The sequence below is a fragment of the Mucilaginibacter sp. PPCGB 2223 genome (genome assembly GCF_001705515.1).
Taxonomy (GTDB): domain Bacteria; phylum Bacteroidota; class Bacteroidia; order Sphingobacteriales; family Sphingobacteriaceae; genus Mucilaginibacter.
Genome location: NZ_MDJS01000001.1, coordinates 115344 through 230686, shown reverse-complemented (window position 1 = coordinate 230686; position 115343 = coordinate 115344). Strand labels below are relative to the sequence as shown.

The 115343-nt window shown below is 45.2% G+C and carries 114 protein-coding genes, 1 tRNA gene and 1 pseudogene (2 of these 116 cut by a window edge); 58 read left to right on the top strand and 58 right to left on the bottom strand.

The features are described 5' to 3' along the window. From hemL to hemC, 3 genes are all read right to left on the bottom strand, one after another. Positions 1–246, bottom strand: the 5' portion of a protein-coding gene (hemL, locus tag BEL04_RS01060) for a glutamate-1-semialdehyde 2,1-aminomutase (protein ID WP_083227705.1). Its footprint begins 1125 nt before the window's first position; only the first 246 of its 1371 coding nucleotides appear in the window; the start codon lies at positions 244–246; the stop codon falls past the left edge of the window. A 91-nt stretch (positions 247–337) separates the two neighbouring features. Beyond that, on the bottom strand, positions 338–1309 hold the full coding sequence (gene hemB / locus BEL04_RS01055) for a porphobilinogen synthase (RefSeq protein WP_065999253.1): 972 nt from the start codon (positions 1307–1309) through the stop codon (positions 338–340). Between the two features lie 91 nt (positions 1310–1400). Next, positions 1401–3005: a hydroxymethylbilane synthase gene (hemC, locus tag BEL04_RS01050; RefSeq protein WP_065999252.1), complete on the bottom strand. Its 1605-nt coding sequence runs from the start codon at positions 3003–3005 to the stop codon at positions 1401–1403. 163 nt (positions 3006–3168) lie between these two features. On the opposite strand from hemC, the gene BEL04_RS01045 reads away from it, so the two are divergent. Next, positions 3169–3777, top strand: a complete 609-nt coding sequence (locus BEL04_RS01045; RefSeq protein WP_139112890.1) for a hypothetical protein — start codon at positions 3169–3171, stop codon at positions 3775–3777. An 8-nt stretch (positions 3778–3785) separates the two neighbouring features. On the opposite strand, the gene BEL04_RS01040 is transcribed toward BEL04_RS01045, so the two are convergent. Then, on the bottom strand, positions 3786–4616 hold the full coding sequence (locus tag BEL04_RS01040; protein WP_065999247.1) for a hypothetical protein: 831 nt from the start codon (positions 4614–4616) through the stop codon (positions 3786–3788). Positions 4617–4686: 70 nt separating this feature from the next. Continuing rightward, complete coding sequence (gene hemA, locus BEL04_RS01035) at positions 4687–5916, bottom strand: glutamyl-tRNA reductase (RefSeq protein ID WP_065999245.1); 1230 nt, start codon at positions 5914–5916, stop codon at positions 4687–4689. 202 nt (positions 5917–6118) lie between these two features. Here hemA and BEL04_RS01030 point away from each other — a divergent pair, with 202 nt between their 5' ends. Further along, positions 6119–6490 carry a DoxX family membrane protein gene (locus BEL04_RS01030; RefSeq protein WP_065999243.1) on the top strand — a complete coding sequence of 124 codons (372 nt, stop codon included), beginning with the start codon at positions 6119–6121 and terminating at the stop codon, positions 6488–6490. Between the two features lies 1 nt (position 6491). On the opposite strand, the gene BEL04_RS01025 is transcribed toward BEL04_RS01030, so the two are convergent. Continuing rightward, the gene (locus BEL04_RS01025) at positions 6492–7715 is read right to left on the bottom strand and encodes an MFS transporter (RefSeq protein ID WP_065999242.1); all 1224 of its coding nucleotides are present in this window, start codon (positions 7713–7715) and stop codon (positions 6492–6494) included. A 92-nt stretch (positions 7716–7807) separates the two neighbouring features. Between BEL04_RS01025 and BEL04_RS01020 the strand changes: the two genes are divergently transcribed. Both BEL04_RS01020 and BEL04_RS01015 read left to right on the top strand, forming a co-directional pair. Beyond that, a complete protein-coding gene (locus tag BEL04_RS01020; protein ID WP_065999236.1) occupies positions 7808–8650 on the top strand; it encodes an alpha/beta hydrolase in 843 nt (280 codons plus the stop codon). A gap of 23 nt (positions 8651–8673) precedes the next feature. Beyond that, positions 8674–9006 (top strand): hypothetical protein, encoded by a 333-nt coding sequence (locus tag BEL04_RS01015; protein WP_065999234.1) that lies wholly within the window; start codon positions 8674–8676, stop codon positions 9004–9006. Here the strand turns inward: BEL04_RS01015 and BEL04_RS01010 are convergent. Further along, positions 9003–9731, bottom strand: a complete 729-nt coding sequence (locus tag BEL04_RS01010) for a LytTR family DNA-binding domain-containing protein (RefSeq protein ID WP_065999232.1) — start codon at positions 9729–9731, stop codon at positions 9003–9005. The two genes, BEL04_RS01015 and BEL04_RS01010, sit on opposite strands and share 4 nt — an antisense overlap. Then, positions 9728–10852 carry a sensor histidine kinase gene (locus BEL04_RS01005; protein ID WP_083227704.1) on the bottom strand — a complete coding sequence of 375 codons (1125 nt, stop codon included), beginning with the start codon at positions 10850–10852 and terminating at the stop codon, positions 9728–9730. The genes BEL04_RS01010 and BEL04_RS01005 overlap by 4 nt, the downstream gene beginning before the upstream one ends. A 257-nt stretch (positions 10853–11109) precedes the next feature. Here BEL04_RS01005 and BEL04_RS01000 point away from each other — a divergent pair, with 257 nt between their 5' ends. After that, on the top strand, positions 11110–11409 hold the full coding sequence (locus BEL04_RS01000; RefSeq protein WP_065999230.1) for a hypothetical protein: 300 nt from the start codon (positions 11110–11112) through the stop codon (positions 11407–11409). Positions 11410–11470: 61 nt separating this feature from the next. On the opposite strand, the gene ispG is transcribed toward BEL04_RS01000, so the two are convergent. Continuing rightward, complete coding sequence (gene ispG, locus BEL04_RS00995; RefSeq protein WP_065999228.1) at positions 11471–13507, bottom strand: (E)-4-hydroxy-3-methylbut-2-enyl-diphosphate synthase; 2037 nt, start codon at positions 13505–13507, stop codon at positions 11471–11473. Between the two features lie 150 nt (positions 13508–13657). Here ispG and BEL04_RS00990 point away from each other — a divergent pair, with 150 nt between their 5' ends. The 3 genes from BEL04_RS00990 to BEL04_RS00980 all read left to right on the top strand — a co-directional run bounded on the left by BEL04_RS00990 (position 13658) and on the right by BEL04_RS00980 (position 16673). Then, the gene (locus BEL04_RS00990) at positions 13658–14413 is read left to right on the top strand and encodes a hypothetical protein (RefSeq protein WP_065999225.1); all 756 of its coding nucleotides are present in this window, start codon (positions 13658–13660) and stop codon (positions 14411–14413) included. 131 nt (positions 14414–14544) lie between these two features. Then, positions 14545–15126, top strand: a complete 582-nt coding sequence (locus BEL04_RS00985; protein WP_065999223.1) for an RNA polymerase sigma factor — start codon at positions 14545–14547, stop codon at positions 15124–15126. Then, on the top strand, positions 15123–16673 hold the full coding sequence (locus tag BEL04_RS00980) for a hypothetical protein (RefSeq protein ID WP_065999221.1): 1551 nt from the start codon (positions 15123–15125) through the stop codon (positions 16671–16673). Before BEL04_RS00985 ends, BEL04_RS00980 begins: the two co-directional genes overlap by 4 nt. 10 nt (positions 16674–16683) lie before the next feature. On the opposite strand, the gene BEL04_RS00975 is transcribed toward BEL04_RS00980, so the two are convergent. From BEL04_RS00975 to BEL04_RS00940, 8 genes are all read right to left on the bottom strand, one after another. Further along, complete coding sequence (locus BEL04_RS00975; RefSeq protein ID WP_065999218.1) at positions 16684–17373, bottom strand: RDD family protein; 690 nt, start codon at positions 17371–17373, stop codon at positions 16684–16686. Positions 17374–17437: 64 nt separating this feature from the next. Continuing rightward, positions 17438–17734 carry a hypothetical protein gene (locus BEL04_RS00970; protein ID WP_065999216.1) on the bottom strand — a complete coding sequence of 99 codons (297 nt, stop codon included), beginning with the start codon at positions 17732–17734 and terminating at the stop codon, positions 17438–17440. A 53-nt stretch (positions 17735–17787) separates the two neighbouring features. Continuing rightward, positions 17788–20448 carry a TonB-dependent receptor gene (locus tag BEL04_RS00965; protein WP_065999214.1) on the bottom strand — a complete coding sequence of 887 codons (2661 nt, stop codon included), beginning with the start codon at positions 20446–20448 and terminating at the stop codon, positions 17788–17790. Positions 20449–20454: 6 nt separating this feature from the next. After that, positions 20455–21399, bottom strand: coding sequence for a GLPGLI family protein (locus BEL04_RS00960; RefSeq protein WP_175403972.1), 945 nt, complete (start codon positions 21397–21399; stop codon positions 20455–20457). A gap of 131 nt (positions 21400–21530) precedes the next feature. Beyond that, entirely contained in the window at positions 21531–22139 is a 609-nt protein-coding gene (locus BEL04_RS00955; RefSeq protein ID WP_065999210.1) for an RDD family protein, read from the bottom strand. Between the two features lie 105 nt (positions 22140–22244). Then, positions 22245–23216, bottom strand: coding sequence for a LiaI-LiaF-like domain-containing protein (locus BEL04_RS00950; RefSeq protein ID WP_139112888.1), 972 nt, complete (start codon positions 23214–23216; stop codon positions 22245–22247). Positions 23217–23219: 3 nt separating this feature from the next. Beyond that, positions 23220–23729, bottom strand: coding sequence for a PspC domain-containing protein (locus BEL04_RS00945; protein ID WP_065999205.1), 510 nt, complete (start codon positions 23727–23729; stop codon positions 23220–23222). 30 nt (positions 23730–23759) lie between these two features. Continuing rightward, a complete protein-coding gene (locus BEL04_RS00940; protein ID WP_065999203.1) occupies positions 23760–24464 on the bottom strand; it encodes an SDR family oxidoreductase in 705 nt (234 codons plus the stop codon). 107 nt (positions 24465–24571) lie between these two features. On the opposite strand from BEL04_RS00940, the gene BEL04_RS00935 reads away from it, so the two are divergent. The 14 genes from BEL04_RS00935 to BEL04_RS00870 all read left to right on the top strand — a co-directional run bounded on the left by BEL04_RS00935 (position 24572) and on the right by BEL04_RS00870 (position 42261). Continuing rightward, a complete protein-coding gene (locus BEL04_RS00935; protein ID WP_065999201.1) occupies positions 24572–25303 on the top strand; it encodes an ABC transporter permease in 732 nt (243 codons plus the stop codon). Continuing rightward, on the top strand, positions 25300–26052 hold the full coding sequence (locus BEL04_RS00930) for an ABC transporter ATP-binding protein (protein ID WP_065999198.1): 753 nt from the start codon (positions 25300–25302) through the stop codon (positions 26050–26052). The genes BEL04_RS00935 and BEL04_RS00930 overlap by 4 nt, the downstream gene beginning before the upstream one ends. Before the next feature lie 223 nt (positions 26053–26275). After that, positions 26276–27160 carry a class I SAM-dependent methyltransferase gene (locus BEL04_RS00925; RefSeq protein WP_065999197.1) on the top strand — a complete coding sequence of 295 codons (885 nt, stop codon included), beginning with the start codon at positions 26276–26278 and terminating at the stop codon, positions 27158–27160. Positions 27161–27208: 48 nt separating this feature from the next. Beyond that, the gene (locus tag BEL04_RS00920) at positions 27209–28789 is read left to right on the top strand and encodes an amidohydrolase family protein (protein ID WP_065999196.1); all 1581 of its coding nucleotides are present in this window, start codon (positions 27209–27211) and stop codon (positions 28787–28789) included. A gap of 4 nt (positions 28790–28793) precedes the next feature. Continuing rightward, positions 28794–29870 carry a hypothetical protein gene (locus BEL04_RS00915; protein ID WP_065999194.1) on the top strand — a complete coding sequence of 359 codons (1077 nt, stop codon included), beginning with the start codon at positions 28794–28796 and terminating at the stop codon, positions 29868–29870. Positions 29871–30185: 315 nt separating this feature from the next. Next, positions 30186–31580 (top strand): HAMP domain-containing sensor histidine kinase, encoded by a 1395-nt coding sequence (locus BEL04_RS00910; RefSeq protein ID WP_065999192.1) that lies wholly within the window; start codon positions 30186–30188, stop codon positions 31578–31580. 76 nt (positions 31581–31656) lie between these two features. Further along, the gene (locus tag BEL04_RS00905) at positions 31657–31866 is read left to right on the top strand and encodes a hypothetical protein (protein WP_065999189.1); all 210 of its coding nucleotides are present in this window, start codon (positions 31657–31659) and stop codon (positions 31864–31866) included. A 66-nt stretch (positions 31867–31932) separates the two neighbouring features. Continuing rightward, the gene (locus BEL04_RS00900; protein WP_065999187.1) at positions 31933–32226 is read left to right on the top strand and encodes a putative quinol monooxygenase; all 294 of its coding nucleotides are present in this window, start codon (positions 31933–31935) and stop codon (positions 32224–32226) included. Positions 32227–32410: 184 nt separating this feature from the next. Further along, positions 32411–33271, top strand: a complete 861-nt coding sequence (locus BEL04_RS00895) for an alpha/beta hydrolase (protein WP_065999186.1) — start codon at positions 32411–32413, stop codon at positions 33269–33271. Between the two features lie 108 nt (positions 33272–33379). After that, positions 33380–35848, top strand: a complete 2469-nt coding sequence (locus BEL04_RS00890; protein ID WP_065999185.1) for a glycosyl hydrolase 115 family protein — start codon at positions 33380–33382, stop codon at positions 35846–35848. A gap of 111 nt (positions 35849–35959) precedes the next feature. Continuing rightward, positions 35960–36373 carry an Rrf2 family transcriptional regulator gene (locus tag BEL04_RS00885; protein WP_065999183.1) on the top strand — a complete coding sequence of 138 codons (414 nt, stop codon included), beginning with the start codon at positions 35960–35962 and terminating at the stop codon, positions 36371–36373. Between the two features lie 53 nt (positions 36374–36426). Further along, positions 36427–37065 carry an NAD(P)-dependent oxidoreductase gene (locus BEL04_RS00880; RefSeq protein WP_065999182.1) on the top strand — a complete coding sequence of 213 codons (639 nt, stop codon included), beginning with the start codon at positions 36427–36429 and terminating at the stop codon, positions 37063–37065. A 257-nt stretch (positions 37066–37322) separates the two neighbouring features. Next, positions 37323–39929, top strand: a complete 2607-nt coding sequence (locus BEL04_RS00875) for a zinc-dependent metalloprotease (RefSeq protein ID WP_065999181.1) — start codon at positions 37323–37325, stop codon at positions 39927–39929. 133 nt (positions 39930–40062) lie between these two features. Then, positions 40063–42261, top strand: a complete 2199-nt coding sequence (locus tag BEL04_RS00870) for a tetratricopeptide repeat protein (protein WP_065999178.1) — start codon at positions 40063–40065, stop codon at positions 42259–42261. Here BEL04_RS00870 and BEL04_RS00865 read toward each other — a convergent pair. Further along, the gene (locus BEL04_RS00865) at positions 42258–43583 is read right to left on the bottom strand and encodes an NAD(P)/FAD-dependent oxidoreductase (protein WP_065999175.1); all 1326 of its coding nucleotides are present in this window, start codon (positions 43581–43583) and stop codon (positions 42258–42260) included. The two genes, BEL04_RS00870 and BEL04_RS00865, sit on opposite strands and share 4 nt — an antisense overlap. Before the next feature lie 172 nt (positions 43584–43755). Here BEL04_RS00865 and argB point away from each other — a divergent pair, with 172 nt between their 5' ends. The 5 genes from argB (at position 43756) to BEL04_RS00840 (ending at position 48842) form a co-directional block, all read left to right on the top strand. Continuing rightward, positions 43756–44559: an acetylglutamate kinase gene (gene argB, locus BEL04_RS00860; protein ID WP_065999172.1), complete on the top strand. Its 804-nt coding sequence runs from the start codon at positions 43756–43758 to the stop codon at positions 44557–44559. Continuing rightward, complete coding sequence (gene proC, locus BEL04_RS00855) at positions 44556–45374, top strand: pyrroline-5-carboxylate reductase (RefSeq protein WP_065999171.1); 819 nt, start codon at positions 44556–44558, stop codon at positions 45372–45374. The genes argB and proC overlap by 4 nt, the downstream gene beginning before the upstream one ends. A gap of 68 nt (positions 45375–45442) precedes the next feature. Next, positions 45443–45937, top strand: a complete 495-nt coding sequence (locus BEL04_RS00850; RefSeq protein WP_065999170.1) for a TspO/MBR family protein — start codon at positions 45443–45445, stop codon at positions 45935–45937. Positions 45938–45986: 49 nt separating this feature from the next. Beyond that, positions 45987–48302, top strand: a complete 2316-nt coding sequence (locus tag BEL04_RS00845) for a patatin-like phospholipase family protein (RefSeq protein WP_065999169.1) — start codon at positions 45987–45989, stop codon at positions 48300–48302. 6 nt (positions 48303–48308) lie between these two features. Then, entirely contained in the window at positions 48309–48842 is a 534-nt protein-coding gene (locus BEL04_RS00840; protein ID WP_065999164.1) for a hypothetical protein, read from the top strand. A gap of 69 nt (positions 48843–48911) precedes the next feature. Here the strand turns inward: BEL04_RS00840 and BEL04_RS00835 are convergent, their stop codons facing one another. Beyond that, the gene (locus BEL04_RS00835; RefSeq protein WP_083227702.1) at positions 48912–51266 is read right to left on the bottom strand and encodes a BamA/TamA family outer membrane protein; all 2355 of its coding nucleotides are present in this window, start codon (positions 51264–51266) and stop codon (positions 48912–48914) included. Here BEL04_RS00835 and BEL04_RS00830 point away from each other — a divergent pair. The 3 genes from BEL04_RS00830 (at position 51257) to BEL04_RS00820 (ending at position 52333) form a co-directional block, all read left to right on the top strand. Next, positions 51257–52006, top strand: a complete 750-nt coding sequence (locus tag BEL04_RS00830; protein ID WP_065999159.1) for an RNA methyltransferase — start codon at positions 51257–51259, stop codon at positions 52004–52006. The two genes, BEL04_RS00835 and BEL04_RS00830, sit on opposite strands and share 10 nt — an antisense overlap. Positions 52007–52053: 47 nt before the next feature. After that, positions 52054–52124 (top strand) — tRNA-Cys (locus tag BEL04_RS00825). A 32-nt stretch (positions 52125–52156) separates the two neighbouring features. Beyond that, a complete protein-coding gene (locus BEL04_RS00820) occupies positions 52157–52333 on the top strand; it encodes a spore protein (protein WP_065999157.1) in 177 nt (58 codons plus the stop codon). Positions 52334–52373: 40 nt separating this feature from the next. On the opposite strand, the gene BEL04_RS00815 is transcribed toward BEL04_RS00820, so the two are convergent. Then, positions 52374–53408: a quinone-dependent dihydroorotate dehydrogenase gene (locus BEL04_RS00815; protein WP_065999155.1), complete on the bottom strand. Its 1035-nt coding sequence runs from the start codon at positions 53406–53408 to the stop codon at positions 52374–52376. Positions 53409–53480: 72 nt separating this feature from the next. On the opposite strand from BEL04_RS00815, the gene BEL04_RS00810 reads away from it, so the two are divergent. Together BEL04_RS00810 and BEL04_RS00805 are read left to right on the top strand one after the other, a co-directional pair. Next, complete coding sequence (locus tag BEL04_RS00810; RefSeq protein ID WP_065999154.1) at positions 53481–54248, top strand: SGNH/GDSL hydrolase family protein; 768 nt, start codon at positions 53481–53483, stop codon at positions 54246–54248. 8 nt (positions 54249–54256) lie between these two features. Next, positions 54257–55237, top strand: a complete 981-nt coding sequence (locus tag BEL04_RS00805) for an aldo/keto reductase (RefSeq protein ID WP_065999153.1) — start codon at positions 54257–54259, stop codon at positions 55235–55237. A gap of 43 nt (positions 55238–55280) precedes the next feature. Here BEL04_RS00805 and BEL04_RS00800 read toward each other — a convergent pair whose 3' ends face one another. Next, a complete protein-coding gene (locus BEL04_RS00800) occupies positions 55281–55802 on the bottom strand; it encodes an O-acetyl-ADP-ribose deacetylase (RefSeq protein ID WP_065999152.1) in 522 nt (173 codons plus the stop codon). 98 nt (positions 55803–55900) lie between these two features. Between BEL04_RS00800 and BEL04_RS00795 the strand changes: the two genes are divergently transcribed. Then, the gene (locus BEL04_RS00795) at positions 55901–56422 is read left to right on the top strand and encodes an acyl-CoA thioesterase (RefSeq protein WP_065999150.1); all 522 of its coding nucleotides are present in this window, start codon (positions 55901–55903) and stop codon (positions 56420–56422) included. Between the two features lie 7 nt (positions 56423–56429). Here the strand turns inward: BEL04_RS00795 and BEL04_RS00790 are convergent, their stop codons facing one another. From BEL04_RS00790 to BEL04_RS00780, 3 genes are all read right to left on the bottom strand, one after another. Further along, positions 56430–57692 carry a DUF5103 domain-containing protein gene (locus tag BEL04_RS00790; RefSeq protein ID WP_065999147.1) on the bottom strand — a complete coding sequence of 421 codons (1263 nt, stop codon included), beginning with the start codon at positions 57690–57692 and terminating at the stop codon, positions 56430–56432. A gap of 91 nt (positions 57693–57783) precedes the next feature. Further along, a complete protein-coding gene (locus BEL04_RS00785) occupies positions 57784–59703 on the bottom strand; it encodes an ABC-F family ATP-binding cassette domain-containing protein (RefSeq protein ID WP_066003287.1) in 1920 nt (639 codons plus the stop codon). 96 nt (positions 59704–59799) lie between these two features. Further along, a complete protein-coding gene (locus BEL04_RS00780; RefSeq protein WP_066003285.1) occupies positions 59800–60204 on the bottom strand; it encodes an EVE domain-containing protein in 405 nt (134 codons plus the stop codon). 292 nt (positions 60205–60496) lie between these two features. Here BEL04_RS00780 and BEL04_RS23785 point away from each other — a divergent pair, with 292 nt between their 5' ends. Beyond that, positions 60497–62326 (top strand): PAS domain-containing sensor histidine kinase, encoded by a 1830-nt coding sequence (locus tag BEL04_RS23785; protein ID WP_083227701.1) that lies wholly within the window; start codon positions 60497–60499, stop codon positions 62324–62326. Between the two features lie 12 nt (positions 62327–62338). Further along, complete coding sequence (locus BEL04_RS00770) at positions 62339–62719, top strand: group III truncated hemoglobin (RefSeq protein WP_065999144.1); 381 nt, start codon at positions 62339–62341, stop codon at positions 62717–62719. 25 nt (positions 62720–62744) lie between these two features. Here BEL04_RS00770 and BEL04_RS00765 read toward each other — a convergent pair whose 3' ends face one another. After that, positions 62745–62957: a hypothetical protein gene (locus BEL04_RS00765; protein WP_065999142.1), complete on the bottom strand. Its 213-nt coding sequence runs from the start codon at positions 62955–62957 to the stop codon at positions 62745–62747. Positions 62958–63154: 197 nt separating this feature from the next. After that, positions 63155–64177, bottom strand: a complete 1023-nt coding sequence (gene holA / locus BEL04_RS00760; RefSeq protein WP_065999141.1) for a DNA polymerase III subunit delta — start codon at positions 64175–64177, stop codon at positions 63155–63157. Between the two features lie 122 nt (positions 64178–64299). On the opposite strand from holA, the gene BEL04_RS00755 reads away from it, so the two are divergent. Continuing rightward, positions 64300–64746: a type I restriction enzyme HsdR N-terminal domain-containing protein gene (locus tag BEL04_RS00755; RefSeq protein WP_065999140.1), complete on the top strand. Its 447-nt coding sequence runs from the start codon at positions 64300–64302 to the stop codon at positions 64744–64746. A gap of 76 nt (positions 64747–64822) precedes the next feature. Here BEL04_RS00755 and BEL04_RS00750 read toward each other — a convergent pair whose 3' ends face one another. Beyond that, positions 64823–66637, bottom strand: a complete 1815-nt coding sequence (locus tag BEL04_RS00750; RefSeq protein WP_065999139.1) for an ATP-binding protein — start codon at positions 66635–66637, stop codon at positions 64823–64825. A gap of 129 nt (positions 66638–66766) precedes the next feature. Beyond that, on the bottom strand, positions 66767–69469 hold the full coding sequence (locus BEL04_RS00745) for a valine--tRNA ligase (protein ID WP_065999138.1): 2703 nt from the start codon (positions 69467–69469) through the stop codon (positions 66767–66769). Between the two features lie 395 nt (positions 69470–69864). On the opposite strand from BEL04_RS00745, the gene BEL04_RS00740 reads away from it, so the two are divergent. The 4 genes from BEL04_RS00740 to mnmD all read left to right on the top strand — a co-directional run bounded on the left by BEL04_RS00740 (position 69865) and on the right by mnmD (position 74813). Next, on the top strand, positions 69865–71928 hold the full coding sequence (locus BEL04_RS00740; RefSeq protein ID WP_139112887.1) for a M13 family metallopeptidase: 2064 nt from the start codon (positions 69865–69867) through the stop codon (positions 71926–71928). A 127-nt stretch (positions 71929–72055) separates the two neighbouring features. After that, on the top strand, positions 72056–72520 hold the full coding sequence (locus tag BEL04_RS00735; protein WP_065999136.1) for a DUF6265 family protein: 465 nt from the start codon (positions 72056–72058) through the stop codon (positions 72518–72520). A 207-nt stretch (positions 72521–72727) separates the two neighbouring features. Next, positions 72728–74059, top strand: a complete 1332-nt coding sequence (locus BEL04_RS00730) for a rhodanese-like domain-containing protein (protein WP_065999133.1) — start codon at positions 72728–72730, stop codon at positions 74057–74059. A gap of 73 nt (positions 74060–74132) precedes the next feature. Beyond that, a complete protein-coding gene (mnmD, locus tag BEL04_RS00725; protein WP_065999131.1) occupies positions 74133–74813 on the top strand; it encodes a tRNA (5-methylaminomethyl-2-thiouridine)(34)-methyltransferase MnmD in 681 nt (226 codons plus the stop codon). Here mnmD and BEL04_RS24550 read toward each other — a convergent pair. From BEL04_RS24550 to BEL04_RS24545, 3 genes and pseudogenes are all read right to left on the bottom strand, one after another. Continuing rightward, on the bottom strand, positions 74805–75053 hold the full coding sequence (locus tag BEL04_RS24550; protein ID WP_254659500.1) for a hypothetical protein: 249 nt from the start codon (positions 75051–75053) through the stop codon (positions 74805–74807). The two genes, mnmD and BEL04_RS24550, sit on opposite strands and share 9 nt — an antisense overlap. A gap of 18 nt (positions 75054–75071) precedes the next feature. Continuing rightward, positions 75072–75212 (bottom strand): annotated as a pseudogene (locus BEL04_RS24730) (ankyrin repeat domain-containing protein); the annotation flags it as partial. A gap of 14 nt (positions 75213–75226) precedes the next feature. Next, positions 75227–75547, bottom strand: coding sequence for a hypothetical protein (locus tag BEL04_RS24545; RefSeq protein WP_254659499.1), 321 nt, complete (start codon positions 75545–75547; stop codon positions 75227–75229). Positions 75548–75645: 98 nt separating this feature from the next. Here BEL04_RS24545 and mazG point away from each other — a divergent pair, with 98 nt between their 5' ends. After that, positions 75646–76449, top strand: coding sequence for a nucleoside triphosphate pyrophosphohydrolase (mazG, locus tag BEL04_RS00715; protein WP_065999130.1), 804 nt, complete (start codon positions 75646–75648; stop codon positions 76447–76449). Here the strand turns inward: mazG and BEL04_RS00710 are convergent, their stop codons facing one another. Further along, positions 76450–77703 (bottom strand): ABC transporter permease, encoded by a 1254-nt coding sequence (locus BEL04_RS00710; RefSeq protein ID WP_256389251.1) that lies wholly within the window; start codon positions 77701–77703, stop codon positions 76450–76452. An 81-nt stretch (positions 77704–77784) separates the two neighbouring features. Between BEL04_RS00710 and BEL04_RS00705 the strand changes: the two genes are divergently transcribed. The 3 genes from BEL04_RS00705 (at position 77785) to BEL04_RS00695 (ending at position 80966) form a co-directional block, all read left to right on the top strand. Further along, complete coding sequence (locus BEL04_RS00705; RefSeq protein WP_065999126.1) at positions 77785–79026, top strand: exo-beta-N-acetylmuramidase NamZ domain-containing protein; 1242 nt, start codon at positions 77785–77787, stop codon at positions 79024–79026. Between the two features lie 77 nt (positions 79027–79103). Then, positions 79104–80021 (top strand): methionyl-tRNA formyltransferase, encoded by a 918-nt coding sequence (gene fmt, locus BEL04_RS00700; RefSeq protein WP_175403971.1) that lies wholly within the window; start codon positions 79104–79106, stop codon positions 80019–80021. A 156-nt stretch (positions 80022–80177) separates the two neighbouring features. Beyond that, a complete protein-coding gene (locus BEL04_RS00695; protein WP_065999118.1) occupies positions 80178–80966 on the top strand; it encodes a DUF3050 domain-containing protein in 789 nt (262 codons plus the stop codon). Positions 80967–81019: 53 nt separating this feature from the next. Here the strand turns inward: BEL04_RS00695 and BEL04_RS00690 are convergent, their stop codons facing one another. Then, positions 81020–81856, bottom strand: a complete 837-nt coding sequence (locus tag BEL04_RS00690) for an aminotransferase class IV (RefSeq protein WP_065999110.1) — start codon at positions 81854–81856, stop codon at positions 81020–81022. A gap of 21 nt (positions 81857–81877) precedes the next feature. After that, a complete protein-coding gene (locus BEL04_RS00685) occupies positions 81878–82921 on the bottom strand; it encodes an RluA family pseudouridine synthase (protein ID WP_065999109.1) in 1044 nt (347 codons plus the stop codon). A gap of 99 nt (positions 82922–83020) precedes the next feature. On the opposite strand from BEL04_RS00685, the gene BEL04_RS00680 reads away from it, so the two are divergent. The 3 genes from BEL04_RS00680 (at position 83021) to BEL04_RS00670 (ending at position 86077) form a co-directional block, all read left to right on the top strand. Then, positions 83021–83929: a 1-aminocyclopropane-1-carboxylate deaminase/D-cysteine desulfhydrase gene (locus BEL04_RS00680; RefSeq protein ID WP_065999108.1), complete on the top strand. Its 909-nt coding sequence runs from the start codon at positions 83021–83023 to the stop codon at positions 83927–83929. Between the two features lie 142 nt (positions 83930–84071). Next, on the top strand, positions 84072–85403 hold the full coding sequence (gene lat / locus BEL04_RS00675; protein ID WP_065999107.1) for an L-lysine 6-transaminase: 1332 nt from the start codon (positions 84072–84074) through the stop codon (positions 85401–85403). A 224-nt stretch (positions 85404–85627) separates the two neighbouring features. Further along, on the top strand, positions 85628–86077 hold the full coding sequence (locus BEL04_RS00670) for a hypothetical protein (RefSeq protein ID WP_065999105.1): 450 nt from the start codon (positions 85628–85630) through the stop codon (positions 86075–86077). Between the two features lie 67 nt (positions 86078–86144). On the opposite strand, the gene BEL04_RS00665 is transcribed toward BEL04_RS00670, so the two are convergent. From BEL04_RS00665 to mce, 10 genes are all read right to left on the bottom strand, one after another. Further along, a complete protein-coding gene (locus BEL04_RS00665) occupies positions 86145–86486 on the bottom strand; it encodes a helix-turn-helix domain-containing protein (RefSeq protein WP_065999104.1) in 342 nt (113 codons plus the stop codon). Positions 86487–86544: 58 nt separating this feature from the next. Then, on the bottom strand, positions 86545–87930 hold the full coding sequence (murC, locus tag BEL04_RS00660; protein ID WP_065999100.1) for a UDP-N-acetylmuramate--L-alanine ligase: 1386 nt from the start codon (positions 87928–87930) through the stop codon (positions 86545–86547). Between the two features lie 128 nt (positions 87931–88058). After that, positions 88059–88889 (bottom strand): 50S ribosomal protein L11 methyltransferase, encoded by an 831-nt coding sequence (prmA, locus tag BEL04_RS00655; RefSeq protein WP_066003278.1) that lies wholly within the window; start codon positions 88887–88889, stop codon positions 88059–88061. A 38-nt stretch (positions 88890–88927) separates the two neighbouring features. Next, positions 88928–89713 (bottom strand): hypothetical protein, encoded by a 786-nt coding sequence (locus tag BEL04_RS00650; protein WP_139112886.1) that lies wholly within the window; start codon positions 89711–89713, stop codon positions 88928–88930. A gap of 44 nt (positions 89714–89757) precedes the next feature. After that, the gene (gene tpiA, locus BEL04_RS00645) at positions 89758–90516 is read right to left on the bottom strand and encodes a triose-phosphate isomerase (RefSeq protein WP_065999088.1); all 759 of its coding nucleotides are present in this window, start codon (positions 90514–90516) and stop codon (positions 89758–89760) included. A gap of 1 nt (position 90517) precedes the next feature. Beyond that, positions 90518–91705, bottom strand: a complete 1188-nt coding sequence (locus BEL04_RS00640) for a putative sugar nucleotidyl transferase (RefSeq protein WP_065999085.1) — start codon at positions 91703–91705, stop codon at positions 90518–90520. Between the two features lie 69 nt (positions 91706–91774). After that, positions 91775–92020, bottom strand: coding sequence for a type B 50S ribosomal protein L31 (locus tag BEL04_RS00635; protein ID WP_065999083.1), 246 nt, complete (start codon positions 92018–92020; stop codon positions 91775–91777). A gap of 120 nt (positions 92021–92140) precedes the next feature. Further along, a complete protein-coding gene (locus BEL04_RS00630) occupies positions 92141–92701 on the bottom strand; it encodes a DUF6252 family protein (RefSeq protein ID WP_139112885.1) in 561 nt (186 codons plus the stop codon). A gap of 377 nt (positions 92702–93078) precedes the next feature. After that, entirely contained in the window at positions 93079–93543 is a 465-nt protein-coding gene (locus tag BEL04_RS00625) for an SMI1/KNR4 family protein (protein ID WP_065999079.1), read from the bottom strand. Between the two features lie 16 nt (positions 93544–93559). After that, on the bottom strand, positions 93560–93961 hold the full coding sequence (gene mce, locus BEL04_RS00620; RefSeq protein WP_065999078.1) for a methylmalonyl-CoA epimerase: 402 nt from the start codon (positions 93959–93961) through the stop codon (positions 93560–93562). Positions 93962–94082: 121 nt separating this feature from the next. Here mce and BEL04_RS00615 point away from each other — a divergent pair, with 121 nt between their 5' ends. From BEL04_RS00615 to BEL04_RS00605, 3 genes are all read left to right on the top strand, one after another. Next, positions 94083–95294: an IscS subfamily cysteine desulfurase gene (locus tag BEL04_RS00615; protein WP_065999075.1), complete on the top strand. Its 1212-nt coding sequence runs from the start codon at positions 94083–94085 to the stop codon at positions 95292–95294. 114 nt (positions 95295–95408) lie between these two features. After that, complete coding sequence (iscU, locus tag BEL04_RS00610) at positions 95409–95822, top strand: Fe-S cluster assembly scaffold IscU (protein WP_065999071.1); 414 nt, start codon at positions 95409–95411, stop codon at positions 95820–95822. A 183-nt stretch (positions 95823–96005) separates the two neighbouring features. After that, positions 96006–96332: an iron-sulfur cluster assembly accessory protein gene (locus tag BEL04_RS00605; RefSeq protein ID WP_065999069.1), complete on the top strand. Its 327-nt coding sequence runs from the start codon at positions 96006–96008 to the stop codon at positions 96330–96332. Positions 96333–96507: 175 nt separating this feature from the next. Here BEL04_RS00605 and BEL04_RS00600 read toward each other — a convergent pair whose 3' ends face one another. Next, on the bottom strand, positions 96508–97932 hold the full coding sequence (locus tag BEL04_RS00600) for a PQQ-binding-like beta-propeller repeat protein (RefSeq protein WP_175403970.1): 1425 nt from the start codon (positions 97930–97932) through the stop codon (positions 96508–96510). Positions 97933–98024: 92 nt separating this feature from the next. Between BEL04_RS00600 and BEL04_RS00595 the strand changes: the two genes are divergently transcribed. Beyond that, positions 98025–98477: a flavodoxin family protein gene (locus BEL04_RS00595; protein ID WP_065999063.1), complete on the top strand. Its 453-nt coding sequence runs from the start codon at positions 98025–98027 to the stop codon at positions 98475–98477. A 392-nt stretch (positions 98478–98869) separates the two neighbouring features. Here the strand turns inward: BEL04_RS00595 and rpoN are convergent, their stop codons facing one another. Next, the gene (gene rpoN, locus BEL04_RS00590; RefSeq protein WP_065999059.1) at positions 98870–100348 is read right to left on the bottom strand and encodes an RNA polymerase factor sigma-54; all 1479 of its coding nucleotides are present in this window, start codon (positions 100346–100348) and stop codon (positions 98870–98872) included. A 179-nt stretch (positions 100349–100527) separates the two neighbouring features. Here rpoN and mscL point away from each other — a divergent pair, with 179 nt between their 5' ends. Beyond that, entirely contained in the window at positions 100528–100914 is a 387-nt protein-coding gene (mscL, locus tag BEL04_RS00585) for a large conductance mechanosensitive channel protein MscL (RefSeq protein WP_065999056.1), read from the top strand. After that, positions 100911–101306 (top strand): hypothetical protein, encoded by a 396-nt coding sequence (locus BEL04_RS00580; protein ID WP_065999052.1) that lies wholly within the window; start codon positions 100911–100913, stop codon positions 101304–101306. The genes mscL and BEL04_RS00580 overlap by 4 nt, the downstream gene beginning before the upstream one ends. Here BEL04_RS00580 and BEL04_RS00575 read toward each other — a convergent pair whose 3' ends face one another. Further along, a complete protein-coding gene (locus BEL04_RS00575; protein ID WP_065999051.1) occupies positions 101307–102179 on the bottom strand; it encodes a ChaN family lipoprotein in 873 nt (290 codons plus the stop codon). A 136-nt stretch (positions 102180–102315) separates the two neighbouring features. On the opposite strand from BEL04_RS00575, the gene rpmH reads away from it, so the two are divergent. The 5 genes from rpmH to BEL04_RS00555 all read left to right on the top strand — a co-directional run bounded on the left by rpmH (position 102316) and on the right by BEL04_RS00555 (position 104813). Then, entirely contained in the window at positions 102316–102474 is a 159-nt protein-coding gene (rpmH, locus tag BEL04_RS23780; protein WP_083227700.1) for a 50S ribosomal protein L34, read from the top strand. Positions 102475–102568: 94 nt separating this feature from the next. Next, positions 102569–102946: a ribonuclease P protein component gene (gene rnpA, locus BEL04_RS00570; protein WP_065999050.1), complete on the top strand. Its 378-nt coding sequence runs from the start codon at positions 102569–102571 to the stop codon at positions 102944–102946. Then, positions 102943–103185 carry a membrane protein insertion efficiency factor YidD gene (yidD, locus tag BEL04_RS00565; RefSeq protein ID WP_065999048.1) on the top strand — a complete coding sequence of 81 codons (243 nt, stop codon included), beginning with the start codon at positions 102943–102945 and terminating at the stop codon, positions 103183–103185. The genes rnpA and yidD overlap by 4 nt, the downstream gene beginning before the upstream one ends. Before the next feature lie 2 nt (positions 103186–103187). After that, positions 103188–103880, top strand: coding sequence for a tRNA (adenosine(37)-N6)-threonylcarbamoyltransferase complex dimerization subunit type 1 TsaB (tsaB, locus tag BEL04_RS00560; protein ID WP_065999045.1), 693 nt, complete (start codon positions 103188–103190; stop codon positions 103878–103880). A 384-nt stretch (positions 103881–104264) separates the two neighbouring features. Beyond that, a complete protein-coding gene (locus BEL04_RS00555; RefSeq protein ID WP_065999043.1) occupies positions 104265–104813 on the top strand; it encodes a DUF4337 family protein in 549 nt (182 codons plus the stop codon). Positions 104814–104899: 86 nt separating this feature from the next. Here BEL04_RS00555 and BEL04_RS00550 read toward each other — a convergent pair whose 3' ends face one another. The 11 genes from BEL04_RS00550 to BEL04_RS00500 form a co-directional block, all read right to left on the bottom strand. Next, a complete protein-coding gene (locus BEL04_RS00550; RefSeq protein ID WP_065999041.1) occupies positions 104900–105286 on the bottom strand; it encodes a multidrug efflux SMR transporter in 387 nt (128 codons plus the stop codon). 57 nt (positions 105287–105343) lie between these two features. Further along, positions 105344–106309 (bottom strand): sterol desaturase family protein, encoded by a 966-nt coding sequence (locus BEL04_RS00545; protein WP_065999039.1) that lies wholly within the window; start codon positions 106307–106309, stop codon positions 105344–105346. Between the two features lie 15 nt (positions 106310–106324). Further along, complete coding sequence (locus BEL04_RS00540) at positions 106325–107239, bottom strand: N-acetylneuraminate synthase family protein (RefSeq protein WP_065999036.1); 915 nt, start codon at positions 107237–107239, stop codon at positions 106325–106327. Between the two features lie 22 nt (positions 107240–107261). Then, positions 107262–107756 carry an HAD family hydrolase gene (locus tag BEL04_RS00535; RefSeq protein WP_065999034.1) on the bottom strand — a complete coding sequence of 165 codons (495 nt, stop codon included), beginning with the start codon at positions 107754–107756 and terminating at the stop codon, positions 107262–107264. Positions 107757–107845: 89 nt separating this feature from the next. Further along, positions 107846–108649 carry an SDR family oxidoreductase gene (locus BEL04_RS00530; protein ID WP_065999030.1) on the bottom strand — a complete coding sequence of 268 codons (804 nt, stop codon included), beginning with the start codon at positions 108647–108649 and terminating at the stop codon, positions 107846–107848. Positions 108650–108658: 9 nt separating this feature from the next. Further along, positions 108659–110002: an aminotransferase class III-fold pyridoxal phosphate-dependent enzyme gene (locus BEL04_RS00525; protein WP_065999028.1), complete on the bottom strand. Its 1344-nt coding sequence runs from the start codon at positions 110000–110002 to the stop codon at positions 108659–108661. 74 nt (positions 110003–110076) lie between these two features. Continuing rightward, on the bottom strand, positions 110077–111012 hold the full coding sequence (locus tag BEL04_RS00520) for a transketolase family protein (protein WP_065999027.1): 936 nt from the start codon (positions 111010–111012) through the stop codon (positions 110077–110079). Position 111013: 1 nt separating this feature from the next. Next, positions 111014–111856 (bottom strand): transketolase, encoded by an 843-nt coding sequence (locus tag BEL04_RS00515; protein WP_065999026.1) that lies wholly within the window; start codon positions 111854–111856, stop codon positions 111014–111016. A gap of 60 nt (positions 111857–111916) precedes the next feature. After that, positions 111917–112744 (bottom strand): cytidylyltransferase domain-containing protein, encoded by an 828-nt coding sequence (locus BEL04_RS00510; RefSeq protein WP_066003276.1) that lies wholly within the window; start codon positions 112742–112744, stop codon positions 111917–111919. 8 nt (positions 112745–112752) lie between these two features. Then, the gene (locus tag BEL04_RS00505) at positions 112753–113784 is read right to left on the bottom strand and encodes a hypothetical protein (protein WP_254659498.1); all 1032 of its coding nucleotides are present in this window, start codon (positions 113782–113784) and stop codon (positions 112753–112755) included. Between the two features lie 386 nt (positions 113785–114170). Beyond that, positions 114171–115343, bottom strand: partial view of an MFS transporter gene (locus BEL04_RS00500; protein ID WP_065999023.1) — the 3' portion only. The gene runs 57 nt beyond the window's last position; 1173 of the gene's 1230 nt are visible here — the last part of the coding sequence; its start codon lies beyond the right edge, outside the window; its stop codon occupies positions 114171–114173.

Genomic DNA, 115343 nt, shown 5'->3' with positions numbered 1-115343 from the left:
AAAATCGATAAACTGGTTGTCGTCTTCATCCCAGATGTGGCAGCCATCACCTTTTTTGATGAACAGCGGCGTACCATAAACCGATTTGAAAGCCCGCACCGGCGAGTTTACCCCACCCGGGAAATAGGTTTTAGCTTTCTCATACAATTCGGCAGATTTTTCCCTGCTGATATCCGGCTTGCCCACGGTGCTCACCGGCAGGTCGCCCTCATTACCCGAAAATATTTTCTTTATTGAATCGAACATTCGGCCCCCTCTAAATCTCCCCCGGTAGGGGAGACTTTTATTTATTTAGTTTTTTTTAAAGCCCTCCCTACCGGGGAGGGTTGGGTGGGGCTTACAGCCACCCTTTCTCCAACACCTCTTTAGCGTGATACGTTAGTATCGCCGTTGCACCTGCACGACGGATGCTCATCAGCACTTCCATGGTGCTGCGTTGCTCATTTAGCCAGCCGCGTTGTGCTGCGGCTTTCAACATGGCATATTCGCCGCTTACGTTATACGCCGCTACCGGCAATTCGGTATTATCTTTTAATAATTTAATTACATCCAGGTAAACCAAAGCCGGTTTTACCATTAAAAAGTCGGCGCCTTCGCTTTCGTCAAGGTTGGCTTCTATCAGCGCTTCACGCTGATTGGCCGGGTTCATCTGGTACGATTTTTTATCGCCGAACTTCGGCGCCGAATCCAGCGCATCGCGGAACGGGCCATAAAAAGCGCTGGCATATTTCGCCGTGTACGACATGATAGACACATTGGTGAACTTGTTCTCATCCAGCGCGTTGCGTATGTAGCCTACCCTGCCATCCATCATATCCGACGGGGCTACGATATCGGCGCCGGCCTGTGCGTGCGCCAGGGCCATCTTAGCTAAAATCCCGAGCGTTTCATCGTTCAGTATCTCGCCGTTCTCCACCAAACCGTCGTGGCCATCGCTGCTGTACGGGTCCATCGCCACGTCAGTAATTACGCAAACTTCCGGAAAGTTTTTTTTTACTTCGCGGATGGCGCGCAGGTATAAACTTTCGTTGCGGTAGCTTTCGGTCGCATATTTATCTTTTAACGATTCCTCGATGTTCGGGAACAGGTCGAACGACATTAAACCCAGCCTGGCACAAGCTTCCACTTCGCGCAGCAGGTTGTCTATCGAATGACGGTAAATACCGGGCATCGATGCCACTTCGGTCTTTACGTTTTTGCCTTCAACAATAAACAGCGGGAAGATCAGATTAGCAGGGCTAATATGCGTTTCCTGCACCATCTGGCGTATTACTTCACTTTTGCGGTTTCTTCGTGGTCGTTGTAACATATGCTTTAGTCCATGGTCGATAGTCGATAGACCATGGTTTATTTTACGTATAAAAAAGTCTATGATCTATCGACCATGGACTATGGACTCCTTATTTTGTTTCTATTATTGGTGGTACCGGACCAATCCCAAACACTGCCTCTGCCAATCCCACCTCATCGGGCGAGAATGGTAAAACGTATTTCACACCCATTTCATCAAACTTTTTACCGGTTGATTTGCCTATGGCCACAACCTTTTGATTTGGCTCCAACAGGTTTTCGACAAAATAAGCATCAACGTTGGATGGGCTGGTAAATACCAGTATATCTGCTCCCGAGGCCTCCACATCATCTTTCAACACAGTTTCGTACACCGGCAGGTCGATGATCTTTGTATCGGCCGACAAGCCCTGGTGTATGCTGCGCATGGGGTTTTCGGCTCCCGGGAAAAGCACCGTGGTGCCGTTTGCCAGTTGCGCAAAATCGCTGGCCACATCGGCAGTATCTACGCCTTCGCCTGTATAATCGGCAAAATGCCCGTTGCGGCGCAAGGTATCTTCTGATCCGCTGCCCATTACCCCGAATTTTACCTTTTTCGGGAACAACGGTTTCAGATCGAAGAAATACTCCACGGCATTTTTACTGGTGAAAAATATCCAGTCGATGTCTCTCAGGATATACGGATCGAGCGTGGTGATCACCGGTACCGTTCGTATCAGCGAACGCGCGTCGACCTCCATTCCTAACTTCTCGATCGCCTTGCGGAAATAGCTATGTTCAGACAGATCGCGGGATATAAAAACCGATTTGAAAAACTGCCGGTCTTTGCTAAAATACGAAGCTATTTTTTCGGGCAGGCCCTCTGTAGTATCTTCTTCTAAAAATAACCTGTCAGGGAACTCGTCGCCTTCATCGGCCTTCGAGGTAAATACCTGGTACTTTCCATCGTGTTTGCGGCAATAACAGCCCAAAGGCAAATGGCAACCACCACCAAACAATTGCAGCATGCGCCGCTCAACAGCCAGTTCTTCGGCCACATCCGGATGGTGCAGTACCTGTAAAAACTCAAATAGTTCGGCATCGCTTTCGCGGATCTGTATCGCCAGCACACCTTGCGCAGGCGCGGGCACCAGTTCGGTCGGGTATAAGGTCTCTACGTAAAATTCGTCAAGATCCAGGCCCAGGCGCGATACGCCGGCCTTAGCGATCATGATGGCATCATACTGCTCATTGCGCAGCTTATTAATACGCGTAGGTACGTTGCCGCGCAGGTCCTCGATCTCCAGATCGGGCCTCAGGGCCAGCAATTGTGCCTTACGGCGATTGGAGGAAGTACCTACAATGCCGCCATACTTTACCGAAAGCTTTTGATGCACATCGACACAATCTTTCAGGATCAGCAATAGTTCGGATGGGTCTTCCCTTTCGGATACCGCCGCGATCATCAGGCCCGGCGGGTTTTCGGTAGGCAGGTCTTTATGCGAGTGAACAGCAAGGTCGATAGTTCCGGCCAGCAGTTCTTCTTCCAGTTCTTTGGTAAAGAAACCTTTGCCCTCCAGTTTATCAAAGCTTAAATTTAAGATACGGTCGCCCTGCGTTTTTATGATCTTGAGTTCGGCCTCAATATTATTTTTAGCCAGCTCATCTTTAACAAAATTTGCCTGCCATAAAGCAAGCTCACTGCCGCGCGTACCAATAACCAGTTTTCTGTCCAAAGGGATAATTTCTATTTATCGCAAATGTAATTGTTAAATACGTTTAAGTACAATTTTTGTTGCAATGTGATGCTCGCCTGACCTAAAAATTTATTTTATCAGAGTACTGTTTTGCTTAATTGATTCTGATTGATTATTATTGGATATAAAGCCTTATTATATTATGCAGCTTACCTCAAAAAAAGTAACCATTTATCTTATCCAGCTTTATTTTATTTGCAGCATAGGTATACAAACGGCTGCACTGCTCAAAAGCCATTATCCCAACATCGCTTTAAAAGCTTCGCCTATACACGAAGAAGTAGATTTTAAGACCCATCAGCAAAACAATACGGTTTTGCTCCGGCACCAGGATGTGGATTATATCCGTGTTAACGTTAACTCGGCAGCCGATTACCTGATGCTGGTGTTCAACAACCAGAATTTTTTGAGCAAACTGCTTACCATCGTGGTGTATATATTGGTGGTTTTCTACATCCATCATATCGATGAGCACAATATTTTCAGCCGGCGCAAATATGCTGTGGCCAGGTATGTGGTGGTGTTTTTCCTGGCGGCTAAACTTGCTGCGTACTACGGCTATCTGTATACCACGCAATGGTTCCAGGCCCACCGGAGCCAATTTACCTATACCGGATCGGCCGATAGCGAGAACATCGGCACCAACACCATGGCTTTTACTGTGCTGATTATGATATTATTGCTTGATCTTTACCGGCGCATGATGGTAAAAAACGAGATGGAGCAGGAAGAAGAATTGGCAGAGGCTTAAGTGTAGGTTTATTTAATTACATTTCCGTCATTAAACCGACTCCTGTATTCACTTATCAATTTTAATAGCCGATTTTTATTTGTGTTTAAATTATTGACGTCTATCTCCCATTGTCCTGCAGGACATTTATAATTCAAAGTATAAATAGCTGGAAAACCCTGTGATGTGATGGCTATATCCGATATATAATCCCAGGTGTAAAAACCTACACCGCCCGACGTTTGGATACCGCGAGCATTTAATAATATCTGTGCATCCCGGTCTTGAAATACCAAACAATGTTTAATAATAAAGAAGAGCGGAATTACAGATACAACCATACTTGGTATAACGCCAACCTTTACAATCCCTAAAGTGATTGCTCCTAAAAACAAACTTGTAAACAATACTATTTTTACTAATTCTTTCCTTCGGTCGTAACGGATAATGGTCTCTTCGGGGATTGATGTATCAGCGATAAAAATATCCGGTTGGTCAAATTTAGCCTGAAGCATGTTCAACTTTCTTTGCTGGGCAGGTGTACGGATTTCTAATTTCTCAAAAAAGCTTCCTTTTCTACTTAACATCCCGTACATAATGGCACGCTCTTCCAATTCGTGGATGTTGCGTACTTTATCAAAAGCCCAGAGTTTCCAGTGTGTTACCACAATGCACCAGTAAAGCTGCGGCACAAAAAATGCAATCAAGAATATTACCAACCCTTTTTCCCACCAGGACAGCAATCCCTCAATAAATATCATGGTCACCAAAACAATGTAAAGCACCTTTTGAGGGATAACAATAATTTTACGCCCACGACGCAATGCATCGTCTACAGTTACATTTTCAGGTACTGGCATATCAGATATACTAATATATACATCGTAAACTATACCTGGAAGTCGCTGATTAAAATAGAAGGCTAAAACCTTACTTCTCGGCGTTCACAAAGATCTCTTTGGCCATCACCATGGGCACGCTGATGTACTTTTTCTCCATGTAGTCCATGATCTTTTCGAGCACCTCGCGCGATTGCTGGTCGAGTGTTTGCACCTCATCGGCAAAAACCGAATTTAGCGCCTTATGGCGGATTTCCTTGATCTTTTGCGGTACCTCGCGCATAGCTACTTCGATGCGGCGCTGTTTCAACAGGGGGATAAACTCTTTGATATTTTCTTCGATGATGCGCTCGGCATGTACCAGTTCCTGGTAGCGCTCCTGCAGGTTATTTTTTGCCAGTTCGTTCAGCGAGTGCACTTCGATAAAATGCACCGGGAACTGCTCTAAAACTGCCGGATCGGTGTCGTTGGGTATAGCCAGGTCGAGAATTGTTTTTTTACCGGTTTCGCCGTTGAGCAGCGTTTTGTACAATTCGGGCGTAATGATAGGCTGTGTGGCCGATGTACAGGTAATGATCACATCAAAACCTTTGTTATAGTTTTTCAGTTCGTCAAGGTCAAACGCCTCGCCGCCGAGATCGGCCGCCAGTTCCTGCGCTTTTGACAGGGTTCGGTTAAAAACCGAGAAATTTGAAAATTTATGCTTTTGGAGGTATTTGGAGATGTTGCGGTTGGTTTCGCCTGCGCCTATGATGAGGATCCGCGCGTTCGACCATAGTTTCAGGTCCTTCAGTTTCCGGTAGGCCAATGAGACTACCGAAATCGGCTTTCGCGATATATGGGTATCGGTATAAACCTCTTTGGCTGTTTTGACCACACGCTCCATTACCATGCGCAGGTAATCGCCCGTTAGCCCGGCCTCCTTACAGCACTCGTAAGCTTTGCGCACCTGCGCCAATATTTCCTTTTCACCTACAATCAAACTCTCCAGCGAACACGACGTGCGCAGCAAATGGTTCAGGGCTTCCTGCTCGCTGTATATCGAAACGCCATCGAGGAAGGTGCCCATGTAATGGTTACAGATACCTATCTGCAGGGCGTCGATAAATTTCTTTGTGAATTCTTTGTCTATTACCTGTGAGGTAGCCAGTACAAAAGCCACACGGTTACAGGTAGCCAGGTAAAATATCTCGGGGATTTGAAACTCGGCTTTAACCTGTTGAAGTTTGTCGGTCAAATTTTCCTGGCAAATAACCAGTTTACCCAGCTCTTTCAGTTCGATCTGTTTATGCGTAAAGGCGATAATTTTTAAATACTTCAACTCAGTTAGTATAAGACGCAACAAAAGTAACAGGCTTACATGGATGCAGTGTCAACACTTTGTCAAACAAACTCAATTTAGAACGTTTATAAATTAGCGTTTTGGGCTATTTTGGGCCATATTGTGATGAATATCACATTATTAAACAATATTTATCAGCAAAATCTCAAATGTCGGTTTATGCGTAGTTATTTTAAAAAAAATGATCAAAAAAATCAGTCTTATTATCCTTATCGTTTTTTATATCCTTGCCGGCTTAAATCACTTCCGCAGTGCCAATAGTTACATCCACATAATTCCTACGTATTTACCGGCGCCAGGGTTGCTTAATGCCCTTGCGGGATTTTTCGAAATCGCCTTCGGCGTCATGCTCGTATTCCCTGCTACACAATGCTTTGCTGCGTGGGGAATAATTGCCATGCTGATTGCTTTTTTACCCGTACATATCGATATGATGATGCGTGCGCCTGTGATGTTGGGCGATATAAAAGTTACCCCGCTGATTGCCTGGCTACGTATGCCATTACAGGGATTGCTCATCTGGTGGGCATGGTGGTATACGGGCAGTAAATAATTTATGCGGCTACAGTTTTTTTACGACTGACTGCCGCCTGTACAGCAAGGAAAAGGCCGACAGCAACAGCACCGGCAATTGCTTCGGTATAAAGCATACCGTTAGCGCCCCATTTGGTATAGGCCCAGCCTTCAACGATGGTCATGGCGTAAATAGGCGAGTTGGATAACGCCGTAAACACGCTCACTTTGGTCCCGGCGGCACCTTTGCCAATAGCTTCGAGTACAAAAGCGGTATAGCCGGCGTATGCCAAACCTGTACTGATGGCATAAGTTGAGGTCCATACAATATACATTGCCTCGGTATGCGGCGAAAGGGCCATGCTCACGGTGCATGCCCCGGCAAACAAGCCGAACAATACATAAGCGGTTTTACGGTCGATCCGATCGCATATCCAGCCGCCCAGTAAACAGCCCAAAGCTGTAATGCCGCCGCTGGCTAAACCGGTAGCCAAAGCTACTACGTCGGCGCTCGCATTCCAGCTCTTGGCAACGGCCGCCCAAAGGTTAGCGGCCGAACCTGTACCTATGGGTAAAAGGCATAAAAACAAAGCCAGGTAGCCGGCACGCGAGCGTATCATGGCCCAAAGGTCCTTCAACAGGTTGATAAACGACCTGCCTATTTTTTCTGCTCGGATAGTTACCTGCGGCTCTTTTACGAAAAACAAGCCCAGGCAACAGACAACACAAGCCAAACCGACAATTGTACCGGGCACCCAACCGGCTTTCAGGTGATGGGCGAGCAACAACCCGGCCCCTCCGCCCAGCCCGGCGCCGCCCAGATTACCGGCCTGCAGGTAGCCGCCAGCCCGGCCCTTCATATCTTCGGGCGTATCATAAGCCATCATACTATTGGTGGTAATGCTCACAAACGATGAAGCGAATGCGGTTAAGATAACAACTGGTATTAAAAGGGGCAGGCTGCCTTCTTTAACGGGTAATAACCCTGTGGCAAGGATACCCAAACCAGCGGTAACAGCCGCCAGTAAGTACCATCTTTTCACGGATAACGTAGTATCCACCAATGGCGCCCATAAAAACGAGACGATAGCAGGCAAAATGCTCGCACCGGCCAGGGCGGCTACGTGATCTAATGAGATACCTGCTTTTGAGTACAGAAAACCCAGCGTTACCGTTACATAACCACTCACAATACCATATGGAATGATCAAAAACAGAAAAGCAACGGGATGTACGGATTTATGCCCGGGAGAATTGGACGTCATTTAATGTTTCAGTTTTACTTAAGGTGTAAATATAAAATATTGATGCAACTAATCGGCCGAGGTTTAATGAAATAGGTTTGTAACTTTATACCGTGATCAAAAAAGAAACCTATACCATACCTGGTGCCAAAGGCCGCAATATGCTGGCCGACCTGACCTTTAACAGCGCGCATCCCGACGCACCGCTGGTGATATTTGTACATGGGTTTAAAGGTTTTAAAGACTGGGGTGCGCATAACCTGGTGGCTAACTATTTTGCCTCAAATGGTTTCAGATTTTTGAAATTCAATTTCTCGCACAACGGCACTACACCCGATAACCCGACTGAGTTTACCGACCTGATCGCTTTCGCCGACAATACTTTTTCTATCGAGCTCGACGACCTGAAATATATGATCGATTTTGCCTGCAGCGGTTCGGCCATTCCCGCGGCTAAAACGGTGAACCTTATCGGGCATAGCATGGGCGGCGGTGTCAGCATCATCACCGCGGCTAACGATAAGCGCGTTGAAAAACTGATCACATTCGCTTCGATATCCGGCTTTAGAAAACTGTGGCCGCACGAAGCCGAAAAACAATGGCGCATACAAGGCATCCGCTATATTGAAAATGCGCGCACCGGGCAGCAGATGCCGCTAAAAGTAAGCTTGCTGGCCGATCTCGACCATCACCCTGTCAAACTTAACATTGCCGAACAAGCGGGCCGGGTTAAACAACCCTGGTTAATTACGCATGGCGATGAAGATAAAAGTGTACCATTAAAACACGCCGAAGAATTGAAAGAGGCTCAGCCCAACGCACAGTTAATGGTGATGCACGGAGCCGACCATGTATACGGGGCATCGCAACCCTATCTCGGCGAAACCTTACCCGAACACCTGGCTTTATTTTGCGATGAGGCGGTAAGGTTTTTTAAAACCGGCACGAATCCTTAATTTTAATACAAACCCAATCAGAAATGAACGCTGTATCCGGACCATCAGTAGTTATCGTGGCCTACAGGCCCAAACCAGGTAAAGAAGCCGAATTAAAAAAAGTGGTAGAGAGCCATGTGCCCGACCTGCATAAACTTGGCCTGGTAACCGACAGAAAGCCGGTTATCTGCGAAGCTGCTGACGGCACCATTATCGAAGTTTTTGAATGGTTAAGTGTTGATGCCATTAAACAGGCGCACAGCAACCCCGAAGTGCATAAAATATGGGCAGCTTTTGGCGAATGCTGCGATTGCGTGCCGCTGAATACCCTGAAAGAAACCGGCGATATGTTTGCAGGTTTTACACCGCTGAACTAAAACCCAAAGCCATCAGCTTTAAGCCTTTTTTGCACATCCTGCTTGTAATTGCGGCCGATGGGAAGTTCGTGCTTATTTATTTCGATGCTGCCCGAATAAAACGAGCTTATGCGGGCTATAGCTACAATAAATGAGCGGTGAATACGGATAAAATCTCTGTCGGGCAGCATTTCTTCGAGGAGGCTTATTTTTTGTTTGGTGATATATACGTTATCCTGAACCACCACCTTTACATAATCACGCAGGCTCTCGATCCATAGGATATCTTTGATATTAACCTTAATGGTTTTCCGCTCCACCTTTAAATATAAAAACGACTCTTTATCGCTCACCGGGGTTTCGTAAACCAGGCCCAGGCCGGCTTTCTGTTCGTTTAGCTGGTATATTTTATCAATCGCCCTGAAAAAGCGTTCGAACGAGATGGGTTTTAGCAGGTAATCAACTACGTTCAGTTCAAAGGCATCGATGGCGTATTCGCTGTAGGCTGTAGTGAAGATTACCTTAGGCGGATTTTTAAGGTTCTTTAAAAAATCGGTGCCTGTCATGCCCGGCATTTTGATATCCAGGAACATCAGGTCGACGGGTTTTTGCTGCAGCAACTGAAAAGCCTGTATGGCATCATTACATTTGCCTGCAACCTCAAACTGCTGAAACCTTTGTAAATGGTTTTCAATTACTTCGATAGCATGCGGCTCGTCATCTACTAAAAGTGTGCGTATCTTCATGCTGTCACCAGGGGTTTTGCTTCATAATGCGGGTCGGTTTCAACTTCCAGCTCAAGTACAGCTAAAAAAACTTCTTCTTCGTCCATAATTTTTAACTGGTGCGTTGCCGGGTAAAGCAATTCGAGCCGTTGCCTGATATTTTGTAAACCGATATTGCCCCGGTATTTTTCCTCCGCTCCTTCCACGGCATCGGGTTTGCTGTTTGATATTTTAAACTTCAGCTTATTATCCGTCACATTATCCGTCACTTCCAGGTTGATATTGATCCAGGTCTGGCCCACTTTTTCGCTCGTACCATGCTTAAATGCGTTCTCAACCAACGGCAGCAGCACCAACGGAGCTATCAGCTTATCATCAAATTTTCCCTTTATCGTGAAGTTGAGGTCGAGCCTTTCTTCGTATCTGATTTTTTCGAGGTTGATATAATGCTGCAGCATCAACACTTCTTTTTTAAGGCTCACTTTATCGGCGTTGCATTCGTATAACATATACCGTAGCATATCGGATAAGCCCACTACCACTCCAGGCGCCTTCGGCGAATTGTTCAGTGTAAGCGCATATAAATTATTAAGCGTATTGAATAAAAAGTGAGGGTGTATCTGGGCTTTCAGCGCTTTGAGCTCGGCCCTGACGGCCGCCTGTTTACGCTCGTACCACATTTTAAACAGTTTGATACCCAGCGCCACCCAAACTATAAGGTTGGTAACTTTGATAGAGTTGGCAAAATTAAAGGGGATGAACAGGCGGGTCCAGAAATCGAGTTTGGCTTCTTCGATATAAGCCCAATCGATATTCGTGGTATGCGTCATCAGGTACGGGTCCACGATCAGGATATCTATCACGCGGCCAAGCAGCGCACCGGTGCATGCCAGCAATATCAAATTGCCTATAAATGCAAAATAACGCGCATGAAGCAAATATGTAGGTATGAGCCAGTAAGCTACCGCATAAAAATAGCCTATATGGATTGGCATATAATAAATGGCGTTATGGGCCGATATGGTAAAATTGCTTTTTACCGAATACATTGCGGCAAAGAATATGTAAACGATTATCCAGAACAAAACATGCAGTGCTATTCTGCCGGTTTTTATCCCCATAAAAGTTGCAGGCATATCCATGCTGCTAAATTACAGTATATCAGCCAAATTGAATGCTTATTGATCGCGATTATCGACGAAATGCAGCCGTGGGCCGACGAACGACCACAAATTTACATTATATGTATAATGTGTGCCGATAAACGGCATTCGGACTATCGGGAATACTGTTTGCCGTTGTAACCATTGCAAGTATCGGCAGTATTATAATTGATGTTTGGTGCAATATACTTTTGGTTCATCAAACAAAATCAACGATTATTTTAAATATTAAAGTCATGAAAAAAGCCTTATTCATATTAGCGCTGGCCTGTATGGCCCATTTTGCAAATGCCCAAAAAGTGCCGATGAGCAGCAATGGCTACTGGGTGATAGAGAGCAGCAAACAAACGCCCAAACAAAGCATCATCAGGTTTTACAACCTGAATAACGAACTTGTTTACCAGGAAACAGTTAACGGAAAAAAATTAAAAATAAATGATAACCGTACCCGCATCGCCCTGAACAACGCCCTCCAGGTAGCGCTCGACGGGAAAAAACATAACGAGCCAATACTCGCTATGCAACTACCAAGATAATGAAGTCAAAACATGCTTGTTAAGTTGAACATCCCCGTGCATTGCCATGCCGGGGATTTTTTTATACGGCCGGCTCTATCCAGTTACCGTCGGTTTTGATGATATCGATCAGGTGATCCAGCGCATTGGCAGCGCTCACATTCTTCTCTACCACTTCTTTGCCGCGGTAAAGGGTAATTTTATCCGGGCCCGCACCCACATAACCATAATCTGCATCGGCCATTTCGCCCGGGCCATTAACAATGCAACCCATAATGCCAATCTTTAAACCTTTCAAATGCGATGTGCGGCTGCGGATCATCTGCGTGGTTTCCTGCAGATCGAACAGGGTACGGCCGCAACTCGGGCACGATATATATTCGGTTTTTGATATGCGCGAACGTGTGGCCTGCAAAATGCCGAACGCTGTTGAAGTAATGATTTTTGCTGGGATGGCAGGTGCATGTATCCAGATGCCATCGCCAAAACCGTCGACCAGTAAAGCGCCCATATCGGTAGCGGCAAAAAGTTGCAACTTTGAGTACGGTTCGTCGGCGCTGGTGATGTCGCCGGCTTTGTCCAGGTCAAAATCGCCGGCCGGGTAGCTGCGTTTGATAATTACCGGAACATCCAGCCCCAGCTCTTCCATCTTAAAAAAGAAAAAACGCTCATCCTGCATGCCATTTTTAGCATCGGTCTCCAATACAAAAACCAATGTTTTATCCAGCGAAAGCGAAGCAAAATCGTCGCCGTCAATATCACCTGCTTTTACATAAACCAGGTTCAGCGCATAGTCGCGCTCTGTGGCTGTAACATACCCGGTTAAACTATAAACCGGGTGGCAATTGGTTTTATTGTTCAGCTTTTGCCAGGTATGATAATTGTATAACTGCTTAAGGTTACCCGGGAAGCTGAACGATGGCAATTCATCGGCCAGGTAAACAAAATCGACCGACTGTTCGGCCATATTGTATTTATCCAGCAAGGCATTGTACAAGTAGCCGGCATCGTTAAGCACGGCAGGGTCTTTTAAATTAGCGGCCGAAAGGTCGACCACTACCCTGGGCACCATGTGCCCGCCTATAAAGGCATTGGCTTCGTAAGTTTCGCGTTTTTTGTATTCGTATGGAGAGTGAGTTGTCAGTTGTGAGTTGTCAGTTGTGAGTTCTAAGCCGGGACTGTTTTGAACTTTGACTTTTGAACTTTCACTTCTCTCCACATATCGGTTAACCAATGCCTGGGCTACGGGTATTTCATATTCAGGCTCTTCGGTTAGCGATACGCGGACGGTATCGCCCAGGCCGTCTTCGAGCAAAGTGCCAATCCCTACGGCCGATTTGATGCGCCCGTCCTCACCGTCGCCGGCTTCGGTAACACCTAAATGCAACGGGTAGTTCATCCCTTCGGCAACCATGGTTTCTACCAGCATACGGTAAGCCTGCACCATCACCTGCGGGTTGCTCGATTTCATCGAGATCACCAGGTTATAGTAATTCATATCCTCGCACATGCGGATAAACTCCATTGCCGATTCGACCATTCCGCGTGGTGTATCGCCATACTGGCTCATGATCCTGTCGCTCAGCGAACCGTGATTGGTGCCTATACGCATAGCCGTACCATACTCTTTACAAACAGCTACCAGCGGCGCAAATTTTTTATAGATCCGGTCGAGCTCGGCCTGGTATTCTGACGGTGTATAAGTGAGCTGATCAAATTTCTTTTTATCGGCATAGTTACCCGGGTTAACCCGCACTTTTTCCACTATCCGTGCGGCAACTTCGGCAGCATTGGGTGTAAAATGGATATCGGCAACCAAGGGGGTATTGTAACCGCGGGCGCGCAGCTCTTTCTTAATATCAGCCAGGTTTTGTGCTTCTTTTATACTCGGGGCGGTAATACGCACATATTCACAGCCGGCCTCTATCATACGGATACTTTGCTCCACGGTACCTATCGTATCTAAGGTATTGGTGGTGGTCATGCTTTGTATGCGGATAGGGTTATCGCCCCCCATAGGCACATCGCCGATAAATACTTCCCGCGTTTTAAACCGCGAATATCCGGTTAATGAGTTACAGTAACGGCCCCTCAGGGTTTTTATCGCTTCAGCATCCATAATGCAAAGGTAAATAAAAGCCCCTTAACCCCCTAAAGGGCGAACAATTATTAAAGTCGTCGGAAGATTAGTTGTAAAAATATCTCCGGGCGTACCCAACGATCCAACCGTGGGCAGCGATGATGTATAAAACGGTAACAACTTATCACCATGAATATGAAAACCTTTTTCTACACCACTGTCTTCTTCGCACTTTTATTGGCGTTAAATGCCTGTCAGAAATCATCTCCACAGGAAAAACAGCTGATTGCCAGTAGCTCTGTCATCAAGATTGGCCAGACCGATTCGCTCGAACTTATGAATGCCAGTGCATCCGATAATATAACCTGGCGCGTAACACCATCAGGTTCGGAGGTTATTCATCCGTCGGGCAGCCATGCTTTGCTTAGTTTCAACAAATCGGGTTCGTACCTGGTAATTGTTACCTTAAGCGATGGTGAGACGTTTGGCCATTATATCGTCGTCACCAACGATGCGGCCAATCCGAACCTCTCCCTTGCGGGCGATCAGATTACGCTGCTTGCAAACTATTATAAGAGTAAGGTAACCGATACTACTTACCTCACATTTACCGGGGTAACCAGCAATAAATACACATGTAGCAATAGCATCATTAACTTCACTTATGGCCTTGATGCATCCAATAATTTCAATATTAATTTTATAGATGTGATCCAGCCATCTCAGATAGATTGTATAGCCGGTAACAGCAGCCTTGCAACACCGCTCATACGTTTCTGGCAAAACAAAGATCATCCGTACATGGTACCGGGCGTATACGCGCTAACTGTTCATATGGGCGGAATAACCTATAACGGCAGTATAACCGTTACTGCCACCGATATTACCATCAACTGGCCATATACCAGCGGAATACTGATAACACCGTTACATTTTTTAAGATAGATGCACTTTGTGATATGATGTAGTTTTGGAATACCGGCTGTCGGGCAAAAAAATATTTTTATTTTGACCCAACGTTTCGCGGCCGGGCTGCGAAGAGTTGTTTTCGGGCATTTCAATATGCTCTTTTCCGAATGAATCTATCTAAAAAACAGTCGCGCGAACTGGTAGTACGATGTGCAAATAATGATCGCACGGCCCAGGAGGCCTTGTACAAGCTATTTTATGCCGATATGTTACGTGTGTGCTATAGCTATGTGCCGGATAAGGATTTAGCTAAGGAGGCTTTTAACACGGGTTTTTTAAAGGTATTTCAGTCGATAAAGAATTTTGACGCAGAAAAGGGCGAACTGGGTGGCTGGATCAGAAAGATCATGATCTATTCGTCGATCGATCTTTGCCGCAAGGAGTTAAAGTTCGGCACCCTCAGTCCGTATCTGCAGGATCAGGAAGATATGCCCTTACCGCCATCGGTTCTGGATAAATTATATTTTGAGGACATTCTCTTTCTCATCCGCAAATTGCCGTTCGCTACGCAAACGGTATTCAATTTATCAGTCATTGATGGTTTTACGCATAAAGAGATCAGTGAACAATTAAATATAAGCGAAGGTACATCGCGCTGGCATTTGGCCGAAGCGAAGCGAAAACTCAGGGAAATGCTCGAAATGCACCAGGGTACCGCAGCAATAGAAAGGAGTAGCCAGGCAAAATGAAAGATAATAAGATACACTGGATGCTGCGGCATAAACGCAACCAGCTTCGTATTGACGATGACGTGCAACAAGACTGGGCCAATATGAAAGCCATGCTTGATATGCAAATGCCTGTAAATACGCCCGGCGCAACGGGTAGCTCCGGCGCTTCAGGCCTGCCGGCATCCGTGGGTATCAAGGTATTTTCCCTGGTATTAGCTATAACGGTCGTTGCGACACTCGGTTATTTTATATTGAAGAGCGATGCCAGCAACGACCACCATAGCCAGAAAGCTGTCAAAACCATTAAACATAACGATAACAACTATGCCAACCATCCTTCATCGCAGCGCCTTTCGGCCGATTCGGCAAATACAGCTATGGCAACAATCAACGCTACGGCAGCACTGGCTCCCATTAACGATAATACAGGCAACCGGTTATTAACGGGAAGAACGGGTACCCGTGTTTTTGCACATGCAGATGCAGCAAAGACTAACGATCACGCAGGGCTTAGCGAACAAAGCCGGGGCAAACATTATTACAACGCAGGTAATCATATGAGCCGGGATAACCTTGCAGGTAATATAAACTCCCGCATCCGTAACGGGCAAGCAGGCCCGGGCGTTCATAAAAAACAGCATAGCACACAAGAGCATAACCCGGGCGGTTTATTGGTTAATATTAAAGGCGGCCGCCATCACGCAAACAGAAGTAGCGTCAAAAGTAGCGCCGGCGCCGGATTTTCGGGCAAAACATTGGCCAACAACACGCTAACAAATCTCACAATTGCCCGGAACGATGCTACTGAGCGTTACAATACATTGGAGCAGGCCGCACAGGCTGGTTTCACTCCAATTCTCTATCGTGCAACGGCGTTGCCACCTTCGCTTACCGGGCTTTTCAATACACCGGACATCGCCGACGATGACCCGCCGATCAAATGCGACTGGTATTTCTCGGCAGGGTTTAATCCGTCGGGCAGCTTCACATCCCGCAACCAGAATATAAATTTCTATGGCCATCTGCCTGTCGACCTGTACTTTGGTCTCACAGGCGTGTTTAGTTTTTCCGATCATTGGGGCGCGAGTATCGGTCTGCGGGCGTTGACACCGCGAAACCTATCGGGAACATATACTCATAAAAACGACAGTAAGAAAGATACATTGCAAACGCTATACATCAGTGATTCGCGAAAGCTTTACTTTTTGGATATCCCGGTAAATGTGTTTTTTAAACCTGCTTCCAGCTTCAATGTAAAGGCCGGCACAGTTTTAAGTATCCCGGTGCAGCAATCAAACGGCAACAGCACATTCTACACCGGGCCACTACAAAAAGATACGGCCTACTACAATACTGTTCGGCAGAATATTAATACCACAAGCTATAATAAAGGGCTCATCATGGGGCTTTCGGCAGGCATTGGCTTGCAGCGAGGGCGTTTTTTATTCGAAGCCGATTATAGCTATTTTATGAGCCTGGTACCTGTAACTTCTCCGCTGGGAGGCTACAACACAGGCCGCAATGAATTTTTGTTTTCCGCAGGATTTAAGCTGAATAAAAAATAACCGGCGGGTCTTACCTGTTCTTCTTAACGACATAGCAGCCTGCCATCTTATCGTGCAGGGCCTGGTGCATTTGGGTAAAGGGAATGCTTAGCAGCAATATATAGGCCAAAAAACCCATGAAAAACGAAAGCAGCTCGTAGGTTAATTTACCGGCGTTACGTCCTGCCGCCTGTCCAAAGGTTATGCTGTATCCTAATTCGTCGACGACGGCAAGGCCGCAAATATACTTGCCCACCGAACCCCTCATCCTGCTCGCCTCACATACGGCATGGTAAATAAACATCACGAAAATAAAAACGAGCTGCACCGCAAGCAACTCGGCTGAATGATTGGCGAAGATAGCCTGCATTTTGGCCTGGTCGCCTATAGCGCTCATCGGGAAAATAGTTTCCAGTTGGGCCATATACTTACCCAAAAAAACAGATCCTAAAATGGAAGTACCAAATACCACAATAATCAGGTCGAGTATAAAGGCAGGCAAACGCAGACGGTAGCCCCGTGTATTTTCGATAGTAGGATAATAGATCCCTTCGCTTTTAAAATAATCATCAAACTCGGCCAGGCTATGCGCCGGCTGAAAATCTGCTTCGTCGGGCGATAAAACCATATCGTCGGGCTCAAGCGGTCTGTCCAATAATTCTTCACCGGTAAACGGACCTAACTTTTGCCCTTTTTCTAAAATAAAATACTCTTCGCTCATTTATTCGCCATGTAATACAGGCAAAAGTAAAGGTTTTTAACCTAATACTGTATTACAAAGCTTTTTAATTGCCATTGAGTACAAAAGCTGCTATTTCGCTGATCTCGTTTTCGTTCAGTTCGCATTCGCCTTCAAAGCGCCACTCGCGTTTATCGTTAATAATTATCTTACCCAGTGCAAGTGGTTCGGGCCGGGTTTGCCATATACCTGCAGTTAAACGTGCAGGCTCGGCCAGATCGAATATCTCGTTCGGCCCCCAGGGTTCGTCTCGGTTTTGTAAAAACAAGGGGGTTACCGATATTTCGTGACCCGACCCCGAAACATCATCATAAATTTTCAGATTAGCATGTTTTGTAAGCATGGCCTTGTGTTATTTAACTAATAAGCACAAAACCATGCATTTTGTTTTCACTGTCAGATGTTAAAGAAAACCTTCGCCAGGAAGTACCGGCCCGGTATGGTATAGCTATTCGAGGTAAAAGTATTTGCCGAAAGGTAAAAGGCGCTGTATGTTTTGGTATCGAACAAATTATTGGCGCTCAGCTCCACATCGATCTTAGGCTTGTTGAACTTATACCGGGCCGTAGCATCCGCAAAGAAGTAGCTCAGATCGGCGGCCTGGGTTTGTTGGGTAATATAATGGTCGCCCGAAAGTTTGATGAACAACCTGTTCGAAGGATTGTAGTTGACCGATCCCTGCTGTTGCAACTGCTTTAAAACAGAGCTGTTGGCCTGTACCGATGAATGGCTGTTCACCTGGTTATAAAGCGCCTTATAACTGATGTTGATCTGCTCGCTCACCTTGGTATCGAAACCTGCGTTTGCTGCGGTGGATATGGTATTGTATGGCAACAAAATACCATTAACAAGCTGGTTGGAATGCGATGCCTGAACACCAAGCCCCGCACTTACCGTGGTGCGCAGGGCAAAAACATACTTGCTGATATTGCCGCTGGCGCTATACGAATCGACTGAGTTCTCGAACGGCAGCACTACCCTTTCCTGGATATTGTTGTTGATGATGCTCGACGAAATATTGTTCGAGGTTGAGTGAACGTACGAGGTGTTGATACCGAAGAAGAATAATGTCAAGGCCTTGCGGTAGTTGAACCCGAGGTTAGCAGCATGGGTTTTACGCTCACTCAAATCGGCATTATTGGCGTACAGCGAGCGGTAATTGGTAAGGATATCGCCTTCGTAAATATCCTGTATGCTGCCCATATCGCTGCGGTAGTTGTAACCGAGGGTAAAATAGTTTTCTACACCGCTCTGGTACTTGATGTTTACGCGTGGGCTAAAATATAACCTGGTAAGCGATTTATCCAGCGCGAACAGGTGATCACTGTAATTGAGATTTTGCAGCGTTAACGGTAAAGCTACCGACACTTTTAATATTTGCCCGGGGATATCGTAATCGGCCTCGGCATACAGTTTACGGCGGGTCCAGTCGAGCGCGTTGCGGGTACTGTCCGACACCAGTTTTTCGGTATTGTTGGTTTGGACGGTAGTGAGCGCTGATTGCAGCGATTGCGATTGCAGGCTAAACCCGGCTTTATACGATTGGGTGAGCACATTGCCCGGGAACTTGAACGACACGTAGTTATTTGTAAACCAGGTTGGGATGTTGACATTTTGCAGCAACTGGTTGTAAGCCACATTCTTGTTAAAAATGTTCGGCTCAAAGTTCGACCCGATCACCCGGTTTTCCGGCTCGTCTATGCGGTTAATATATGAGTACAGCTCAATGATGCGGCTCGATTTAAAGGTATTCATCAGGTTAAACTCGTTGGCAAAGCTGAATGTATTATCCCTAAATACCTGGTTGTACGCCGACCCATTGGTGTTCAGATCGCTGTAATTGGTATTATGGCTGTAATCGGTCGTTAAAGAGTTATTGAGATAATATTTATCCTTGTTAACGTTCAGCAACAACTGGCTGTGGAACAGATCGGGCTGACGGCGGTTGTGCTGCACTTCGCTGTACCGCACGGTATCTTTAGGCAAATAAATGCTGGTGCTTTTTTGGTAATCCTGCACCTGCCTGTCGTGCAGGTACGAGATATTGGCCCGCAGCTGCACATCCTTTTTCACATTCACCAGGTTGTTAAGGTTAATGATGCCCGACTGGTTGAACAGGTAACGGTTACGCGGCAGGTCGGGGTCGCCGGCTGTACCTAAAGATAGTACCGTACTCGGCACCTGGTTATCTATCCTATTCAAATAATCGGCCAGATTATGCGATACCAGGTCGCCGGCCACATCGTTACCGGTATTGTTTCCTTTCAGGTAATTGATGGCCTTGTATTTATCCTTGAACATCATGGCGTTCAGATCCTCGTAATACTTCCCGGGTAAACCTCCTCCAACGGTTTCCTGGCCCACCAGTTGTATCTTGGCGTCCTTTTTGATGGTGAGATTTAGTGCGACATCATCGCTTACCACTTTATCTTTAAGCATTTTAACCGGTTGGTGGTTCTGCATCACCTGCACCGAATCGACCACGCCGTGCGGAATGTTATTGGTAGCGATATTGTACTTGTCATCCAGCAGGTTATCGCCGCCGATATACAGGTTGGAGATAGCTTTACCGTTGTAGCTGATCTTGCCGGCCTTATCGATATCGATGCCCGGCATCCTTTTGAGCACATCGCCGATAACCCTGTCCTGTGCGTTGCTAAACTCAGACACCTTGTAGCCGATGGTATCGCCGTTTACTTTTAAATGCGGCCTGCTGCTTTTGATGGTAATGGCCTTCAACTGGCCGTTATTGGCCTTCAACCTAAAATTATACGGGGCGGTAAACGTGGTGACATCTTTGCTGGCTTTGTTAAAACCGACACAGCTCACCTCTATACTCAAACCGGTTTTAGGTGCATCAGCCGGCAGGGCAAGGCTATAAACGCCTTTATCGCTGCTCGATGTGTATGCAATAATCAGGTTGCCGGGCCCTTTAAGTGTAACGTTAGCCAACGCTACCCCCTTACCCGTGCTATCGGATACAGTACCGGTAATTTTTTGCGCGAAGCTCCCTGCCGTGATCAGTGCACAGCATACCAGGGTTAAAATATATCTCATGGCGCCTTATTTTTTCTCGGGTAGTTCAATCGGATTGTTGATCACCGGACCGGGGGTGTTCGACATCTTCATATTGATCTGCGGACCGCTACCATCTGCACGGTTAAACCTGACGCCGCCGCCCATACCGGCCATTGCCGACTGGATAAAAGCCTGCGGGTCTTTCCTCATCGCTTCTCTCAGATTGTCGAACTCTTTTTGCGTTGTTTTGATGCCGTTAGCCGGAAGCGCTATCAGGTTAGGATCCTGGTTATCATCGGCGCCTAAAACCAGCATTACGCGGCCGCCCTGCTGCGTTACACCATTTTGGATAGCGTCGGGATCGGGTGCCGTTTTTACGATCTCTTCTATGCCATCGAACTTAAAAATCACGTCGTTTTTTACATCGTGAGCCTCAACAATCAGGCCCGGTAAACCGCATAGCTTCCAGGGGCCGGTACGGAACGGCAGATCGGGGCAAAACCAGGCTACGTAATCGCGGCCTTTAAAGTGGCCTGTAGCCTTTTGGCAATGCAGGTTACTGATGGTCGTGGTATCGCCGCTTATTTTCCAGTTGATAGCAGGGTATGGATCTTCGATAAGATAGCTGTTAAGCAGCTTTTCTTTACGCACCATTTTGTTAGTGGCAGCAAACTGGAATATTTCCGTCGGGGTAATATTTGCTCCCCCCGATCTAAAGTTCATTGGCCCCATCGTACCCGACTTCCTGATCTCGTCCATCTGCTTTTTCATGCGTTCCATTTGCAATCTGGAGTCGTAACTTTTATACACGCTTGCGGTTTGCCCCACCATCAATATCATGTTTTCGGTGTAAGGCGTATCGCGTTTGGTGGTATCGCGCACGTGGGTAAACTTATAGTGTACCATAATTTTGGCCGAATCGGGTTTCTGTGCCATCGCCGATAAGGTAACCAGCATCAGAAAAATCGGGAAAAGTAATTTTGTTTTCATATCTGTAATGAGGTTTTGATAGTTTGTGTATAGTTCAAAATCAATTAACAGATCAAACATAACTAAAAGGTTAGTTAATAACTAATCCCTTAGTTGGTTTTAACATATTTTAACACTAAACTTCTTATTTGTTAAATAAGACGGTCTTTCATGACCAGCGTACCTGCTATCATATCGTGCAGGCATTGCTGTTTTTTATTAAAGAAATTGAGCAGGTAACCCACTCCCAAAGTAAGTACAGAGAGTATTTTGGCAGTGTTTCGTGCAAAGGCTTTGGCATACCCTATCGTGCTCGCATCAATATCACATACCCGTATTTTCAGGATCATTTTACCGTAGGTCGCCTGCCGGGATGATCCTTCCATAACGATGTGATAAATAAGATTGGCAAACGGTATCAGCAGCAATATGCTGGCCGATAGTAAGATGCGGATCAGCCTGTCGCCGGTGATCAGCACAGCCGTACAAACAGGAACAATGATCACAGCCGATACGATGAGCCAATCGATAACTGCGGCGAGCAGGCGCTGATCAAAACTACCAAAGTATTGAGGCATTACGGGCCGATAGGCAAAGCCAAAAAGCGCACGTAATTCTGCCACTTCATGAGCTTCTTTATAATCATCCATTGCTGGTGTTTTAACAAAATCACTGGCTTTAACACCCCGCGCCTTTAGCTCATCTACCGTAAAAGGTCCTTCGGGCTTACCATTGATCACCAGCAAGTATCGTTCGTCCATGCAGCTAAGTTAAAAAGCCATACCCTTAATAAGGGTATGGCTAAGCAAATATCCATACTGTACTGTCCGGAATCCTGTTACCTACCAAAAACCGGCCAACCTGTTTTAATATCTGATCACTTTAAAGTCGGACATAAGTGCGTCAAAGCTGATTTTTATTTTATTAGCAGCTTTGTCAAAACCCGGGGTTTCATAGCTGCCGTCATCCTTTTTATCAAACCCATCTAAGGTTTTTGACGACAAGCCTGTATCAACATTGATGCTGCAAGCAGCATTTTTTGGGATATACAGCGTTACCGATGCCATGCCCGAATTAATATCCACGGTGGTTTCGGCAAGTGGCTGCCCCAGCTTCACGGTGTATGATGCCGCGCCGCCCTGTATCTCCAGCCTTTTAACCTTAAATGGCGACAGGTCGAAATTGGCGCTCGAGGCTCCTGATTGCAGTTCGATCTCCCATTCAGGGGTGGCGTTGAGCTTAATATCAGCCTCGTTATGCTTTTTATGCCCCCAGTTAAATATGCCATGTTTATGCACATCCATATCAAAATCGATGGTAGCTGATGTACTATCGATATGGGTGTTGAGGTTGTAGTGCATATTAAACTCTTTGGTAGTAGCCTCAAACAAGTCGGTAGTAACGCCGTTTAAACGGTAAGTGGTTGCTCCGCCGGCAATATTTAACGTAGCTGTGGTAATACCCGGGTGATATTCCTCGCGGTAAACGCTATTACCATCAATCTTCATTACCGAGTGGCGGCCGGTAGTGTCATCATCGTCGTCATTCAGATCGCGGTTGATATGGTAGGCCCAAACCGGCCAGCCCACCTCGCGGCGGGTAAGCCCGCAAATAATCAGTATAGCCATGCCGCAAAGCAAAACCGCTATTTTTACTATGGTAGCCCATTGCGAACGGTTGTGGGCAAATACCAGGTTCACACCGCCGATGATGAGCAGTATTGGCCACAGGTTGAGGAACACCCACCAGTTAAATTCAATCGCACCGAAGTTGTTAAGCAAAAAAAGGATGCCTATAATCACCAGGATAGTACCCGGTATCAATCTGTCATTTCTCATGGCTTAAATATTTTCTGGGTTATCGGTATCGGTTTGTTTAGTTTCGGTTGCTTCTGGCTCTTTTTTATCCCAGGGCGCGCCATCGAAATGTTTCCGTTTGTCGGGGTTAAAAATGAGCACCAATCCTATCACAATAAATACCACCGGCCAAAAGCGGTGCAGTTCAAAATAAGGGATCATGTCAAACTGATCAAGCAGGAAATAAATCCCCATCAGTATCAATATGGTTCCTCCTACTATTGCAGCATTGCCTGGCCTCCTTCGCACAGGTGCAAAGCCGGCCTGTGCCGGAGGTATGGTATAGTCGACCATAGGCGGGGTATCAAAATAGTTTTTTTTCGGAACCACGATCCACAAAATCAAATACAATAAAAATCCGGTGCCCAATACCACCATTGCAAATACAAAGGCTACACGTATCAGGGCTACGTCTACATTAAAATAATCGGCAAGGCCCGCACAAACGCCGCCTAATACTTTGGCGTTCTCGTCGCGGTATAATCTGTTTTCCATAACTCAGCTTTTAATTAATTTGTTGTTTAATTATAACTGACCCGATACCGGCCTCATCACTATCTCATCGACATTTGCGCCTGGCGACATGTTGTAGGCACAAACTATTGCCGAAGCAATATCCTGGGGAAGTACAAACTTGTCGGCCGAAACGTCTGTACCGCTCCACGAGTCGGTTAATGTTGATCCGGGTAAAATGCAGGTAACTTTTACATTGTATGGCTGCATCTCGAGTCGCATTACATCAGTTAGACCACGCAGCGCAAATTTAGTTACAGTATATGTACCGGCTTGTACAACAGGGTTTAACGCAGCTACCGAGCTGATGGCAAAAATGTGGCCCCTGCCTTCCGCCATCATGGTTTTACCAAAGTACCGGTATAGTTCGTAAGCAGGCATCAGGTTGGTATTGATGAGCTTTTGGAAGGTATCTTCCTCGTCATCCAGTATGCTCGAGGGTTCGTACATGCCTACGTTGTTGACAATAACGCTGATAAAGCCCAGTTCCTGCTCGGCATATCCGGCGAAAGCCAAAAGTTCGTCTTTATTGCTGGCATCGGCCTGGCGTATCAACACACGGATACCAGGGTTGATGGCCTGCAACTCTTTCTGCAATTTCAGCAATTCGGTATAACTTCGCGAACAAAGCGCCATGTTCAATCCTTGTAAGGCGAAAGCTTTGGCAATTTCGCGGCCCATGCCTTTACTGGCTCCGGTGATGATGAGGTTGTTCATAGTTTTAAAAATAGGTAATAGCTAAGCAATGTTACCCATATTACGTTACATATGGATTAAACATTTGCACAAAAAGTGTATTTTAGCCCACGATCTAACAACAAGGAATGTTATACAATCTCGGACGCTATATTTTATTATTACGATTAGCTTTTAAAAAACCTGAAAAATTTAGCGTTTACTGGGCCGAGGTAATGCGCGAAATGGTATCGGTAGGCATAGGTTCGCTGGGTATTGTGGCCATTATATCGGTATTTATCGGCGCTGTGGCTACTATCCAGACGGCTTTCCAGTTGGTAAGCGATTTCATCCCGAAAACCATCGTAGGCACCATCACCCGCGACTCGACGATACTCGAATTCAGCCCTACCATTTCGGCACTGGTGCTGGCCGGCCGCGTAGGCTCGAGCATCGCGTCGCAAATCGGTACCATGCGCGTAACCGAGCAGATTGATGCACTCGAGATTATGGGTGTGAACGCTCCCGGGTACCTGATATCACCTAAAATTATTGCAGGTGTGATCATGATCCCTTTCCTCACCATCATTTCTATTTTTTTGGGTTTGATAGGCGGTTACATTGCCTGCGCAGCATCCAACGAGGTTTCCCCATCCGATTATATCACCGGTTTGACGGATGGTTTTAAAGTGATCATTTTACAGGTATCGATGGTGAAAGCCACCGCCTTTGGGTTCATTATCACATCTATTTGCGCCTACCAGGGTTTTTATACCTCGGGCGGTGCGCTCGAAGTAGGGCAATCGGCAACCAAAGGTGTGGTTTACAGCTGTATCATGATCTTATTTGCCGACCTGGTGATATCACGCATTATGTTATGATAGAAACGATCAACATCCATAAAACCTTTGGCGATAACCAGGTGTTGCGTGGTATCGACGCCCAGTTTAAACCGGGCAAGAATAACCTCATCATCGGTGGTTCGGGCTCGGGCAAAACCACCCTGCTTAAATGTATTGTAGGCCTGCACAAGCCAACCGAAGGCGAAGTATTGTACAACGGCGAAAACTTTACCAAGATGCATTTTGTGGAGCGCGTACCCATCCGCAAGCAAATAGGCATGTTGTTTCAAAGCTCTGCCCTGTTCGATTCGATGAGCGTGCAGGATAATATCATTTTCCCGCTTAATTTATTTACCAAAATGAGCCGTGCCGAAAAGATCGACCGCGCTAATTTTTGTTTGGAACGCGTTAACCTGGCGGGCAAAAACAAGCTTTTCCCGGCCGAGCTCTCGGGTGGGATGAAAAAGCGCGTGGGTATTGCCCGGGCTATATCCATGCAGCCCAAGTACTTATTTGTCGACGAGCCGAACTCGGGCCTCGACCCTAAAACCTCTATCCTGATTGACGACCTGATTGCTGAGATAACACAGGAATACCAAACCACCACCGTGATCGTAACGCACGATATGAACTCGGTAATGGGCATAGGCGATCATATCATCTTTTTGCACAACGGCAAAAAATGGTGGGAAGGCAATAACAAAGAGATTGCCCATACCGATAATAAGGAGCTGAACGACTTTGTTTTTGCCAGCAAGTTTATGCAGGCTGCAAAGGAGAAGCTTTAACCGCTGATTTTGTGTGATTATTTGATTACGCTGATTTAATTTCCGCGTGATCGGTGATAACACCGGCCATAGGCTGTTTTTTTATTTAGCAGAGCCGGGTAAAAGCTATTTATTAGTTAAGATAAGCTGCTTTAAATGCAGGTTGGCAAAATCCCTATATTTGCAAAAAATTTAACTTATTAGTCTATGGGCTATCGACCATGGACTATGGACTAAAACAAAAATGATCCAACTCCTCACTCCCACCCACTGGAAAGATTACGAACTGATCGACTGCGGCGATTTTGAAAAATTAGAGCGCTTCGGCGACCTGATCCTGATCCGCCCGGAGCCACAGGCGGTATGGAGTAAAGGTTTATCGGATGCCGAATGGCAGCGCAGGCACCACATCCGCTTTAAGGGGCGTTCGGCCACTTCGGGCGAATGGGTAAAGAAGAACGCACACCTGCCCGACCGCTGGCATATCGAATATAAAAACAACGACGTGGCCATTAAACTGCGCATGGCGCTCACCTCGTTCAAGCACGTGGGCGTTTTCCCGGAGCAGGCAGTCAACTGGGATTACATCTCACAAAACATTAAAAAATTTAAAACCGGGCAGCCTAAAGTGCTCAACCTGTTTGCCTATACAGGTGGCGCGTCGCTTATCGCGAAGGCAGCCGGGGCGGATACCACGCACGTCGACTCCATAAAACAGGTGGTGACCTGGGGCAACGAGAACATGGAGCTTTCGGGTTTGAAAGATATCCGCTGGGTGGTCGAAGATGCTTTAAAGTTTGTAAAACGCGAAGTAAAACGGGGTAAAACCTATAACGGTATCATACTCGACCCGCCGGCATACGGCCACGGCCCCAACGGCGAAAAATGGAAACTGGAAGACAGCCTGAACGAGATGATGCAGGACGTGGTCAAACTGCTCGACCCGGAAGAGCATTTTTTGATCCTGAACACCTATTCGCTGGGCTTTTCGTCGGTTATCGTGGAGAACCTTATTCAAAGTGCCTATCCTAAAGTACAGAACCTCGAGATAGGCGAACTGTACCTGCAGGCCACCGCGGGAAGCAAGCTGCCGCTGGGGGTTTTTGGTAAGTTTTTTAAGCATAAATAAATACCGGCCAAATTTGCATTTAAAATATTAACCGGTAATTTAGCACAAATGCTCAAGCCAAAGTTACTGACGCTTATTTGCTTACTGCCCATACTGTGTTCTGCCCAGCAGCATTTCGATATTATTCTGAAAAACGGCAAAATTGTCGACGGTACGGGCAATCCCTGGTTCTACGGCGATGTGGGCATCGCTCAAAACAAAATTGTAAGCGTTGGCGATTTGAGTAAAGACAAAGCGGACAAAACCATCGACGCGACCGGGCTGATCGTGGCGCCGGGGTTTATTGATGTGCATACCCACATCGAGGGCGACGAAACCAAAACCCCGACAGCAGATAATTTTATTTACGACGGCGTTACTTCGGTCATCACAGGTAACTGCGGAAGTTCGAACACGGATATCAAAGCTTATTTTACCAGCCTGCAGCAAAACCCGATATCCATCAACGTAGGTACGCTGATCGGCCATAACGACGTGCGAAAAGCCATTTTAGGCGAGAATATGGTTAAGCCCGATGCCGGGCAACTGGTAAAAATGCAGGCCATTGTCGATCAGGCCATGCGCGACGGTGCAATGGGGCTTTCGACCGGGCTGATCTATTCGCCGGGCATGTATTCGCAAACCGAAGAAGTTGTGGCCCTGGCCAAAACCGCGGCAAAATACAAAGGCATTTACACTTCGCACATGCGTAACGAGAGCGATAAGATTTTCGATGCGATAACCGAGGCGATAGATGTTGGCCGCCAGGCACAATTGCCGGTCGAGATATCGCACTTTAAGGTTGGCCGGCCCAACTGGCATAAAAGCAGCCAGATGATAGCCATGGTTGAAGCAGCCCGCAAAGAAGGCCTGGATGTTACCGTCGATCAATACCCTTATACTGCCAGCAGTACAACATTGAATGTTTTAATACCTGATTGGGCCCTGGATGGCGGGCACGCAGCCGCAGTACAACGCATTAACGATCCGGATATCCATCCTAAAATAGTTGCCGAAATGGTAAAAGATATGCAGCGCCGCGGCCTGCCAACTTTTGAATACGCCGTAGTGGCGCATTGCGACGCCGACACTGCTTATAATGGTAAAAACATTTTACAGATCAATACGATAATGGGCCGCGCAGCTACCATTCCCGACCAGATAGAGACCATACTGGATATCATCAAAATTGGTGGCGCTGCCATGGTTTTTCATGGTATGAACGAAGACGACGTGGTTAACATTATGAAATACCCTTTAACCATGGTGGCTTCTGATTCGGGCATCAGGCAATTTGGTTCGGGTGTTCCGCATCCCCGCGGTTACGGCAGCAACGCACGCGTATTGGGTTACTACAGCCGCGAAAAAGGTGTCATCAGGCTGGAAGATGCCATAAGGCGCATGACCTCACTCCCGGCACAAAAATTTAAACTGGAAGGCCGCGGACTGCTACAACCGGGCATGTTTGCCGATGTGGTGGTGTTTAACGCCGACTCGGTGATCGATAAATCGACTTATGAACACCCACACGCTTATTCGCAGGGCTTTAAATACGTTTTGGTAAACGGTAAGCTCACTGTTGATAATTTTAAGCATAATGGTACCAAAAATGGTGCTATCTTGCACGGCCCCGGCTATATACCCAACTAAACAAATGAAATTGAAAACTCTGCTAACTACGATCGCCCTCTCAACGTCGGTCATTTTATTTACAAACTGCGGCGGCGGCAAAACAAGTACTTCTGCCACAGCTGCTTCAAAAGGCTCTGCACCGGCCGACACGACTAAAAAAGCCGCTGCAGCTGCGCAACAGGATACCGTTACTGCGGCCCCGGTAAGCTACCCGCCATTGGATAAAGCCGCCTACGATGCTAAAATGAAATTTATGGCCCATGGCGATACCACCGGCAAATGGCCCGTAAAAAACACACCATACCCTATTGACGGAGCTATCCTGCCATTCAAACGCATCGTGGCATTTTATGGTAACTTGTATGCAAAAAAAATGGGTATTTTAGGCGAGATACCGCCTAAGGAAATGTTGGCCAAATTACAGGGCGAATGTAAGCACTGGGAAAGAGCCGACCCTAAAACACCCGTAATACCGGCTTTGCATTACATTACCGTAGTGGCGCAGGGCGATGCCGGCAAAGATGGTAAATACCGTTACCGTATGCCTTTTAAACAGATCGACAGTGTGCTGGTGCTGGCTAAAAAGATACACGGCATCGTGTTCCTGGATGTACAGGTTGCATTGAGCAACATCCATACCGAGTTGCCTTTACTGGAGAAATACCTGGCTATGCCGCAGGTTAATTTTGGTATGGACCCTGAGTTTTCGATGAAAGACGGTTCGAAACCTGGCAAAAAGATCGGTACCTATGATGCCGACGACGTAAACTATGTTTCGGGCTATTTAACCAACCTGGTGAAGAAATATCACCTGCCTCCTAAAATCCTGATCGTACACCGTTTTACCAAAAAAATGGTGACCAATTACAACAAGATCAAACTGCACCCCGAAATACAGCTGGTGATGGATATGGACGGCTGGGGTGAGCCAGAACTAAAATTAGGTACCTGGAGATACTTTATCTACAACGAGCCGGTACAGTTTACGGGCTTCAAGCTGTTCTATAAAAACGATATCAAAAAGGCTCCAAACCATATGATGACGCCAGAAGAGGTTTTAAAATTAAAACCAAACCCCAACTACATTCAGTATCAGTAATACAATCAATCACAATTAATATCAAAGCCTTTAGCCTTCGGGTTAAAGGCTTTTTTTTGTACGGACACTATTTTTATAATGACATCATAATATTTACACTTTTACGAAACCGTAGATATTGATTTACGTATAAAACTCCAAAAATGGTCTTGTCTTAAAAAGTAACGCCCCACTTAATTAGCACAAGCTTGCCTTGCTATGGCATCATGGCAGAGGCAATAATGTAATCTGACTTAACCCATAGCGATTATGAAGAACTGAAGCGCTGGTATTGATTATACTTAGCACAGGGTAATTTTTATAACCAAGCAAAAGATGAAGAAGATAAGTTCGGTCCTGCTATTGATCGTGACGTTATCGTGCATAGCCACGGTGATTGTAAACTACTATACCATCAAGGTACTTTCGGCATCAAGGGCATACATTAACGGCGAATCGCAATACTCAAAAGGCCAGAAAGAAGCATCGGCCCTGCTGATCTCTTACATATACTCAGCCGATGAATCCGAATACCGGGCGTTCCTGAAAGCGATCAGCATACCCATCGGCGACCGCCACGCGCGCGAAGCTTTATCGGCGACCGTAACCAATGACCGGGTGGCCCTGGCAGGTTTTCTGCAGGCGGGGAACCATCACGACGACATCGGTAATATGATATGGTTATTTAAAAACTTCCGCCACCTGGGTTCGTTCGAAAATGCCATAACCATATGGGAACAGGGCGACGCTATGGTAGAAGAGTTGCATCAAACCGGGCTGGCTGCCCATGCGCAAATCGCATCCCAAAACATTACACACGCCCAAAAAGATCAGCTCATATCAAAAATCAATACAATTTCGGCCGGTCTGACTGTAAAACAACAGGCTTTTTCGGATACCCTGGGAGTTATTTCGCGCAAGATCAACTTCTGGGCATTCCTGGTCAACGTGATCGTCACCTTGTTTATCATCGGCAATATAATTTTGTTTGTGTGGACTACCTTCCGGAGGATGCAAACGGCCCAGAATAAGATCATAGAGCAGAACAACAACCTGCAGGCGGTAAATGCCGAGCTCGACAAAGTGGTCTATAACCTTTCGCACGATCTGCGTTCGCCGCTTAATTCGCTTACCGGCTTGATCAGCCTGATCGACCACGAAGACAATATCGACGAGATCAGGGTTTATACGGCGCTTATGCTGGAAAGTGTGAACAGGCAGCGGGAGTTTATCACCGAGATACTGCAATCGGTAAAAAATAAACAAGCCGGCACCAACTGCGACCTGGGCGAAGTAATAGAAGATGTTGTTGCCCAAAACAACTACAGCAATAAGGGGCGAAAGCTGAGTTACTACCGTGATGTGTTGGTGAATGACATCAATTGCGATGCTTTAAAACTAAAAATCGTGCTGAATAACCTGGTATCGAACGCTGTTAAATACAGCGACATCCGCAAACAGGAAAGCTGGATAAAAATCAGAGCTTACCGCAGTGAAACAGACTGCATAATTGAAGTTGAAGATAACGGCATCGGCATCAGGAGTGACGACAAGGAGCACATCTTCGAAAAATTCTTTGCCGCCCAGCAAAGCCGTGAAAGCACGGGCATTGGTCTTTATTTAACCAAAGACGCTATCCAGCAAATGCAGGGTACCATCAATGTTAACTCCGAATACGGCGTAGGCACCAAGTTTATCATCAACATCCCCTGTTTCACCAATAACAATTAGCTTTAGTATTTGTGCTGAAACAAAAACACCTCCGTCGCTCTTTATAGTATAACATTTACCCGATAAAGAGTTCGGCATGGCAACTAACCAATTTAAAAAGATACGCGAACAGCAGACAGACCCGGCAGAGCTCCGCCGGCATAACCGGAGTGTGATGATGCCCTTCATCAGGTTTGGCGCGGGCGCAATGAAACTAATCGCACAAACACTCATTCGCATTGTAAAACATATACCTAAACCCGGGCATCACGAATCCAAATCAGGTAATAAAGCGATCAAACTATAATTTATTGAAAGGAACATGCTCAATAACCGACTAATGGTATAAGTGTATTTACAAAACCCATTTACTATGATCACAAAAGGAATACTGGCACGATTGGAAGCCAAACCGGGTAAGGAAGAAGAAGTTGAAGCATTTTTAAAAAGCGCCTTGCCACTTGCGCAGGCCGAAAACGCAACTGTTAGTTGGTACGCGGTGCGGATCAGCCACAATACATTCGGCATATTTGATAGTTTTGAGGGTGAAGCCGGTCGCGACGCGCATTTAAATGGCCCTATTGCCGCAGCCTTAATGGCCAATGCCGATAAGTTGCTTGCAAAACCGCCAGTGCTTGAAATGGTGGAGATTTTAGCTTCAAAATAAGTTGCCGCATATATTGTTTCGGGGCGCGCAGATTCAATTTTTGAATACGGTGCCCCCTTCTGTTAAAAACCCAATATGCATGGGTTTTACCTATCGCACAACTGTGTAACGAGTTTAATATAACTTGTCTTTTTGACGGTTTTTGATTATTTTCGGGATACCAATTGAAATCGATTTCTATCGCATGAAAAGATCATTTCCGGCCATCCTGATAGGCTTGCTGCTGACAGCTATGGTTCCGCAGGATACCCCGAAAGAAATACCCTTGTGGCCAAAAGGCGCACCCGGATCGGAAGGTAAAACAGCGCCCGAAAAGGTCGTTACCTCCAAAAGCGGCGAGCTATCGGTATCCAGTGTCAATAACCCGTCAATCACGCCTTATATCCCATCGCCTGGTGAAGCAACCGGGGCGGCTATTATCGTAGCCCCGGGCGGCGGTCATAAAAACATGGCAATAACCCACGAAGGCTATAATGTGGCCCAATGGTTGCAACAGCACGGCATTGCCGCTTTTGTACTTAAATACCGACTGGCTAAAGAAGAGGGTTCGACCTATACCGTGGACGGCAACGAAGTACCCGATATGCAGCGCGCTATCCGTTTGGTGCGCAGCCGTGCCAAAGAATGGGGTATTGATACCGCCCGCATCGGCGTAATGGGATTTTCGGCCGGTGGCGAACTGGCGGGCTTGTGCGCGATGCGTTTTGACAACGGTTTACCAAACCCTGCCGATGCAGTGGACAGGCTAAGCTCACACCCGGCGTTCCAGGTATTGATTTATCCCGGTAATTCGGGCAGGTTCGAGGTATCACCCAATTCGCCGCCGGTATTTATTGCCTGCGGTTATAACGACCGCCCGGATATTGCAGAATATATGCCCGGGTTATATCTCAAATACAAAAAATTAAAGATCCCGGCCGAATTACATATTTACAGTGGCGTTGGCCATGGTTTTGGCCTGCGCCCTGATATGAAAGGCGCAGCAGCGCAATGGCCAAATGAACTCTACGCCTGGATGCAGGACAGGAAATTTATAAACAGGTGATGAAAAAATCTCTTACAATTTCCCCCCCTGCTGTTGCTGGAAGCAAAATAAAGCGACCATCGCACCATTCAAGCCTTTAAACAAAGAGCAAAACACCCATAAATACCCATGTCTTTAAAAACATACCTTACGCTGTCCGCCCTGTGCTTTTCCTCCTTAGCCGGTATCGCGCAAAGCATCAAACCGATATCGATCAGCAATACCGGTTCGGCAAATGCGTTCCCCCTGGTAAAAGGGAAACAGGCTGCCGCTGTTTATATCGACAAGGCCGATGCCGAAGTGGTAGGTATTGCTGCAAATTGTTTCAGTAAGGATGTGGCATCGGTAACGGGCATACTTCCCACGGTGAGTAATGGTATCCCGGCCTCAGGCATTGCTGTTATAGCGGGTACGATAGGACATTCAAAGCTGATCGATAAACTGGCCGGCGAGCATAAAATCAACATAGGCAAAGTAAAAAATCAATGGGAAACCTTTAGTATAGCAGTGGTTAACACACCAATGGCAGGTGTAAAACAGGCACTGGTAATCACAGGCAGCGACCGCCGCGGTACCGCCTTCGGTTTGTTTGAGCTTTCGCGGATGATAGGGGTATCGCCCCTGGTTTGGTGGGCCGACGTCGCACCCCGTCATCACAATGAAGTTTACATTACGCCCGGTACCAGTATTATCGGTCCGCCGTCGGTAAAATACAGGGGTATTTTCATCAACGATGAAGACTGGGGCATGCAACCCTGGGCGGCCAAAAACATGGATAAGGATATTAAAGATATCGGCCCCAACACTTACGCGCACATTTTTGAACTCTTACTTCGCCTTAAAGCGAACTATATCTGGCCAGCCATGCACCCCTGCACCAAGGCCTTCTGGTATTATAAGGAAAACCCGGTAGTGGCCGACCGCTATGCCATTGTTTTGGGCGCCAGCCACTGCGAGCCGATATTGCGCAACAATGTGTTTGAATGGGCGGATAATTACGAAGCCGAATACGGGCAAAAACCCGGCGAATGGCGCTATGATGTAAACCACGACCAGATACTGAACTACTGGCAAACCCGCGCCACCGAGGCTGCAAAGATCGACGCTGTTTACACTGTAGGCATGCGCGGCATACACGATGGCAGCATGCCCGGCCCGAAAGACAAAAAGGAAAAAGTTAAACTGCTGGAAAATGTCATTACCGACCAGCGCAGCATGCTGGCCAAAACCGATAATAAACCGGCCGACGCCATCCCGCAGATATTTTGCCCGTATAAAGAGGTGCTCGACCTGTACCAGGACCACATGAAACTGCCCGACGATATTACCATTTGCTGGGCCGACGATAACCACGGCTATATCAGGCAGGTATCTAATCCAACCGAACAAAAACGCAGCGGCGGCAGCGGCGTATATTATCATTTTTCGTACTGGGGCGCACCGCGCGATTTTCTGTGGCTGTCGAGCGTATCACCCACCCTTACCTCGTACGAGATGAGCAAAGCTTATCAGTTCGGCGCCGATAAGGTTTGGGTTTTTAACGTGGGCGACCTGAAACCCGCTGAGCTGGAAATACAGTTCGCGATGGACCTTGCCTGGGACGTTAAAAAATGGGCGCCCGAAAAAGCTCACGAATACCCGAAAGCCTGGGCAGCCGAAACATTCGGACCTGAATTTGCAGAGCCTATCGCCCACATTAAAGATGAATATTACCGGTTGGCGGCATCAGCCAAACCCGAGCATGTAGATGTAGTTGATTTCAATGCTAAACAAACAGAGCAACGTTTGGCCGACTATCAAAGCTTGAGAAAAGAAGCCGAGGCCTTGAAAATCAAGATCCCGGCAGCCTTGCAGGATGCCTATTTCGAACTGATACTATATCCCGTTAGCGGCGCATGTTTGATGAACGAAAAGATATTTTACGCCGAAAAAAGCTTTGATGATCATAACGTCGAAAACGCGAAAAAAGCAGCTGATGCTTACAATGAAATTAAAATACTTACCCAAAAATATAATCAACAAATTTCCGGCGGCAAGTGGAACGGCATTATGAGCGATCACCCGAGAGATCAAAAAGTATTTAAAATGCCCGAAGTTGCTAAGGCCGGGTTCTATGATCGGGTAATCCAACAAAAAGATATTCAACCACAAGCCACTATTCCCGCCAGCCAGTTCAGCAATAAAAAAGATGCCGATGGCACACACATCAAAACCATCAACGGCTTAGGTATCAGCAATAACGCTGTAACCGTAATGCCATTGGTTGAGAAGAGCTACGACGATAATATACAGGCGGCGCCTTATGTAGAATATAAAGCCAACTTAACCCAGGGCGAAAACAGCATCATCGTAAAATGCCTGCCAACCTTTAAGCTATATAATGGCATGGGTCTGCGATATGCCATTTCGGTTAACGGCGATATGCCACAAATAGTGGATATTAATGCTAAGGCAGATACGAAGGAATGGTCGCCTAATGTATTGCGTGGTTATTCTATCGGGCAAACCAAACATCAGGTGGCCAAAGCAGGCGAAGGCACGATCAGGATATATCTGTTAGACCCGAGCGTGGTGCTAAGCCAGGTGGAGATAGAATGAAAACTGAGATGGTAATTTACTTCAGTCTATATTTTTAAGAATTAAAGCCTCCGCCCTTGCATTATCGAAAAATATATTTACTTTTGTACTGTAATAAAAAATATTACAGTAATGAATAATAGCCGCTTCTCTACTTCCGTACATATCCTAACCTTACTGGCGAACGCCGCCAAAGGTGAGGTATTGACATCGGATTACCTGGCCGGCAGTATTAATATTAACCCGGTGCTGGTGCGTAAAGAGCTGATCAACCTGCGCAAGCATGGCCTGGTTGAAAGCCGAGAAGGCAAAAATGGCGGTGTTTATTTAAACAAACCGGCTGATAGTATTTGTTTATCTGAAGTTTATCAGGCTGTTCAGAGCACTCCAATATTAGGCAAGGCTAAAAACAAGCCGAACCCGGCCTGCCCCGTTGGCCGCCAGATTGGCGCCCATCTCGAAAACCTGTATGCCGGAGCCGAGCAGGCTTTGATACAGCAATTAGGTAATACCACTCTGCAGCAATTTGTAGATCAATTTATTTAAATTTTTTTAAACAAAACTGTAACAAAATACATTACACTTAAAACAATCATATCATGAAAGTAGCATTGATCGGAGCAAACGGAAAAATAGGCTCCAGGATTTTAGAAGAAGCATTGAACCGGGGTCATGCAGTTACCGGCATAGCCCGCAACCCATCGGCGTATGCGCACAAAAACCTTACCTGGGTAAAGGCTGATGCATCGAATACCGACGAATTAGCCGGGATATTAAAAGGCCACGATGCTGTGATCAGCGCCTTTGGCATCGACTGGACAAAACCTGAAACCTTCCATTTGTTTAGCGACATTGCCAAATCGGTAATTAATGCCGCTAAAAAAGCCGGGGTAAAGCGCCTTATCAACGTAGGCGGCGCAGGTAGCTTAGAGGTTGCTCCCGGGGTGCAGTTGGTAGATACGCCGGGATTTCCGGCCGAATGGAAATTAGGTGCATTGGCGCAACGCGATTCGTTAGAGGTCTTCAGAAAAGAAACCGACCTGGATTGGACGTTCTTCAGCCCGGCGATTATTATTCAACCGGGCGCTTATACCGGCAAATTCCGCATCGGGAAAGATAACCCGGTATTTGATGAAGACGGCAACAGCCAGATTACCTATGATGATTATGCATCGGCCTTAATTGATGAACTGGAAAAACCACAATTTATAAAACAGCGATTTACAATAGGTTACTGACCCTCATTTATCCAAACGGCTTACATGATGTAAGCCGTTTTTTTATTTAAGTTATTTCAGCCTAAGGATATTATCGATCAGGTTATTGACTATTACTTTTGGTTATCCTTATCAATGAGCATTATTATTCGTTGTTAAACCAAAATATCCGAATTAAATTTTAAATAACAAATTGTAACATTCAGGTTATATATACCTAAATATGGGGCAAGGCATTATATTTACTTCCTCTAAAATTTAAAATTAAACAGATTAGCATGAAAAAAAATGTACTCGCTCTTGCTGTGGCATTAACCGCTTTTAGTGGTGTGGTAATGGCCCAGAGGGGAGGCGGCGCAGGCGCCGATTCAACTGGTCGCCGTGCCGGCTTAGGCGGCTTTGGTGGTCAGGCCGCTGTCAGGGCTGTCCCCCGTCCTTACAAAACCGTTATTACCGATAAAGCCATATCGCGTAACGGCTTATTCAAAACACACAAAGTTGATGACAAATACTACTTCGAGATTCCGGATAGTATACTTGGCCGCGAAATATTGGTAGTAAGCCGGATTGCAAAAGCGGGCGCCGACGTACGTGCAGCCGACGGTTACGCCGGCGACCAGATCGGCGAAACCGTGGTAACCTTTGAAAAAGGACCTGCAAACCGTATTTTCATGCGCAAGATATCGTTTGCTACTTATAGCCCCGACAGTACAAAGGCTATGTACCAGGCTGTACAGCGTTCAAATGTGCAGGCTATAGCAGCTGCTTTTAACATAGCTGCATATTCGCCCGATAACAAAGGAAGCGTTATCGATATAACTGATTATATCGGTGGCGATAGTGAAATATTCTTTTTCAGCTCACCTATTGCCAAAACCCGCATCAGGCTGGGTAATTTAATTGCCGACAGGAGCTATATCGAAAGCGTAAAAAGCTTTCCTACCAATATCGAGATATCAACCGTAAAAACTTATAGCTTGAGCGCCGGCGGAACCGGTTTTGGTCGTGGCGGAGCTCCAACCCCTACTCCGGCAGCCGGTGCCGGCGGGGGTGCAAGCACAGGTTCGGCAACTGTTGAACTAAACACTTCTCTGGTAATACTGCCTAAAAAGCCTATGCAGCCTCGTTTTTTCGACAACCGTATTGGTTTCTTTACAACCCGTTATGTCGATTTTGACGCAAACCCACAGGGTGTTAAAAATATTGAGATGATAGCTCGTTGGCGCCTTGAGCCAAAACCAGAGGACATGGCCAAATATAAACGCGGCGAACTGGTTGAGCCACGCAAACAGATCGTTTACTATATCGACCCTGCTACACCTAAAAAATGGGTTCCTTACCTGATAGCCGGTGTTAACGACTGGCAGAAAGCCTTTGAAAAAGCCGGTTTTAAAAACGCCATCGTAGCCAAAGCCGCGCCAACTGCGGCACAGGATTCGACCTGGAGCCTGGATGATGCCAGCCACTCGGTTATCGTTTACAAACCATCTGAAACAGAAAATGCCAGCGGCCCGCATATTTCCGACCCACGCAGCGGCGAGATACTGGAAACACACATCAACTGGTACCACAACGTAATGAAACTGGTGCACGACTGGTATATGATACAAACCGCCGCCGTTGACCCACGTGCGCGTACAATGCACTTTAGCGATGAGTTAATGGGCGACCTGATCCGTTTTGTTTCTTCGCATGAAGTTGGCCATACTTTAGGTTTGCGCCACAATTACGGTTCGAGCTCAACAGTGCCAACCGAAAAACTGCGCGATAAAGCCTGGGTTGAGGCTAACGGCCATACCCCATCAATTATGGACTATGCCCGTTTTAACTACGTTGCACAGCCCGAAGACAATATCACTAAAGCCGGCTTGTACCCGCGCATTGGCGATTACGACAAATGGGCAATTGAGTGGGGCTACAAAGTGCTGCCGGGCATTAACAGCCCGGAAGCAGAAGTACCGGTGCTGAATAAAATTGCCGTTGAGCGTTTAAAGGACCGCCGGCTGTGGTTTGGTACCGAAATCAATCCCGATGATCCGCATTCGCAAAATGAGGATTTGAGCGACAACGCTATGCTGGCAAGTACTTATGGTATCAAAAACCTGAAAGTTATCCTGGCAAAACTGCCCGAATGGACCCGCGAACCAAACGAACAATACGAGGACCTGAACAACATGTACGGCCAGTTAACTACCCAATTCGGGCGTTACATGGGCCATGTGGCCAAAAATATCGGCGGTATCTACGAAAACCCGAAAACCGTTGAACAAACAGGAACTGTATACGAGTATACCCCGGCTACCACTCAAAAAGAGGCGATGGCGTTTTTGGATGCACAGCTGTTTACCACACCAACCTGGCTGCTGAACGAAGCCATCCTGAAAAATATCGACGGCAACCCGGTTAGGATAGTTTCGCGCTTACAGGAGCCTGTTTTAGACCGCCTGGTGACCAATCATACCTTATACAAGCTGATAACCGCCGAAGCCGCGGACGGCGCCAATGCTTACAAAGTAACCGACTTTTTCAGCGACATGCAGAACAGCATCTTCCGCGAGTTGAAAGGTGGCCAGGCTATTGATGTTTACCGCCGTAACCTGCAAAAACTGTATGTTGGTAAATTGATCGACCTGGTAACTCCTACTCCACCGGTTGATCCGGCACAGGCTGCTACCCAGGGCGGCGGCCGCAGGGGTGGTGGCGCCAGCCAGCAAAGGGATCCGGATAAAGAGGACAGCGACGTATTCTCTGTCGCAAAAGCGCAGTTACGCCTTATCAATGCGATGATTAAAACCGCATTGCCTAACACTACCGACAGCATGACCAGCTACCACCTGCAGGATCTGTCGGAAAGGATCAATGAGGCTTTGAATCCTAAAGGCTAAACGTTATAAAATATTCTCAAAAAAGCCGTTCAAAAGTTTTTGAACGGCTTTTTTATTTGGCATGCAACCAATTCAAATTTTTATCCGTACTTTGTAGATGCTATCCCCCATTGTTTTACATTGGTTCGACAATATGAGCAAATCACCTGCAAACAATAATACATTGATTGTTTCCCTTTTGGATGATGCTTACTCATGTCGTGTAAATAACCTGCAGCGCAGTATACAGCTATCAAATAAGGCATTATTATTAAGCCGCGAAGCCGGCGACGATTCCCTTATCGGTCGCAGCCTGAATCAGTTGGCCCTGTTCCATATGATCCTTGGCGAATACGCTTTTTCTATCAAATTCGCCGAAGATGCAATTGCCTGCTTCGAAAAACTTGGCGACGAAAAAGGCGTTGCCGATGCCAAATACAGTATTGCGGGGGCCTATTATAAAACAGACAATTACCACCTTGGCCTGATTTACCTGGTTGATTGCCTTAAAACCTACCGCAAGGTTAACGACAGCTTTAACCAATCGCGTGTTCATAAGTCAATGGGTACCATATATGAGTATTTCGGCGATCAGAAAAATGCAATTAAAGCCTACGAAACAGCGATAGACACCGCAATTGCGGCAGGCGATAAAAACCTGGAATCAAATGCATACAACCCACTATCGGGCATCTATCTGAAACAGGGGCGGATTGATGAGGCGCTCGACATTATTGAACGGTCTATCGTTATCAAAAACCAAACCGGCGATATCAGGGGGCTGGGATTCGCGCTGTACGGGCGGGGAAAAGTATTTATCAGGCAAAAACGCTTTGATGAGGCTAAAAGGGATTTTAAACGCGCCATAGAAATACACCTGGAAGCAGGTGAAAAACTTGGCCTGGGAATGGCTTATCATAAACTTGCTGCGTTATATGTTACGATCGGGGCACTTGATAAAGCCCGCGAAACAACCCGAAAAGCAATTGAATTAAGTACGCTGTATAATATCGTAATCATTAAATTCAAGTGCGATTACCTGCTTTACGAGATATATAAACAGGAAAACAACACTCCAAAAGCTTTGGAGTACCTTGAACTTTATCTAACAGAAAAAGAAGCGGTTATCAACACTCAAACACTTAAAGCGATAGAGAATTACGAGCTCATTAACCGGATGGAAGCCCTTGAAAAAGAAGCGGAAACACAACGGGAAAAAGCGGAAATTATCGAAAAGCAGGAGCGCGCAGAGCAATCGGCAAGAGTTAAACAGGAATTCTTATCGACAATGAGCCATGAGATACGTACACCGCTTAATGCAGTGATCACGATAACCAAGCTGCTTAAAGAGAGAGCCGATGATGAGGACCAGGAGTTGCTGGAGTCGCTGAAATTTGCTTCCAACAACTTGTTGCTGCTAATTAACGACATTCTCGACTTTACAAAGCTGGATACCGGCAAAGTACAGTTGGAACTGCGCCCTTGTAAGTTTATCCCTCTCCTTGAAAATATCAAACGCACGTATGAAAACCTTGCCAGGGAAAAAGGCCTGAAGATAAGCTTAAAAACAGGCGCGGGTATTGCCGACAATTACCAGGTAGACGAAACTAAACTATCGCAGATATTGGGCAACCTGATAGGCAATGCCATTAAATATACCGACCATGGAGAGGTTGACATAACCATCGAAAAAACAAGCGGCGATCAATACATTGATATATTGCGCTTTAAAATAACCGATACAGGTATTGGTATACCCGAAAGTTATTTCGACCAGATGTTTGATAGCTTCTCGCAACCGAAATCCATTACTACACGTAAACAAGGAGGCTCAGGCCTGGGTTTGGCTATCGTAAAAAAATTGGTCGAGTTGCATGGCGGTGAAGTAAAATTCAGCAGTAAGGTGGGTAAAGGATCCGAGTTTTATTTTGAGCTGCAGTTAAAAAAATCGGATGTACCGGTTACCACACCTGCCAAACGCTCTACAGAACTTAAAGACAAAACGGTATTGCTTGCCGAAGATAATATGATCAATGCGATGGTGGCCCGCAAGCTGCTGTCTAACTGGGGTATTATTACCGAGCATGCCAAAGACGGTATCGAGGCCGTGGCCAAATCAAAACTAAAACCCTTCGATTTTATTTTGATGGATATACACATGCCCGAAATGAATGGCTACGATGCAACTATGCAAATCCGTAAAGACGATAGCCCGAACACCCACACGCCGATTTTTGCGCTTACTGCCGATATTACTGCCGAGCACGTTGATGAGTATATAGATTATTTTAACGGCTTTTTACGCAAACCCATCGAGATCGACAAACTTTATGAGGCGCTCACCAGCGTTTAAATCGACGATGTCTTTTCAGCTTCAGTCTTTTCAGTATTGGCCTTTACCAATTGCGGGTTAAATTTCCGGATGATCAACCTTGAACCACTGCTGTTACTAAAATAGCTGCCTACCCAGTTGATTAAAACTACAAACCGGTTACGTGCACTCACTAACGACATCAGGTGTACAAAACCCCAGAGCAGCCAGGCAAAAAAACCCTGGAAGCGCAACCTGCCAAAATCGGCAACAGCCAGGTTTTTACCGATAGTTGCCAGCGAGCCCTTATCAAAATATTTAAATGGCTCGGGTTCGTGCCCGTTAGCCAAACGCAACAGGTTTTTGGCTAAATGCTTACCTTGCTGAATAGCCGCAGGCGCCACTCCCGGGTGACCTTCGGGTGTTTCGGGCGTAATCACAGCCGCAACATCGCCAATGGCAAATACATTTAAATAATTTTTAACCCGGTTAAATTCATCGGTTTGGATACGGTTGCCACGCACAATAACTTCTTGCGGTATGCCTTTTAACACTTCTCCTTTTACACCCGCGGCCCATAATACATTTCGCGTGTTAATGTGCACGCCGTTGTCGATAATCAGCTCATTACCATCGTAACTTTTAACGTGCACGCTGTTATATACTTCAACATCCAGTTCGGTTAAAAAATCTTTCGCCTTGCGCGATGCCTGTTCAGACATGCTTGCCAATAAGCGTTCTTTACCCTCAACCAGGTAAACTTTCATATCCTCTTTGCGCAGTTCGGGGTAATCGTAAGTAAGCACATAGTTGCGCATTTCGGCCAAAGCGCCCGAAAGTTCCACCCCAGTCGGCCCCCCGCCCACAATCACGAAGTTGAGCAATTGCTGGCGCTCATCCTTGTCTTCGGCAATAATGGCTTTCTCTATGTTTTGCAGCATCAGGCTCCTGAGGTTCAATGCCTCAGGGATACTCTTCATCGGCATAGTATTGTGTTCAAGTTCCTGGTTACCAAAATAATTGGTGGTCGAGCCGGTGGCTATAACCAGGTAATCGTAAGCAATCTCGCCGATATCGGTACTGATGGTATTTTTTTCCGGGTTAACACGCTCCACTGTCGCCATCCTGAAGGAGAAGTTCTTTTGTTCGACAAATATTTTCCTCAAGGGGAAAGCAATCGAATCGGCCTCGATATCGCCCATCGCTATCTGGTACAGCAAGGGTTGAAAAGTGTGATAGTTGTTTTTATCGACCATTAAAACCTCAACCGGTTTGTCTTTTAGTTTCTTTGCCAGTGCAATACCGCCAAAGCCACCACCAATAATCACAATCCGGGGATGATTTGTTACCGAAGCTAAATGCATAACAGTGTTGTAAAGCCTATATGTTTACAAGGCTAAAATAGGCTTAATGTTTACAAAAAATGCAATCTAAAAACCATAAATCGCAAAGATTTACAACAAACAGCCCTTTTTCATTAAACTACACGCTATATTTGCGGATACACGCAATAAAAAGTAGCATCAGAATTTTAAAATGGCCTTACACAAACTGCATATTATCAAAATTGGCGGCAACGTTATCGATAATTCCGAAAACCTGCACCGCTTTTTAAAGGATTTTGCAGCGTTGGATGGATATAAGATATTGGTACACGGCGGCGGCAAGGTTGCTACACAGTTATCTGCCACACTTGGTATAGAAGCTAAACTGGTTGACGGGAGGCGAATAACAGATATCGAAACCCTGCGTGTGGTGACCATGGTTTACGCCGGCCTGATCAATAAAAATATCGTAGCATCGCTGCAGGCTGTTGGTTGTAACGCCATTGGCTTAACCGGCGCCGACGGTAATTTCATCCTGGCCAAAAAACGCCCGGTAAAAACCATAGATTACGGTTTTGTGGGCGATATGGACGACAATTCGATACAGGCCGAAAACATCAGCAGGTTGCTGGATGCGGGTTTTATTCCTGTCTTTTGTGCACTCACGCATGATGGCGCCGGCCAACTGCTCAATACCAATGCCGATACCATCGCTTCGGCTTTAGCGGTGGCCCTATCCAAACTCTATTCAACTACGCTCATCTACTGCTTTGAGAAAAAGGGTGTTTTGAAAGATGTTGATGATGAGGATTCGCTGATCCGGGAGATAGATCCCGACAGGTACGAGGAGCTCAAAAAACAACAGATCATTTCGGGCGGGATGCTGCCCAAGTTAGATAATGCCTTTACAGCGATAGCCTGCGGAGTAAAAGCGGTGATCATCGGCCATGCCGATGATCTGGGCAACTTAAAACAAAATCAATCATTCGGGACACGGTTAAGCACTAAAATATGAACACAAACAAAACAATAGCCATTTTAGGCAGCGGGAACATTGGCCTGGCACTGGCCAAAGGATTGGTTAAGGCCGGTATCTACGAACCCAACCAGATTATCCTGACCCGCCGTAACACAGCTGCCCTTGCCGACCTGACCCAAGAAGGTTACAGGGTTAGCGATGACAATCACAAAGCGGTAAGTAAAGCGCATATTGTTGTTTTGGCCGTGCTGCCGCAGCAGCTTAATAAGCTGCTTGATGAGGTTAAAGAAAATATAAAACCTAAAAAGCACCTGCTTATATCGGTCATATCGGGTGTTAGCTGTGCCGATATACGCAAATATCTCGACATGGATGTGCCCGTAGTGCGCGCTATGCCGAATACAGCCATCGCCATAGGTCAAAGCATGACCTGTATTGGCAGCTCTCATGCATCAAACAGTAATATAGCCGTGGTAAAAGAGCTTTTTGATACCGTGGGCGTTACCGTTATCATTAACGAAGAGCTGATGACGTCGGCAACGGCGCTTTGTGCCTGCGGGGTGGCTTTCTTTTTACGCTCGATACGTGCCGCATCACAGGGTGGAACTGAGATCGGTTTCCATGCCCATGATGCTTTAAAAATGGCCGCACAAACCGCCAAAGGCGCTGCCGACCTGTTGCTTCAGTTGTCATCGCACCCGGAGCATGAGATCGACAAAGTAACATCGCCAAAGGGCTGCACCATTGCCGGGTTAAATGAGATGGAGCATAACGGCTTTAGCTCGGCCATGATCAAAGGCATCAAAATGTCGGCAGATATTGCAGGAATTTTGTACAAAAAAGAAGAATAGCCGATACCCTATCCTGCTGTTTTACAGACCAGTGCAAACAAAACACAGTTCATATCCGTTTTACGATCATGAACATTTATGCACATAAGGCCGCTTTTAGGCTATTACCCTTACTCATAAGCGTAGGTATCACTTTAAGCATTGGTGGTTTGGCTTCGTACCTTATTGCACCGCAAATGCAGGTATGGTATCCCTTTTTGCAAAAGCCGTCTTTTAACCCTCCGAATTGGATATTTGCCCCTGTCTGGTCTGTGCTTTATGTGATGATCGGCGTTTCGGCCTGCCTGGTATGGCAGCAGCGGCGCGAAAGTGTGGACTATATCAACTCGCAATACTCCTATTTTTTGCAGTTGCTGTTCAATTTTTCATGGCCGATCACCTTCTTTGGCCTCCACCAGATATTTGCAGCCCTGGTGGTAATTATCCTGCTATGGTTAAGCATAGCGGCCAATATTTTCTATTTCAGCAAGTTAAGCCGACCGGCAGCATGGTTGCTGGTGCCATACCTGCTGTGGGTTAGCTTTGCCGGTTTGCTTAACTTTTACATTTACCTGCTCAATTGAACAATAAACAAGCATAAAACCCGTATTTTTAATCTGCATACCCGCAGGCATGAAGAAAATACAGGCACTTTTACTACTCATCAGCATCAGCTTTACCGCAACCGCTCAAAAAGTCGGGCTTGTATTCAGCGGCGGCGGCGCCAAGGGCCTGGCACATATCGGCGTACTCAAAGCACTCGAAGAAAATCATATCCCGGTAGATTATATCGTAGGCACATCGATGGGTGGAGTAATAGGCGCCATGTATGCAGCGGGCTATACGCCCCAACAAATCGAAAAACTGGCATTAAGCAGCGATTTCCAGGATTGGGTAAGCGGCAAATACGATAGCGACTACCGTTATTTTTTTCAAAAGAAGGCAGATAATCCATCCTTCTTATCATTAAAATTACAAATAGATACCGGGTTGCAGGCGCGTTTCCGGTCGACATTAGTGAACGATATCCCGTTAAACTTTGCGCTGATCGACTTGTTTGCACGTGCATCGGCCGACTCAAAAAACAACTTTAACAACCTGTTTGTGCCTTACAGGTGTATAGTGGCCGATGTGTTTTCGCAGAAAGTTATCGATATTGACCACGGCAGCTTAACGGAGGCCGTACGCGGAACGGTAACGGTGCCACTGGTTTATCGCCCGGTAAGGGTAGATGGCAGGTATGTATTCGACGGCGGTTTATATGATAATTTCCCGGTTGATATCATGAAGCGCGATTTCGCGCCCGACTATATCATCGGAGCCAACGTATCCTCAAAAACCTATACCGACTACCCGAAAGAGAACGATGAAAAATTGCAGGGGCGTATGTTATTGTTCGCATTTCTTTCCAAATCCGATAGTACAAGCATCGGTAAAAATGGCATTTACATTCAACCTAACCTGGCCAGTTACAGCACCACCAATTTTACCCCGGTAAAGCAAATGATCAAAGCCGGGTACGATGCGACAATGGCCGATATGCCGCGTATTAAAGCGGGCATCAGCAGGCGCAGCGATACCAGCCAACTGCGAAAAAGCCGGGAAGTTTTTTTGCAGCATCAGGGCCCTGTTATCATCAATAATATCATCGTAAAAGGGGCTAACTTTCAGCAGCAGCGTTATGTGGAGCGCATTTTTCATAAATATGATGGCTTGCCGATAACCCTGCAGGATGTTAAAGATGGTTACTACCGGCTGGTAACCAACGACAATTTTGAAACGATCTATCCGCGCATCATCTATCATCCTGAAAGCAACAGTTATGATTTTGAAGTGGACGTCAAATCGAACCGTAATTTTAAAGCCGATATCGGCGGCCTGCTGTCCAGCAGGCCGATAAGCTCGGCCTACCTCGGCCTGCAGTACGATTATGTTAACCGCAATGCCTTTACTTTGGGCGCCAATTTTTACTCGGGAAGGTTTTACGAATCGGTGCAGGGAACGCTCCGTACCGATTTCCCGTTACGGCTGCCTGTGTATCTGGAGGCCGAGTTTACTTACAACAACTGGGATTATTTCAATACCAATTTATTATCTGTGGAGAAGATAACCCCGGTTTATGTACAACAGGCAGACAGGAAGATCATCCTTAAAGCAGGCATCCCTGTAGCCAACAATGGCAAGCTCGAAATACAGGGCGGCTTCATCAGTACCAATGATAATTACAGCCCCAATAATACTTACAAAAATGGCGACACGCTCGATGTCACCCGGTTTAACGGATATAAACTGGGTATCGCCATCCAAAAAAGCTCATTAAACCGCAAGCAATACCCCAGCAAAGGTTACAGCTATTACCTCGGCGCACAATACTTTAAAGGTACCGAATATTACGATCAGGGCAGTATACTGGCAAACGTCCCCGGCTTTACCCCTACCGGCGATTTTAGCGCTGTAAGACAATGGTTTGTAGCCAGGATCAGTCAGGAGAACTACTTTTATGCTAAAAAGAAATTAAGTCTCGGTTATCAGCTTGAAGCAGTGCTAAGCGATAAACCTTTATTTAAAACCTACGAAGCATCGGTACTGAGCTCGCCGGCGTTTTATCCTTTACAGGATTCGCGCACGCTGATCCTGAACAACTTCAGGGCGCAAAGCTATGCCGCTGGCGGGTTAAAAAGTGTGGTCTCCATCGAAAAAAACCTCGAATGGCGCAACGAGGGCTACCTGTTTATACCGGTGCAAAGTATTAAACTTAATGGCTTGCAAAGTGTTAGTTATTCGGATACATTTGGCTTTGGCCGCATAGCAGCCTCAACCGGGCTGGTTTATCAGAGTTTTGCCGGGCCGGTAAGTCTGAGTTTTAACTATTACGATGACAACCAGAAACGCTACGGCGTTATGTTCCATGCCGGTTTTTTAATTTTTAACAAACGCGCACTCGAATAAGCAGATATGAAAAAACTTATCCTGATCTTGTTAATTACCGGTTTGGGCTCAATTACAGCCCGAGCCGACGCTATCCTGATCAAAAACTTCACCATCAGGGAGAACCCTTTCGCCAAGGATGAGGTAGCTATAGTAGCTACCGATACAGCAGGTACGATACAGGAAAACATCAGCGGTTTGTTTAAGTTCACGATCAACGGATTCGATGAAGACCTGAACTTTGAGAACGGGACCGCCTTTTATCATCACAAGCTGGATAAATCGAGCTTTATCTTCCTTAAACACAGTAACGAAAAAGGGTCGAACTCGGCATTGTACTATGTTTATAAACGCGATACGAGCCTTAGCCCGATACACATCAGCTGGATTATTCTCATAGCCATACCCATCATCCTGGTGTTGCTGGCTTACATGTTTAAGCGTTTTATTATTATCGCCGCTATCCTCTTCTGTATCTTTTTATATTTTAATCATCACAGTGGCTTAAGCGTAGGCACTTTCTTTGATACGGTGTTCGAAGGGCTGAAGCACGTGTTTTAACCCCACGGCCCCCTAAAGGGTGAGGTTTTGAAATGCAAAGTTAAATACCCCCTTTAGGGGGTTAGGGGGCTAAAAAGGCAACCCTATCCCAAAATTAAGCTGCATAAAGCTATAGGGGTCGCCGCTGTTGGCTACCTGGTAATTGTGTTTAAACGCCCCGGCGCGGAAAAGCTCGTCGCCATGTTTAAGCAGCACCCACTGGTCAGAACCCGTAAACTGCGGATCTTTAAACTTAAAGGCCATATCTAAACGAAACACGAAGAAGCTCAGATCGAAACGCAAACCTGTACCGATACCAATGGCTGTTGATTGAAACAACTTACTAAAGTCGAAAGCGCCGTTAGGGCTATCCGTTTCGGGCTTTAAGCGCCATACATTGCCAAAATCGGTAAAAAAGGCGCCATTAAGCTTCGAACCAAAAAAGTTACCGATCAACCCAAACCTGTATTCGAGGTTGCCCACCAGTTTGATCTCGCCAAACTGGTCGAGATATTTCAAACGGCTGCGCAGAGAGGTATCACTGCCATAGGCAGTTGCACGGTTAAACTGGCCCGGGCCCAAGGTACGTGGCAACCACGCGCGGATATCGTTTGAGCCGCCCCCATAAAAATCCTTTTCAAAAATAAGCTGGCTGCTGTTATCGTAAGGGACTCCAATACCGGCATTAAACCTAAAAACCAATGCCTGATCGGTACCTAAACGACGGTAAAACCGCAGATCGGTTTCGGCTTTGGTATATTGTGCAAAAGTTTGCCCGAGCAGCGTACGTTGCCCCAGGGTATCTTTACGGGTGTTAAGCAGCTTACTCATCAGGCTTAGGGTATTGCCGCCAGCATCGATGGTGCCCCGAAAATAGGTAAAGGTGTTTGCCGTATACAGTTTATTGGCATTTAGCTGGTATGAATACTGGCTGCCTGCGGTAAATATGGTACGGCCAATTAAATAAACATACGAGTAACGGTTTTGCCCGATCAGTTGGGTTTGCGCTACCGGATCGATAATACCTTTGGAAAACTCGATGTTTATCGGCGTAAGCGAATGCAGTTTTTGTGTGGTTTCGGCCCAATCGTAGGTGATTGAGTTAATGAAGCTCTTTCGCGACACCAAACCTTCCTGGAAAAACAACTGGTAGTTTGAGGAGATGGTAGTATGAGGTACACCATATTTACCGGGTATAGGTAACTTAAACGGCGATATAATACGCGGGTAAACCAAATTTAAGCCGGCCTTAAAATCCTGGTTCTGGATAGAGTTACCGGCGGTTGCCGCGCCATTGAACAATACACTCCAGCTCAGTTTCAACTGCAATATCTCGGCGCCTTTAAACAGGTTACGATCGGTAAAAGTGTTATCGATATTAAAACCCGTGTGTCCTCTGTTAAAAATAAATTCACCCTCTATCCGGTTAGCCATATGTTTCAATGGGATAATATCTATCCGGCTATCCAGGCGGTTGGTGCTGTCGGCTGTTTTAGTATAAGTCGGGTTGGGTACATTACGGAATACGTTCAATTCGGAAAGGCGCGATGTGGTGAGGTTTTGCTTTTCGATATTGTATTGATCGCCTTTACGCTGGAATATATAATTTGTTAACGCCGATGGTTTGAACCGGTGCGAATAATCTACGAATATAAATTGCGAGTCGACGCGCATGGTGTCGGCCTTACCAACAGCCCTGCCATAACTATTGTAAATAGTTATGGTCGTGTTATTGATGGTATATATTTCGTGCTTATCGTCGTCGGGCGGATTGGAGATAATGCGCGTAACGGCAACGGCGCTTTTGTTAAAAGCCGTATCGTAATTATAGTTGATTGACTGACGGAAGAAATCGTAATACCCGTTACGCTTCATTAACTGAAATATCCCCTCACGCTCTGATGCCAGGCTGTCCACATCAAACGGATCGCCAGCTTTAACCTGGCTCAGCAAAGCCTTGTTGGCATTATATAAAGTTTTTACATGCGGGTCTTCAATACTATCCTGAAGTTTTTGTATCCGGAACAGCGGACCTTCGGTAGCATTAAAAATAAGCTCGGCTTTTTTTCCTTTTATCCTGATCTTGTCTTCAACCTTGGCTTTGAGGTACCCGCGGTGCGCCAAAAATTTTTCTATCTGCACCCGCGAAAATTCTACCAGATCTGAGTCGAGTATGCGAGGGGCCTCACCGATGTCCTTTTTCCCGTGACGGCTGAAGGCATAATAAAATTGCAGGTTTAACCAGTTATTGGGTTGCTGTTCCTTATCAACATAGTTTACTATTGCCTCCTGGTATTGTTTATCAACGCCGTTTATAGTTATTTTCCGTACCAAAACCTGGTTACCTTTGAGGCCACGGGTGGTACTGCACGCCTGGACTAAAAAGAGAATAATAATACTTAAAATTGTAAGGCCGTAATTATTATACCGGGTATATGCTTTCAAAATCTCAAATCAGTTTTTTAAAATCCTTACAACAAAAAAAAGGCAGAAAAGAGCACCGTCTTTTTTTGGTTGAAGGTATCAAATCGGTAACAGAATTCATTAACTCGGATTATCATATCGAAACCATTTATCACACGCCTGCCTTAGGCCCAAAATTGCTTAAATTATCCCAAAAAATAAACCTCCGGGAAATACCCGCAAACATACTCGAAAAAATAAGCAGTTTTACTACTCCGCAGGATGTTATTGCCCTGATAAAAATACCGCAATGGGCCAAAACTGAAACAGCTGCGCCTCGACAAAGTTTTACTTTAGCTTTAGATGGCATACAGGATCCGGGTAATCTGGGTACTATTATCCGCACTGCAGACTGGTTCGGCATCAAAAATATCATCTGTTCGGAAGATACGGTCGACGCGTACAACCCAAAAGTTGTTCAGGCTACGATGGGTTCGCTGGCGCGGGTAAATATCCACTATCTAAACCTGGCTGATTTTATCAGACAAACCAAGCTACCTGTATTTGGCGCCCTGTTAGCCGGCAGTAATATTTACAATACCGATTTCGGTACCGAGGGCCTGGTTGTGATGGGCAACGAAGGTAATGGCATACGCGCCGAAATTGAGGAACTGATACAGCACCGGGTAACTATACCACAGCCCGGAAAGACAGAATCGTTAAACGTGGCGATAGCGACTGCGATATTTTGTTCAGAAATATCCAGAAAAACCTTGAAATAAAAATTGTAAGGCAATATAATATTACTATTTTTGCAGTCCAATTTAAGGGTCGGGTGGCCGAGTGGCTAGGCTGAGGTCTGCAAAACCTCCTACAGCGGTTCGAATCCGCTCTCGACCTCAAGAAGTTAAAGTAATTAAAATATTAAAGTCATGGGTGTTACTCGTTTAAAAAGAAAAGACAGAAGGAACAAAACGGTTAGCCGTTTAGAAGTTCAGCATTTAAAACTGGCTACTAACCTGGAACCAGGAAGCCGTTCGAAAGAATCGACCAAAAGCCAGTTAGCTAAAAACAACGAAGTTTTAGCAGCTTTAGAAGCAAAAAAATAAGCAGAATTATTTCTGTACCATAATTTAAATCCTGCTGGTATTAGGCCAGCAGGATTTTTTTGTTGATCGCCCCGATCAACCCCGGCCCTTCGTAGATAAACCCGGTATACAACTGCACCAGCGAAGCGCCTGCTTTTAATTTATCCAGCGCATCCTGCGGCGAATGGATGCCGCCTACACCGATTATCGGGAACGAACCTTTAGATTTATCGGACAAATACCTGACCACTTCGGTCGATCTGATTGTCAACGGTTTTCCGCTTAAACCACCTGTTTCGTTTTTGTGCGGAGATGTTAAGCCTTCGCGGCTAATGGTGGTATTGGTGGCGATAACCCCGGCGATACCGGTTTCGGTTACGATCTCGACAATATCATCCAACTGTTCATCGGTCAGATCGGGCGCTATTTTGAGTAAGATGGGTCGCGCTGCAGGGTTTTTGATGTTACGTTGCTGTAAGGTATTGAGGATATTTTTTAACGGTTCTTTTTCCTGCAAAGCGCGCAAGCCGGGTGTGTTGGGCGAGCTTACATTCACCACAAAATAATCCACCACATCGTGCAGGCGGTCGAAACATTTGATATAATCGTCGACCGCGTTCTCGTTAGGGGTAATTTTGTTTTTGCCGATGTTACCACCGATAATCAAACTACTGTCAGCATTTTTTGAGCTGCGATAAACTTTTATCCGTTCGGCAACCACATCCACGCCCTGGTTATTAAAGCCCATGCGGTTAATAAGCGCTCCATCGGCCGGCAGGCGAAACATCCGCGGCTTGTCGTTACCTGGCTGGGGCAATGGTGTTACCGTTCCCACCTCAACAAAACCAAAACCCAGGTTAGCCATCTCGGCCATCATTTCGGCATTTTTATCAAAACCGGCCGCCAGTCCGACAGGATTTTTAAAAGTTAGTCCGAATACTTGTTTTTTCAGGCGCTCATCATCATAGGTCCATATTGCCCTGCTCAGCGCGCTGCCACCCGGGAAACGGTTAACCCGCTTTAGATTTCGCACAACAAAATGGTGCACTTTTTCAGGATCGAATTTGAAGAGGATGGGTTTGATGAGCCGGTACATAGCCGCGAAGTTAGCTTTTTTGACAATGTGTTTTTTGTGTATATCTTAGTTTCGACAAAAAACAAAAAACCAATGAACAACCTCTTTAGCAGATCGCGCCGCGATTTTATCCGGAACGCCGGTTTAGGCACTTTGGCCACCCTGAGCATCCCCCAAATTGTAGCGGCCGCAATGCCGCCCGCCAAAGGCAAAAGGATCGGACTTAAGGATAACGACGTGATCCTGTTCCAGGGTGATTCGATAACCGATGCCGGTCGTAACAAAACCGACATTAAGGCCAATACACTGGCTTACTGGGGCAGCGGTTACGCCATGATAGCCGGCAGCCATTTGCTAAAGGCCTATCCCGGCAAAAAACTGCAGATCTTTAACACCGGCATCAGCGGTAATAAGGTTTACCAGCTTGCCGACAGGTGGGATAAAGATTGCTTAGCTATCAAACCCAATGTACTGAGCATTTTAGTTGGCGTGAACGATTTTTGGCATACCCTTACAAGCGGTTATACCGGCACCATCGATACTTACCGCACGGACTATAAAAAACTGCTTGACCGTACCAAACAAGCCCTGCCCGATGTTAAGCTCATTATTGGCGAACCCTTTGCCGTAAAGGATGTAAAAGCGGTTACCGATAAGTGGTACCCTGCGTTCAACGATTTCCGCGCCGCTGCCAAAGAGATTGCCGAAAGCTACGATGCTGCGTTTATCCCCTATCAAAGTATTTTTGATAAGGCTGTGCAGGTTGCTCCAGGCAACTATTGGACGAACGATGGCGTACATCCCAGTGCGGCTGGCATTACTTTAATGGCCGAAGCCTGGCTCGAAACCGTAAAAGGATAATTGATACAATGGAATACAGAAAATTTAAAGACGTTGAATTAGCCGAAGTTGGCCTGGGAACCTGGCAATTGGGCAGCGCCGACTGGGGCAAAATTGATGAAGATAATGCCCTGGCCATACTAAAAGCCTATACCGACGAGGGCGGCAACTTTATAGATACCGCCGATGTGTACGGCATGGGTGTAAGCGAAAGCATTATCGGTAAGTTTTTAAAAACCGTTGACCAACCGGTTTATGTAGCTACCAAACTCGGCCGTAAAGGCGATGCCGGCGGCTGGCCGCCAGCTTATACTTTCGATTATCTGAAACGCCATGTAGAAGACTCGCTGAAGCATCTGGGGCAATCGCAATTATTTTTGGAGCAATTACATTGTGTACCTACCGAAGTGATGCGCAAAGGTGAAATATTCGACCATCTGCGTAAACTGCAACAGGAAGGCCTGATCAAACACTTTGGCGCCAGTGTTGAAACCAGCGAGGAAGCGCTGATTTGTTTGGAACAGGAAGGCCTGGCATCTTTACAGATCATTTTCAACCTGTTTCGCCAGCATGTAGCCGAAGAGGTTTTCGCGAAAGCAAAAGAAAAAGGCGTGGGCATTATTGTACGCGTACCTTTGGCAAGCGGCCTGCTGAGCGGCAAGTTTAGCGACACGACTACTTTTGCCCAAAACGATCACCGTCACTACAACGCTAATGGCGAAGCTTTTAACACAGGCGAAACCTTTTCGGGCATCGAGTTTAAAGAAGGCGTTAAACTGGCCAATAAAATAAAAGGTATGCTGCCCGACAGCCGGATGCCGCAATGGGCCATCCGCTGGATATTGGACCACCCGGAAGTAACTACCGTTATCCCTGGCGCCAGTAAGGTTTGGCAGGTGTACAGTAATATCGAAGCATCTGACCTAAAACCGCTATCGCCCGAAATACACCAATCGCTACGTAAACTATACGATGAAGAGATACATAACAAGATAAGGGGGCATTATTGAGTAATACACAGATGAGGGGATGTGCAGATGCGCAAATGACCGCCTAAGACTTTAAGATATCTGCATATATCTGATAATTCTCTTTATCAAAACAAACAAAAACCACTTCTGTAAGTGTATCGTTGCGTGATAAAAACTCATTAACTGTATCAATAGCGATCTGTGCTGCTTCCTCTTTAGGGAAACGGTAAACACCCGTACTGATATTCGGGAAAGCGATGGTTTTAGCATTATTACCCACTGCCAATTTCAGGCTGTTACGATAGCAATTAGCCAGCAACTGGTTTTGCTTTGCATTGCCCTTGTTCCAGATCGGGCCCACGGTATGGATGACATATTTGGCCGGCAGGTTGCCGCCTGTAGTGATCACGGCTTCGCCGGTTTTGCAACGCCCCTGCCTGTCGACTATCTTAATACATTCTTCCAATATAGCTTTTCCGCCCGCCCGGTGGATAGCGCCATCAACACCGCCGCCGCCCATCAGGCTGCTGTTGGCCGCGTTTACAATGGCATCAACCTGCTGTTTGGTGATATCGCCCTGTACCACTTTTATTCGCTTATCCATAATGTTAAATACGCACTAAGATAGCTTATGTTTGAATATTCCGACCACCAAAACCATTTATGCTTCGCGTAAATACTATCTTTGTGCAAAGCAATAGCATGAAGACACCCAAAGACTCGCATACCATAATGAATGAATTGGTATTACCCAACGATACCAATACGCTGAACAACCTGATGGGTGGGCGATTACTGCACTGGATGGACATCGCGGCGGCCATTGCCGCGCAAAAACATTGTAACCGCATTGTAGTGACCGCCTCAGTCGATAATGTATCGTTCCAATCGCCGATCAAACTGGGAGATGTGATCAGTATTGAATCGAAAGTTACCCGCGCTTTTAATACGTCGGTGGAAGTACGCCTTGATGTATGGGCGCAAAACATTCCCTCGGGCACACGTAATAAAAGTAACGAGGCATACTACACCTTTGTAGCTTTAGATAAGGAGGGCAATACAGTAAAAGTACCCGAACTTATACCTGAGACGGAAGAAGACAAGGCCTTATTTGCCGGAGCCTTACGCCGCAGGCAATTGCGTTTGGTTTTGGCCGGGCGTATGAAAGCGGACGACGCTACCGAGTTAAAAGCCTTATTTTTTGATCCGTTGAGCGGAAGGTAATAAGGATTTATCTCCTATTTGTTGTATTCAATAAACGATACCCTACCAGTTCGTCCCAGCGGGCGCCGGTGCGGCGGTAGTACACCAGCACCTGGTAATCATTTTCGGTTTCAAAGTACGAGCCTTCAAAAGTCGTGTCGTCGGGCACAGCGCTTGCCTTGGGCACCCAGATATATTCGTAATCGTAAACCCCTTGTTTGAGGTATTGATCGGTATAAAAACGGCCCTTGCCGGGATCATAATCCATGCGGCTATGTTCATCCAGCCTATAGTTATTGAATTTACCAACGATGTATGCCGCACCTTCGGATGCCGATTTATTGCCCGCCAGGCTAAAATAAACATGCACGTAATCGGCATCGGTACGCGGGTCGCGCCCGTCCTGGTTCAAAATAAAAAAACTGCCGTCGTTATCATACTGAAAGGTATACGATGGCGCATCCCGGTTAGGGTCGCCTATCAGCACCACCATATTTGCCGTATCCCGGTATATCTTCCCTACTCTTTCGGAATTCAGCCGCAACGATCGCAAATCAAAATGACGAAACTCGTTACCACCGGTAAAATCGTTAGTGGCAAAATCGGTATACAACAACTGGGTACCGCGCACATTAAAAGGTTTGGAATTGGTTTGCGATTTATCCGTCCGGCCGTTTTGAAGCACCAGCAAACGGATATCATTAAACGGGTTCTGTACCACCAGGCTACCGTAGTTTACCTGGATGTTTAGCTTCTGGTTCGATTGTCTTAACGTATTGTTATATGACGCCACTACCTCTGCACCAATAGAAACTTTGCTGTCTACCACGTAAAACCGGCGGGTGAAAACCTGCTTCGACTGATCGCCATCCTCGAAAACCTTTAAAATATAATTGCCCGAAAGCTTAGGTACGATGCTGAAGTTAGGCAACGTAAGCTCATAATGCACATACTTTTGGATGGTATTGGTGGAGTAACGATACTCATTTATACGGTCCTCGGTAAAGCTTTGCAGGTACTCGGTTGGCGACAGCCTTGATGAATTCCATTCGGCATCGCAATGTTCGATGGTATAAGTAAGATTACGGCTGGTTGAGCGCAGATCATCAAACGACAGCAGCAATTGCTCGTTCGAACCCAAAGCGATCTCCGGAAATGATTGCTCTTTGTTTTTATTGTAAAACTGTATGGTTTTGATGGACGGCTGGTAAACGTAATCATCGTACGGCTGCTGGGCAAAGGCATTGAAGCTAATGCTGGAAAGCAGCAGGATCAGATAGTTTTTCATCATATATAGGCCCCCTCTAAATCTCCCCCGGTAGGGGAGACTTTACTTGTATACTTTTTTAAAGCCCTCCCTACCGGGGAGGGTTGGGTGGGGCTTACGCTTCCAGCTCCATGATCTGCTCAGCCAGCGCTTCCCATTCATCCTGTACCTTAGCCAGTTCATCCTTTTTTTGCTGATACGATGCGTTTACCTCTTTCGATCTGGCCGCGTCATTATAAACGCCGTCTTCGGCCAGCTTATTCTCCAACTCTCTGATGGCTTTTTCCAATTCGGCTATCTTCTCTTCCATTCGGGCCAAATCGCCGTTTAGCTTTTTTAGCTGTTTGGTTTTATCTTCCGATGGGTTTTGCTCTTTAACCGGTTCTTTTTTCTCTTCCTTTTTCGGAGCCGCCGGCAGTTCTATTTTCGGTTGCAACTTACGTTTGGCATACCATTCATCAAACTCGGCATAAGTGCCCGGGTACTGCTTGATCTTTTTATCTTCGATGAACCAGATCTTATTGGCCACATTATCCAGGAAATACCTGTCGTGCGATACGGCGATGAAAGTACCCTCGTACTGCTGCAAAGCCTGGATTAAAATATTTACCGATTGGATATCCAGGTGGTTGGTAGGCTCATCGAGGATCAGGAAGTTAGCATCGGCGGTAAGCGCTTTAGCCAATGCCACGCGCGATTTTTCGCCACCCGAAAGTACCTTGATCTTTTTAAACACATCATCGCCAGTGAACAGGAACGAACCTAATATGGAGCGCAGCTCGGTATCGGTATGCTTGGGCGCAAATGATTGCAGTTCCTGCAGTATCTCGTTCTCCAAATGCAGCGACTCTAACTGGTGCTGCGCAAAGAAGGTTTCGGTAACATTATGGCCGGTAACCATCTTACCGGTAAAATCCTTATCAGCATCAGCGATAATGCGAAGTAAAGTTGATTTACCTTTACCGTTCGCACCGATCAGGGCAATCTTATCCCCTTTTTCGATCACGGCTTCGGTATGCTCCAGGATGCTCAGGTTCGGATAGCTTTTGCTGATATCTTCTAAAGTGATCACATGCCGGCCCGACTGCTTAGTGAAACGGAAGCTGAAGTTTACCGACGGGTTATCATCGTCCACATCCTCAACACGCTCCATTTTATCGAGCATTTTGATACGCGATTGTGCCATTTTGGCTTTCGATGCCTTGGCACGGAAACGCTCGATCAAACGTTCCTCCTGGCGTATTTTGGCCTGCTGGTTTTTAAACTCGCCTTTTTGTATCTCTTCGCGTAAAGCTTTCTCTTCTAAATAAAAGGAGTAGTTACCTGCGTAAACGGTTAATTTACCTTTGCGGGATTCGACAGTACGGTTAATCACCTTATCTAAAAACCACCTGTCGTGCGATACGATCACCACAGCGCCTTCAAAGGCTTTTAAATACTCTTCCAGCCATTGGATGGACGGTAAGTCAAGGTGGTTGGTAGGCTCATCCAGCAGCAGGATATCCGGAGCCTGTAAAAGTATCTTAGCCAGCATCACGCGCATGCGCCAACCACCCGAAAAGGTGCTGAGCTTGCGATGCGTATCTTCTTCGCTGAAACCCAAACCGGCTAAAATTTCGTGCGCTTTGTATTCGATGTTGTAGCCATCCAGGGCTTCAAACTCGGTTTGCTTGTCACTCAGCTTATGCAGCAGGTCTTCGCTATAATCTGTCTCGAGTTTTTTGAGCAGGTTTTCAATTTCGGTATGCAGCTGGTTCTGGCGCTCAAAAGCTTCCATGGCCACATGCAGAATACTTTTATCAGATGAATACGAAAGCAGGTCCTGGTTGAGGTAGCCCATGGCCAGGTCTTTCGATTTGGATATCGTACCCGAAGTAGGCTTATATTCGCCCACGATAATTTTTAACAAAGTGGTTTTGCCGGTACCGTTCGCACCTATCAAACCAATTTTTTCACCGGGTTTGATGTGCCAGTTGGCTTCATCGTAAAGGGCCCTTGCACCAATCTCGAACGTCAGGTTATTTATAGCGATCATTTGGCCGCAAAGGTACGATTTTGAGCTGAAAGCAGAAAGCTTAAAGCTCAGGCTGTTCATGAATACTTTTTGCTTTCGGCTTTATGCTTTAAGCTTTTAGCTCCCTAACTCCACTATCCTGTCAAACTCTTCGGGCTTTAATGACATTACCGACAACCTGCCCTGGCGCACCAGATGGATATTGGCAAGTTTAGGATCAGCCTTGATCGTTTCGAGAGTAACTGGCTTTCTCAGTGTTTCTACCGGCGACAAGTCGACCACCACCCAGTTCGGATCGGTCGTGGTTGGATCCTGGTAGCTTTCTTTAACTACTTTGGCTATGCCGACAACTTCTTTACCATCATTACTATGATAAAACAACACCAGGTCGCCTTCGCGCATATCGCGCAGGTTGTTGCGTGCCTGGTAGTTGCGCACCCCATCCCAAAAGGTGCGGCCATCCTTATTAAATTTTTCCCAGCTGTATTTTACAGGTTCGGATTTGACGAGCCAATATTGCATGTAGTAAGAGTTTTGTGCTGCTAATTTAGGCATTTAGTTTGTGGCTTAAAAACTGTTATCCTATGCCCGGCAAGCAGAACTGTAATTATTTTTATAGTATGTAGTATGTTGAGAAGCGGCAACAATACTCAAAATATTTATCTCCAAATAAGCTGATTTGTTAATTTACTTGCTTACATTGTATTACAGAAGTCCTTAGGCATTATTTTTCTGTAAACTGCTCTGTTAATGGGAAAATGGCAGTCATATGATGCAGTAATATTTTAACCTTCCTTAGCTTTAGACTGAACAGATGACGAATTTTGATTTTCTATTCTATTCTAATCCGCAACCCATGTGGATATTTGACACCAACAGTCTGCAAATGCTGGAAGTGAATACCGCTGCCCTGCAACAATACGGATATACCAAAGAAGAATTTTTAAACCTCACCATCTGGGATTTGCGGGCCGACAAAAGCAAACCTGATTTAGAACAGACACTATCGGAGATCAAAGGAAACGGCTTAAATATCCGCGAGCTGCAACATATTACCAAAGACAAAAAAATACTTTATGTCGAATTGGTATCATTCCTGATAGCGTACCAGGACGTGCGGGCACGCCTGGCCTATGCGCACAACATCAATAGCGAAAAAGAAATAAGAAATAAACTTGATAGTACGCGGAATAAGCTTGACCGCATATTAGAAAGTACATCGATAGGCTTTTTTCAAACTGATTTTGATTTTAACGTAACCTACTGGAACAACGCTGCTGAAAACCTGATCGGTTACAGCAAAGAACAGGTTATTGGCAATAACTTATGGACAACCTTTCCGGAAGTTATCGATACAGATTTTTACAATTATATGCACTCATCGCTAAAATCGGGCATTAATGTTGAGTTTACGGGCTATTTCTGGCCCGTGCAAAAATGGTTCGCCATTTACGGGTATGCAACTCCGGATGGGTTAACGGTACATTTTAGGGATATCACCGAAAAAAAAATAGCCGAGGAAAAACTACTGGAAAAAATAGACCAGATGAAAGAGGTGTCGTACCTCAACTCACACTTGATCAGAAAACCTATTGCCACCCTGCTTGGCCTGGCCAGCTTAATTAAAGACGAGGCGGCAAGCCCCGAAGAGTATAAACAGATCAGTAAATACATTTACGACTGTAGCATGGAGCTTGACGAGGCGGTTAGGCAAGTCAACAAAAAGGTTAATGATGAGGATGAATTGTACGGAATCTCGTACGAAATGAAGGATTTTGCTTTTAACGAACTGGTGAAAGAAATTGTGGCAAAACTCCAATCGCAAGGAGTAAAAAACACCATGATGATGGAGCTGACTAAAGACTCAAGTTTTTATGGTAATAAAACCCGGATAAAAATAGCTTTGGAATGCCTGATCGATAACGCTGTTAAATATTCGACCGCTGCAAGCAATATTATTTTACGGACGGAAGTGATAGAACAAAGCCTGATATTTTCGATACAGGATTTTGGCGCAGGCATACCACATTATACGCTTAATAAACTATGTGCCAACTTAGCTAACCGCGAAATAACCCGTAGTGGTACCAGTGGCTTATACAAAGTAGCCGAAATTATAAGGAAGCATAATGGTTCGATATGGGTAGAAAGTGAGGAGGGAAAGGGTTCGACTTTTAGTTTACGCCTGCCTTTTTCAAACTTTTCGGCCATTAAAAACTATGGGACACCGGTTATTTCGGCCTATCATGATACAGGCATTAGCGTAACTTATGATGAAGACGGTAAATATGTGTATGCAAACTGGAGGGGCTTTCAAAACTTCCAGACGGTTAAACGGGGTTGCACAAAAATAATCGAGGGGCTTATTGAATACCACTGTCCTTTATTATTAAACGATAATCTGAAAGTAATGGGCACCTGGGCCGATGCTGTACAATGGGTGATAAAAGAGTGTTTCCCGATGCTCGAAAAGGCCGGATTAACGCATCTGGCCTGGATCTATTCGCCCAGCACGTTTAGCCGTATGGCTGCCGACCAGACAATCCAAAATATTAATGGCCCCATCACCATTAAAACCTTTGGCGATAAAAAAAGCGCGATTGAATGGTTAACCAAAGCGGGGGTGAAAGTAGGTAAAGAATAGTAACTTTACCGCATGCCTGCCGACATTGCCTCCCGAACAGATATTGAATCTCTGTTAACTAAATTTTACGAACGTGCCTTCGCTGATGACGTAATCGGGTTTATTTTTACCGAAATAACACATCTCGACCTGGCAACTCACTTGCCCGTTATCGCTAATTTTTGGGAAGATATTTTGCTGGGCACGCACCATTACCATGGTAACCCTGTGAAAGTACATCTGGAAATAGACCGGTTGAGCGAATTGAACGAAAATCAGTTTAACCGGTGGTTGTTTTTGTGGCAGATAACAGTAGATCGGTATTTTACGGGGCCTATTGCAGATGAAGCCAGGCATCGCGCAAATAATATCGCAAAAGTTATGATTGCGAAGATCTTGCAGAAAAGGCAATAAAAAAGCCCCTTTAGGGGCAATTTATTTAACTTGGTTTAACCGTTGCACTTTTCTCTTTCTTAACTACATGTTTGGTTTTAGTACCACTGTAATGTTTGTGCTTGCTAAAAACATTATGAACTTTTTGACCCACAGTAGTTGTTTTTTTAGTTTTAACCTCGTCCTTAACTACTTTTTGCTGAGCGAAAGCGCCTGCTGACGCAACAGCCAGGGCTAACAATAATGCTATTTTTTTCATAGTGACCAAATTTTATTAATAGGGTTATTCAATAGCCGTACCACAAATAAAAAGCACAAATACAGCCGGTTAAGGCACTTTCAGAAATTAATATTGGACTAATTAGCGGACAATATTAGCTTGAGGCAGGATGCTTCAAGCAAGAAGTACTATGTTAGCGACAAAAAGCTTCTCGCTTCCGGCTTCATGCCCCCAAATCAATGAAGTACCTTAAACATCAGCTCCTTCATCAACCCGCCATGATCGGTGTTTGAACCAACTCCCTTACTTTTTAAATCATACTCACGCAGCAGGCCGATGATCTGTATAGTTTTACCGTAATTAAAGGTACGCGCTGCCTGTTCGTAATCTTTTATAAAAAAGGGGCTTACCCCCAACTCGCGCGCCAGGCCCTGCGGCGATTTATCGGTTGCATAGTGATAACGAAGAACCTTGGCAAAATAGTTATTAAGTGTTCCCAGCACAACCACGATAGGGTTGGCTTTTGGATTGGCCTCGAAATAATTAATAATGCGGTTCACCTTCACCACATCGCGTTTGCCCAGTGCGGTTTGCAATTCAAAAACATTATACTCCTTGCTGATGCCGATGTTGTCCTGTATTTCTTTAGGCGTGATCTCCTGCCCTTTGGCGATGTTAAGCATCAGCTTTTCGAGCTCGTTGGCTATTTTCGAAAGATCGTTACCCAGGTACTCGCCCAGTAAAGCGGCCGCCTGCGGGCTAATCTTATAGCCTTTTTCCTGCACAAAATCCTCAATCCAACCCGGAACTTTATTATCATAAAGCGCTGTCGATTCGAACACCAAACCATTTTTATCGATCGCTTTGTACGATTTTTTGCGCTTATCGAATTTGCCGTATTTATAGCAAAAAACCAGCACAGTACTGGGCAGCGGGTTTTCAAGGTAGCTCAGCACCGGGTCGATGCTTTTTTTGTCGTCATCTTCTTTGCCCCATTTCATATCCTGCGCTTCTTTTACCAAAACAACCTGGTAATCGCTCATCATGGGGTAACGCTTGGCCGCGTTGAGCACCGTCATCATATCGGTATCTTTACCGTAAACCACTGTTTGGTTAAAGCCACGTTCGGCCTCGCTCAGCAGGTTATGCTCAATATAGTTACCCAGCAAATCGATAAAATACGGTTCTTCGCCGTGCAAAAGATATAAGGGTTTGAATTTGCGGTTACGGAGGTCTTTTAAAATTTCGGGCGCAGTCATGATGATAAGTCAAAAGTAAAAATTCAAAATTCAAAAGCGGGTATTGTTGATAGTTTAATTCGGGCATACGAACTATATATTTCTATTTTTGACTTTTTAATTTTGAATTCTGACTTCGAAAAATGCTTCAGCCGCTCAATCTTCCTCCTTATCCTTTTAAGATCACCGACGAGAACGGGCAGCTTTTTCTGTTCGACGAGATCAGGAAGAAAGAAGTGGTTTTAACTCCTGAAGAATGGGTACGTCAGCATTTTGTGCAGTACCTCATCCGCGAGAAGAATTATCCCCGTAGCCTGATCAGGCTCGAAGGCGGCTTACGGCTCCACGGCCGCGCCCGGCGCAGCGATATCGTAGTGTTTAACAACCTGGGCGAAAAGGTGCTGTTGGTGGAATGTAAGGCGCCATCGGTAAAGATCAACCAAAGTGTGTTCGATCAGATTGCGCGTTACAATATGGTGCACCGCATTGCTTTGTTAGCGGTAACTAATGGCTTGCAGCACTATTATTGCCGCATAGACCACCATAACGAAAGTTTTGATTTTATCGAAGCGCTGCCTGATTACCAATAGACTTTTCACGCGGAGGCGCAAAGGCGCTAAGTACTTTTTAAACTCTTCTTTGCGACTTATGTGCTTTGGCGTGTGCTTAACTTACCGGAATTACCAGGTTCAGCATCTTATCCATCAACTCATTCGGTTTGAATGGCTTGGATACGTAATCGTTCATGCCGGCATTGTAAACCCTGTCTTTAATATCGAACAAGGCCGATGCGGTAAGCGCAATGATCGGGATGGTTGCTTTCTTAGGGTCGGGCATTTTGCGGATAGCTTTTGCAGCTTCAAAACCATCCAGAACCGGCATCTGCAGGTCCATCAGGATAATATCGAAATTACCGTATTGCAGCAGTTCGATGGCACGTTCGCCATTCTCGGCAATTACCGGGGTAATGTTCCACTTGCTGAAGAGTTTTTTCATCAGCATCACATTAACCGGGTTATCCTCGGCAATCAGTACCTGCATATTGCCTATCGGGTAATCCCCTCGTTCGGCGGGAGTAATATTGCGCAATGGCTCTTCGGGAACCAGGGTATCAGTCGATACCGGGAAATCCATCACAAAAAAGAACTCCGAACCAACACCAATCTCACTGGTTACATTAATACTTACACCCTGCAATTCGAGCAGGCGTTTTACAATAGCCAAACCAAGGCCGGTGCCACCAAACTGGCGCGTAGTGGTTATCGATTCCTGTGTAAAAGGTTCAAAAATTGCGGCTATCTTATCGTCGGCTATACCTATACCAGAGTCTTGGATCGAGAAGCGGATGGTAGCTTCGTTGTGCCTGTCCTGCACACAGGTAACACTCACTTTCACCCCGCCCTTTTTGGTGAATTTGATGGCGTTGCTGATGAGGTTAAAAATGATCTGCGATAAACGGGTAGGATCCCCGATCATATAGCGTGTCTTTAAAAACCCATCCACATGGAGGCTGAAGTCCAGACCTTTTTCCTGTGCTTTAACCATCTGCCCGCCGCAGATATTCTGCATCAGTTCGTTCAGGTTAAACTTGATGTTTTCGAAAGCGATTTTTCCCGATTCAATCTTATTAAAATCAAGCACGTCGTTGATCAGCGTAAGCAGGTTACCAGCCGAAAAGCGCAATATCTCAAGGTTTTCTTTTTGGTCGGGGCGCGGGTTTTCCATCATCAGCAGGTTGCTCATACCAATAACGGCGTTGAGTGGCGTGCGTATCTCGTGCGACATGGTGGAAAGGAAATCTGACTGTGCCTCGGATGATTTTTCTGAACGGATCATCGCTTTTTCAAGTTTCTCGTTCAGTTGCTTTTCCGAATCGGCAAAGCCTTTAAGCTCTTTTATATTCTTAACAAAAGCATTATAAAAATGCCCCTGAATAAACATAATAATGATGAAATTAAAAAACACCGATACGATCATGGTATAACCATCAATGGTTTCGGGTCGTAATTTAGTAAGCGTATGGGTTGCGTCATCGTAAACTAAAAAACCGAGTACCGAGGCCAGGTTAATGAGTGAGTAAACGGTACCCCAGGTAACATCGAGCATATAATATCCAAAAAGGATAATGAGCAGCACCAATTGAATGACAATGATGTTTACGCTTTGAAACAAAAAATAAACGGAGAAAAAAATCACACCCGTACCCATAGCAAGCAGGGCATGCGATACGGCCACCCAGTCGGGTATAAAGGTGAAGTATTTGAAAAGTATGAAAAATACGAACAGTAAAATAACGGCCAGCGTAAACTGCATCGATTCGTGCAGGTTATATACGTTTGGCAGAATGGCCAAAATACCTACAAACGAAAGAATCAACCCATAATAGATCAGGCGGATACGCGCCTGATCGAGGATAGAATCATCCCTTGAGATTATATTTTTAATTGATAAGTTATAAAAACTTATACGCCGCCTGTTCATTAAATCAATAGAATAATTATGGAACTATAAAGATATATAAATTTGCGTAAATACTTTATCATCAACACACAAATAGCGCATGTTGATGATGGGCTTACCTAACTTATATAACAATTAACCTGCCAATAATTAATCTAATGCCTTTAAGCCTTCGAGTATATTCCTGATCTTGGTATCGGCATCGGTTTTTTTCTTTAGTTCGTTCTCTACCACTTCGGGTTTGGCATTGGCCATAAAGCGCTCGTTTTGAAGTTTGGCGTTAACCGATTTGAGGAAACCTTCGAGATATTTTAGCTCGGCGTTTAAGCGCTCGCGTTCGGCGTCAGCATCGATATTGTTTTGCAGCTGTACAAAAAACTCGTCGGTACCTACCATAAAGCCTGCAGCGCCGGTAATTTTATCCCCGGTAAAATCAATAGTTTCAATGTTGCCCAGTTTGGTAATAACAGGCAAATAAGCCTGATAATCGGCGCCCGAATTTATCTTGATACTTAGGGGCAGTTTTTCTTTTGGTGAGAGTTGCCTGGCGTTACGCAGGTTGCGTAATTCGGTTATCAACTGTTTGATCACTTCAACACCATTTAAAAGGCGTGCATCCATTTCCCCAATATTGGGCAATTGCGCAACAATACAGCAATCTGCAACGCTTCTTTCGCCGAATACTTCATCATGCCAAAGCTCTTCGCTTATAAAAGGCATAAACGGATGCAGTATCTTCAAAATATTTTCGAAGAACTTAACTGTAGCCGAATAGGTTTCCTGATCGATCGCCTGCTTTTCGGCGTCGGGGTTATAAGCCGGTTTGATCATTTCGAGATACCAGGCACAGAAATCGTCCCACACCAGTTTATAGGTGGTCATCAACGCATCCGACAGGCGGAAGTTGGTGAAATGTTCCTCGATTTCGGCCAAAGCCTGGTTAAAACGGCTCTCGAACCAGTGTATGCTTACCTGGTTGGTATTGCTAAGCGATGCATTCGGTTCCCAGCCTTTGATGAGCTTAAACGCATTCCATATTTTATTGGCAAAGTTACGGCCCTGCTCGCAATGGCTTTCGTCGAACATCAGATCGTTACCGGCAGGCGATGACAGCAGCATACCTACACGAACGCCATCGGCACCGTATTTTTCGATCAGGTCGAGTGGGTCGGGTGAGTTACCCAGTGATTTGGACATTTTTCGGCCCAGCTTATCGCGAACGATACCGGTAAGATACACGTTCTTAAACGGCACCTCGCCACGGAACTCGTGGCCCGCCATGATCATGCGCGCTACCCAGAAGAACAGGATCTCGGGAGCGGTGACGAGGTCGTTGGTTGGATAATAGTAATTAATATCGTCGTTATTCGGATCTTTAAAACCATCAAAAACAGATATCGGCCACAGCCATGAGGAAAACCAGGTATCGAGGACGTCTTCATCCTGTTTCAGGTTGTCAGTTGTCAGTTGTGAGTTGTCAGTTGTGAGTTTCTTTGCCTCTGCTAATGCTTCCTCGGCAGTTTTGGCAACTACGTATTGACCGTTGGGTAAGTACCAGGCCGGGATTTGCTGTCCCCACCAAAGCTGGCGGCTGATGCACCAGTCGCGCACGTTTTCCATCCAGTGGCGGTAGGTGTTCACAAACTTTTCGGGGATGAGTTTGATATCGCCTTTTAACACATAATCAAGCGCGGGCTTGGCCATCTCGTCCATCTTACAGAACCACTGCATAGAGAGTTTAGGTTCGATGGCGGCGTTTGTCCTTTCAGAAAAACCTACCTGGGATTTGTAATCTTCAACTTTTTCTAAAGCACCGGCTTCTTCCAGTAAAACAGCGATCTTTTTACGGGCGGCAAAACGGTCCTCGCCAACCAGTATCTGCGCCTTTTCGCTCAGTGTGCCGTCATCATTTAAAATATCGATAACGGGCAGGTTATGCTTTTGGCCAAGCTCGTAATCGTTCAGATCGTGGGCCGGTGTAACTTTTAAGCAGCCGGTACCAAAATCCATGCTTACATACTCATCCAGTATAACCGGTATTTCGCGGTTAATCAATGGGATGAATACCTTTTTGCCGTGGAGATGCGTGTACCGCTCATCATTAGGATTGATGCAGATCGCCGCATCAGCCATGATGGTTTCGGGGCGGGTGGTAGCTACAACCAAGTAGTTAGTATCAAGTATCAAGTCGTTAGACTGATTTGCGTTTTCTTTACTTGATACTTGATACTCGCTACTTGATACTTGGTACTTGATATAATAAAGCTTCTGATTTACCTCTTTTCGGATAACCTCCTCATCGCTAACTGCAGTTTTACCTTGCGGATCCCAGTTAACCATGCGCACGCCCCGGTATATCTGGCCTTTTTTGTAAAGGTGAATAAAAGTATCGATAACGGCTTCGCTCAGGTCGGCATCCATGGTAAAACGGGTGCGGTCCCAATCGCAGCTGGCGCCTAATTTTTTTAATTGCTCGAGGATAATGCCGCCGTATTTTTCTTTCCAGTCCCAGGCATGGCGCAAAAATTCTTCGCGGGTCAGGTCTTTTTTATTGATGCCCTGCTCTTTTAACAAAGCCACAACTTTGGCTTCGGTTGCGATAGAGGCATGGTCGGTGCCGGGTACCCAGCAGGCGTTTTTGCCTTTCATACGGGCACGGCGTATCAGTACATCCTGTATAGTATTGTTCAGCATGTGGCCCATGTGCAAAACGCCGGTTACGTTCGGCGGCGGGATGACAATGGTGTAAGGCTCCCGCTCATCGGGCACCGATTTAAAAAAACCATGCTGTAACCAATAGCTATACCACTTATCTTCGGATTGTTTAGGCTGATACGTTTTAGAAGTATTCATAATTTTGCAAAAGTAGCGTTTTGGGACGATAGTCCATAGTCCATAGACCATGGTCGATAGCCTTTTTTAAGGGAACGTTTTTCTTACTATAAGCTATAGACCATCGACTATGAGCCAAGCTATAACCTACAGTGATACCCTATAAATAATTATAAATTGGCATAATTTAGTTTTCAATTCAAAATTATTATTATTGTACCTGCTACAATATTTATATCAAGCGTTAGTTTAAAAATTGAAATAACATTTGGCAAATGAAATTCCTGCAATTTTTTAGATTATCCGGTAATGTTGTCTATAAGCTAAAGCCATCGTCGATAATCAGGTGGTTCAACCGATAAACATTCGGTTTTAATGCCATTAAGATTTGTAATTCAAATTCTCTTAAATTAAATATGAAACTAAAATTAGCAAGTTTGATGCTTACAGGCGCAGTTTGCCTGTCGGCCAATGTGTTTGCCACGGGTGGCGACAAAGGCAAGACCCCGCCTACCCCCCCGGATAAAAAATATATCGACCCGGCCAACATGGACATGTCGGTAAAACCGGGCGATGATTTTTTTGAATATGCCAATGGCGCATGGATCAAAAAAAACGCTATCCCTGCCGATAAAACCAGTTGGGGCAGCTTCATTATGCTGCGTGATGAGAACAACAAAAACCTTATCAGCCTGCTAAAAGATGTAAGCGCTTCGGGCGCGCAGCCCAAAGGCAGCCTGAAACAGCGTGTAGGCGACCTGTTTGCCAGCGGTATGGATACCGTGGCTATCGACAAAGCAGGTTACAACCCGATTAAGCCTGATCTGGCTCGTATTGCCAAAATAAGCACACAACAACAGGTTTTGGATGAGATGATAACCGAACGTTTAAGCGGCGATGGCGGCGCTTTATTTGGTGTCGGTGTTGGCCAGGACTCGAAACACCCGAACGTTAATATTGTTCAGTTTCGCCAGGGTGGTACCACCCTGCCCGACCGTGATTACTATTTGATAGATAATCCGCGTAACGCTAAAATACAGACTGCTTACAAAAAATATATCACCACCCTGTTTACCTTAACCGGTACCCCTGCCGATGAGGCGGAAAAAAATGCCAACACTATTTACAATCTCGAAAAAACCATAGCAGGCATGCAAAAAAGCCGCATCGAAATGCGCGACCCTAATGCCAGCTACAACAAATACGCTTTGGCCGACTTTAGCAAAACTACACCAAACCTCAATTGGGTAAGTATTTTACCAAGGTTAAAAATGGCCGGCCAGGATACAGTTATCGTAGCGCAACCTTCGTTCTTTAAATCGATTGACGGTTTGTTGACCAGCGTGCCTGTGGCCGACTGGAAGGTTTACCTCGACTGGCAGGTGTTGAAAGGTTCGGCCAGCGCCCTGAGCTCTGACTTTGTGAAAGCTACTTTTGCTTATAGCAGTGTGTTGAGCGGCCAGAAAGTACAAACTCCGCGTATCGAGCGTATGTCGGGTTTGGTTGATGGTTCGTTAGGCGAGTTGTTGGGCCAGCTTTATGTAGAAAAATATTTTACCCCTGCTGCTAAACAATATATGGTTAACCTGGTGAATAACCTGAAAGTAACTTTAGGCGACCGTATTAAACGTGTCGACTGGATGAGCCAGGAAACCAAGGACCGTGCTTTGAAAAAATTAGCCGCCTTTACTGTAAAGATAGGCTACCCGGACAAATGGCAAAACTATGATGGTGTTGTGATAGACCGTAACGATTATTATGGTAACCTGAAACGTATCTCTATCTGGCGCTATAACTACAACGTTAGCCAGTTGGGCAAACCTGTTGATAAAACCCGTTGGGGAATGACCCCTCCGACCGTGAACGCATACTATAGCCCTGTTGCTAACGAGATCGTTTTCCCGGCTGGTATCCTGCGTTTCCCGTTCTTTGATTTTGGTGCAGATGATGCCGTTAACTACGGTGGCATAGGCGTAGTAATCGGTCATGAAATGACCCACGGTTTTGACGACCAGGGCGCTAAATACGATGGCGACGGTACCCTGCGCGACTGGTGGACAAAAGACGATGCTGCTGCGTTTAAATCGCGCACAGATAAGGTAGTTGACGAGTTTAACGGTTTTATGCCGGTTGATACCATGCACATTAAAGGTAAATTAACCTTAGGCGAAAACCTGGCCGACTTAGGCGGTATCAACGTAGCTTACGAAGCTTACAAAAAAACCAAACAGGGCCAGGGCAACGGCAAGATTGATGGCTTTACCGGCGATCAGCGTTTCTTCCTGTCGTTTGCACAGGTATGGAGAGGTGATATCCGCCCCGAAGCATTGGCACAACAGCTGATGACCGACCCGCACTCGCCAGGTAAATACCGCACCAATGGCACCGTTGTTAACCTGGATGCCTGGTACAACGCATTCGACATTAAACCCGGCGATAAAATGTACAAAGCCCCTGCCGACAGGATCAAGGTTTGGTAACGCCAAGTCGTTAGTCTTGAGTCAAAAGTCCTGAGCCTATAGTTTTTAAAGCCCTTTCGATAAATCGAAAGGGCTTTCTTATTGCTAATCGTCTTTTTACTATATTTATTTATCAAATAAACCCATCATGAAAAAGTATTTGCTGTTAGCCGTTCTACTTATTTGCTCCGTTGCTTACGCGCAATCACCCGGCATTAAAGGCTTATACCTGCTTGCCGGAAAATGGGAAATGAAAACAAAAAAGGGCACTATCGGCGAAAGCTGGAAAAAGATGAACGCCAACGAACTGCAAAGCACAGGCTACGAGATTAAAGGTAAAGATACTACCTGGCTGGAGAAAGTGCAACTGATCAAAAAGAGCGATGGTATTTATTATATCCCAACCGTTAAAAATGAAAATGGCGGTAAACCTGTACCTTTTAAACTGATCAGCTCTGTAAATAGCGAATTTATCTTCAGCAACCCGGAGCACGATTTCCCGCAAAGGGTGATCTATCATTTGGTAAAACCAGATTCGCTGCATGCCTGGATCGACGGGCAATATAAAGGAAAGTATGTTAAGCAGGATTTTTATTATCACAGGGTGAAATAGCCGGAAGCTTGAGGCAGGAAGCTTGATTTTGCACGTTTTTTTGCGTATTTTTACTATCAAACGCGAAGTTTAACCTGGATGACTTATTAACATAGCTGCAAATATTTCTTACTTTATCCCCCCTGCCCTGATTGTCTTGTTGGTATAAAGTCATTTGCACATCTGTACATTTACACATCTGCACATAATATTTATCTTTGCCACTAAATGATCATTCATCAATTTTATGATAAAGGGCTGGCGCATGCTTCTTACGGTGTGATCAGCCAGGGCAAAATGGCGGTTATCGACCCTGCCCGCGACCCCAAACCTTATTATGATCTGGCTGCCGAGCATGGTGCACGGATCGTTGCGGTAATTGAAACTCATCCGCATGCCGACTTTGTGAGCTCGCACCTCGAAATACATCAGCAAACCGGGGCCGATATCTATGTAAGTAAGCTGGTTGGCGCCGATTACCCCCACAAGGGTTTTGACGATGGCGACAGCATCGAACTTGGCGACCTGACATTGAAAGCTATCAACACCCCGGGCCATTCGCCCGATTCGATATGCATTATTGTCGAAGATGAGTTTAATGTACAAAAGGCCATATTTACCGGCGATACGCTTTTTGTCGGCGATGTGGGCCGGCCCGACCTGCGAGAAAACGCCGGTAATATCCACGCCCAAAAAGAAGACCTTGCCCGGCAGATGTACCACAGCACCCGCGAAAAGTTGATGACTCTGCCCGGGGATGTGGTAGTTTACCCGGCACACGGCCCTGGGTCGTTATGCGGAAAAAATTTAAGCCCGGAGCTACAGAGCACTATAGGCAATGAGTTACGTAATAACTACGCCCTGCAACTGATGAGCGAACTGCAGTTTGTAAAAACACTGACCGAGGACCAGCCCTTTATTCCGCGATATTTTGGTTACGATGTTGATATGAATAAACACGGCGCCAAAACTTTAGCTGAGAGCATTGCAGCCGTTCCGTTTTTAGATGCCGGCGCAGTACCTGAAAAAGGTACTGTGGTTGATGCCCGCCCCAGGGAGCAATATGTAAATGGCCACATCAAAGGCGCGATCAACATACCCGATGGCGGTAAGTTTGAAACCTGGTTGGGATCAATCATTAACCCTGATGAAGTTTTTTACCTGGTGGTTGAAAACAAGGAAGTCATCGATGCTGTGTTAAAAAAAGCGGCCAAAATAGGCTACGAGCAAAATATAAAGGCTGTTTTGTTAAACCCGGTAACTGCCGTTACCAGGGGCGCTGTTGCTGACGTTGAACATTTCACAGCGCATGCGGGCGACTATACTATTGTTGATGTGCGTAATGACAGCGAGGTTAAAACCCGAAAAGTTTTTGAAAAATCCATAAACATCCCCTTACCCGAATTACGCGAACGCCTGAGCGAAATACCGACCGATAAACCCGTTATGGTGCATTGCGCCGGAGGCACGCGGTCGGCAGCGGGCAGCAGCATTATCGCAACCGCCATTAATGCCGTACCGGTGTATGATTTAGGGGAAGCGATTCGTTCGTTTTCTTAAATTATTAAGACCATGGTCGATAGTCCATAGACCATAGCAGAAAGAAAAAACTATTGACTATGGACTATCAGCTATGGACTCACAAAATTATTTCGTCACCACCGCCGACGGTTCAAAAACCATTTACAACCCGCAGATTGGCGAAAATTATCATTCCCGCAACGGCGCCCTGCAGGAAAGCAAACACGTGTTTTTAAATGCAGGTTTAAAACATTTTTTGGCGTACCGGCAAGACAAAAAAGTTTCGATACTTGAAGTTGGTTTTGGTACCGGGCTTAATTTTTTGCTTAGTGCTGATTGGTGTACTGCCAAGGGCACCCAACTTGATTATGTAGGTATCGAAGCCTATCCACTTGATGAAAACATGATCGGCCAAACGGGATATGACGCTTATGTATCAACGGCGATATGGAAGGCGTTTACGGAGCGATATATGGCATCCCTGGAAGAGCTTATCAACCTGAATCCCAATATAAAACTTCATACTGCTCCCTTGCGCTTAATGGAGTACAAAAGCGACCGGCAGTTTGATGTGATCTACTTCGATGCCTTTGCGTCGGCCAACCAGCCCGAAATGTGGAACGAAGAGGCGATATCGCATACCATCAGTTTTTTAAAGCCCGGCGGCGTATTTGTAACCTACGCTATTACCGGCAATTTAAAACGGATGCTCAAAGCGCTTGGCTGTACAATTGAAAAAGTACCCGGCGCGGCAGGCAAACGCGAAATGCTGCGGGCAACAAAACTATCCTAAATAAGCATTCGGCACGTTTACCGGAGTGTAATCAATTCCGTAAGCATATTTAATCAATAGCGATACCGTTTCGGCCACAGTTTCCTGCCGGCGGTGCATTTGCGGCAACGAACCCATCATGGCGTAGCTTACCGGGTTTACCGACGGGATAAAAGTTTCCCACTCATAACCTTTGCCCCATATCAATCCTTTAACGGTAGTCGTTAAGTCGGCTGAGTGCTCCAACAAAAAATGCAGCATATCTGCAGAGTTATTGCTGTTTTGATTTACGGTGTGAAAGATAGGCATGTGCCCGCCAAAACCGTATTCATCCACACCGGCACGGGCATTTACATCGGCACCGTGCTTTACCAGTACTTTGGCGCAGGCTACACTATTGTATTCGGCGCAAACATGCAGCAGCGTACCGCCTGTTAGCGGCGTGTAGGCATTATTAAAAAGCTCTCGGCGCTCTTCACCTGCGGCGGATCTGAACTTAGCAGTGCATCCAGCTTAGCGGCATCGTCTGCTAATACCGCAAGCAGGGGTGCGTCGTTAAATTTCAGGCCGTATTCTACAAAAACCTTAACGCAATCCTTAAACCGGGGCGTGCGTGTATACATCTCCACCATGGTGGTAAAAAGCGGCATATTGCCATGTACCTCATTGGGGTTCCCGCCTTCTTCAAAATATCGTCGTATCCCAGCAATGGAATGTACTTCAATATCGTTCAGTAATTGATTGTAATCGGGCATTTTATTGTCTGATGTTAGTTAAAGTTACTGAAAAAATCAAACAAAAAATTGCTAACTACTAACCGTGAAAATCCGATTTAATTCGTGAAATTCGTGCCATGCCATTAATACCTCCTGCATCTGCACAAACCCCCGGCACCGCTTTTGAACGCCTGGTTGCCATTATGGACGATCTGCGCGCCAACTGTCCGTGGGATATGAAACAAACTATGGAAAGTTTGCGCCATCTCACCATTGAAGAAACTTACGAACTATCGGACGGGATACTGGACGGCGATATGCAGGAGATCAAAAAAGAACTGGGCGATATTATGCTGCACCTGGTTTTTTATGCCAAAATAGGCAGCGAAACCGGCGATTTTAATATTACCGATGTTTTGAACGGCATCTGCGAAAAGCTGATACACCGGCACCCGCATATTTACAGCGATGTGGAAGTGCAGAACGAGGAAGATGTAAAACGCAATTGGGAACAGCTGAAACTGAAAGAAGGCAACAAGTCGGTTTTGGCCGGTGTACCGGGATCACTGCCGGCCCTGGTCAAAGCATCGCGCATACAGGAAAAAGCCCGCGGCGTGGGTTTTGACTGGGAAGAAAAAAGCCAGGTTTGGGAAAAGGTTGAAGAAGAAATGCGCGAGTTTCGCAACGAGTTTAATGCGACAAGCGAAGAAAAAATAGACCATGAAAAAGCCGAAGGTGAGTTTGGCGACCTGTTGTTTTCATTGATCAATTATGCGCGTTTTATCGATATCAACCCTGAAAACGCGCTCGAGAAAACCAACAAAAAATTTATCAAACGCTTTCAATACCTCGAAAACAAAGCGAAAGAAAGCGGTAAGCAGTTACGCGATATGACCCTTGCCGAAATGGATGTTTTTTGGGAAGAGGCAAAGCGTACCTGATCATTTAAACCGGATAGCTTTTACAGGCGATATACGCGTAACCAGCATCGACGGAACAATGAGCACCAGGAGGCAGACAAATAAAGTACCGGCGTTGATCAAAACCACATCGAGCCAGTTAATACTGATGGGCACAAAGGTCATGTAATAAGATGCCTGGTCGAGTTTGAACAGGTGTGTCTGATATTGCAATATGCAGACACCCAGACCGAGTAAATTACCCAGTATCATACCCAGGCCGATAAGGTAAAAGGCGTTGATCATAAATATTTCCTGGATAGCCATATTGGTTGCGCCCATGGCTTTAATCATACCGATCATGCTGGTGCGCTCCAGTATCATGATCAGTAAAGCCGATATCATATTGATAACAGCCACTGCCAGCATCAATACCAGGATTACCTGCGTATTAACGTCGAGCAGCTTTAGCCATTCGAAAATACTGGCATAGGTTTCGGTGATAGTAAATGCTTTCAGGTCGGGCGGTAACACGTTATTTGCTGAGGCAGCCGCCTGTTCGATATTCTCAAAATACCGGGTACGCACCTCATAACCACCTATCTGATTCTTGTGCCAGTCATCCAGGCGGCGTATCAGGGCAAGGTCGCCAATGGCAAAGGTTTTATCCACTTCCTCAACACCCATGTCAAAGATGCCTACGATTTTGAAAGGACGTTTTTTTAGTGGCTGCTGAATGAAATACATCACAAACTTATCGCCCAGTTTTAGTTTGAGGCGATCGGCCGTATACTGAGATATCAATATCTCCTGCTTTGATTCGGTAGTATCGCTAAAGTCGATTACCCGGCCGGTGGTCAATCTTTGTTTTAAGAACGACCAGTCGTACGAGCGGTCGACGCCTTTCATAATAATAGCCTCGATCTCGTCTTTAGCTTTGATAATGCCGTTTTTGGTAGCAAATGGCATCACTTTAGTGATCTGTTTGTCAGCCAGTAAGCGTTTCACCAGTGTATCGTTATCATTAAAAGGCGTATTCTCGAACGAGGCATTGAGATCGACCTTAGAAATGCGGATATCGCCCGCAAAAGCCTGGATACGGTCGCCAACTTCTTTTTTAAACCCTTTTACGATAGCTACCGAAAGGATCATCACGCTCAATCCCAGCATAATACCCGTAATAGCAATGCGCACAATGAGTTTTGAAAAAGTACGCTTTGAGCGGAACGATATACGTGAAGCTATGAACGAGGCGAAATTCAAGCGGCAGAAATTTTTATTTTTGTACTTTAGCAAAGATGCAGAATTGATGGCGAATTTTGCAGTCGTTATTAATTTACCGAAATAACATCGTTTTAAATCCCCACAAATAAACCTATGAAGAAGATCTGTTCGCTTATCATCCTGCTACCGATCGCTATACTTGTTTTCGCGCAAACCAGCGGCATAACTTATTCGCGGGGCAGGATGCGCAATAATATCAACAGCAATATTGACGAACCCGCTTTTGATGCCAAAAAACCTATCATAACCGGCGCCGACCGGACGGCCGCTTATATCGGTTACCTGAAAGGTAAAAATGTCGGCATGGTGATCAATCAATCATCGGTAATGGGCAAAAAACTAACCCCTACGCTGGATAGCCTGGTTGCCCTGGGCATCAAGGTGAAAAAAATATTCGGCCCGGAGCATGGCTTTCGCGGCAATGCCAGCGACGGTGCAAAGATTGACGATGCGGTTGACGAAAAAACCGGCATCCCCGCCATATCGCTTTACGGCAAACACAATAAGCCCACAGCCGAAGAACTCAAAGGATTGGACGTTGTAATATTTGATATACAGGATGTGGGTGCACGATATTATACCTATTTTGCCACTTTGCACCATGTAATGGAGGCTTGCGCCGAAAACAACGTAGAGGTGATGATACTGGACAGGCCAAACCCGAACGGTTATTTTGTAGACGGGCCGGTTTTGGATACCGCTTTCAGATCGGGCGTGGGGATGCACCCGGTGCCCATTGCCCACGGGATGACGCCGGCCGAATATGCCCGGATGATCAATGGTGAAGGCTGGTTGAAAAACCATGTAAAATGCAGGCTCCATATCGTTAAAATGGAGAATTATGCGCACGAACGCTTTTATACCCTGCCCATCCACCCATCGCCAAACCTGAGTACTCAGCAATCTGTCATGCTTTATCCAAGCATCTGTTTGTTCGAAGGTACTACTTTGAGCTTGGGCCGTGGTACGCCTTTTCCTTTTCAGGTCATCGGCAGCCCACTGCTGAAAGATAAGTACAAGTTTTCTTTCACGCCGGTGAGCATACCCGGGGTAAGCGATAACCCGCCTCAAAAAGGCAATGTTTGCTATGGCATCGATCTGCAACGTTATAAAGCCGCAGAGGGTAAAATTAACCTGAAATGGGTGATGGATATGTACAAAGTATTCCCGGATAAGGAGCATTTTTTTACAGCGTACTTTACCAAACTGGCCGGTACCGATCAGTTGCGTAAGCAAATTGAAGCCGGTAAAAGCGAAGAAGAAATTCGCCTGAGCTGGGAACCGGCGCTGAGCCAGTACAAATTGATGAGGAAGAAGTATTTGTTGTATAATTAAGTTGCGGGTTGCCGGTTGTGAGTTGTCTGTTAAGAATGCACTCACAACTCACAACTCACAACTCACAACTAAAAAGAATGAGAATAGTATTCATGGGCACCCCCGAGTTCGCAGTGGCATCGCTGGATGCGCTGGTAAAAGCGGGTTTTGATATCGTTGGCGTTATAACAGCTCCGGATAAACCATCCGGCCGGGGATTGAAGATGAGCGAATCGGCAGTAAAGCAATATGCGGTTGCTAATAATCTGAAAGTACTGCAGCCCGAAAAGTTGCGTAACCCGGAGTTTTTGGATGAACTGCGTAGTTTAAAAGCCGATCTGCAGGTGGTAGTAGCGTTCCGCATGCTGCCCGAAGTGGTTTGGAACATGCCGCCGAAAGGAACTATTAATCTGCATGCCTCGCTCCTGCCCGATTATCGCGGCGCAGCCCCTATTAACTGGGCGGTAATCAATGGCGAAGTAGTTAGCGGTGTAAGCACATTTTTGCTGAAACAGGAAATCGATACCGGCGATGTTTTATTTACCGAAAGCGTTGCTATAGCTGAAGACGATACCGCGGGCGACCTGCACGATAAACTGATGGAAGTTGGTGCCGGGTTATTGGTCAAAACCGTTAAAGCTATCGAAAGCGGCGATTACGTAGAAAAACCACAAGATGAGATCGCAGCAGATGCCCCCCCAAAACATGCTCCAAAACTGTTCAAAGAAGATTGCCTGATCGATTTTAACCAACCGGTTGAAGCAGTGTATAACCGCATCCGGGGCTTAAGCCCATACCCAACAGCATATACCATTTTTAACGATAAGATATTCAAGATATTTAAAGCGCAAAAACAAAACGACGAGCCTGGCATACAACCCGGCGGTTTCCTCACTGATCAAAAAACTTATTTGAAATTCGCTTGCCTCGATGGTTTCATCAGCGTTACCGATGTACAACTGGAAGGCAAAAAAAGGATGGGCATTGAGGAGTTTTTGAGGGGTGTGAAGCTATAATTTAAAATGGAGTCATGCCGAACTTGTTTCGGCATCCCATCATAAGGTCACGCATGCTATACAAACAAGGCTATAAAGTTATCGCAAAGTAAAAAACCATTTACTTTTTTTATTACTCATGTCCTATCCCGATACTTGCGGCAAAATAATTTATAAATGACTGCAAACGACAGGATAGCACAACTAAATAAAGACATCGAACCGCTCCGGGTGCAATTAATCAATCACCCGCTTTATAAAAATATCAACTCGATTGAAGATCTGTGCGTTTTCATGGAGCACCATGTATTTGCCGTTTGGGATTTTATGTCGCTGCTCAAATCGTTGCAACAAAAACTCACCTGCGTTACCACGCCATGGATGCCGGTTGGCAGCGCCGATACCCGTTATCTCATCAACGAAATAGTAGCCGGCGAGGAAAGCGATGTGGACGAAAACGGAGATCGCGCCAGTCATTTTGAACTCTACCTGAAAGCCATGCAGCAGGCGGGCTGTAACCCTGTCGCTATAGAAAGCCTGTTTGCGCGCTTACAAAATGGCGCAGGCATTGATTGGGCTTTGGCCGATGAAAATATACCCGAGACCGTTCGCAATTTTGTAGGTTATACCTTTGATGTAATTACCAACGAGCCCGACTATATACAGGCAGCGGTATTCACCTTCGGCCGTGAGGACCTGATACCCGCCATGTTTACCAATATGGTGAAAGAGATCGGCGAGCAAATACCGGGCAAGGTTGATGTGCTGTTATATTATTTGGAAAGGCATATCGAGGTCGACGGCGACCATCACTCGCAACTGGCTTACCAGATGACTGCCGACCTTTGCGGGGATAACAACCAAAACTGGGCCGATGCCACCGATGCGGTTAAAGATGCTTTACAGGCAAGGATAGATCTGTGGGACGGGATACAGGAAGCGATTACGGTAACTCAGGAGCTATAATTTGATTCCACTGAGTCTTGTTTGATTCCACCGATTAAATCAGTAAAATCCTACTAAACATTATTCAGTTCCTCAATCAGCACCTTACTTTTTTCGTTAAAATAACGTTTGCCGGCAAAGCCCATTACCCATTGTATGCCGCGGCTGGCATTGGTTAAAAATACCTCTTCGGCTTCGTTAAGGATGGCTGGGTCTATTTGTGCCTCGGTAACCGGCATTTCTGCCTTAGCGGCAATATCCATCACCACCTGGCGCATTACGCCGCCTATACATCCTTCGCTTAAAGCAGGGGTATAAATCTGATCCTGATACACCACGAACACATTGGCGCTGATCGCCTCGCACAGGTGCCCGTTCTGGTTCAGGATAAATGCTTCGTCGAGCCGGTTTTGATTCTTAAAAATACCCGCCATGACGTACACCAGCGAGTTGCAGGTTTTATAATTGGAAATGCTGTTGATGGGCTTGGGTATATCGTTATACATATCCATAATAAGGCCTTTTGTATTCAAAAAATACCGGGGCTCGTCAACCGGCTGTATCTCGATACAATAACCCATTTTATTCTGGCTGGGCGAATAAAAGCCCTCGGCATCGCGGTAAACGGTGAGGCGCAGGCGGCCGTGCTTAATTTTGTTACGCGCGGCCAGTTCTTCGCATTTGTCCTTTAAAAACCAGCTGTCCATTTGCGAATATCCGTCAATATGCAACGCTTTCATACCCTTTTGCAGGCGGTCCGCATGCATATCCACAAATTTGAGCTTACCTTTCATTAACCGCATACTCTCAAACAAACCGTCGCCGTATTTAAAACCGCGGTTGCCAACCGTGATCAGCCGGTTGCCCGCAGGTACTAATTCGCCGTTAAAATTGATATATATGGGTGTCATGTAAGTATCTGTAACAATAAATCAACTGTTTTGCTCTGTTGTAGCCTGCATATATTTTCGCCACCTGGCCAGTACCGACTCAAAGTCCTCAGGCAAAGGCGCTTCAAAATGCAGGCGCTTACGCAACGTTGGGTGTACGAAGCCCAGGGTTTGCGCATGCAGGGCCTGGCGCGGCATCAGTTCAAAGCAATTTTCAACAAACTGTTTGTATTTACTGAATACGGTTCCTTTTAAAATAGCATCGCCACCATAAGTGGCATCGCTGAACAGCGGGTGGCCAATATGCCGCATGTGTGCACGGATCTGGTGCGTACGGCCGGTTTCGAGCTCGCACTCTATCAGGGTAACGTAGTTCAGGCGCTCCAAAACCTTATAATGCGTTACGCTCCATTTTCCCCTTTCGGGATCATCGTAGATGCTCATTACGCGGCGGTCTTTCACACTGCGGCCAATGTAGCCAGTCACGGTGCCGTCAGCTTCAAGGTCGCCCCAAACCAGGGCAATGTATTTACGGGTGATGGTATGTTCAAAAAACTGGCGGGCCAGCCAGGTCATAGCGCGTTCGTTTTTGCTGATGAGCAATAACCCTGATGTATCCTTATCTATGCGATGTACCAGGCCCGGCCGGCCGTCGTTACCCGGCAAGGTAGGCAACTGCTGAAAGTGATATACCAGTGCATTCACTAATGTACCCGTATAGTTATTATAACCGGGATGCACAACCATGCCCGCAGGCTTATTAACCACCAGCACATCGTCGTCCTCGTAAACTATATTGAGCGCGATATTTTCGGGGTAAACCTCGGTATCACGCGGCGGGTGCGGCAGTACTACCGATATCACATCCAGCGGTTTTACCCTGTAGCTTGGCTTGATTGTTTTATCGTTTACCAGCACATTACCAAGGTCGATAGCGTTCTGAATTCGGTTGCGCGACGCATTTTCGACGCGGTGCATCAAAAATTTATCAATGCGCAGCAAACCCTGGCCTTTATCCACAACAATGCGCAGATGCTCGTAAAGGTCCTGTTCTTCGCTTTCAAAAACTTCGGGTTCGTGGTTCATCGCCGCAAAAATACTTGTTTTTTTATGGCTATCTAATTTATAAAATAAATGTACTTTTAATCGGATCGCAGTAGCAAGCCACCTTGTTACTTTTTTCAGATGAAAGCCATTGACCTCGAAATATTTAGTCCGGTTACGCAGATAACACACCCGCTTTTGAGCCAAAAACAGGTTCGGCTGTTTATCAAGCGCGACGATCTGATCCACCCCGTCATCTCGGGCAACAAATGGCGCAAGCTCAAATATATATTGCAAAAGGCGCGTAATGAAAGCAAAAATCACCTGGTTACTTTCGGCGGCGCTTACTCCAATCATTTGCTGGCTACAGCAGCAGCCGGGGCGTTGTTTGGTTTTAAAACCACCGGCTTTGTACGCGGCGAAGACGTCGAAAATGATCATTTGTTTTTATGCCGCCTTTATGGGATGCAATTGCTGTTTACCGATCGCGGAAGCTATCGCGATAAGCCGAACCTGTTTAACCAGACCTTTGGCAGTGATGCTGATGCCTTTTTCATTGACGAAGGCGGCGCAAGCCACGAAGCCGCAAAGGGTTGCAGCGAATTGGTTGCCGAGCTGACCGAAACCTACAATCATCTATTCTGTGCTTGCGGCACAGGCACAACTGCTGCGGGTATTGTTAACGGCATAACTGAGCATAGTTTAACAACGCAATTCCACGCCGTACCTGTCTTTAAAAATGGAGGTTTTATTGCCGATGAGATCGCCAGGTATCTCACAATTCCTGCATCATCCTATCAGCTTCATCTCGATTATCACTTCGGCGGTTATGCCAAAACCACACCGGATCTAATTGCCTTTATCAGGGAGTTTATTGCCCTTACCGGGATGCTTATCGACCCGGTTTACACAGGCAAAATGCTGTACGCGATCTTTGATCTGCTGGCAAAGGGGTACTTCACTCCGGGAAGTAAAATTTTAGCCGTACATACCGGCGGAATCTGGGGGCTACTGGGCATGAAAGAGAAGTTTTCCGTCATATCAAAATAATAATCCGGGGATACCTTCTTTGATTAGAGTTCAAAAACATACTTTAAATTGTTTAAACCTACTTTTTGAGCTTTGAGTTCAAAAACCTCAAAATTTTGATAATTTAAGGCTTTTTGGTAAATTTGAAACAAACAAAAAGCCTATGTATAACCTAAATGTACCCGTATCCGATGTCCATTCCGTTTTGGGAAAACATATTTTAGCTGATGGTTTCGACCTCGTTTTTGATATGGAAAAAAGTAAGGGCGTGTACATTCACGATGCCAAGTATAACCGCACTTTGCTCGACTTTTTTACCTGCTTTGCATCGGTGCCTTTGGGTTATAATCACCCTAAAATGGTGGAAGATGAGGCGTTCAAAAACAGTCTGATGCTGGCCGCTCTTATCAACCCCTCGAACTCGGATATTTATACCAAAGAGTATGCAGCTTTTATGCAGATGTTTGATAAAGTTGGCATACCAGCTTACTTGCCTCATGCCTTCTTTATCTCGGGAGGGGCGCTGGCTATCGAAAATGCTTTAAAGGTCGCCATGGACTGGAAGGTGCAGAAAAACTTTGCCAAAGGCCGCACTACCGAAAAGGGTTTTAAGGTGATCCATTTTGAGCACGCGTTTCACGGCCGCAGCGGTTATACCATGAGTTTGACCAACACAAGCCCCGAAAAAACAAAATGGTATGCCCAGTTTGATTGGCCGCGTATCTCTACTCCCATCATCCACTTCCCCGAAACTGAAGAAAGTAAGGCCGACCTGCTGCGCCGCGAAGCACATTCGATTGAGCAGATCAAGGCTGCCTTTGCGACTAACCCCGACGATATATGCGCCATCATTATCGAACCTGTACAATCCGAAGGTGGCGATAACCACGTGCGCCGGGAGTTTTTAGAACAATTGCGCCTGCTTGCTGACGAAAACGACGCTATGTTGATATACGATGAGATCCAGACCGGTGTTGGCATTACGGGCAAATTCTGGTGCCATGAGCATTTTGGCGAAAAGGCTCGTCCGGATATACTGGCGTTCGGTAAAAAAATGCAGATCTGCGGCATTTTGGCCGGTACGAAGGTTGACGAGATCGCCACTAATGTATTTAACGTACCGTCGCGCATTAACTCAACCTGGGGCGGCAATTTGGTTGATATGGTAAGGGCAACCAAAATACTTGAAATAATACACGAAGATAACCTTTGCGACAATGCCGCTCAAACCGGCGCTTACCTGCAACAGGAGTTGTTGCTGCTATCACAAAAATTTGATATGATGAGCAACGTGCGCGGGCGTGGGTTATTAACATCTTTTGATTTCAAGAACCGGGAGATGAGAGACATTTTCATCAAAAAAGGCATGGAGCAAAATGTGATGTTTTTGGGTTGCGGAAACCAAACAATACGCTTCAGACCCGCTTTAACGATGAAAAAAGCTCACATTGACGAAGGGATAAATGTTGTGCAAAACGTACTACGTAAGTTTTAGTTGAATTGCAGAATATTATTGAAAGGATTATACAGCAAAAATGTTATTAATTTTTTTACAAATAATAAACACTTTTAGCCGTATAAAACGTTGTTTATTAGTATAATTGAGGCAAAATACGTAAACTATTTCCCCGAATTATACGTAATTAACAAAATTTAACTATAATATTCAAAGCACAAAAGAACACAACACCCTAACATTCAATTACTTACTTAGTTATCATGAGCAAACACACCGAAAAATTAAGAAAGCAACTTTTGGAGATATCAGAAGTTGTAAACGCATTCAAGTCCGAAGCGGTACAGGTTAAAATCATCGATAGGCTGCTCGACAGCATTATGGATGGCGACAGGCACGAATTTGAAGGAGATGGTTTGAAACTGCAGGACCGCAGGGCCGCCAAAAGAGGCTATGAAGATGCGGGAGCCGACAGCAGGATCAGGGGACGTAAAAAACCCGGAGCTACAAAGATCCTTAACCAAATCATCCACACTGATTTCTTTAACGAGCCAAGGTCAATTTCGACCATTGCTCAGTACTGTAAAGACCAGTACGATTCAGATTTCAAAACTTCCGAGTTGTCGGGTATCTTGTTAAAACTTTCGAACGAGAACAAACTTAAACGCGAAAGAAACAACGAAAACAATCGTTTTGATTACGTAAAACCGTAATTGCACAAAACAAAAAGGCCGGTAATACTCCCCATATTACCGGCTTTTTTATGCTATAAGGCTTGTGTTAAGCAGTAACCTTGTTCAGTCTCAGTTCTTCATAAAGTTCAATCACTTTCTTTTGCAGGTCAATTACTTCAGCTTCGCGGTCGCTTAATTTTTTGATAACTGCATCCAGCTCAGAGTTATATTTTTGCTCTTGTTCGGCATCGTTAAAGGTTAGTAGCTGAACAACGCTCATCTCAAACAAAATTGAAATTTGCTCAAGACGCGACAAGTTAATGTCGGTAATACCTGTTTCAATTTTTGAGAATGCCGGGATAGAAATGTCTAAACGTTTGGCAACGTCTTCCTGACTCCAGCCTCTTTGATGACGTAAAAGGCGGATCTTTTTTCCAAGTGTTTTCATGTTGTTAAATTAATTAGGATAAGGATTGATTCACAAGGCATAAATCTAAGATAATTTTTTAATTAATGATTTGTGTATGAGTAAATTTATGCAATAATTTTTCTGTTAACTTATTCAGATCGACACCGCCGAAATTGCCCGAACTCATAAAAAGCAGGTTTTTATTTTGTATTTCAACTGCTTCAACATGTTTCAGCAACTCTTCGGCATGGTTAAATACGGTAATATCCTCCCGCGAAAAAGCATCCTTAACAACCTCTGCCGGGTATGGTTCCATCTTTTTTTGCTGAAAGGTATGTTCGTCAATAAAAACAATTGCCTCGTCGGCTTCGTCCATCGTGTGGGCGTACTCGCCTAAAAAGTCTTTGTTCAGGCTGCTAAACGTATGCAGTTCTATCAGTGCCAGGAGTTTTCTATCAGGAAACTGCGCTTTAACGGCGTGTATAGTTGCCTTTAATTTGGATGGCGAGTGTGCAAAATCTTTATATACATTAATACCATCGCCTTTACCTAACAACTCCAATCGCCTCGCAGCGCCTTTAAAAGCAGTAATAGCTTCGTAGAACTGATCTTCTTCAATACCCAGCTCCAGGCATATCAGGCGTGCGGCCTCGGTGTTCAGCAGGTTGTGCTCGCCAAATACCTGCAGTGGGTAAGTTTTCTGGTTATGTATCAAACTGGTTATGCCATCGGTTATCTTAAACTGCGGTAAATTGTAAGGTATTTTTGCAACGGGGGCATCGCTGGCGTTCACAACTTCAGCCAATACCTGGTCCTGCTCACTGTAAATCACTTTACCTCCCGTCTCCATAGTTTTTAAGAAACCGGCAAATTGATCAGTGTAAATCCCGAAGGTCGGGAATACATTGATGTGGTCCCAGGCTATGCCACTTAACACGGCAAGATTGGCCTTGTACAGAAAGAATTTCGGCCGCCTGTCAATAGGCGAAGAGAGATATTCATCCCCTTCTATCACAATAACAGGCGCATCATGCGTGAGCTTAACCATGGTATCAAAGCCCTCTAACTGAGCGCCTACCATGTAATCGAAGTTTTTACCGGCTGTTTTAAGCACATGCAATATCATCGATGTGATGGTGGTTTTGCCATGGCTGCCACCTATTACTACACGAATTTTATCTTTGCTTTGCTCATAAATGTATTCCGGGTACGAGTATATTTTCAGGCCAAGCTCCTGTGCTTTCAGCAATTCGGGGTTATCTGCCCGGGCGTGCATGCCCAATATAATCGCATCAATCTCTTTAGTGATCTTCGCTGGAAACCACCCCTGTTCTATAGGCAATAACCCGCGTTTTGCAAGGCGGGAAACGGAAGGCTCAAAAAGCACATCGTCAGATCCGCTTACGGTAAATCCTTTATCGTGCAGCGCAATAGCCAGATTGTGCATAGCACTTCCTCCGATAGCTATAAAATGTACCCGCATTTAAATTTATTACTTTTAAGGAAAATCACAGGCAAATAAACAAATTAATTTTATATTTAGGTAATTGTATACGGAGTTATAACTACCTGTGTTGAAGATTGTTAATAATTTGCCGGGATGTTAAAAACTTAATTAACGAATTTGGCGGCAACCCAGTCTTTCATTTTTTTATGTGCAATGTATTTCAGCCCCAGTTTCCCGGCTGCTTCGGTAATGATTTCCAGGTCGGGCTCTTCATAAAAACCGCTGAAATAAATCTCACCATCGGGTTTCAAAACCTCCACATACCTGTCCATTTGTTCGAGTAAGATGTTGCGGTTAATATTCGCCAGGATAATATCATATTGCTCGCCGGGGATAGCCTCTTTAGAGCCGCAAATAGCCGTGATATTATCACTTTGATTAAGCGTACAATTCTCTATGGTGCTCTCGTAACAAACCGGGTCGTAATCAATCGCTACTAATCGCTCTGCCCCCATTTTTGATGCCAGGATGGCCAGTATACCCGTCCCGCAGCCCATATCCAGCACTTCTTTACCGGTGTAATCGGTTTCGAGCATCCACTCCATCATCATAGATGTGGTTTGGTGATGCCCGGTGCCGAAAGCCATTTTAGGATCAATGACAACTTCATATTTAAACTCGGGTTTAGCCGGGTGAAAAGTAGCCCGCACGTATACCTGATCCTTTATTTCTATGGGTTCAAAATTGCTTTCCCATACCTCGTTCCAGTTTTTTTGCGGGATGAGCTCTATTTCGTAGCTAAATAACTCCGAATAGGGCTGCAGGATAGCCGCAAGCGATTCTTTATCCAAAACCTCGGCCGGTATATAGGCTTTAAAGCCGGTATCGGTATCTTCAAAAGTATCAAAACCAAAGTCGGCCAGGTCGTTGATCAGCAGGTCCTGCCGGTAGGCTTCATCGGTATGGATAGTGAAATTATATTCGTAGTAGTTCATTTTTTTAGTATTGCGTATTGCGATGTGAGACTGGTACTTCATTCTTTCCTCAGTCTCCACATGCCAAAGGGATTACCATATAGGTCATGATCTTTATAGGGTTGATTTGGCTCTTCCAATATGCGGTATTTAGGTGAATCTGCATCTCTTGCAAATGTTTGTCTGTCTAAAATCGTCGGTAAATCAATTTCTTGATAAAAGCCAAAAACAGCAAGTAAAGTCATCGCATCATAAAACTCCTCGCCTGATACTACGGTATCCTTCAAACCTAAATTATGCATGCCACAAGTGAAAACAGAACCATCGGGTTGTATTATAGTATCCAATACAAACATCCTATAAAGGTTACCCGGTTGAAAGTTTTCCGCTAAATCCATCCAATGCTCTTTATTAAAAGCTTTTCCGGTGGTTTCTACTTTTACACCAATCCCACCACTCCGGAGAATTGCTGCACCCGCCTTTGCAATTGATAACGCTTTTTCGAATGCCCCTGTTTCCGCCTTTAGGTAAATTACTGAATTATGTTTGGCAATCTCTTCTAAAAACTCCTTCGATAATTGATTAACTCTTCCTGCAAATTCAAATGATTTTTTTATCTGTTCGTCGTTCCCGTATATTTCCATCTCATAATGCTTTGGTGGAAACAAACTCATTACAAAACCGGCGGCGTAAAGATATTGTCCATCGTTAGCTTCTATAAGAGACTCCGCGAACTCATCAACATCTTTCCAGGGACCGGGAATACACAATATCGATTGAACTACCGGCGTTTGTTGCACAGCGACTTTTTTGTTTTTGTTAAAAAAATCGAAAGAAAACTTCATGCCGAATAAAGTTGAAGGCAATGCAAACTCCCGCCAGATCCAAATCAATTAAACACCTTCAAAATATCCACAAAATCCCTTGCCTTGAGTGATGCACCGCCGATCAGGCCGCCGTCGATATCTTCTTTGGCAAAAAGCTCCGGGGCGTTTTTGGGGTTGCAGCTGCCGCCGTATAAAATAGTGATGCCATCGGCTACAGCCTGACTGTATTTTGCAGCAATTTCTTTACGGATAAAAGCGTGGATCTCCTGCGCCTGATCGGCCGTAGCAGTTACACCGGTGCCAATGGCCCAAACGGGTTCGTAAGCGATCACTACTTTGGCAAAATCATCGGCGCTTAAATGAAAGATGCCTTCAACCAATTGCGATTTGATCACATCAAAATGCGTATTGGCTTCGCGCTCCTGCAAAGTTTCGCCGATACAGAAGATTGGTTTCAGGTTATGCTTTAAAACGGTATCGGTCTTTTTAGCCAGCAACCCGTTGGTTTCGCCAAAATACTGGCGGCGCTCCGAGTGGCCCAGTATCACGTAAGCCGCTCCAACCGAGGCGATCATCTTAGCTGATATTTCGCCGGTATAGGCGCCGCTTTCGTTTTGATGTGCATTTTGTGCGCCAACTGCAATGTTACCTTTAGCTAAAGCAGCCAGGCTTTGTAAATGGATAAACGGACTGCAAACGATGGCTTGTTGTACACCGGTAATATCGGTTTTAATCAGATCGCTCACCTCGTTAAACAAAGCTAAACCTTCGGCGTAATCAAGGTTCATTTTCCAGTTGCCGGCTACTATTTTTTGTCTCATTTTAAAAATGTCTGTATGGTTTGGTTAATTCAAATACTTCTTTCAATATGTTTTGCTCGTTCTCATCGAAGCTGCGGTTCTCGCGGCGCTCAAAAACCTTGGCTGCAGTTTCAAATACCTTATTCAGCGCGTATATTTCAAAGCCATGTGCACCGCCCCAGGCAAAGTCGGGTATGTAGTTACGCGGGTAACCTGCTCCAAATACGTTGGCGCTTACGCCAACCACCGTACCGGTGTTAAACATGGTGTTGATGCCGCATTTGGAGTGATCGGCCATAATTAACCCGCAAAACTGCAAGCCTGTTTTACGGAAGTGCTGCGTGCCGTAATCCCAAAGTTTTACCTCGGCATAGTTATTTTTAAGGTTGGAGTTATTGCTGTCGGCGCCGATATTGCACCACTCGCCTAATACCGAATTGCCCAGGTAACCTTCGTGGCCCTTGGCCGAGTAGCCCCATAAAATGGCGTTGTTGATCTCTCCGCCAACCCGGCAATAGGGGCCAACGGTGGTCCCTCCGTATATTTTGGTACCCATTTTTACCTGCGAGTTATTGCACAATGCAAACGAGCCGCGGATGTTGGTACCTTCCCAAACCTCGCTGTTATTGCCTATGTATATCGGCCCGTTTTTGGTATTAAAGGTTGAGCACTCGGCCTGGGCGTCATCTTCAATAAAGATATCATCACCAATAAGGGTATTAGTGCTGCTTATTTTGGCGCTTGTACGCCCTTTTGTTTGCAGTATAAAATCCTTTTTAAGCTCGGTATCGTTATTGCGAAAGATATCTTCGGGGTAACGCAGGGCAACAAAATTGCCATCGTAGTTTACCGGTTTATAGTTCGACGTAACTGCCGGGTTAAATTCCTTTGCGTCGGTTTCGTTAAGCTTTACAGCGATAAACAAGCCGTCTTTTAGCAAAGCTTCATTACCGTGAAGGTTCGCGATTGCATCAATCAACGCCTCATCCGGGCAAACCGAACCATTGATAAACAGGTTACGCTCTTCGAGCTTAATAGGAAATTTGCCTTGCAGGTAAGCTTGTGTATGGAACGAATAACCATGCTTTAAACTCTTGGCCCACTTCTGGGCTATGGTTAAAATACCTATACGCAAATCGCCAACCGGGCGGGTATAAGTTAAGGGGCGTAGGGTAAGGTGTGCGTTATCGTCGAAAAGGATGATTGCCATTGGGCAAAAATAAAAAAAGTCCCGACTGCAAAGCCGGGACTTTTGAAATATTTATGATTACAACAGTTATTAACGGTTGTAACGGCTTTTAAATTTATCGATACGCCCTGCGGTATCCACCAGCTTCATCTTACCGGTATAGAATGGGTGCGACGTATGCGAGATCTCTAATTTAACCAGTGGGTAATCGTTACCGTCTTCCCATTTAATGGTTTCTTTGGTATCGATGCATGATTTGGTTAAAAAAGCGTAGTCGTTAGACAGGTCTTTAAAAACCACTAATCTATAATTTTTTGGATGCAGGTCTTTCTTCATTATTTAAACTTCCTTTCAAAAGAGGTGCAAATATATGGTAAAAATTCAAAACTAAAAATTAAAAAACAAAAAAAGATTAGGGATGTATTCCTTGTCTTTCACGCGAAAAAATTATCTGTTTTATTGCTTTTTAAATGTATACGGTAAATTGTTAAACGCACCGCCGGTTACCGAATTAACTGTTAACGAGGTAATATTGCCCCCGGTATCATAAGTGTACGAAACCGTATTAAAAGTAAATGTACCCGTCATGGTCATTTTTACCGAGTCGACCGCCGATATGCTTACATAGCCCGATTTTACCGTACCCTGTGGCACAAATGTGGTGCTGGTACTGCTGGCGGCCCTGGCGTAACTGGCTACAACTTTGCCGGTAGCGTCGATATTAAACGTACCGGTGGGGAAGCCGTTGCCTACGCTGCTGGCGTTGGGTTGCGTTACTGCAAAATTTACCTGCTGTGTGCCAAGTGTACCGGTAACCGTAAATACCCTGTTTTTTGCTGCGGCTGTATACGCTACCTGGGCATTATAAGCAGTAGGCACCCATAAAGTATCGTTAACGTAAGATGAAAAGGTATAAAGGGCCGTGTTAGTAGTAGTAGCACTTTCGCTGTCTTTTTTACAGTATTGTAGCAACAATGCCGATAAAACCAGAACAACAGCAAGAGTAAATTTTTTCATGTATAACTTTTTAAGCATAACGCCTTTTTCGTGGACTATAATATAAGTTTGCTGCGAATGTAAATTTTTTCTGTTTAGCCTCATCATACCAAAGCCATAAACGGCCCAAAAGTAGCGTTTATTTAACATACTTTAACAAAAATTTACAGGTTGGTGTTAGGTGGATACCGTGTTTTGAGTATCGGAAGAAGTTATCGAAAGATAAAAGGCGAATAAATTGGTTATTTCAAATTCGATAAGTTTTTATCAATAGAGCTTATTTCTTAGTGCTTTATTTAATAAAATTAGCTTTACTTGGGCGTTGCCTACGGCCGCGCTTTCCCTGCCCGTCCGGCAGGCGGGCGCTGCTATCTAACGCGGAGTAGAGCTTGAAAGGGTCAAAAGTAGTTATCTATCTCGTTTACGTACTTACCAATGTATTCATCAAATGAATTTGCGACCAACTTATACTTATCGCCGCAAATAATGTAAATCTCGTTAACATTTGTCCTGATCTTGCTTAGCCTTATCGCATAAACAAAAACATGAATACTATAATTAGCAAATACATAATAGTATTCATGATCAGGCAGTGTATTAACTATATTTGTAAAATCAGGCACTCCGCAAAAATCACCGACTTCGTCGTACACAGACAAGAACTGATTCAGTGAGTAAAACTCCACTAAATATTTGTCCCAATTATTATTATTGCCGTTAAGGGTTTTAAAATACGCTCTTAAATCTTCGGGAATAAGCAAGCCGGTACGTTGCTCAAAGGCAGCTATATCTGCTTCTGTTGCGCATTCGGCAGCGTTATATTCGCCCCAATCTTCCCGAAGCTTTTCCAGGTTCTTATACATTTCTTGATTCACGATTCTACCTCATCTCCTGGCAAAGCTCTATCAAAACCCCATTAGTACCTTTCGGATGTACAAAGCAAACCAGTTTATTATCGGCACCGCGCTTGGGTTTCTCGTTCAGTAAAATAAAACCTTCGGCTTTTAAACGTTCCATTTCGGTAACAATATCATCCACATCAAAGGCAATATGATGTATGCCCTCCCCTTTCTTTTCAATAAACTTCGCAATGGCGCTTTCGGCCGAAGTAGCTTCAAGCAGTTCGATCTTATTGGGCCCGGTTTGCAAAAAAACCGTGTTCACGTATTCACTGGCCACATTTTCGGTTTTGTAAACCTTCGTATTAAGCAGCGCTTCGTAAATGCCGGCAGCCTTTTTGATGTCGCTTACTGCAATGCCGATGTGTTCGATCTTGTTCATGAACCAAATATTGCAAAATAATGACTGCCTCGTATATTTTTGACAATTGTTTGTAATGATTTTAAATAAAAGAATTGCGTATCTTTGTAGCGTTAATGAAGCTTAACAGAAATAACACGAGATGAATCTTCCGATATATTTAGATAATAACGCCACCACCCCGATGGACCCAAGGGTGCTTGAGGCTATGCTGCCCTACTTTACCAACAAATTCGGCAATGCGGCCAGCCGTAACCACCCTTTTGGGTGGGTAGCCGAAGAAGCTGTTGACTATGCCCGCGAACAGGTTGCCAAACTGATAGGCGCCAACGAAAAGGAAATTATTTTTACTTCGGGCGCAACCGAGAGCGATAACCTGGGTATCAAAGGCGTGTTCGAGATGTACAAAGACAAGGGTAACCACATTATTACCTGTACTACCGAGCACAAAGCCGTGCTGGATACCTGCAAGCATATCGAAAAATTAGGCGCGCGTGTTACTTATCTGGATGTTAAAAGCGATGGTTTGATCGATTTGGCCGAACTGGAAGCCGCCATGACCAAGGAAACCATTTTGGTTTGCATCATGTATGGTAACAACGAGATCGGCGTTATTCAGCCTGTCAAAGAAATTTCGGCTATTGCCCACAAGCACGGCGCGCTGTTTATGACAGATGCTACCCAGGCTGTAGGCAAAATACCGGTAGATGTGAACAAGGATGGGATCGATATCCTGGCTATGTCAGCACATAAAATGTACGGCCCTAAAGGTATCGGCGCATTATACGTTCGCCGTAAAAACCCAAGGGTTAAAGTTACCGCCCAGATGGACGGCGGCGGCCACGAGCGTGGTATGCGTTCGGGCACGTTGAACGTTCCGGGTATTGTTGGCCTGGGTAAAGCCTGCGAGCTTTGCATGCAGGATATGGAAGCCGATACCAAACGTTTATCCGCCCTGCGCGACAAACTGGAAAGCGCCCTTACACAGCTTGAAGAAAGCTATGTAAACGGTAACCGCGAGCACCGCTTACCGCATGTAGCCAACATCTCGTTTAAATACGTTGAAGGCGAAGGTTTGATGATGGCTATGAAAGATCTGGCCGTATCATCAGGTTCGGCCTGTACCTCGGCATCTTTGGAGCCATCGTACGTTTTAAAAAGTTTAGGCTTAAGCGACGATCTGGCACACTCTTCGATACGTTTTGGCTTAGGACGCTTTACTACCGAAGAGGAGATTGACTACGCCATCGAGGTAACTAAAAACGCGGTTAATCACCTGCGCGAGCTTTCTCCGCTATGGGAAATGTTTAAAGAAGGCATCGACCTCGACTCGATAGAGTGGGCGGAACATTAAGAAGGTTGTCAGTTGCGGGTTACGGGTTGTCAGTTTTAGGCTGAGAACTGAATAATAAACAACTGAAAACTGAAAACAGATAACTGAAAACTAATAAAACTAAAATATAAAGCTATGGCTTATTCAGATAAAGTAATTGATCATTACACCCACCCCCGCAACGTTGGTACTTTGGATAAAAGTAAAAGCAGCGTTGGTACCGGCCTGGTTGGTGCACCCGAGTGCGGCGACGTAATGCGCCTGCAGATTGAGGTAAACGAAGAAAATGTTATTACCGATGCCAAGTTTAAAACTTTTGGCTGTGGTTCGGCGATAGCTTCTTCATCGCTGGCTACCGAATGGTTAAAAGGCAAAAGCATCGATGATGCTATGAAGATCGACAACATGGATATTGTTGAAGAGCTGGCCTTGCCACCGGTAAAAATACACTGCTCGGTTTTAGCCGAGGATGCTATTAAAGCTGCCATTAACGATTACCGTGTTAAAAACGGCATGGAAGCTTTGGTGAGCGAGAAAACGCATCATTAAAGATAGACTGTTAGTATTTAGTACAGAGTATTTAGATTGCTCTGTTGCTTGTGCTAACATTTTTTTCGATACGCTATTTAGACTTAAACTTAATTAAGTAACGATAGTCTAAATTTATAAATACAATTAGTACATAGATAGTCATCTAAATACTATGTACTAACTACTTAAATACTAAAAACAATGGTTACAGTAACCGATAAAGCAAAAAGCAAAATTGAGCACCTGATGCAGGACAGCGGGCTGGATGCTTCGTATTTTTTGCGCGTGTCTGTTCAGGGTGGCGGCTGCTCAGGTTTGTCGTACAACCTGGATTTTGATAACGAGGAAAAAAAGGGCGACCAGTTTTTTGAAGATAAAGGCGTGCGGATGGCCCTGGATATGAAATCATTTTTATACTTGGCCGGTACCGAACTCGATTTCAGCGACGGGTTAAACGGCAAAGGCTTTAACTTCCATAATCCTAACGCCACCCGTACCTGCGGCTGCGGCGAAAGTTTTTCTGTATAATTTTTAATGTGATTAATATATAGTACAAAGGGCTTCGGGAAACCGGGGCCCTTTGTTGTTTTATCGAAAAAATTTTCTTCCAAATATCTTACGTTGCTATGTTTATCTAAATCATTTACTGACACCCGTAAATTAGTATAGCATTAAATTTAAATCTGAACTGACAACAATCAAACTATCTAACCACTGCACTTGAGTTACCGTAATACGTTTTATTATTCAAAATGACGACTGGAAAAACAACATATAATCCCGCAGCATAAGAGGATATTGACATTGACGTTTTACCCGTATCAGCATTAACCTCTGTTAAAAGACAATTGTTGCCCGATGCATAAAGTTTATTGCCAACAACCACAATATCACTATTATAACCATTATTGTATACAACATCAAAAGCATCTGCAGATTGCCATATTTGTGTACCTGTTTTAATGTTTAGAGCATGCATCTTGCCACTATAACACATATAAACTGTATCCCCCCTAAAACCAGGATTACAAGAGGTTGGTACATTCCAAAGGAGACTACCGGTTGTGGCGTTAACTGCAATGGTTTTTGGGCCAAGCGTTTGCAGAATTACACCGTTGTGAATCTGAGTGATATTCCTGTTGTTCAAAAAAATACTTTCGGCTTGAGTACCATAGATATATTGCCAGTTTAAAGTACCACTTTGGGCGTTTAGGCTAAGCATACTTCGGGTTGACATTACTGTAAAATAAATATTCACTCCATCAGAAGTTGGAGTGCTGCAATTGGCAACATTATCACCATTAACAAAATAGTATGACCATTTTTTTATACCTGTAGCGGCGTCAATAGCAAAAAGTGAATTACTGCTGCAAAAATATAGCGTATTATTGACAATAATAGGTTCGGTTAACAAGGTTGTATTTACCGGAGCGTCAAAAGTCCATTTAACCGTATGATTACTGGTATTTATTGCAATCATTTTTTGGGCATCAGTAGCTGTATACACCATTCCTTTATCATATAAAACAGAGCTTTGCGAACTACCCGTAGTAGCAACACTCCATAAACGGGTACCCGTTTTTAAACTCAGAGCTGTCATTACTTTACTTTCGCCGATAAAAAGCGTATCACCTGAAATGGCCGGGGTATTATATGAATAATAGCTCCCTCCCATTGGGACATTATAACTTGAAGGAAACGACCAAAGCGACGAATAATTAGCGGATAAAGTATATTTAGAATAAGAAAAAGAAAAACTAAAACCCAGAAAATAACCATTAAAAGCTGAAACATAAAAAGTATCGACCATTGCCGAACCTTGTGAATTTCTAGCGATCACTTTACCATGATAGGCATTTGGAGTAAGATTTGCAGGAGTAACTGTATATTGTAACTTATTTAAAAGTATTGTATCAGAACCAAGAATAACCGTGTAAGTCACCGCATCCTTAGGATCAACAGTAGTAGCTTGGGTCCAATTTATGACAGCATAATTCGCCCCCCTATCTGCAACTGTTACTGTAAATGCTCCAATAGGCTTATCAGTTGGTACAACGGGGCTGCTATTCTTCTTACACCCAGAAAACAAAATAACAAGTATGCCAAAGCAACATACATAGATACGCATAATTCCCATTGTAATTTCTAAGTATAAATATAAATAATTACTTATGTAGTACAGCACTATTTACTTTAAAAATAAACATTCTATTCTTACGCATGAGTCAACCCCTGATCATCCTATCCAGTAACCGCCGCAACAGCAATACCGAAAAATTTGTGAAGGAACTTTATGGCGATAACCCTTACCATCTCATTAACCTGCTCGACCATCACATCCAACCCTACAGCTATGGCGGCGTTTACAGCGCGGATGACGGTTTTAACGAGATTGTAAATGTAATGCTGGAGCATGATGATATCACCTTTGCCACGCCTGTTTACTGGTATACCATGAGCGGCCTGCTCAAAACGTTTATAGACCGGCTGACCGACATTGTCACCATCGATAAAGAAAAAGGGAAGCAAATGAAAGGCAAATCGATATCGGTAATAGCAGCCGGCAGCGACCTTACCCTGCCCGAAGGTTTTGAAATACCGTTTAAACTGACTGCCCTGTACTTTAATATGGTGTTTAAAGGGGTTACCTATAAACCGTTTGAAGAAAAATAACGGGTAAGTTTTGCCTCCATTTTCACATCAAAAAACTTGCTTATCCGGGTATTTTTAGCTATATTGTAGGTTTGGGCGCAAGCATGTGCTCTTCCATAGTTCTTTAACAGTACTTGCAAAAGCACACATGGGTATACCCATTAATACCCATGCGGTACCCATGTGTTTTATGGGTGTGAAAAATGGCAAAAATGGCCGCACGCGGCTTAAATGAGGGTTTTGACAGAAAAACATGTAAAAACACCCATAAATACCCATGTATTCACTAAAGCTACGGCATGCGGTGGTATGAAGCTGAAAAGATTTGTATAGCCGCTCTGTATTGCAAGAGATTGCCACGTCATCGCTGCTTTCAGCGCGCTCTTCCTCGCAATGACATGGCGGAGGAATACTTACAACTCCTTCCTCAACCTCGCTACCGGAATATTCATTTGTTCGCGGTATTTGGCAACCGTGCGGCGGGCAATATTGTAGCCTTTTTCTTTCAGTATCTCGGTGAGGCGTTCGTCGGCCAGCGGGTGATGCTTGTCTTCGGCGCCTATAAAATCTTCGAGGATCTTTTTAACCTCCTTGTTAGATACTTCTTCGCCTGTTTCGGTGGTGATCGCTTCGGAGAAAAAGGATTTGAGCAGGAAGGTACCGAACTCGGTTTGCACGTATTTGGAGTTAGCTACACGCGATACGGTGGAGATATCCATACCTATCTTATCGGCAATATCCTTCAATATCATGGGGCGCAGGTTACGCTCATCTCCCGTAAGGAAAAAGTCGTACTGATAGTGCATAATGGCGTTCATCGTTTTGAGCAAAGTTTGCTGGCGCTGTTTAATAGCATCGATAAACCACTTGGCCGAGTCGAGCTTTTGCTTTACAAACTGTACCGCTTCACGCATTTTTTTATCTTTCTGTGCGGCCTTATCGTAATGCTCAAACATATCCTGGTACGAGCGGCTTACGCGCAATTCGGGCGCATTTTTCGAGTTCAGGGTCAGTATCAGCACCCCATCGTTATTGGCGATATGAAAATCGGGGATCACCTGCATTTGTTTGGTGTTTACCTCATTGCTGTCGCCTGGTTTGGGGTTTAGTTTTAATATCTCGTTCACTACGCCGCGCAGTTCATCGCTTGTCATGTTGAGCGATTTTTCCAGCTTATCATAGTGCTTACGGGTAAACTCATCGAGGTAGTTCTCAACAACCAGCATCGCCTTTTTGATGATCGGGTCGTTATGGTCCTTACGTCGCAGTTGTATAAGCAAACATTCCTGCAAATCGCGTGCGCCCACGCCGGGCGGGTCGAGCGTTTGTATCACCCTCAGCATTTCTTCCACTTCGTCGTCTTCGGCCATGATGTTTTGCGAGAAAGCCAGATCGTCGGTTATCGACATGATCGGCCGGCGCAGATAGCCGTCGTCATCCAAACTACCGATGATCTGCTGACCGATGCGGAAATCCTTGTCTGATAAAGGCAGCAGATCCAACTGGTTTTGCAAGCTTTCAAAAAACGAGCTTTGTACCGCTATCGGTATTTCTTTACGGTCTTCGTCATCGTCGCCGTTCTGGTCATACCGCGAACCGTATTCGTTCACATTGTCTTCCTGCAGGTAATCGTCTATGTTAAATTCATCAAATTCTCCCTGCTCACTATCGTCGCTGTTAAAGTTATCATCGTCGGGGTCGCGGTCGGGGTAAAGCTCATCAGGCTCATTCATGTTCGATAAGCTCATGTCTTCGAGCGCCGGGTTCTCCTCCAGTTCTTCTTTAATTCGCGTATCTAACGACACGGTAGGCACCTGCAGCAGTTTGATGAACTGTATCTGCTGCGGTGATAGCTTTTGTAAGAGTTTTTGTTGTAGATTTTGTTTTAACATAAATAATAGACAGGCAAAAATACACTAATTAGCGCTAACAAAAAATAAACGGCGCTCACCACTACCTTATAAGTATATTTTATTTTTTTATGATGGATAAACGAAAACCGGTTATCAATTGTTCGGTTTATTTGTAAATTAGTTTTTACAAATTTCAATCCAACTAAACGTATTGCATTATGGGTTTTATTAAAGAGTTTAAGGATTTCGCAATTAAAGGTAACGTAGTTGATTTAGCAGTTGCCGTGGTGATTGGCGGGGCATTTGCCAAAATAGTGAGCTCTCTTGTAGATGATATCATCACTCCGGCCATACTGAAGCCAGCACTTACCGCCGCGCATTTAACCAACCTTACCGAACTGGTAATACCGGGAACGGCAATTAAATACGGTAATTTCCTATCGCAGATCATTTCGTTTACAATTATAGCCGTAGCTTTGTTTATTATTATTAAAGCTCTTAACGCTATGAAACGCAAGGAAGAAGCCGCCCCTGCCGTGCCGCCCGAACCAAGCAAAGAAGAAGTGCTATTGACCGAAATACGCGACCTGCTGGCGAAAAAGTGATACTGAACAAAAAGCCATCTAAAATATATACCTGGTTTGATAATAATGGCGGATTAGGCAAATGGATCTATATTGCCGCCATTTGTTCGGTGGTTGTGATATACGGGATGATACAAAGCAGATACCAAAATAATGAACTTCGGCAATACGGAGTTGTTGTATATGCCCGTATGATCGGTAATCATACATCCAGGTCAAGGATGAATGGCAATTGTGATGACTTTGTGTATCAGCTTTACAACATTACTTATCAGGCTCAAATTGACGATTATGAACAGCACTTCCATATTGGGGATACAGTGATACTCAGGCTTTCGTCGAGGGATCATTCGGTATACGATCTGATAGGTCGCCGCGTGAACGGTAAAGATTATAAGCGGGCTGGTGAGTGATCATTTTTCGGTTTTTGTATCCGTCAGCACCACATAATCGCCCAGTTTATTGTAAAAGGCAAAGCCGGGTTTGGTAAGGTCGTTTCCGGATACCGAAGCGATGTTGAGCATTTTTATCTTACTATCGTATTTAGATAGCTGCGCCATAATACCCAGCTTCTCTTCGCTATGGAAGCCACCGTTCACGTTGAACACGTGCATGTTTTTATGATTTTCGAGGTATTGCGATATCGCCCAGGCCATGGTAGCATCCCATAGGTTTTGCGACTGGTAAACTTTTAAACCTCCCGCATCGGTATGCCCGCCCATGATCTTTAAAAATTTTTCGTAATATCTGCCGGTAGCCGTATCGATAGGCAGCGGCGGCAGGTGCGACTGACCGGAAGCGTCGAGCCTGTTCAAGCTGCTTAAGCCCATACGGCTCACCATGTTGATATAACGCGCAGGCGCATTGGCGGCAATCACGTCCATATTGTTGGCTTTGGCCATCTCCACCATCGGGCGGTAATCCTTATAGTTGCTCCAGGCGCGGCAATCGATCAAAAAGTTGCGTTCGCGTATCAGTCCGCGAAGGTATTCATTTAGTACAGGCTGTGTATCGGTCTCAAACATTTCCATCGAGAGCGCTACCTTTCCGGGATACCTGATCAGTAGCTTTTTCAGGAGCGTAAATTCTACATAGTGCGCTACCGAGTCGGTATGCTCTTCGCCAAAAAACAACACGTTGGCTTTGGCGGCATCTTCAACGATATCATCGAGCGAAATCTCCTTACCCTGCACCGTGCTGTAAACACGAAAGTGTTTATCCATGTTGTTTTGGCCAAAGGCGACAAAAGAGGCTAAGAGCAGGGTGACAAAGAGGATAGATTTCATATAGGTAGTACGTACGAAGGGATATATTGGTTGTTGAAAATAATTAAAGTATTTTTACAAACGCCGTTTGAAATATAGAAAAAGTACGCTATATTTGCGCTCTTGTTTTTAAAACAGCGAATATAAGTAAATAGTCATGAAAAGAACGTTTCAGCCTTCTCAGCGTAAAAGAAGAAATAAACACGGATTCCGCGAACGTATGTCATCTGCTAATGGCAGAAGGGTTTTAGCTTCAAGAAGAGCTAAAGGCAGAAAAAGACTGACCGTATCAGACGAGCGTCGTCACAAAGCCTAATATCCCCGATCGCTGTTCCCGTTGGCGGAACTGATGCGGGCCTGCCCCATCCGATCTGATCAACAACTGATCTGCTTCGGTTCAATGCGATCGTATGTATACATTAAAAAAGGAAGAACGGTTATGTAATAAAAGGCTCATCGATGAGCTTTTTCAAAACGGTTCTTCCTTTTTGTGTTATCCCTTTAAGGTTTCCTTCAATATTATTGCTCCAGGTAAAGTACCAGCTCAGACGCTCTTCTCTGTAGCCAAAAAACGCTATAAACGCGCCGTGGATCGTAACCTCATCAAACGCCGTATGCGTGAAGCTTACCGCCTGAGCAAACAACGGTTACTTTATGATCATTTAGTTACAGCAGATAAAACCATTGTTTTATCTATAGCCTACATTGGCAAGGAGATTGAAGATTACTCCGTAATTGATAAAAAAATGCAGAAAGCACTTATCCAGCTTTGCAGCATGATCGTATGAAGCACTTCGTCAACATATTAAAGACCCTGCTTGGCGGCCTGTTTGTTTTACTCATTAAAGTCTATCAAAATTTGTTATCGCCACTGTTGGGCGCACAATGCCGTTACACACCCACCTGCTCGCAATACGGGGTTGAAGCGATAAAAAAATATGGCGCCTTTAAAGGCGGATGGTTAACTTTGAAACGCATTGGCCGCTGCAACCCCTGGGGCGGGCACGGCCACGATCCTGTACCATAAACATGAGCTTAATACTACTAATAGAAACTGCTACCACATCCTGCTCCGTAGCTTTGGCAAATACCGGGAAGATCATCGGATTACGCGAAATCAACCAGCGCAACGTACACGCCGAAGTGATCACCATTTATATCGACGAGCTTTTCAAAGAAACCGCTAAACACTATAGCCAGCTGAGCGCCATTGCAGTAAGCAGTGGGCCCGGCTCGTACACCGGCCTGCGCATCGGTGTATCTACAGCTAAAGGCTTAGGCTTTTCGTTAGATAAGCCCCTGGTTGCTATAGAAACGCTCAATGCAATGGCGCATGGCCTGATAGGGCGCGGGGAGGTTGATATTGACAATAACACCCTGCTATGCCCGATGATTGACGCACGACGCATGGAAGTTTATACTGCTTTGTTCGATCATTCAGGCAAACAGGTAAAACCCACCGCAGCCGAGATCATTGATGAGAACAGCTTTGCCGAACTGCTTATTAATCACAAAATCATATTTTTTGGCGATGGCGCAGATAAATGCCGGGAAGCTTTGGGCCATCAGCCGAATGCTACGTTTATCCTGGGTTTTTCAAACTCTGCTAAAGACCTGCTGACACCTGCCCTGGCAAAATTAAGCGCCCAACAATTTGAAGATATTGCTTATTTTGAGCCCTATTATCTGAAGGACTTTATTGCAGGCGTAAAAAAAACATAGCAAAAAAACCTGCCGGTTTAGAGCAGGTTTTGATTAAGGGAAAACCGTTGTAAAAATCAGATCATATTAAAGCCCTCTGTTAATTAAGATGAACCTTACCGCTTATAAAGGCAAACGCAATTAAGCCTAAAGGCAAAAACTGGCCGACAAAACCGATTACTAAAATTGTGGTGTTCATTTTGTTTAAGAATTAATGAATAGTTTAAATTAAATTAGGTATCAATACCTGTTCAATAATTTTGCCAAAGTGACTGTTAGAGGTTTAATAGCTTGTTTTGGCTAAAAAGGATCGTTCTAATAAAGATTAAAGCATATCAACTTACACAAACTGTGTAAAAAATTTACTAAAAGGGGAATAATTTCCCATAAAAGAAAATAAATAACATGGAAGAAATAGAAGACCCTACCGAATCACTGCACGAGCATATACACGAAGGTGCGCACCATGCGCAATCTGAAGGTAAAGACAAATGGGTAATATTCGTTGCGCTCACCACGGCTATTATCGCTGTACTATCGGCCATAACCGGCTTGCTGGCTGCTTATCATTCGGACGAAGCAATGATAAAACAACTACACGCCAGCGACCAATGGGCATATTACCAGGCCAAAGGAATCAAAACCGATGTCCTTATCTCCGAAGGGAAAGTACTTAAAGCCATGGGCAAGCAACCCGATACTGCCGATGTAAATAAAATCAAGGAAAATAAAGAAGAACAAAAACACATAAAGGCAGAAGCAGAAGCTGCGCAGGAAGAATCGCACAAACATCTGGAAGGGCATGATATACTGGCACGCTCGGTAACCCTTTTCCAGATATCTATAGCGATATCGGCTATAGCTATACTGGTTAAAAAGCGGCTATTCTGGTTTGTGAGTTTGGGTTTTGCGGCTTTTGCAGCGTACTTTTTTATTATGGAGGTGTTAGGGTAGTTAGTCCCCTCTAAAATTCCCCCCACCGAAAGTAGAGACTCTTAACAACTTCTCTAAAACTTTCCCTCCCGGTTGGGTGGGCTATTTCACGGCGTTACCTTCTCGGGTGCGGCAACAAACTTCAGGCCCACAATACCGATGATGATCATCAGGATAAAGCCAAACTCGGCTACAGATATTTTTTGTTTAAAATAAAGCAATTCGATTAGTTTCAAAACTACGATGGTCATTGCCGTCCAGACGGAATAGGCTGTCGCGTTGGTGAGCGACTTTAGCGACATCGAAAAGAAAATGATATTACCTACGCCGAATGCGATATAGCCAATTAAGGGTAACAGAGCCGGTAAAGCACCATCCATCCTGTAGAAATTATCCCAACGTAAGGTTTTTAGTCCGGCAACACTTAAATATTTAACCGAGTAGGTCCAGAGCGCTTCAAATAGCGAAGCAATAAATAGATATAACCAGCGCAATATGTGTAGATATTAGTTAATAAATGGGTTAATAAAAGCTACCAAGATACTAAATATTTAAACATCTAAAAGCTCGGGCTTCACGCTAACCTCTTTTTCTTCAGAAAGGTTAACATCATTAACCGGTAATGGTTTTGAAAGGAATGTTTTTTTAAACCATTGGATAAAGCCGGGGCGCAGGTTATAATACCAGGCAAGCCATTTATATTTAGCCACCAGTTGCCGCTCGTCGAAACGTTTTACAGAAAACGCGTGTTGTGCAAAATAGTCCTTAGGGTAGTCGTAATACAGCCCCCAATTTTCTGGTTTATCGCCTGGCTTATGATCTGGAAAATACACGGTGCCGAAAAGGTAATCCCAAATTGCAAATTTGGTAGAGAAATTGGCATGAAAAACTTCCTGGTAGTTTGCATGGTGCCAAAGGTGCAGTTCGGGACTGTTCAAAAAGTATTTCAGCTTGCCCAGCTTTACATTGATGTTGGCGTGGATAAACATCCCGAGTGTGGCATCCAGCATAGCTTTAATCGGGATAACGGGCGAATATGGGCCAAGTAATAAAATAATAGGGCCGAACTCGATAGTCTGGTTAATAATGATCTCTACCGCATGCGAACGCGACCCGGCCATAAAATCAACCTGTTTACCCGAATGGTGCGCCTCGTGCGTACGCCAAAAAAACTTGTTAGCATGCTGAAAGCGGTGAAACAGGTAGATATACAGATCGTGGGTAACCACAAAAAAAGCTACCTGCGCCCACAAGGGCCAATCGGCCATAAAACTGATCCCTTTCCAGCTGTAATGACTTTCAATCGGAGCAATAATATAATCAAAGATCAATATCTTTAAAAAATAGCTCTGTATCAGGGTATACCAAACCAGGTCGACCCAAAAACCCTCTCTGAAAAAAGGTAAGCCCTTACGGTAAGGCGAGATGCGCTCCCACGTTATCATAAAGGCTATCCAGCAAAAAAGGATAATGGTGGTAATTAATGAAACGTGATTAAATGTTTCTTGTTCGGTCATTACCTTATCGTTATTTTATTTACTTTTTAATTCGGGTTGGTTAATGTTTACCCTCAAACGTTTCATCGGACCGATCTCTGATTCGTAAACCTTTTTCACGCCATCGCCCATGGCGGTTTCTACGTCGCGGATATCGCGTACCAAACGCTGGAAGCCTCCCGGTTCAACCGATGCGGCATGGTCAGATCCCCACATGGCGCGGTCTAAGGTAAAATGGCGTTCAACAAAGGTTGCCCCTATTGCCGCAGCAGCTACAGTGGTGGCCAGGCCGGTTTCGTGGCCTGAGTAACCGATAGGCGCTTTGGGATATTTGGCGGTTAAGGTCGGGATCATTTTCAGGTTCAGCTCTTCGGGTTTGCAAGGATATGCAGAGGTCGAATGAGCCATAAATACCGGGTAATTAGGATCGAAGTCATAAACCAGCTTCATCGCATCTTCAATCTCCTGCATGGTCGACATGCCCGATGATAACATCAGCGGTTTACCGGTGTGCAGTATCTTTTCGATCAACGGAAAATCGGTCAGTGATGCCGAAGCCAGCTTATAGATAGGCGTATCAAACTGCTCCATAAAATCAACCGAATCCACATCCCATACCGATACGAACCAGTCGATACCGGCCTCTTTACAATAAGCATCGATGGCAGCATATTCAACTGTACCAAATTCGGTTTTGCGTTTGTAATCTATATAGCTCATGCGGCCCCATGGGGTATCACGCATAATTTCCCATTGATCTTTAGGTACGCAGATCTCCGGGGTACGCTTTTGAAACTTTACAGCGTCAACTTTGGCGGCAGCGGCTTCGTCAATAAGCTTTTTGGCTATATCAAGCGAACCATTATGGTTAATGCCGATTTCCGCAATAATGTAACATGGCTCACCGGCACCAATTTTACGCCCGGTATTTAATTCGATTGATTGAGACATTTTTTTTCTCTTTTTAATTTAATTATTTTGCCGAGATCAATAATTCGGCAAATTCTCTAAAACACCCTTCGCCACCTTTCGACTGGCAAATATAATTAACTTTCTCTTTAACAAATCCCATTGCATCGGCCGGGCAGGCTGTAAAACCCACCAGAGCCATAATTTCCAGGTCGTTGCAATCATCGCCTATATAGGCAATTTGCGATGGATCGATCTGCGATTCGGCAATGATCTTACGCAGAACTGCCGGTTTATCTTTCGAACCCAGGTGCAACTGTGTTATCTTTAACTTCTCGGCCCGTTTTGCTACTGACGGTGATAATTCGCCGGTTATAATTCCGGTTTCAATACCTGCCAGGTTACGCAGGCGCTCCACACCCATCCCATCGCGGATGTTAAATTTTTTGAGCACCTCGCCATTCTCACCGTAATAAACTCCGCCGTCGGTTAAAACGCCGTCGCAATCGGTCAGTAATAGTTTTATGTTTTGGGCTATCGCCCTTTGTTCATCTGTCATTTCTTTTGTTCATTGGTCATTGGTTCATTGGTCATTAGTCCTGTCTGGTTAAAAAAACCAATGAACTATTGAACTGATGAACTAATGAACTATATCGCCGTCCACCCCCCGTCAACCACCAGGTTAGCGCCGGTCATATACGCCGAGGCATCGCTGGCTAAAAACACTATGGCACCCTGGTAATCGTTTGATTGTGCCATGCGGCCCAGTAAAGTTTTAGCTGAGTAGTTCTGTACAAAAAATTCGTTCTGGCTGTTCTCAACACCGCCGGGCGATAAGGTATTTACACGTACACCTTTATTACCCCAGTAAGCGGCCAAAAAGCGGGTAAAATTAATCACGGCTCCTTTGGTTACCGGGTAAGCTGCCGACTTATAGAAAGTCTGCTCACCGCATTCGTTACGATAAATGCTTTGATCGGGGCCAACCATGCCGTAGGTTGAAGCTACATTGATAATGCTGCCGCTGCCCTGGTTAGCCATTACAGTACCAAATACCTGCGAACATAAAAACACACCGGTTACGTTAACATCCAGCGATTTTTGAAAGGCATCCAGCGGGTAATTTTCGAACGCCGAAAGCTCGGCAGCCATGGCCGGGTTCTCAAACATGTCGTTAATTGCCGCATTATTCACTAATACATCAATGCTGCCGTATTGAGCTAAGATGGCATCTTTTGCTGCCTTTAGCGACGTTTCGCTGGTTACATCAACACCTATGCCTAAATGGTTACTGCCTAAAGCAACTGCAAACTCTTCGCATTTAGCGCCGTTAACATCAGCTACCACAACGTTGGCTCCGGCGCTGGCTAACGCCTCGCAATGTTTTTTACCTATCAGGCCCAGAGCTCCTGTAACTATGGCCGTTTTATTTTTTAATGAGAAAATATCCACAGGCTTATCTTATACAGTTGCTTTTTTAGGTTTGATGTTATAATCGCTCACCTTACGGAAAACGGCTTCCAGCACTTCGCCTTTCAGGTACGATTTTACATTTTTGCTTTCGATGGCCTCTTTTAACAAAGGCATCACATCGCGATAAGCTGACAAGGTGTAAGCAATATCTTCATCGCTGTGGCTGTAGCACATGTTGTGGAAACCTGCCCAAAGCACTCCGCGTTTAATCATCTCCTGCTGTACAAAGGCCTTTACTTCCAAACCATTACCGGCTTCGGGTGTAAAAGTTACCATACTGCGGCAGTTGTAGCCAACGCATTTGGTGTATTGGTCTACTCCAAACTCAACTGCGATTTGGTTGTAACCATCTTTTAATAAAGCACCTTTTTCGTTAAGGTATTGCGGTACTTTTTTATCGCGTAACTCATTAATCGTTGCGATTGAGGCTACCAGCGATAAAGTTTCGCCACCGAAAGTAGTATAGCTGAACACTTCGCTGTTAAACAGATCCATCACATCGGCACGACCGGTAAGGATAGCGATAGGCATTCCGTTGGCACAAGCTTTTGAGTATACAGCCAGATCAGGCTTCACATCAAAATATTCCTGCGCACCGCCGATGGCGATACGAAAGCCCGTCCACATTTCGTCGAATATCAACAGGGTACCGTTTGCTTTACAAACTTCAGCAAGCTCTTTCAGGAAGCCTGGTTTTGGTGCTTCAAAAATAAATGGCTCCAATATTAAAGCGGCAACGGTATCATCCAATGCTTCCTTTATAGATTCGATATTATTGTAATCGAAGGTATAGGTCATGTTCTGGATGGCCTCAGGAATACCCGAGTTACGGCTGGTAACGCCGATATACCAATCGTGCCAGCCATGGTAACCGCAGCAAAACACAGTTTCGCGGCCGGTAAAGGCGCGGGCAACACGGATGGCCGCCGAGCAAACATCGGCACCGGTTTTTGATATTTTAACGCGCTCGGCGTTAGGGATAACTTCCTGGATCAGTTCAGAAAACTCAACCTCTAAAGGCGACATCAGCGAGAAAGTGATACCTTCATCCAATTGCTTTTTGATAGCCTCATCTACTTTCGGATATGCATAACCTAAAGAGATCGGGCCGATAGCGGCGTTATAGTCGATGTATTCGTTGCCGTCGACATCCCACACATGCGAGCCTTTGGCTTTTTGAATGTATTTTGGCGCTACGCCTTTTGTCCATTGACCGGGGCCCTTGGCCAAGGTTTGCGTAACCGGCGATTGCACTTTAAGCGCACGCTCGTATAACTCGTTGGATCTGGTGATAACCGGGTAATCCGCGTTGAATTTTACTGTATTTGGCATTTTTTTAAGTTAAAAGTCAAAATTAAAAAGTCAAAAACCTGTCTCTTGGTTTAGAGCAGGTTTTATGCTGTTTGTTACTCTGCAAACTCTGGTGTTGCGATGGTTGGCTGGATGGCGTTGGTTGTATAACCCAATATCTTTTCGGCTATCTGCTTGCCGGTAAAACCTTCGTAAGCTAAAACTTCGGGCAGCAAAGCCGGTTTAAACCATTTATCCAAACCATACGGCATTACCCTGGCTGACTGGCCGTGCTTCAGTAAAGTTTCGGCAACTATACTGTATAAACCGCCGGTGTTAAAGTGATCTTCCAGGGTAACCAGTAATTTTGATGAAGCGGCAACTTTCAGAATAGCCTGCTCATCAACCGGTTTTAGGCTGCGCATGTTTAGTAAACCTACGTTCAGGCCCTGGTCTTTTAATATTTGTGTAGCGATCAATGCTTGCTCAAATAACAAACCGTAGGTCAGGATAGTTACATCCGCGCCTTCGCTGATCACTTCTGCTTTGCCGATTTCGAACGGTGTATGCTGATAGTCGGTTTTACGGGTATTGATACGCAGGTAAGCCGGGTTTGGCGAGTTCCAGATGGTTTCGATCATGCCTACCAGGTCCTGCTCATCTGCCGCAGCGAAAACAGTTACGTTAGGAATGCCGCGCATAATGGCCACATCCTCGATAGCCTGGTGCGTGGCACCATTACCGTCCGACAAAAAGCCGGGGATAAATGCGCTAAGTTTAACAGGTAAATTAGGGATACCCGCATCGGTACGCACAAACTCAAAAGCACGCATACTTAAAAACGATGCCAGTGCGTGTAAAACCGGGATACGTCCGCGTAAAGCTAAACCCGCCGCAGCACCTACCATGGTTTGTTCGGTAATGCCGGTATCAACAAAACGACTACCTAATTTAGCAGGCAGGTTGCGTATCAAAGCGCGGTTTTCGGCTGTCATTACGATATAACGCTCGTCGTTAACAGCTAATTCGGTCAATAATTCTTCGTACGACATATTATCTCACTACTAAAGTTTCGGATGTTAATTGGGTTGTCTGATCGCCGGCCAATTCTTTTAGAAGCGACTCTATCTCTTCGTGCGTAAAGTTGCAGAACCAACGGTCGGCACGAGCAGATATGCTTGGCAAACCTTTACCGCGAACGGTATCGGCTATCACCACGTTCAGTTTACCTTCCTGGAAAGGATAAGCCGAGAATGCTTCGTGCAAGGCATCAAAGCTGTGCCCGTCGATACGTTTAACAGCAGCGCCGAAAGCGGTAAATTTATCATGCAAGGGCTCCAGCGGTATCAGGTCCTCAGTCGGCATATTGGCCTGGAACTGGTTACGATCAACCACAAAGATCAGGTTATCCAACTTGTAGGCATTGGCTACCAAAACAGCTTCCCAGCAGGTACCTTCGTTCAGTTCACCATCGCCCAAAATACACACTACACGGTTTTTACCGCCGCGCATTTTGATATCCAAAGCAACGCCTAAAGCTACTGATGGTAAGTGGCCCAGAGAGCCCGAGTGAAACTCGATACCGGGAATTTTAGTGTTGGGGTGCCAGTAAATATTATCATTTACCGAAAGGTGATTTTTTAAACGCTCCACGTCCATCAAACCGATCTCGGCAAAGGTGCCGTACAGGGCAGGTACATCGTGACCTTTGGATAGGAACAGATAATCGCGGTTTGGATCGTCGAGGTTATCTTTGTTAATGTTTAAAAATTTGGTGTAGAGGTATACGATCAGATCGGTTGCCGATAAAGATGCGCCTACGAAACAGCCGCCATCGGTCGACATGCGGATAATGTGCTGGCGAACTTTAAAGGCTATATCTTCTAATTCACTCATCTGTAGATTTTTATGTAGTTAACTATTAATTTAACAAGGTTTTCAAATATAGCAATAATGTTAAACCCCGCCACCCGGTATTGTTCTTGTTTGCTTTTCGCTGACAGTTTTTAACTCGCCCAGGTGATTACGGTACCAGTTTACCCCAGCGTAGCCGGCGTTGATCTGATAAATCTCAGGCTTTTCATCCAATAGCTTCAGAATGTCATCGCAGGAGAAATCGTGTTTCGCAGGATACAGTTCTTCGTATACACGGTTAATGAATTCGTAATCTTCCGGGTAATCGATAGTGAAACGATGCGACATGGAATAGTCGAGCCCTGCGGGCCAACTGATATTCGCTATTCTGAATTTATCAGGGTTCTCCCAGATATAAGGTGTGGTATGTTCGAGTTCGAGCGGGCGGCTGGCTTCTTTCCAGGCTTTTTCGATACAGGCCATGGTCATGATCTCGACATCGTTACCATCGGGCCAGGTAGCCGGGTGCAGATTGTTTACAAAATCGTATTCGCCTGTATGTTGAAGATAAAAATCCAATACCTGGTCTATAATACGCGGATCGATCAGCGGACAATCCGAAGGTATTTTGATCACCACATCGGCATTATATTTTTTACCTGCCTGGTAGTGCCTGTCGAGGCAGTTGCTTAAGCTTCCGCGAAAGCAGGGAACACCGATAGCATTGGCTTCCGTTTCGATGATATCATCCTGCTCGGCATCCGATGTGGCGATAATGATCGTCGCCTGGTGGCGGATCATCTGCAAACGCTCTATCATGCGGCTAAGCAGGCTTTTGCCTAAAATTGGCTTGAGGACTTTTCCGGGCAGGCGGGTCGACGACATACGCGCCTGTACTACGATAACTATTTTTTCAGGATTTTGATCCATGCTGTTCATTAGGCGGAAACGGCATCCAGGGCACGTTTGCTTTCGGCATATTTAAATAACGCAGGCCTGTACTTAAAGCTTTTTACAAAGTCTTCCTTGTTTCCGTTAAACTCGATAAAGTTGCGGCAAATATTGGCAATATTTTTTGATGAAGTGCCGCCGTTTTGTATAGGGGTTAATTTATGTAATTGATCCAGATCGAAATACGAATGAACTTTTTTACCCAATGCGATGCCTGTGTAAACCACGGTCGAATATTGGGTGATCAGTTCCTCACAATTGGCGATCATCTCGTTGGTATTACCTGCCTGGAATACCAGTGTGCCTTTTGGCGCATATTTTTCTATTTCACGTTTGGCACGCTCAAACTTCTCGTTCGGGTGCAATTTGAACAGCATCGGGCGGCCATCAGCAATTTTTACGGCGCGTTTGATAAACGCGGGACGGTTCTCGAATCGATAGGTTTCGCGTACATCGGTAGTGGCCACCATCACATAATTATGATACGGGAAATCGTTGTTGACGAATTGCTCCAGGTTATCATAATTAGGCATGCCGGTAACAAAGATCTTTTCGTTATCGGTGCCTGCTTCGGTAAAGAAATTTTTATAGCCCGGCGAGGCGGTACAATAAATATCACAAATGTTTGATGAACCGTTAAGCGAAGTATCGCAGCTTAGCCAGCGTGGCAGACCCAGTGCTTTAACCAGCATGCTTTTAACGTTAAACTTATCAACCATACCTTCCTGTATCCAAATGGTTTTGGTAGCCGTCATCCGTTTGGGGATGATCATATCTGAACAAAAAACCACCAGGTCGTAGTCGTTCTTTTCGGCACGGTAATCTATCTGCAGGTTATGGCTGCGCAGATAGCATTCTGATTTTTCCTTGAAGTTATTCCCTAAAGCGCTCCCATCGATAATGGTGGTGTGCTTTAGGGCGGTATTAATGATAGTCGAATCGGTAAATAAATGACTAAACCAACAATCGTATTCAGATAACTCTCTGGCTATCTGGTGCATCTGAATCGTTTGATTCATTGAACCAGTAGTAAATAATATCTTTCTTCTCATTTCTACACTTTTGGTTTCATCAATTAGTTTATAAAACTATAAAATACCTTGCCAATAATGGCGATCGGCATTTATAATTAATAAAAAATTCACGTTAAGTTAACGATAACCATGAACATTATAACGACTTAATTAAGGCTTTTGGCTGTCGGTAAAATTTTACAAATTAAGCAAAGGTAATGATTATGATACAAACCTATGCAACTCATTCTCCACATTTAACGGTAAAAAGGCACCAGCAATTGCTTTATGGCTATAAAAAGGTTAATAATTTTTCTTCTGACTTTAAGAACAAACTGAAATTTTCGGCAAACTTTTATTGATAATAATACGAAGCAAACTCTTTTGACTTGTTACATTACCTGTTCCATTAGCGCCCGCTCCTTTCGCGAGGTAACTTTGTAAAGCAGCAAAAAACCTGCAGAGGCAATAAAGCATATTAAACCCATCAGCCACCAAAGCGCCTGGTAGTTAAACTTTTCAATAACCCTGCTACCTATTAACGGCGCGCCAATTTGCGCCAGCGACCACGACATGGTGAATAAACCAGCATATTGCCCGCGATTCTGATCTGTAGTGCGGCCAATAAAAAACGAGCTCATAAAAGGCATGCTCATCATTTCGCCTATGGTGATAATAACCATAGATAATATTGCGGTGAACGCCATGGCCGGCAAAATATTGAGCACTATAAAGCTGCTTCCTACTATCAATACTCCCAGTGCCGTAAATTGCAACTGGTGCCGCCTGCCTTCGAGGTTATTGACCAATACCATTTCTATCAGCGTTATCATGGTTCCGCTCAGGGCCATTAACCCGCCGATAAATTGTTCGCTTAAGTGCCATTGTTCCTTGTAAAAAACAGGCTGCATGGTAAAGAGCTGAAAAAAACACATCGCGAACAAAAACTGAAAAAATATGAATACCAGGTAAATCTTATCCTTGTAAGCAGATGCCGATACATCTTTACTTGCAGCAACTGCGGCTTTACTTGCATTTACAATTTTCGATCGCGGCATTAATATCAGCAGCATAATGCCGGCCAGTATATTGGTGCTGCCATCAACCCAAAACAACAAATGGTAATTAACCGATGCCAGGAACCCGCCTACAGCACCGCCCAACGCCCATCCCAGGTTTACAGCAAGGCGGTTTAACGAGAACGAACGGGTTTTATTCTCAGCCGAACTGTAGTACGCAATCGCAGTAGAATTTGCCGGCCTGAAAGCATCGTTACACATACTTAATATAAACGACAGTGTTGCTATTGATAAAAACGTATGCTGCAGACCGAGAATCATAAACAACACCCCCCCGCTAAGCAATGCTCCTGCCTGCACATCGTAAAAACCGTATTTATCGGTAATTTTACCACCAATAAAACCACCGACAACCGAGCCGAAACCAAAAAGCATCATAATTATCCCGGCTTGTACGATGCTGAAATGCAGTTTCTGTGTACAATAAATGGTCATAAACGGGATAACCATCGTGCCACTACGGTTAACGAGCATTACCAGGCACAG

Coding starts and splice junctions, on each gene's coding strand:
- hemB (WP_065999253.1), bottom strand. CDS start 1,309: ATGTTACAACGACCACGAAGAAACCGCAAAAGTGAAGTAATACGCCAG.
- BEL04_RS01045 (WP_139112890.1), top strand. CDS start 3,169: ATGCAGCTTACCTCAAAAAAAGTAACCATTTATCTTATCCAGCTTTAT.
- BEL04_RS01040 (WP_065999247.1), bottom strand. CDS start 4,616: ATGCCAGTACCTGAAAATGTAACTGTAGACGATGCATTGCGTCGTGGG.
- BEL04_RS01030 (WP_065999243.1), top strand. CDS start 6,119: ATGATCAAAAAAATCAGTCTTATTATCCTTATCGTTTTTTATATCCTT.
- BEL04_RS01025 (WP_065999242.1), bottom strand. CDS start 7,715: ATGACGTCCAATTCTCCCGGGCATAAATCCGTACATCCCGTTGCTTTT.
- BEL04_RS01015 (WP_065999234.1), top strand. CDS start 8,674: ATGAACGCTGTATCCGGACCATCAGTAGTTATCGTGGCCTACAGGCCC.
- BEL04_RS01010 (WP_065999232.1), bottom strand. CDS start 9,731: ATGAAGATACGCACACTTTTAGTAGATGACGAGCCGCATGCTATCGAA.
- BEL04_RS01005 (WP_083227704.1), bottom strand. CDS start 10,852: ATGGATATGCCTGCAACTTTTATGGGGATAAAAACCGGCAGAATAGCA.
- BEL04_RS01000 (WP_065999230.1), top strand. CDS start 11,110: ATGAAAAAAGCCTTATTCATATTAGCGCTGGCCTGTATGGCCCATTTT.
- ispG (WP_065999228.1), bottom strand. CDS start 13,507: ATGGATGCTGAAGCGATAAAAACCCTGAGGGGCCGTTACTGTAACTCA.
- BEL04_RS00990 (WP_065999225.1), top strand. CDS start 13,658: ATGAATATGAAAACCTTTTTCTACACCACTGTCTTCTTCGCACTTTTA.
- BEL04_RS00985 (WP_065999223.1), top strand. CDS start 14,545: ATGAATCTATCTAAAAAACAGTCGCGCGAACTGGTAGTACGATGTGCA.
- BEL04_RS00980 (WP_065999221.1), top strand. CDS start 15,123: ATGAAAGATAATAAGATACACTGGATGCTGCGGCATAAACGCAACCAG.
- BEL04_RS00975 (WP_065999218.1), bottom strand. CDS start 17,373: ATGAGCGAAGAGTATTTTATTTTAGAAAAAGGGCAAAAGTTAGGTCCG.
- BEL04_RS00970 (WP_065999216.1), bottom strand. CDS start 17,734: ATGCTTACAAAACATGCTAATCTGAAAATTTATGATGATGTTTCGGGG.
- BEL04_RS00965 (WP_065999214.1), bottom strand. CDS start 20,448: ATGAGATATATTTTAACCCTGGTATGCTGTGCACTGATCACGGCAGGG.
- BEL04_RS00960 (WP_175403972.1), bottom strand. CDS start 21,399: ATGAAAACAAAATTACTTTTCCCGATTTTTCTGATGCTGGTTACCTTA.
- BEL04_RS00955 (WP_065999210.1), bottom strand. CDS start 22,139: ATGGACGAACGATACTTGCTGGTGATCAATGGTAAGCCCGAAGGACCT.
- BEL04_RS00950 (WP_139112888.1), bottom strand. CDS start 23,216: ATGAGAAATGACAGATTGATACCGGGTACTATCCTGGTGATTATAGGC.
- BEL04_RS00945 (WP_065999205.1), bottom strand. CDS start 23,729: ATGGAAAACAGATTATACCGCGACGAGAACGCCAAAGTATTAGGCGGC.
- BEL04_RS00940 (WP_065999203.1), bottom strand. CDS start 24,464: ATGAACAACCTCATCATCACCGGAGCCAGTAAAGGCATGGGCCGCGAA.
- BEL04_RS00935 (WP_065999201.1), top strand. CDS start 24,572: ATGTTATACAATCTCGGACGCTATATTTTATTATTACGATTAGCTTTT.
- BEL04_RS00930 (WP_065999198.1), top strand. CDS start 25,300: ATGATAGAAACGATCAACATCCATAAAACCTTTGGCGATAACCAGGTG.
- BEL04_RS00925 (WP_065999197.1), top strand. CDS start 26,276: ATGATCCAACTCCTCACTCCCACCCACTGGAAAGATTACGAACTGATC.
- BEL04_RS00920 (WP_065999196.1), top strand. CDS start 27,209: ATGCTCAAGCCAAAGTTACTGACGCTTATTTGCTTACTGCCCATACTG.
- BEL04_RS00915 (WP_065999194.1), top strand. CDS start 28,794: ATGAAATTGAAAACTCTGCTAACTACGATCGCCCTCTCAACGTCGGTC.
- BEL04_RS00910 (WP_065999192.1), top strand. CDS start 30,186: ATGAAGAAGATAAGTTCGGTCCTGCTATTGATCGTGACGTTATCGTGC.
- BEL04_RS00905 (WP_065999189.1), top strand. CDS start 31,657: ATGGCAACTAACCAATTTAAAAAGATACGCGAACAGCAGACAGACCCG.
- BEL04_RS00900 (WP_065999187.1), top strand. CDS start 31,933: ATGATCACAAAAGGAATACTGGCACGATTGGAAGCCAAACCGGGTAAG.
- BEL04_RS00895 (WP_065999186.1), top strand. CDS start 32,411: ATGAAAAGATCATTTCCGGCCATCCTGATAGGCTTGCTGCTGACAGCT.
- BEL04_RS00890 (WP_065999185.1), top strand. CDS start 33,380: ATGTCTTTAAAAACATACCTTACGCTGTCCGCCCTGTGCTTTTCCTCC.
- BEL04_RS00885 (WP_065999183.1), top strand. CDS start 35,960: ATGAATAATAGCCGCTTCTCTACTTCCGTACATATCCTAACCTTACTG.
- BEL04_RS00880 (WP_065999182.1), top strand. CDS start 36,427: ATGAAAGTAGCATTGATCGGAGCAAACGGAAAAATAGGCTCCAGGATT.
- BEL04_RS00875 (WP_065999181.1), top strand. CDS start 37,323: ATGAAAAAAAATGTACTCGCTCTTGCTGTGGCATTAACCGCTTTTAGT.
- BEL04_RS00870 (WP_065999178.1), top strand. CDS start 40,063: ATGAGCAAATCACCTGCAAACAATAATACATTGATTGTTTCCCTTTTG.
- BEL04_RS00865 (WP_065999175.1), bottom strand. CDS start 43,583: ATGCATTTAGCTTCGGTAACAAATCATCCCCGGATTGTGATTATTGGT.
- argB (WP_065999172.1), top strand. CDS start 43,756: ATGGCCTTACACAAACTGCATATTATCAAAATTGGCGGCAACGTTATC.
- proC (WP_065999171.1), top strand. CDS start 44,556: ATGAACACAAACAAAACAATAGCCATTTTAGGCAGCGGGAACATTGGC.
- BEL04_RS00850 (WP_065999170.1), top strand. CDS start 45,443: ATGAACATTTATGCACATAAGGCCGCTTTTAGGCTATTACCCTTACTC.
- BEL04_RS00845 (WP_065999169.1), top strand. CDS start 45,987: ATGAAGAAAATACAGGCACTTTTACTACTCATCAGCATCAGCTTTACC.
- BEL04_RS00840 (WP_065999164.1), top strand. CDS start 48,309: ATGAAAAAACTTATCCTGATCTTGTTAATTACCGGTTTGGGCTCAATT.
- BEL04_RS00830 (WP_065999159.1), top strand. CDS start 51,257: ATGCTTTCAAAATCTCAAATCAGTTTTTTAAAATCCTTACAACAAAAA.
- BEL04_RS00820 (WP_065999157.1), top strand. CDS start 52,157: ATGGGTGTTACTCGTTTAAAAAGAAAAGACAGAAGGAACAAAACGGTT.
- BEL04_RS00815 (WP_065999155.1), bottom strand. CDS start 53,408: ATGTACCGGCTCATCAAACCCATCCTCTTCAAATTCGATCCTGAAAAA.
- BEL04_RS00810 (WP_065999154.1), top strand. CDS start 53,481: ATGAACAACCTCTTTAGCAGATCGCGCCGCGATTTTATCCGGAACGCC.
- BEL04_RS00805 (WP_065999153.1), top strand. CDS start 54,257: ATGGAATACAGAAAATTTAAAGACGTTGAATTAGCCGAAGTTGGCCTG.
- BEL04_RS00800 (WP_065999152.1), bottom strand. CDS start 55,802: ATGGATAAGCGAATAAAAGTGGTACAGGGCGATATCACCAAACAGCAG.
- BEL04_RS00795 (WP_065999150.1), top strand. CDS start 55,901: ATGAAGACACCCAAAGACTCGCATACCATAATGAATGAATTGGTATTA.
- BEL04_RS00790 (WP_065999147.1), bottom strand. CDS start 57,692: ATGATGAAAAACTATCTGATCCTGCTGCTTTCCAGCATTAGCTTCAAT.
- BEL04_RS00785 (WP_066003287.1), bottom strand. CDS start 59,703: ATGATCGCTATAAATAACCTGACGTTCGAGATTGGTGCAAGGGCCCTT.
- BEL04_RS00780 (WP_066003285.1), bottom strand. CDS start 60,204: ATGCAATATTGGCTCGTCAAATCCGAACCTGTAAAATACAGCTGGGAA.
- BEL04_RS23785 (WP_083227701.1), top strand. CDS start 60,497: ATGACGAATTTTGATTTTCTATTCTATTCTAATCCGCAACCCATGTGG.
- BEL04_RS00770 (WP_065999144.1), top strand. CDS start 62,339: ATGCCTGCCGACATTGCCTCCCGAACAGATATTGAATCTCTGTTAACT.
- BEL04_RS00765 (WP_065999142.1), bottom strand. CDS start 62,957: ATGAAAAAAATAGCATTATTGTTAGCCCTGGCTGTTGCGTCAGCAGGC.
- holA (WP_065999141.1), bottom strand. CDS start 64,177: ATGACTGCGCCCGAAATTTTAAAAGACCTCCGTAACCGCAAATTCAAA.
- BEL04_RS00755 (WP_065999140.1), top strand. CDS start 64,300: ATGCTTCAGCCGCTCAATCTTCCTCCTTATCCTTTTAAGATCACCGAC.
- BEL04_RS00750 (WP_065999139.1), bottom strand. CDS start 66,637: ATGAACAGGCGGCGTATAAGTTTTTATAACTTATCAATTAAAAATATA.
- BEL04_RS00745 (WP_065999138.1), bottom strand. CDS start 69,469: ATGAATACTTCTAAAACGTATCAGCCTAAACAATCCGAAGATAAGTGG.
- BEL04_RS00740 (WP_139112887.1), top strand. CDS start 69,865: ATGAAACTAAAATTAGCAAGTTTGATGCTTACAGGCGCAGTTTGCCTG.
- BEL04_RS00735 (WP_065999136.1), top strand. CDS start 72,056: ATGAAAAAGTATTTGCTGTTAGCCGTTCTACTTATTTGCTCCGTTGCT.
- BEL04_RS00730 (WP_065999133.1), top strand. CDS start 72,728: ATGATCATTCATCAATTTTATGATAAAGGGCTGGCGCATGCTTCTTAC.
- mnmD (WP_065999131.1), top strand. CDS start 74,133: ATGGACTCACAAAATTATTTCGTCACCACCGCCGACGGTTCAAAAACC.
- BEL04_RS24550 (WP_254659500.1), bottom strand. CDS start 75,053: ATGCTGCATTTTTTGTTGGAGCACTCAGCCGACTTAACGACTACCGTT.
- BEL04_RS24545 (WP_254659499.1), bottom strand. CDS start 75,547: ATGCCCGATTACAATCAATTACTGAACGATATTGAAGTACATTCCATT.
- mazG (WP_065999130.1), top strand. CDS start 75,646: ATGCCATTAATACCTCCTGCATCTGCACAAACCCCCGGCACCGCTTTT.
- BEL04_RS00705 (WP_065999126.1), top strand. CDS start 77,785: ATGAAGAAGATCTGTTCGCTTATCATCCTGCTACCGATCGCTATACTT.
- fmt (WP_175403971.1), top strand. CDS start 79,104: ATGAGAATAGTATTCATGGGCACCCCCGAGTTCGCAGTGGCATCGCTG.
- BEL04_RS00695 (WP_065999118.1), top strand. CDS start 80,178: ATGACTGCAAACGACAGGATAGCACAACTAAATAAAGACATCGAACCG.
- BEL04_RS00690 (WP_065999110.1), bottom strand. CDS start 81,856: ATGACACCCATATATATCAATTTTAACGGCGAATTAGTACCTGCGGGC.
- BEL04_RS00685 (WP_065999109.1), bottom strand. CDS start 82,921: ATGAACCACGAACCCGAAGTTTTTGAAAGCGAAGAACAGGACCTTTAC.
- BEL04_RS00680 (WP_065999108.1), top strand. CDS start 83,021: ATGAAAGCCATTGACCTCGAAATATTTAGTCCGGTTACGCAGATAACA.
- lat (WP_065999107.1), top strand. CDS start 84,072: ATGTATAACCTAAATGTACCCGTATCCGATGTCCATTCCGTTTTGGGA.
- BEL04_RS00670 (WP_065999105.1), top strand. CDS start 85,628: ATGAGCAAACACACCGAAAAATTAAGAAAGCAACTTTTGGAGATATCA.
- BEL04_RS00665 (WP_065999104.1), bottom strand. CDS start 86,486: ATGAAAACACTTGGAAAAAAGATCCGCCTTTTACGTCATCAAAGAGGC.
- murC (WP_065999100.1), bottom strand. CDS start 87,930: ATGCGGGTACATTTTATAGCTATCGGAGGAAGTGCTATGCACAATCTG.
- prmA (WP_066003278.1), bottom strand. CDS start 88,889: ATGAACTACTACGAATATAATTTCACTATCCATACCGATGAAGCCTAC.
- BEL04_RS00650 (WP_139112886.1), bottom strand. CDS start 89,713: ATGAAGTTTTCTTTCGATTTTTTTAACAAAAACAAAAAAGTCGCTGTG.
- tpiA (WP_065999088.1), bottom strand. CDS start 90,516: ATGAGACAAAAAATAGTAGCCGGCAACTGGAAAATGAACCTTGATTAC.
- BEL04_RS00640 (WP_065999085.1), bottom strand. CDS start 91,705: ATGGCAATCATCCTTTTCGACGATAACGCACACCTTACCCTACGCCCC.
- BEL04_RS00635 (WP_065999083.1), bottom strand. CDS start 92,020: ATGAAGAAAGACCTGCATCCAAAAAATTATAGATTAGTGGTTTTTAAA.
- BEL04_RS00630 (WP_139112885.1), bottom strand. CDS start 92,701: ATGAAAAAATTTACTCTTGCTGTTGTTCTGGTTTTATCGGCATTGTTG.
- BEL04_RS00625 (WP_065999079.1), bottom strand. CDS start 93,543: ATGTATAAGAACCTGGAAAAGCTTCGGGAAGATTGGGGCGAATATAAC.
- mce (WP_065999078.1), bottom strand. CDS start 93,961: ATGAACAAGATCGAACACATCGGCATTGCAGTAAGCGACATCAAAAAG.
- BEL04_RS00615 (WP_065999075.1), top strand. CDS start 94,083: ATGAATCTTCCGATATATTTAGATAATAACGCCACCACCCCGATGGAC.
- iscU (WP_065999071.1), top strand. CDS start 95,409: ATGGCTTATTCAGATAAAGTAATTGATCATTACACCCACCCCCGCAAC.
- BEL04_RS00605 (WP_065999069.1), top strand. CDS start 96,006: ATGGTTACAGTAACCGATAAAGCAAAAAGCAAAATTGAGCACCTGATG.
- BEL04_RS00600 (WP_175403970.1), bottom strand. CDS start 97,932: ATGCGTATCTATGTATGTTGCTTTGGCATACTTGTTATTTTGTTTTCT.
- BEL04_RS00595 (WP_065999063.1), top strand. CDS start 98,025: ATGAGTCAACCCCTGATCATCCTATCCAGTAACCGCCGCAACAGCAAT.
- rpoN (WP_065999059.1), bottom strand. CDS start 100,348: ATGTTAAAACAAAATCTACAACAAAAACTCTTACAAAAGCTATCACCG.
- mscL (WP_065999056.1), top strand. CDS start 100,528: ATGGGTTTTATTAAAGAGTTTAAGGATTTCGCAATTAAAGGTAACGTA.
- BEL04_RS00575 (WP_065999051.1), bottom strand. CDS start 102,179: ATGAAATCTATCCTCTTTGTCACCCTGCTCTTAGCCTCTTTTGTCGCC.
- rpmH (WP_083227700.1), top strand. CDS start 102,316: ATGAAAAGAACGTTTCAGCCTTCTCAGCGTAAAAGAAGAAATAAACAC.
- rnpA (WP_065999050.1), top strand. CDS start 102,569: ATGTATACATTAAAAAAGGAAGAACGGTTATGTAATAAAAGGCTCATC.
- yidD (WP_065999048.1), top strand. CDS start 102,943: ATGAAGCACTTCGTCAACATATTAAAGACCCTGCTTGGCGGCCTGTTT.
- tsaB (WP_065999045.1), top strand. CDS start 103,188: ATGAGCTTAATACTACTAATAGAAACTGCTACCACATCCTGCTCCGTA.
- BEL04_RS00555 (WP_065999043.1), top strand. CDS start 104,265: ATGGAAGAAATAGAAGACCCTACCGAATCACTGCACGAGCATATACAC.
- BEL04_RS00545 (WP_065999039.1), bottom strand. CDS start 106,309: ATGACCGAACAAGAAACATTTAATCACGTTTCATTAATTACCACCATT.
- BEL04_RS00540 (WP_065999036.1), bottom strand. CDS start 107,239: ATGTCTCAATCAATCGAATTAAATACCGGGCGTAAAATTGGTGCCGGT.
- BEL04_RS00535 (WP_065999034.1), bottom strand. CDS start 107,756: ATGACAGATGAACAAAGGGCGATAGCCCAAAACATAAAACTATTACTG.
- BEL04_RS00525 (WP_065999028.1), bottom strand. CDS start 110,002: ATGCCAAATACAGTAAAATTCAACGCGGATTACCCGGTTATCACCAGA.
- BEL04_RS00520 (WP_065999027.1), bottom strand. CDS start 111,012: ATGTCGTACGAAGAATTATTGACCGAATTAGCTGTTAACGACGAGCGT.
- BEL04_RS00515 (WP_065999026.1), bottom strand. CDS start 111,856: ATGAGTGAATTAGAAGATATAGCCTTTAAAGTTCGCCAGCACATTATC.
- BEL04_RS00510 (WP_066003276.1), bottom strand. CDS start 112,744: ATGGATCAAAATCCTGAAAAAATAGTTATCGTAGTACAGGCGCGTATG.
- BEL04_RS00505 (WP_254659498.1), bottom strand. CDS start 113,784: ATGAATCAAACGATTCAGATGCACCAGATAGCCAGAGAGTTATCTGAA.